Source organism: Streptomyces sp. CRN 30, from assembly GCF_034105845.1.
The window spans coordinates 1-96747 of record NZ_JAVRHI010000328.1 but is presented as its reverse complement, the minus strand read 5'-3'; the positions used below and the strand labels follow the sequence as shown (position 1 = coordinate 96747).

General features: G+C 72.2%; 79 protein-coding genes and 1 pseudogene. 50 read left to right on the top strand and 30 right to left on the bottom strand.

Going from position 1 to position 96747, the window contains the following annotated elements:
* Positions 1 to 324: 324 nt before the first annotated feature.
* Complete coding sequence (locus UW392_RS35340) at positions 325 to 1038, bottom strand: lysophospholipid acyltransferase family protein (protein ID WP_320779299.1); 714 nt, start codon at positions 1036 to 1038, stop codon at positions 325 to 327.
* Positions 1039 to 1162: 124 nt separating this feature from the next.
* Here UW392_RS35340 and UW392_RS35335 point away from each other — a divergent pair, with 124 nt between their 5' ends.
* Positions 1163 to 1525, top strand: coding sequence for a DUF1304 domain-containing protein (locus tag UW392_RS35335; RefSeq protein ID WP_320779298.1), 363 nt, complete (start codon positions 1163 to 1165; stop codon positions 1523 to 1525).
* A 132-nt stretch (positions 1526 to 1657) separates the two neighbouring features.
* Here UW392_RS35335 and UW392_RS35330 read toward each other — a convergent pair whose 3' ends face one another.
* The 3 genes from UW392_RS35330 to UW392_RS35320 form a co-directional block, all read right to left on the bottom strand.
* Positions 1658 to 2239, bottom strand: a complete 582-nt coding sequence (locus UW392_RS35330) for a class I SAM-dependent methyltransferase (protein ID WP_320779297.1) — start codon at positions 2237 to 2239, stop codon at positions 1658 to 1660.
* 131 nt (positions 2240 to 2370) lie between these two features.
* Positions 2371 to 2598 carry a hypothetical protein gene (locus UW392_RS35325; RefSeq protein ID WP_320779296.1) on the bottom strand — a complete coding sequence of 76 codons (228 nt, stop codon included), beginning with the start codon at positions 2596 to 2598 and terminating at the stop codon, positions 2371 to 2373.
* Between the two features lie 145 nt (positions 2599 to 2743).
* Positions 2744 to 3523 (bottom strand): SDR family NAD(P)-dependent oxidoreductase, encoded by a 780-nt coding sequence (locus UW392_RS35320; RefSeq protein ID WP_320779295.1) that lies wholly within the window; start codon positions 3521 to 3523, stop codon positions 2744 to 2746.
* Between the two features lie 182 nt (positions 3524 to 3705).
* Between UW392_RS35320 and UW392_RS35315 the strand changes: the two genes are divergently transcribed.
* The 5 genes from UW392_RS35315 to UW392_RS35295 all read left to right on the top strand — a co-directional run bounded on the left by UW392_RS35315 (position 3706) and on the right by UW392_RS35295 (position 7705).
* Entirely contained in the window at positions 3706 to 4326 is a 621-nt protein-coding gene (locus UW392_RS35315) for a DUF1345 domain-containing protein (RefSeq protein WP_320779294.1), read from the top strand.
* Positions 4327 to 4553: 227 nt separating this feature from the next.
* Positions 4554 to 5117 carry a sigma-70 family RNA polymerase sigma factor gene (locus UW392_RS35310; protein ID WP_320779293.1) on the top strand — a complete coding sequence of 188 codons (564 nt, stop codon included), beginning with the start codon at positions 4554 to 4556 and terminating at the stop codon, positions 5115 to 5117.
* Complete coding sequence (locus UW392_RS35305) at positions 5114 to 6349, top strand: CU044_5270 family protein (protein WP_320779292.1); 1236 nt, start codon at positions 5114 to 5116, stop codon at positions 6347 to 6349. Before UW392_RS35310 ends, UW392_RS35305 begins: the two co-directional genes overlap by 4 nt.
* A 96-nt stretch (positions 6350 to 6445) precedes the next feature.
* Positions 6446 to 7255 carry a L,D-transpeptidase family protein gene (locus UW392_RS35300; RefSeq protein WP_320779291.1) on the top strand — a complete coding sequence of 270 codons (810 nt, stop codon included), beginning with the start codon at positions 6446 to 6448 and terminating at the stop codon, positions 7253 to 7255.
* An 84-nt stretch (positions 7256 to 7339) separates the two neighbouring features.
* Entirely contained in the window at positions 7340 to 7705 is a 366-nt protein-coding gene (locus tag UW392_RS35295) for a response regulator (protein ID WP_320779290.1), read from the top strand.
* Positions 7706 to 7727: 22 nt separating this feature from the next.
* Here UW392_RS35295 and UW392_RS35290 read toward each other — a convergent pair whose 3' ends face one another.
* Positions 7728 to 8378 (bottom strand): response regulator transcription factor, encoded by a 651-nt coding sequence (locus UW392_RS35290; protein WP_320779289.1) that lies wholly within the window; start codon positions 8376 to 8378, stop codon positions 7728 to 7730.
* 113 nt (positions 8379 to 8491) lie between these two features.
* On the opposite strand from UW392_RS35290, the gene UW392_RS67105 reads away from it, so the two are divergent.
* Together UW392_RS67105 and UW392_RS35280 are read left to right on the top strand one after the other, a co-directional pair.
* Positions 8492 to 8995: an SsgA family sporulation/cell division regulator gene (locus UW392_RS67105; RefSeq protein WP_414496754.1), complete on the top strand. Its 504-nt coding sequence runs from the start codon at positions 8492 to 8494 to the stop codon at positions 8993 to 8995.
* Between the two features lie 97 nt (positions 8996 to 9092).
* Positions 9093 to 9413 carry a hypothetical protein gene (locus tag UW392_RS35280; RefSeq protein WP_320779288.1) on the top strand — a complete coding sequence of 107 codons (321 nt, stop codon included), beginning with the start codon at positions 9093 to 9095 and terminating at the stop codon, positions 9411 to 9413.
* 1095 nt (positions 9414 to 10508) lie between these two features.
* Here UW392_RS35280 and UW392_RS35275 read toward each other — a convergent pair.
* A complete protein-coding gene (locus UW392_RS35275; RefSeq protein WP_320779287.1) occupies positions 10509 to 10844 on the bottom strand; it encodes an EthD domain-containing protein in 336 nt (111 codons plus the stop codon).
* A gap of 67 nt (positions 10845 to 10911) precedes the next feature.
* On the opposite strand from UW392_RS35275, the gene UW392_RS35270 reads away from it, so the two are divergent.
* Positions 10912 to 11286, top strand: coding sequence for a MerR family transcriptional regulator (locus UW392_RS35270; RefSeq protein ID WP_320779286.1), 375 nt, complete (start codon positions 10912 to 10914; stop codon positions 11284 to 11286).
* Positions 11287 to 11674: 388 nt separating this feature from the next.
* Here UW392_RS35270 and UW392_RS35265 read toward each other — a convergent pair whose 3' ends face one another.
* Positions 11675 to 12037 carry a hypothetical protein gene (locus UW392_RS35265; RefSeq protein WP_320779285.1) on the bottom strand — a complete coding sequence of 121 codons (363 nt, stop codon included), beginning with the start codon at positions 12035 to 12037 and terminating at the stop codon, positions 11675 to 11677.
* Positions 12038 to 12243: 206 nt separating this feature from the next.
* On the opposite strand from UW392_RS35265, the gene UW392_RS35260 reads away from it, so the two are divergent.
* The 3 genes from UW392_RS35260 to UW392_RS35250 all read left to right on the top strand — a co-directional run bounded on the left by UW392_RS35260 (position 12244) and on the right by UW392_RS35250 (position 17051).
* Positions 12244 to 12702, top strand: a complete 459-nt coding sequence (locus UW392_RS35260) for a nuclear transport factor 2 family protein (protein ID WP_320779284.1) — start codon at positions 12244 to 12246, stop codon at positions 12700 to 12702.
* A gap of 63 nt (positions 12703 to 12765) precedes the next feature.
* On the top strand, positions 12766 to 14001 hold the full coding sequence (locus UW392_RS35255; protein ID WP_320779283.1) for an epoxide hydrolase: 1236 nt from the start codon (positions 12766 to 12768) through the stop codon (positions 13999 to 14001).
* 131 nt (positions 14002 to 14132) lie between these two features.
* A complete protein-coding gene (locus UW392_RS35250; protein WP_320779282.1) occupies positions 14133 to 17051 on the top strand; it encodes a helix-turn-helix transcriptional regulator in 2919 nt (972 codons plus the stop codon).
* Between the two features lie 2 nt (positions 17052 to 17053).
* Here UW392_RS35250 and UW392_RS35245 read toward each other — a convergent pair whose 3' ends face one another.
* Both UW392_RS35245 and UW392_RS35240 read right to left on the bottom strand, forming a co-directional pair.
* Positions 17054 to 17470 (bottom strand): DUF3806 domain-containing protein, encoded by a 417-nt coding sequence (locus tag UW392_RS35245; RefSeq protein WP_320779281.1) that lies wholly within the window; start codon positions 17468 to 17470, stop codon positions 17054 to 17056.
* A gap of 88 nt (positions 17471 to 17558) precedes the next feature.
* Positions 17559 to 17798 (bottom strand): hypothetical protein, encoded by a 240-nt coding sequence (locus tag UW392_RS35240; RefSeq protein ID WP_414496750.1) that lies wholly within the window; start codon positions 17796 to 17798, stop codon positions 17559 to 17561.
* Between the two features lie 505 nt (positions 17799 to 18303).
* Between UW392_RS35240 and UW392_RS35235 the strand changes: the two genes are divergently transcribed.
* The 3 genes from UW392_RS35235 (at position 18304) to UW392_RS35225 (ending at position 23438) form a co-directional block, all read left to right on the top strand.
* The gene (locus UW392_RS35235; protein ID WP_320779280.1) at positions 18304 to 19233 is read left to right on the top strand and encodes an ATP-binding protein; all 930 of its coding nucleotides are present in this window, start codon (positions 18304 to 18306) and stop codon (positions 19231 to 19233) included.
* Positions 19234 to 19539: 306 nt separating this feature from the next.
* Positions 19540 to 21036: a helix-turn-helix transcriptional regulator gene (locus UW392_RS35230; RefSeq protein WP_320779279.1), complete on the top strand. Its 1497-nt coding sequence runs from the start codon at positions 19540 to 19542 to the stop codon at positions 21034 to 21036.
* A 134-nt stretch (positions 21037 to 21170) separates the two neighbouring features.
* A complete protein-coding gene (locus UW392_RS35225) occupies positions 21171 to 23438 on the top strand; it encodes an ATP-binding protein (protein ID WP_320779278.1) in 2268 nt (755 codons plus the stop codon).
* A 275-nt stretch (positions 23439 to 23713) separates the two neighbouring features.
* Here the strand turns inward: UW392_RS35225 and UW392_RS35220 are convergent, their stop codons facing one another.
* Positions 23714 to 25033, bottom strand: coding sequence for a hypothetical protein (locus UW392_RS35220; protein WP_320779277.1), 1320 nt, complete (start codon positions 25031 to 25033; stop codon positions 23714 to 23716).
* Between the two features lie 225 nt (positions 25034 to 25258).
* Between UW392_RS35220 and UW392_RS35215 the strand changes: the two genes are divergently transcribed.
* From UW392_RS35215 to UW392_RS35205, 3 genes are read left to right on the top strand one after another with little or no spacing between them, the layout of a single operon-like run.
* A complete protein-coding gene (locus tag UW392_RS35215; protein ID WP_320779276.1) occupies positions 25259 to 26056 on the top strand; it encodes an ABC transporter ATP-binding protein in 798 nt (265 codons plus the stop codon).
* Positions 26057 to 26100: 44 nt separating this feature from the next.
* On the top strand, positions 26101 to 26862 hold the full coding sequence (locus tag UW392_RS35210) for an ABC transporter permease (RefSeq protein ID WP_320779275.1): 762 nt from the start codon (positions 26101 to 26103) through the stop codon (positions 26860 to 26862).
* 15 nt (positions 26863 to 26877) lie between these two features.
* Positions 26878 to 27684: a MerR family transcriptional regulator gene (locus tag UW392_RS35205; protein WP_320779274.1), complete on the top strand. Its 807-nt coding sequence runs from the start codon at positions 26878 to 26880 to the stop codon at positions 27682 to 27684.
* Between the two features lie 507 nt (positions 27685 to 28191).
* Here the strand turns inward: UW392_RS35205 and UW392_RS35200 are convergent.
* Entirely contained in the window at positions 28192 to 28956 is a 765-nt protein-coding gene (locus UW392_RS35200; protein WP_320779273.1) for an IS5 family transposase, read from the bottom strand.
* Positions 28957 to 29210: 254 nt separating this feature from the next.
* On the bottom strand, positions 29211 to 29606 hold the full coding sequence (locus tag UW392_RS35195; protein WP_320779272.1) for a hypothetical protein: 396 nt from the start codon (positions 29604 to 29606) through the stop codon (positions 29211 to 29213).
* A 206-nt stretch (positions 29607 to 29812) separates the two neighbouring features.
* Between UW392_RS35195 and UW392_RS35190 the strand changes: the two genes are divergently transcribed.
* Complete coding sequence (locus UW392_RS35190) at positions 29813 to 30028, top strand: hypothetical protein (protein WP_320779271.1); 216 nt, start codon at positions 29813 to 29815, stop codon at positions 30026 to 30028.
* A gap of 370 nt (positions 30029 to 30398) precedes the next feature.
* The gene (locus UW392_RS35185; RefSeq protein ID WP_320779270.1) at positions 30399 to 31778 is read left to right on the top strand and encodes a DEAD/DEAH box helicase; all 1380 of its coding nucleotides are present in this window, start codon (positions 30399 to 30401) and stop codon (positions 31776 to 31778) included.
* A gap of 25 nt (positions 31779 to 31803) precedes the next feature.
* On the opposite strand, the gene UW392_RS35180 is transcribed toward UW392_RS35185, so the two are convergent.
* Positions 31804 to 32877, bottom strand: a complete 1074-nt coding sequence (locus UW392_RS35180) for a GNAT family N-acetyltransferase (RefSeq protein ID WP_320779269.1) — start codon at positions 32875 to 32877, stop codon at positions 31804 to 31806.
* A 473-nt stretch (positions 32878 to 33350) separates the two neighbouring features.
* Between UW392_RS35180 and UW392_RS35175 the strand changes: the two genes are divergently transcribed.
* The 10 genes and pseudogenes from UW392_RS35175 to UW392_RS35130 all read left to right on the top strand — a co-directional run bounded on the left by UW392_RS35175 (position 33351) and on the right by UW392_RS35130 (position 47524).
* The gene (locus UW392_RS35175) at positions 33351 to 34406 is read left to right on the top strand and encodes a ketoacyl-ACP synthase III family protein (RefSeq protein ID WP_320779268.1); all 1056 of its coding nucleotides are present in this window, start codon (positions 33351 to 33353) and stop codon (positions 34404 to 34406) included.
* Between the two features lie 10 nt (positions 34407 to 34416).
* A pseudogene (locus tag UW392_RS35170) lies at positions 34417 to 34734 on the top strand (acyl-CoA dehydrogenase family protein); the annotation flags it as partial.
* Positions 34735 to 34764: 30 nt separating this feature from the next.
* Positions 34765 to 35532, top strand: a complete 768-nt coding sequence (locus UW392_RS35165; protein WP_320779301.1) for an acyl-CoA dehydrogenase — start codon at positions 34765 to 34767, stop codon at positions 35530 to 35532.
* Positions 35533 to 35549: 17 nt separating this feature from the next.
* A complete protein-coding gene (locus tag UW392_RS35160; protein WP_320779267.1) occupies positions 35550 to 36971 on the top strand; it encodes an amino acid adenylation domain-containing protein in 1422 nt (473 codons plus the stop codon).
* The gene (locus UW392_RS35155) at positions 36968 to 37732 is read left to right on the top strand and encodes a class I SAM-dependent methyltransferase (protein ID WP_320779266.1); all 765 of its coding nucleotides are present in this window, start codon (positions 36968 to 36970) and stop codon (positions 37730 to 37732) included. The genes UW392_RS35160 and UW392_RS35155 overlap by 4 nt, the downstream gene beginning before the upstream one ends.
* Entirely contained in the window at positions 37719 to 38000 is a 282-nt protein-coding gene (locus UW392_RS35150; protein ID WP_320779265.1) for an acyl carrier protein, read from the top strand. The genes UW392_RS35155 and UW392_RS35150 overlap by 14 nt, the downstream gene beginning before the upstream one ends.
* A 20-nt stretch (positions 38001 to 38020) precedes the next feature.
* Entirely contained in the window at positions 38021 to 39370 is a 1350-nt protein-coding gene (locus UW392_RS35145) for an NAD(P)/FAD-dependent oxidoreductase (protein WP_320779264.1), read from the top strand.
* A 34-nt stretch (positions 39371 to 39404) separates the two neighbouring features.
* A complete protein-coding gene (locus UW392_RS35140) occupies positions 39405 to 40451 on the top strand; it encodes a ketoacyl-ACP synthase III family protein (protein WP_320779263.1) in 1047 nt (348 codons plus the stop codon).
* A 28-nt stretch (positions 40452 to 40479) separates the two neighbouring features.
* On the top strand, positions 40480 to 46755 hold the full coding sequence (locus tag UW392_RS35135; protein ID WP_320779262.1) for a type I polyketide synthase: 6276 nt from the start codon (positions 40480 to 40482) through the stop codon (positions 46753 to 46755).
* 175 nt (positions 46756 to 46930) lie between these two features.
* Entirely contained in the window at positions 46931 to 47524 is a 594-nt protein-coding gene (locus UW392_RS35130; RefSeq protein WP_320779261.1) for a DUF6082 family protein, read from the top strand.
* A gap of 34 nt (positions 47525 to 47558) precedes the next feature.
* On the opposite strand, the gene UW392_RS35125 is transcribed toward UW392_RS35130, so the two are convergent.
* From UW392_RS35125 to UW392_RS35110, 4 genes are read right to left on the bottom strand one after another with little or no spacing between them, the layout of a single operon-like run.
* Positions 47559 to 49028 carry a sialate:H+ symport family MFS transporter gene (locus UW392_RS35125; RefSeq protein WP_320779260.1) on the bottom strand — a complete coding sequence of 490 codons (1470 nt, stop codon included), beginning with the start codon at positions 49026 to 49028 and terminating at the stop codon, positions 47559 to 47561.
* Positions 49029 to 49082: 54 nt separating this feature from the next.
* A complete protein-coding gene (locus UW392_RS35120) occupies positions 49083 to 49766 on the bottom strand; it encodes a putative N-acetylmannosamine-6-phosphate 2-epimerase (RefSeq protein WP_320779259.1) in 684 nt (227 codons plus the stop codon).
* A complete protein-coding gene (locus tag UW392_RS35115) occupies positions 49763 to 50704 on the bottom strand; it encodes an ROK family protein (RefSeq protein ID WP_320779258.1) in 942 nt (313 codons plus the stop codon). The genes UW392_RS35120 and UW392_RS35115 overlap by 4 nt, the downstream gene beginning before the upstream one ends.
* Positions 50701 to 51660, bottom strand: coding sequence for a dihydrodipicolinate synthase family protein (locus tag UW392_RS35110; protein WP_320779257.1), 960 nt, complete (start codon positions 51658 to 51660; stop codon positions 50701 to 50703). The genes UW392_RS35115 and UW392_RS35110 overlap by 4 nt, the downstream gene beginning before the upstream one ends.
* A gap of 187 nt (positions 51661 to 51847) precedes the next feature.
* On the opposite strand from UW392_RS35110, the gene UW392_RS35105 reads away from it, so the two are divergent.
* The 3 genes from UW392_RS35105 (at position 51848) to UW392_RS35095 (ending at position 55768) form a co-directional block, all read left to right on the top strand.
* Entirely contained in the window at positions 51848 to 52636 is a 789-nt protein-coding gene (locus UW392_RS35105; protein WP_320779256.1) for a FadR/GntR family transcriptional regulator, read from the top strand.
* A 64-nt stretch (positions 52637 to 52700) separates the two neighbouring features.
* Positions 52701 to 54320, top strand: coding sequence for a sigma-70 family RNA polymerase sigma factor (locus UW392_RS35100; RefSeq protein ID WP_320779255.1), 1620 nt, complete (start codon positions 52701 to 52703; stop codon positions 54318 to 54320).
* 83 nt (positions 54321 to 54403) lie between these two features.
* The gene (locus UW392_RS35095) at positions 54404 to 55768 is read left to right on the top strand and encodes an LAETG motif-containing sortase-dependent surface protein (RefSeq protein ID WP_320779254.1); all 1365 of its coding nucleotides are present in this window, start codon (positions 54404 to 54406) and stop codon (positions 55766 to 55768) included.
* A gap of 164 nt (positions 55769 to 55932) precedes the next feature.
* Here the strand turns inward: UW392_RS35095 and UW392_RS35090 are convergent, their stop codons facing one another.
* The 5 genes from UW392_RS35090 to UW392_RS35070 form a co-directional block, all read right to left on the bottom strand.
* Positions 55933 to 56658 (bottom strand): FadR/GntR family transcriptional regulator, encoded by a 726-nt coding sequence (locus tag UW392_RS35090; protein ID WP_320779253.1) that lies wholly within the window; start codon positions 56656 to 56658, stop codon positions 55933 to 55935.
* A gap of 143 nt (positions 56659 to 56801) precedes the next feature.
* The gene (locus UW392_RS35085) at positions 56802 to 57872 is read right to left on the bottom strand and encodes an ABC transporter ATP-binding protein (protein WP_320779252.1); all 1071 of its coding nucleotides are present in this window, start codon (positions 57870 to 57872) and stop codon (positions 56802 to 56804) included.
* A complete protein-coding gene (locus UW392_RS35080; RefSeq protein ID WP_320779251.1) occupies positions 57869 to 59842 on the bottom strand; it encodes a dipeptide/oligopeptide/nickel ABC transporter permease/ATP-binding protein in 1974 nt (657 codons plus the stop codon). Before UW392_RS35080 ends, UW392_RS35085 begins: the two co-directional genes overlap by 4 nt.
* Positions 59842 to 60792: an ABC transporter permease gene (locus UW392_RS35075; RefSeq protein ID WP_320779250.1), complete on the bottom strand. Its 951-nt coding sequence runs from the start codon at positions 60790 to 60792 to the stop codon at positions 59842 to 59844. The genes UW392_RS35080 and UW392_RS35075 overlap by 1 nt, the downstream gene beginning before the upstream one ends.
* A gap of 72 nt (positions 60793 to 60864) precedes the next feature.
* Positions 60865 to 62460: an ABC transporter substrate-binding protein gene (locus tag UW392_RS35070; protein WP_320779249.1), complete on the bottom strand. Its 1596-nt coding sequence runs from the start codon at positions 62458 to 62460 to the stop codon at positions 60865 to 60867.
* Between the two features lie 348 nt (positions 62461 to 62808).
* Here UW392_RS35070 and UW392_RS35065 point away from each other — a divergent pair, with 348 nt between their 5' ends.
* The 4 genes from UW392_RS35065 (at position 62809) to UW392_RS35050 (ending at position 67502) form a co-directional block, all read left to right on the top strand.
* On the top strand, positions 62809 to 63861 hold the full coding sequence (locus UW392_RS35065) for an acetylxylan esterase (RefSeq protein ID WP_320779248.1): 1053 nt from the start codon (positions 62809 to 62811) through the stop codon (positions 63859 to 63861).
* Between the two features lie 26 nt (positions 63862 to 63887).
* Positions 63888 to 65351, top strand: coding sequence for an exo-alpha-sialidase (locus tag UW392_RS35060; protein WP_320779247.1), 1464 nt, complete (start codon positions 63888 to 63890; stop codon positions 65349 to 65351).
* 91 nt (positions 65352 to 65442) lie between these two features.
* Positions 65443 to 66396 carry a dihydrodipicolinate synthase family protein gene (locus UW392_RS35055; RefSeq protein WP_320779246.1) on the top strand — a complete coding sequence of 318 codons (954 nt, stop codon included), beginning with the start codon at positions 65443 to 65445 and terminating at the stop codon, positions 66394 to 66396.
* Positions 66397 to 66542: 146 nt separating this feature from the next.
* Positions 66543 to 67502, top strand: a complete 960-nt coding sequence (locus UW392_RS35050) for an AraC family transcriptional regulator (protein ID WP_320779245.1) — start codon at positions 66543 to 66545, stop codon at positions 67500 to 67502.
* A 142-nt stretch (positions 67503 to 67644) separates the two neighbouring features.
* On the opposite strand, the gene UW392_RS35045 is transcribed toward UW392_RS35050, so the two are convergent.
* Positions 67645 to 73335 carry a hypothetical protein gene (locus UW392_RS35045; protein ID WP_320779244.1) on the bottom strand — a complete coding sequence of 1897 codons (5691 nt, stop codon included), beginning with the start codon at positions 73333 to 73335 and terminating at the stop codon, positions 67645 to 67647.
* Between the two features lie 489 nt (positions 73336 to 73824).
* Here UW392_RS35045 and UW392_RS35040 point away from each other — a divergent pair, with 489 nt between their 5' ends.
* The 3 genes from UW392_RS35040 (at position 73825) to UW392_RS35030 (ending at position 76739) form a co-directional block, all read left to right on the top strand.
* Positions 73825 to 75039 carry a hypothetical protein gene (locus UW392_RS35040; RefSeq protein WP_320779243.1) on the top strand — a complete coding sequence of 405 codons (1215 nt, stop codon included), beginning with the start codon at positions 73825 to 73827 and terminating at the stop codon, positions 75037 to 75039.
* 66 nt (positions 75040 to 75105) lie between these two features.
* Complete coding sequence (locus tag UW392_RS35035) at positions 75106 to 76335, top strand: hypothetical protein (protein ID WP_320779242.1); 1230 nt, start codon at positions 75106 to 75108, stop codon at positions 76333 to 76335.
* 17 nt (positions 76336 to 76352) lie between these two features.
* Positions 76353 to 76739, top strand: coding sequence for a hypothetical protein (locus tag UW392_RS35030; RefSeq protein ID WP_320779241.1), 387 nt, complete (start codon positions 76353 to 76355; stop codon positions 76737 to 76739).
* Here the strand turns inward: UW392_RS35030 and UW392_RS35025 are convergent, their stop codons facing one another.
* The 3 genes from UW392_RS35025 to UW392_RS35015 all read right to left on the bottom strand — a co-directional run bounded on the left by UW392_RS35025 (position 76740) and on the right by UW392_RS35015 (position 79734).
* Positions 76740 to 78089 carry a cytochrome P450 gene (locus UW392_RS35025; protein ID WP_320779240.1) on the bottom strand — a complete coding sequence of 450 codons (1350 nt, stop codon included), beginning with the start codon at positions 78087 to 78089 and terminating at the stop codon, positions 76740 to 76742. It lies immediately after the preceding gene.
* 223 nt (positions 78090 to 78312) lie between these two features.
* Entirely contained in the window at positions 78313 to 78909 is a 597-nt protein-coding gene (locus UW392_RS35020) for a snapalysin family zinc-dependent metalloprotease (protein WP_320779239.1), read from the bottom strand.
* Between the two features lie 222 nt (positions 78910 to 79131).
* The gene (locus UW392_RS35015) at positions 79132 to 79734 is read right to left on the bottom strand and encodes a helix-turn-helix domain-containing protein (protein ID WP_320779238.1); all 603 of its coding nucleotides are present in this window, start codon (positions 79732 to 79734) and stop codon (positions 79132 to 79134) included.
* 211 nt (positions 79735 to 79945) lie between these two features.
* Between UW392_RS35015 and UW392_RS35010 the strand changes: the two genes are divergently transcribed.
* Positions 79946 to 81397 carry an amidase gene (locus UW392_RS35010; protein WP_320779237.1) on the top strand — a complete coding sequence of 484 codons (1452 nt, stop codon included), beginning with the start codon at positions 79946 to 79948 and terminating at the stop codon, positions 81395 to 81397.
* A gap of 16 nt (positions 81398 to 81413) precedes the next feature.
* On the opposite strand, the gene UW392_RS35005 is transcribed toward UW392_RS35010, so the two are convergent.
* A complete protein-coding gene (locus UW392_RS35005; protein WP_320779236.1) occupies positions 81414 to 82361 on the bottom strand; it encodes a hypothetical protein in 948 nt (315 codons plus the stop codon).
* Positions 82358 to 84115, bottom strand: coding sequence for a CotH kinase family protein (locus UW392_RS35000; protein ID WP_320779235.1), 1758 nt, complete (start codon positions 84113 to 84115; stop codon positions 82358 to 82360). Before UW392_RS35000 ends, UW392_RS35005 begins: the two co-directional genes overlap by 4 nt.
* 239 nt (positions 84116 to 84354) lie before the next feature.
* Here UW392_RS35000 and UW392_RS34995 point away from each other — a divergent pair, with 239 nt between their 5' ends.
* From UW392_RS34995 to UW392_RS34975, 5 genes are all read left to right on the top strand, one after another.
* The gene (locus UW392_RS34995) at positions 84355 to 84843 is read left to right on the top strand and encodes a GNAT family N-acetyltransferase (RefSeq protein WP_320779234.1); all 489 of its coding nucleotides are present in this window, start codon (positions 84355 to 84357) and stop codon (positions 84841 to 84843) included.
* A 110-nt stretch (positions 84844 to 84953) separates the two neighbouring features.
* Positions 84954 to 86069, top strand: coding sequence for a hypothetical protein (locus UW392_RS34990; RefSeq protein ID WP_320779233.1), 1116 nt, complete (start codon positions 84954 to 84956; stop codon positions 86067 to 86069).
* A gap of 159 nt (positions 86070 to 86228) precedes the next feature.
* A complete protein-coding gene (locus UW392_RS34985; RefSeq protein WP_320779232.1) occupies positions 86229 to 87167 on the top strand; it encodes an SRPBCC family protein in 939 nt (312 codons plus the stop codon).
* Positions 87164 to 88339 (top strand): zinc-dependent alcohol dehydrogenase, encoded by a 1176-nt coding sequence (locus tag UW392_RS34980; protein ID WP_320779231.1) that lies wholly within the window; start codon positions 87164 to 87166, stop codon positions 88337 to 88339. The genes UW392_RS34985 and UW392_RS34980 overlap by 4 nt, the downstream gene beginning before the upstream one ends.
* Positions 88340 to 88471: 132 nt before the next feature.
* Positions 88472 to 88663, top strand: a complete 192-nt coding sequence (locus UW392_RS34975; protein WP_414496736.1) for a ferredoxin — start codon at positions 88472 to 88474, stop codon at positions 88661 to 88663.
* A 248-nt stretch (positions 88664 to 88911) separates the two neighbouring features.
* Here the strand turns inward: UW392_RS34975 and UW392_RS34970 are convergent, their stop codons facing one another.
* A complete protein-coding gene (locus UW392_RS34970) occupies positions 88912 to 91413 on the bottom strand; it encodes an ATP-dependent Clp protease ATP-binding subunit (RefSeq protein WP_320779230.1) in 2502 nt (833 codons plus the stop codon).
* Positions 91414 to 92406: 993 nt separating this feature from the next.
* On the opposite strand from UW392_RS34970, the gene UW392_RS67100 reads away from it, so the two are divergent.
* The 4 genes from UW392_RS67100 (at position 92407) to UW392_RS34955 (ending at position 95319) form a co-directional block, all read left to right on the top strand.
* A complete protein-coding gene (locus UW392_RS67100; protein WP_414496735.1) occupies positions 92407 to 92616 on the top strand; it encodes a tetratricopeptide repeat protein in 210 nt (69 codons plus the stop codon).
* 352 nt (positions 92617 to 92968) lie between these two features.
* Positions 92969 to 93874, top strand: coding sequence for a universal stress protein (locus UW392_RS34965; RefSeq protein ID WP_320779229.1), 906 nt, complete (start codon positions 92969 to 92971; stop codon positions 93872 to 93874).
* A gap of 34 nt (positions 93875 to 93908) precedes the next feature.
* Entirely contained in the window at positions 93909 to 94598 is a 690-nt protein-coding gene (locus UW392_RS34960) for a hypothetical protein (RefSeq protein WP_320779228.1), read from the top strand.
* 61 nt (positions 94599 to 94659) lie between these two features.
* Complete coding sequence (locus UW392_RS34955) at positions 94660 to 95319, top strand: OsmC family protein (protein ID WP_320779227.1); 660 nt, start codon at positions 94660 to 94662, stop codon at positions 95317 to 95319.
* A 308-nt stretch (positions 95320 to 95627) separates the two neighbouring features.
* On the opposite strand, the gene UW392_RS34950 is transcribed toward UW392_RS34955, so the two are convergent.
* On the bottom strand, positions 95628 to 96747 hold a 1120-nt coding region (locus tag UW392_RS34950), incomplete at its 5' end, for a glycosyl hydrolase family 65 protein (RefSeq protein WP_320779226.1).

Genomic DNA, 96747 nt, shown 5'->3' with positions numbered 1-96747 from the left:
CGGCCGCACCGGCCGACCGGTGCGGCCGCCCCGCCCGCCGGTGCCCTTCCCACCGCGGGTGACCGTGCCCGCCGGGACGGGCGGGAGGGGGCGTGCCGGCGGGCGGTCAGACGGAACGGGCGGGAGGGGCTATGCCGGTGGTCCGCCGACCGGGCAGGGAACGCCTGTGCCGATGGTTCTCCGGCCGGGACGGGCGGGAGGTGCCGTGCCGGCGGGCCGTCAGACGGGACGGGTGTGAGGGGCTGTGCCGGTGGCACGCCGGCCGAGGGGGAACGGCCGTGCCGACGCCCCGCCGGCCGGCAGGAGGTCTGTGGTGGCGGTTCGTCAGACGGAACGCAGGGGACCGCGCCGGTCCCCGGTCGTCGTCGGCGCGGACTGACCGCGGACCTCGGCGAGCAGGGCCGTGATCGCCGCCATGATCTCCTCCGTGGCCTCCCGCCACACCTCCGGCCCCGGCTCCCGGTCCCGGAAGCGGGAGAGGTCCACGGGCGGCCCGGCCAGCACCTGATGGGTCCTGCGGGGCAGCAGCGGGCCGAGCTTGCCGTACGGCGGCAGCAGCAGGTTCGCCCCCCACTGGGCCACCGGTATCACCGGGCACCCGGTCGCCAGCGCCACCCGGGCGATGCCGGTCCGGCCCGCCATCGGCCACATCTCCGGATCCTGGGTCAGGGTGCCCTCCGGGTAGAAGACCACTCCCTCGCCGCCCCGGACCGCCGCCGACGCGAGGTCCAGGGCCGCCAGGGCGCCCGCCCCGCCGCGTGCCACGGGGATGTGCCTCATGGCGCGCATCAGCCGCCCGAACGACCCTTTGAACAGGCCGTCCTTGGCGAAGAACCGCGGGGGACGGCCGGCGGCGTACTGGAAGTAGCCGTAAGCCAGCGGGTCGAGGTACGAGTTGTGGTTGACCGCCGCGATGAACCCGCCCTCGGCGGGCAGATGGTGCGCGCCGGCCCACTGCCGCCGGAACAGCAGCCGCACGAGCGGTCGTGCGATCGCGGCCATCGTCCGATAGGTGAATCCGATCCGTCGGCGAGGCATATGTTTCCCAACGTGAGACAAGATCTCCCGCCCGGGGCAGACAGCCGGACCGGAGGGGGACAGAGGGGGAGACACCTGTATACCAGGTGAGCCGCGATCCGAGATATGCGCGATGATGGCGGCCATGTCGATCTTCGCTGACGTCGCGGTATGGGCCATCGCCTGCCTGCACGCGTACATCCTGGTGCTGGAAATGTTCCTGTGGACCGGTCCGAGGGCCCGCGCGGCGTTCGGGACCACGGCCGAGTTCGCCGAGCAGACGCGGGCACTGGCGGGCAACCAGGGGCTCTACAACGGTTTTCTCTGTGCCGGTCTGGTGTGGGGCGCCCTGGCCTCCGACCCGGTGGGGCACCAGGTCAAGGTGTTCTTCCTGGTGTGCGTCGGTGTGGCGGGTCTGTACGGGGCGGCGACCGCCGCACGTAAGATCCTCTTCGTGCAGACGATCCCCGCGCTGCTCGCCCTGATCCTGGTGTTCGCCGCCCGCTGATGACACGGGATGGCCGACATGTGTCTCGGACAGGGCAAGGACGGCCTCCAGCAGGAGAACCCGCCTGTCCGAATTTCCCGGGACCATTCTCGTGTCCGATGTGACGCGCCGATCGCGGTGTCACACCCCGGATCAGCCGCCGGCGTGCCGGGCCGCCACCAGCACGGGGCCGCCCGGCACGGTGGGGAACCGCTGCTCCCCCTCCAGCCCGTGGGCGGCCAGGGCCCGTGCCACATGGTCGGTGTCCCAGGAATTGCCGCCGTTGCGTACGGCGTTCCAGCCGGCGACGGCCCGGCGCAGCGGCTCGGGCACGGCAGGGTTGGTGCCCACCACGATCCAGCCGCCCGGCTTGAGGGCTTCCGTGAGCCGGGGCACGGCCGCCGTCAGCGCCGCCTCGGAGAGGAACGGGGCGGGCAGCCACACGAGGTCGTAGCCGGCCGGTTCGGTGAGTTGCGCGACGTCGAGACGGCGCAGCGAGATCCGGTCCGCCACCTCCGCGCCGGCTGCCGTCAGCTCCCCGCGGGCCAGTTCCAGCACCCGTTCCAGGATGTCGACGCCCACCACACGGGCCCGGGGGAACGCCTGGGCGAGGACCAGGGCCAGCGCCGCCACCCCGGTGCCGACGTCCAGTACGCGCCCGCTGCCCGCGGCCAGCGCGTCGGCGAGACCGGGCAGCGCCGGAACCACCTTGCCGGCCAGCGCCCTTCCGGTCATCGCCGAAGCCCGTCCCTGGTGCAGCAGGACCGCGTCCTCCTGCTGGGCCCAGCCCCGGGCCGTGCCGCCGCCCCGGTCCTGGGCGGCGGCCAGCGCCTGGCGCAGCGAGCTGAGCCGTGCCTCGGCCGCGCTCAGCGCCGTCGGCCCGTCCGCGTGCGCGAGGGAGGGTGGACCGTCGTCCCGGTCGCGTCCTCGCGCAGCAGCCCGGCGGCCCGCAGGTCCTCGCTGCGCGCGGGGTCGGCTTTCAGTACGTCGGCGAGGGGGGCGTCGGCCGCGTCGGTCAGTGTCCCGATCACGGCCGCCAGTGCCCACGCGGCTGTGTCGAGAGCGGCTATCGGATCCTCGGCAGGCTGGGACATGTGTTTCTCCTCAGGGGACGGTTCACTCAGCGGGGTCTACTCAGGGGTCTACTCAGGGGTCTGTTCAGGGGTCTGCTCAGGGAGGTCTGCTCAGGGGGTCTTCCTCGGCACTCCGGACGAACATGGCGTGCGCCGTAGCGCGGTCTCAGTAATGAATGGGTCCCTTGAGACCACCGCCCGCGGCGATCGTGTCCCCGTTGACCGCCACGCTGAGAGGACTGGCCAGGAAGGCGACCACGGCCGCCACTTCGTGCGGTTCGACGACCCGGCCGATGGAGACGGCCGCGGCGGCCCGCTCCTCCAGCTCCGCCGGGTCGCTCCCCGTGGCCGCCGCCCGGACCGCCAGGTTGTCCAGCCAGGTGCGGGTCCTGGTGGCACCGGGCTGGACGGAGACCACGTTGACGCCGTTCGGTCCGAGTTCGTCCGCCAGGTTCTTGGTCATCGCGACCACGGCGGCGTTGCGCACCGAGCCGGTCACCGAGCCGCTCTGCCGTGCCGCCAGCCCGCTGACGTTGATGATCCTGCCCCAGCCCCGCTCGGTCATGGCGGGCGCGAAGGCGCGGACGCACCGCAGGTAGCCGCGGACCTTGACGTTGATCTCGGTCTCCAGTGCGTCGTCCGGGAAGGCCCCCGGATTGGTGGTGGCGGCGTTGTTCACCAGGATGTCCACGTGCCCGAGCCGCTCGCGCACGGTCCGGGCCATGCCGGTCACCGAGGCGTCGTACCCGGTGTCGGCCGCGACCGCGACGACCTCGGCACCGGTCTCCTCGCGCAGCAGGGCGGCCTGTTCCTCGGCGCGGCGGGCGGAGCGGGCCACCAGGGCGACCGAGGCGCCTTCCACGGCCAGCGTCCGGGCGACCGCGAGACCGATGCCCCGGCTGCCGCCAGTGACCACCGCACGCCGGCCGGTGAGGTGCAGATCCATGATGTCTCCCGTGTGTCGACGCCGGGTGGGATGCCCCGCTCGCACCTCGCAGCATACGTAGCTGCTTCTCGCAACGGTACCGATAAGTGTGCGATGCCCCCGTGCTCACACCTGTGTGAAACGTGTGAGCCGCCGGGTCCGTTAGGGTGTCTCCGCCCGGCCGTTCCGCGCCAAGAGGAAACATGTTCAATAAGTTCACACTCCTGCTGTCCAGGGTCATCGAAGCCGTACTGATCCTGCTCGGCGTCGCCATCGCCGTACTCGAAACGCACACCATGCTCTACATAGGGTTGTGGGATCTCCTCGCCGTGTTCTACCTGGCGACCCGCATCTCCCGGCTCCGGAGCAAGAAGAACGGAGCCGACGGAGCCGAGTGGCTGAAGAACATCCAGGGCAGGCGCACGGCGTTCGCTTTCACCCTCCTGACCGCGATCATCGGCATCATCGCCGGTCTGGAGATCGTCGTCAACAAGGGCCACGGGGACGCGGAGGCGCTGTCCAAGCTGGTGGGTGTCCCGGCCGTCCTCCTGGCCTGGGTGATCCTCCAGTTCGGCTACGCGGAGCGCTACGCCCAGGAGTACTACCGCGCGCTGCCGGAGAAGGTCCTCGTCTTCCCCAACGCCGAACGCCCGAACTTCGTCGACTTCGCGTACTTCGCCTTCACGCTCGGCACCACGTTCTCCGTCTCCGACGTGGAGACCCAGACGTCCGGCATCCGCGCCCGGATCCTCTCGCACAGCATCCTGTCGTTCGTCTACAACACGGCCACGCTCGGTATCGCGGTGGGCGTCATCACCGGCTGACCGTTCATACGCGTCCCCGGTCCCTTCGGTCCCTGCGCGGTTCAGCCCACCGCGTCGCGCACGACGCGCTCCGGTGACCGATCGCGGACCCCGGAACACCCCTGTCCGCCTCTGTGCGAAACCCCTAGAACCGCGTATGTGATGTACATCACATACGCGGTTCTGCTGTAAGAAACAGACCTCCGCGCGCATTCCCAGGTGTGACAAGTCAGAGGAGGGGAGCGCGCATGACACCTGCTGAGCGCTTCCGTGAAATGTATGAGGAGTGTTACCCGCGGGTCCTCGGCTATGCGGCGAGCCTGGTCGGGCGGCAGGCGGGCGAGGACATCGCCAGTGAGGCGTTCACCGTGGCCTGGCGGCGGCTGGACGACGTTCCCAGCCCGCCCCTGCCGTGGCTGCTGGGGGTGGCCCGCAACCTGGTGCGCGAGGCCCGCCGCCGGGACGCCCTCGGCAACGTCCTGGCCGCCGAGGAGGCACAGCGCGTCGGCGTCACCGGCCCCGGGGCCGGTGACGTCGCGGCGACGGTCACCGACCGGCACGTCGCCCTCCAGGCCCTGGCGAGCCTGCCCGAGGCCGACCGGGAACTGCTGACGCTGATCGCCTGGCACGGCCTCGGCACCAGGGAGGCCGCCCGGGTCCTGAACATCACCGGCGCCACGCTGGCCGTCCGGCTGTACCGGGCCCGCCGCCGCCTGGAGAAGGCGCTGGACGCCGCCCAGGCGTCCGAAGCCGAGACCACGCACACCGCCGACACCGCGTTCCACCCCCACCACCAAGGAGCACCCGCATGAAGACGTCCCCCAAGCGGTCCCGGCGGCCCGACGTGTTGAAGATCCTCGCCGACGCGCGCCCCGACGAACTCGACCCCGCCCGGCTGACCGACCCGACGCGGCAGCGGCAGGACCTCGCCCGCATCATCGCCGACACCGCGGACGACCGGGCCCCGCGCCGCGGGAGCGGATTCCGCCCGCTGGGAGCGATGGTCCTGGCCGGGGTGACGGCCTCCGTGGTGGTGGCCGTGGGCACGTTCGACGCTCACGCACCGGCCGACCGCTCCACGGCCCAGCCGCGGTCCTCCGCCGCCCAGCCGCGGTCCTCCGGCGCCGCCCAGCCGTCGAGCGCCGCGCCGGACGTCACCACCGACGGCCACCTCGAACTGCTCAGCGCGGCGACCAGGGCGGCGGCCTCCCCCGCCGCCGGAACGTACTGGCAGACGACCACGGAGTCGCAGTACGTGGACGTCGCCGAAGCCGGCGGGCAGCTCTTCGCCGTGCGCACCACGTCGAGGGAGCAGTGGTCGGTGGGCGTGCGCTCCGGAGCCGGGAGCCTGATGGTCACCGGCCTGGACGCGCGGACCGAGCCGCTGACCGCGGCGGACGAGGCACGCTGGCGTGCCGCGGGCTCGCCCCGCACGGCCGTCGTCGAAGCCGGACAGGGCACAAGCGCCCACAGGATCTCCGTCAAGGCGGGCACGTCCGACCCGATGGTCATGCGGACCGACATCGGCGGCAAGATCTATGCCGTCGGCCCGGACAACGTCACCTACCAGGACCTGCGGGCACTGCCCACCACCGCCGCGGGACTCCGCCGCCACCTGGAGGAGCTGTACGCGCGGGACAACAGCGCCGACAACGGCACGGAGCGCGGCACCTGGATGCTGCGCCAGGCGGGCAGCCTCGTCACGATGCCCGTCAAGCCCGCGGTCCGGGCGGCGGCGTACCGCGTGATGGCCGACCTGCCCGGGGTCCGGGTGGTGGGCGGTGTGACCGACCCGCTGGGACGCGTGGGCGTCGGGGTCGAGTACCCCGAGACCTACGAGGGGCCGCTGGGCACCACGAAGCAGCGGCTGATCGTCGACCCGGCCACCGGCGAGATGCTCGGCGACCAGCTCCTGCTGGTCGATCCCTCGGCCCGGGCCGAGGCGGCGGGACTCACGGCGGACACCTCGCTCAGCTACCAGGCGACCACCCGGATGGCCTGGGCGGAGCACCAGATCGACGTGCCGGAGAACGCGCACAGCTGAGCCCCGCGAACCGGCCGGACCCGCGCGGCGGGCCCGGCCGGCCCACGTCCCCACGACGTCCCCCACGACACCCCCACAACGAGAAAGCCCGTATCCATGCGTCTGTACCGGCCCCTCCTGCCGGCCGCCGCCGCGCTCGCCGTCGCCGCGGCGGGCATCGCCGCGTACCCCCACCTGTCCGGCGACGACCACGCCGCGGTCTCACGGTGGACCCCCGTCGCCCCCGTCGCCCCCGTCGCCTCCGACGTCCCCGCCGCCTCTGACGTCCCCGAAGCCCCCGTCACCTCACCGGCCACTGTGCGGGCCCGGCCCGAGCTGCCCGCCCGGCTGCCGGGGCTCGGCCCCCGGACCCGGGCACGGATACCGGCCAGCACCCGGCAGGTCGTCCTGGTCACCGGCTCCGGCAGAGATGCGGCCACCTCCCGGGCCGTGCTCTGGCAACGGGTCACCGGCGGATGGCGAGCCGGACAGGAGTGGGCCGCGCACAACGGCTACCGGGGCTGGACCGACCGGCACCACGCGGGCGATCTGCGCAGTCCCACAGGCGTGTTCGGCCTGTCCGACGCCGGCGGACGGCTGCCCGACCCCGGCACCGGGCTGCCCTACCACCGCTCCGGCGCCTTCTCGGTCTCCGGCACCGGCTTCGAGGGCGAACCGCTCAGCGGCGCCTTCGACTACGTGATCGCCATCGACTACAACCGGCAGCCCGGTACCTCACCGATGGACGGCACCCGGCCGCTGGGCGCCGACCGCGGCGGAGGGATCTGGATACACGTCGACCACGGCGGTCCCACCCACGCCTGCGTCAGCCTGTCCGAGGCACACATGCGGCAACTGCTGCGTACCCTCGACCCCGCCGACCACCCCGTCGTGGTCATGGGGGACGCGGCCTTCCTGGCCCGCTGACGGACACCCCTGTACGTGAGTGATACACAAACCGTAGGGCTCCCCCTATGGTCCGGTCACCTGACTGTTGTGCATCCTGGAAGCATGTGCATCAACATCGTCGTCGTAGACGACGACCCCGGGTTCCGCCGCATCGCCACGACCCTGCTGGCGGCACGGGGACTGCGTGTCGTGGCGGAGGCACCGGACGGCACCTCGGCCCTCGCCGCGGTGCGGGCACACCGTCCCGACGGGCTGCTGCTCGATCTGCACCTGCCCGACCTGGACGGGCTGGTCGTGGCCCGCCGGCTGGCCGAGGAGGACCACTCCCCGAGGGTCGTGCTCACCTCGACCGACAAGTCGCTGTGGTCGAAGGAGGAGTTGGACAGAGCGGGCATCGACTTCTTCGTCGCCAAGGACCGGCTGTTCGACGCCGACCTGCGAAGCATGTTCGCCCCCGCCTCGCCCTGAGCGCGGCAGGCCGCGCCCGTCGTCACTGCCCGAGGTAGCGCAGCACCGCCAGTACCCGGCGGTGGGTACCGGACGCCGACTGACTCAGCCCTAGCTTGGTGAAGATGCCGGTCACATGCCGCTCCACGGCGGCGACGCTGACGAACAGCTGCTGCGAGATACCCGTGTTGGAGTGTCCCTCGGCCATCAGCGCGAGGACCTGCCGCTCCTTCGGCGTCAGCGTCTCCAACGGATTCTGGGGGCGCTGGCGTCCCAGCAGCGCCGATATGACGTCCGGGTCGAGGGCCGAGTCGCGGGCCACGACCCGCTGGACCGCGTCGATGAGGATCTGAGGGCTCGCCACCTTCTCCTTGAGCAGGTAGCCCACGCCGCTCGGGTCGTCCCCGACCAGGTCGAGCGCGTAGGAGGCGTCGAGGAACTGGGAGAGCACGATCACGGCCGTCTCCGGCCGCGCGGCGCGGATCTTCCGTACGGCGTCCAGGCCGTCGGCCTCCAGCCTGGGCGGTATCCGGATGTCCGTGATCACCACATCGGGGTCGTGTTCCTCAGCGGCGCGCACCAGTTCGTCGACGGCGGCGACCACGTCGATCCCGGACGCGCGCAGGATGGCGGCGATGCCCTCACGGACGATCGGCTGGTCTTCTCCGAGCACCGCCCGAAGTGATTCCCTCATGAGCGCATCCTACGTAGTCATGCCGGCGTCGTGAGTCCCGTTCCGTACGGGCTCGTTGCCGCGCCGGGCGCGCCCGGCGACCCGGTCGTCTCGCCGCACGTCGGAACCTCTCCTTGGAGATCACCTACTGGGTGACCAGCGAACTCTCCCTCGACCTGGAATGCGAGTTCTCGTACGACGCCCTCGACCCGCTGGCCGTCACCCTGGTCCTGGGCCTCGACGGGGAACGGCCGGTGCGCTGGGTCTTCTGCCGGCAGCTGCTGGCCGACGGCATGGTCACCCGGGTCGGTGAGGGCGAGGTCGTGCTCTGGCCGATGCTGGACGAGGACGGTGAACGGTCCTCCTTCTGCGTACGGGTGGGGGCGGGCGACCGCGTGGCGCTGTTCGAGGTTCCCACCGATCCGGTCGGACAGTGGCTCGCCGGGACCTGGGCCATGGTGCCCCGGGTACGGAGCCCACGGGTGGCGTACGGGCCGGCCGGCTCAGTCGGGGACGGGGATCTGGATGCGCAGGGTGGTGCCGCCACCGGACGGGGAGTCGATGGACAGCTTGCCGTCGAAGGCCGCCACCCGGTCCGCGAGGCCCGTCATGCCGCGCCCACCGTTGGAGATTGTTGAGATATCAAAAAGTGTGCAGTGCAAACGCGGTCGGCAGAAGGGCTGTCCGGGAAAAGTACGTCACTCTTGACATGGCTTCTCCGTTTACCATGCACACATGGGCCTCCTGCGACGAGTACGGCGCACCTGCGCACGTCTCGACACACGTATCAGCGGCGCCGGTATCGCGGGCCGGCACCGGCCGCCCACGGTGGTCCAGGAGTTCGCGGCCCGCCGGCCCGTCGTCCTGGCCCTGTGCGCGAGTACGCCGATCGCCGTCGTCATGGCCCTCGCGGCCCGCCCGGTGCTCGGTACCGCCGATGGCGTGCTGTTCGTACTGGCCAACTGGGCGCTCGTCGCCAGTGCCTTCGCGCTCACGGGCTACGCGGAACGAGCACGTCAGCGGCGTCGGCGACGACACCGGGCGGACGGAGTGTGAACACCGCGCCGGGTAACCCTCCGCGCCAGGTGTCCCTCCATGCCGGGAGCCGCCCGGCCGACCGCTCCGTCAGGACGACCGCCGGGGTGCGGAGAGCGGCTGGAAGTGATCTCACCGGACCTTGGGACGAGGCAGTCCCCGGCGTTCCAGGTACCGGTCGGTGGCGCGGCCCGAGCGGCGCAGCAGTCGCAACCCGTCCAGTCCCTTGCCCGAGTCCATGGGCTCCAGGGCGAACCGGGTACCAGCAGCCGGCCGTCGCGACCGGCTTGGTCCGTGCGAGGACGGGCGTGCCGGAGGCATCCCGGGCGGCCAGCACCGCCGTCGGGCAGGCGGCCGGTCGCGCGGCCCCCGGCAGCAGCGGCGCGCCGCCCGGCAGGGCCGACCCCACCTGTGGCAGGGGCGGCTCCGCCGCCGGCCGCGTGAGCACCCGCTCGGGGGTGACGGTGATGACGAGCCGCAGGAAGTACCAGTCCGTCAGCCGGCGCAGCGGGCGCGCCGGGAGGGCGACGCGCCCGTCGTGGCCCAGGGTGACGAACTCACCGGTCCGGTAGGCGTCGAGCACATTCAGGGGAACTCAGTCGAGAACCGTCATCGGGCCGCTCCTTCACCGGGCGGAGTCCTGCCGGCCATCAAAAGCGGGCAGGACGCAGCCATGCCCAACAGTCGGTCGATGTCGGCGTGCACACATATGTGTGTGCAGTAAGGTAAAACACGTGTTACTTACTGGGCGCTCGCGACCCATCGCCGCCCGGAACCGCTTCTGGGGGTTGCGATGAGCACCGCCGACCGGACCGTACTCCAGGCGGGCACGTCACTGAGGCTCCAGTCTCTCGTTTCCCCGGACGGCTCCACGCCCTGGAACACCGCCCGGACGGCCCGTGCCTGCCGCCGGCCGTGGGCCGCCTTCTCGCACCGGGGGGCGTCCCCGGCGCGAGAAGGCCGTTCCGTTCGGATCTCTGGTCGTAGGTTCGGGTGCGTCGTTGGCTGTTGTGCCGGGGGCCCGGCATGCCGACTATGTGACAGGCGCTGACGTCCACGTGTGCGCGGGGACCGGCCGTAAGAGCTGAGCCGGTGTCCGTCTGTGGGTCGGTCGCGTCAGATGACCTTCTTCTCCTCGGTGACCATCACGGCCACCGAGTCCATGTCGATGAAGCGTGCTTCGTCGGGGTTGACCAGCGTCCGGTAGTTGTCGGAGGCGAAGATGGCGTCATGGTCCTCCCAGCCCTCGAACCAGATTTCCGTCAGGCCGTCGTAGGCCCGGGGCGGGTAGTTCTCGGCGGGGACCGGGTGGGACACGGTGTACTTGCGCACGTGGCTTTCCGCCTCCGGGATGGAGGTGAACAGTGGTGCATGCCGGTCCCGGTGGTGCTCGACGAAACGCTCGTACGACATTCCCTCGACACGGTTGATCATGAAGATGAGCTTCAGCATGGAGTTAACCTAAAAGCTCACATCAATGTCAGGGGCAAGTGGATCAGGAGCACGGGAGGAGTTCGGCATGCGGATCGGTGACCTGTCCGCCCGGACGGGAGCCAGCCGTCGGTCGCTGCGCTACTACGAGGAGCAGGGCCTGCTCGTCAGCTCCCGTTCGCCCAGCGGACAGCGCCACTACGAGGACGAGCACGTTCAGCGGGTGCGCCTCGTGCGGGCGTTTCTGGCGGCGGGCATGTCCAGTGGCACCATCGCCGAGATGACGCCCTGCATGGCCGAGCCGAACGAGGACCGGGCGCGGCAGGCTCTGGAGCTCATGGGCCGCGAGCGGGCCCGGCTGTCCGAGGCTATCGACGGCCTCGCCGCCGCCAGGGATGCGCTGGACGACCTTATCGAGGACAACCAGGCGTACCTGGCACGGTCGGCGGAGGACGGTTCGTGACCTGGGGACGTTCGAATCAGCGCGCGGACCCGAGAAAGAGGCCCGCGATGTGGCGCCCGGCCAGATGGATGGGCGCGGTCTTCTCGTAGCGGGTGGCGATGCCACGCCACGGCCTCAAGCGGCCGGCTGGTCCGCGTCGGCCCGGGCCGTCAGGGCGGTGAAGACGCCTGCGCCTACGGCCGCCTGGGCCGAACCGCTCGACAGCAAGACACCCGCCGCCAGGGCGCCCACGCAGGACAACGGCAAGGTGTGACTGTGCGACATGCGCAACGAGCAAGGACCCCGCACTCACCTGCGGGACCCCTCGGCTCTCCGGCTCCGGGCTCCGGTCCGGCAGTGATGCCGTACTCGGCGGTGTGCGAGGTGCACGTACGTGTGGCCGGCGGACCTACAGTTCGATGTCGACCTGTTCTACGTCGGTGAACTCCACGCCGAGGCAGTTGGCGCGGGTGTTGTCGGCGCGGACGTACATCTCGGCGAGGCCGTCGGCGGCGATGCGCTGGAGCTGCTGTTCGGTGGTGCCGGTGTCGTGGGCCTGGAAGAGGCGGTCGGCCCACTGGGGGTGAGGGCCCAGGTGATGTCGCGGATGCGGGCGTCGTCGGTGGTGCCGGGGGCGGCGGTGGAACCGAACCGGGCGCGGGTGGAGACGGCCAGGCCGTGGGAGGTGGCCGCCTTCTTCGCGCGCTCGGGCGGCATCGTCCTGTGCCACGACGGCGGCGGTGACCGCCCGCATCGTCGAGGCACTGGACACGGCACTCACGTCCCCGCGCGCCCACAGAACACGTTGCACCCCGCTGTGAGACTCGCACCGCCGCGTGACTCCACTCCTGGCGCAACAGCCTACGCAGTTTTGGACTTGCCGGTCCATTTTCTGCGTCGCACCATGGGCGAGCCGGACAGCCGCAGGGACGGGTGTCCGCCCGGAGACCGCGCCCACGTCAGGAGAGAGAACCGGTCATGGACACCGTCGAGCGTCTGAACGTCATCGAGGAACTGCGCCGTCTGATGGCCCGCTACGTCCGGTACGCGGACGAGCAGCGCTGGCCGGACCTGGCGCGGCTGTTCACCCCCGACGGCACCTTCACCCCGCACCGGCCGGACGGCTCGGTGTGGCTCCGCATGGAGGGGCGGGACCAGATCGCCGCCACCGTCGGAGCGAGCGGGGGCTCCGGCGTCACCCTGGTCCACCACCTGTTCTCCGACGAGATCGACGTCGACTCGCCGGCCGCCGCCCGCGGCGTGTGGGCGATGGAGGACATCGTCACGCGCTCCGCGGACGCCGAGGTGTCCGACACCGTGCCCTTCCGCCGGATGCACGGGTCGGGGCACTACCGCGCGCGCTTCGTGAAGGCGGACGGCGCCTGGCACATCGCCGAACTCGTGCAGACCCGGACCCGCCTGGACCTCACCGCCTGACCACCCCTCCCACGCGACGACTTCCCGGACCACCACCGCCACCACCCGAAAGGCAGCGCCGTCATGAGCGACGACACCGACTCCCGGACCCTGGAGCCGTACCGGATCGACGTCCCCCAGGACGTCCTGGACGACCTGAAGGACCGGCTGAAGCGGACACGTTTCTTCGACGACCTCGACAACGAGGACGAGTACTACGGCATCAGCACCGCCTACCTGAAGCCGATCGTCGAGTACTGGGCGGACGGCTTCGACTGGCGAGCGCAGGAGAAGCGCCTGAACTCCTTCGACCAGCACCGGGTCGAGATAGACGGCACACCCGTGCACTTCTACTACATACGTGGCAAGGGCCCGGACCCGGTTCCGCTGATCGTCCACTCCGGCTGGCCGTGGTCCAGCGGGTTCAGCCTCGGACTGATCGGCCCCCTCACCGACCCCGCCGCCCACGGCGGCGACCCGGCGGACTCCTTCGACGTCATCATCCCGGACCTGCCCGGCTTCGGCTGGTCCACCCCCGTCGGCAGGGGCGACCTCAACTACTGGAAGATCGCCGACATCACACACCGGCTGATGACCGACGTGCTGGGCTACGAGAAGTACGCCGCCGCCGGCTCCGACTACGGCGCTCTCGTCACCAGCGCTCTCGGCCACAAGTACGCCGACAGCATCATCGGCCTGCACTACGGCCAGGACCTGCCTCCCGGCCAGTTCGCGGGCGAGCGCTTCTGGGACCTGACCGACGGCGCGAAGATCCCGGCGGACGCCTCGCCGGAGCTGCGGGCGGGCCTGGAGAACCTCGTCAGCACCTACGTCTCCCACGTCGCCGTGCACATGCTGGACGGATCGACCCTCAGCCACGGCCTGAACGACTCACCCGTCGGCATGCTCGCCTGGCTGCTGCGCCGCTGGAAGAAGTGGAGCGACAAGCGCGGCGACTTCGAGGAGAACTTCCCCCTCGACTTCGTCCTCACCGAGGCCACCACCTTCTGGGTCAACCAGGCCATCGGCTCCTCGATCCGCATGTACCGCAACGCGGTGCGCCACCCCTGGGTGCCCTCCCACGACCGTACGCCCGTCGTCGAGCCGCCGGCCGGCTTCACCTTCCTCCTCGGCGACGCCTACCCGCCCGGCGTCAACACCGTCGAGGAGCGGATCGCCGCCTTCGAGAACGGCCCCACCCGTGCCGCCTTCAACGTCGTCAATGTCAACGCCCACATGAAGGGCGGCCACTTCGTCCACTACGAGAACCCCGAGGCGTTCACGGCCGACCTGCGCGAGACCTTCCGCGGGCTGCGCTGACGGCCGCCGCGGAAACTGCATGCGAACTGCCTGGTCCCCCGGACACCTGTCCGGTGGGATGGGCAACGGCCGGGAGAACACCGCCCCCCTCGTCCGGGCAGGGCGGTCCGACACGCGGGAACGGAGTCGTCTTGAACGCCGGAGCAGAGACAGCCCCGCTCACCGTCCCGCTCATAGTGACGGCCGACCGCGACGGGCCGCGCCCGTACGCCGTCCCCCATGGCGCGGGCCGGCCGGTCCGCCCCGGTCTCGTCGGGCGGGAACGCGAACTGCGCGCACTGGACGCGTTCCTGCGCGATGTCCTGGCCCACGGCGCGGCCCGTGTGGTGACCGGAACGGCCGGTTCGGGCAAGTCGGAACTGCTGGAGGCCGGTGTCGAGCAGGCGGCCGCCGCCGGACTGCGGATCCTGCGCTGCACCGGCGTCCGAGGCACCGGCACCCCGGCGCGCTCCGGCCTGTCACAGCTGATGTGGCCTCTCCTTGAGGGCCCCGCAGGCCCCGCAGGCCCCGCAGGGCCCGCACGGGCGCAGGGTCGGGACACCGCCCGGCTGGACCTGCTGGAGACCCTGCTCCTCGACAGCGACAGCGACAGCGACAGCGACAGCGACGGTGGCGGTGGCGCCGACATGGCACTGCTGTGCTTCACAGTGCTGGATGTACTGGAGTCGGCCGCGGCCGAGCAGCCGCTGCTCCTCGCCGTCGACGACTTCGACGCGCTCGACGGACCCAGCAGGGACGTCCTGTCCTTCGTCGCGCGGCGGACCGGCGGACTGCCGACGGGCGTACTCGTCACGGCCCGCCCGCACCCCGCCCGGCTGTCCTGCCTGGCCGGTCTGCCGGAGCTGGCGCTGGGCCCGCTCTCCCCCGCCCGCTCCGCCGAACTGCTCGCCACCCGGCGGCCGGGCAACGACCCGCAGGCCGTACGGGAACTGCTGGCGGCCGCGGCCGGCAACCCCCTCGCCCTCCTCGAACTCCCCGTGCCCTCCGAGGAGACCTCCCCCCACCGGCCCGTCTCCTCCGACCGGCTGGCCTCGGCGCTGGCGCCGGGCGCGGCCCGGCTCCCCGCGGCCACCCGTGACCTGCTGCTGGTGGCCGCCCTGCACCCGGCCGGTGACCTGCCGCTGCTGCTGTCGGCCGCGTCCCGGATCGAGGGCGGCGAGGTGGACTTCGCCCACCTCGAACCGGCCGAACGCGAGGGCTTGGTGGTGTGCGAGGGGGCCCGCCTGCGGTTCGCCCACCCCGCCACGGCCGGGGCCGTGGCCCACCACATCGGCCCGCGCCGCTGCCGCGCGGCGCACGCGGCCCTCGCCTCGGTGCTGGAACGGGACTCCGTCGGCCGCGCCTGGCACCTCGCCCAGGCGGCCGAGGGACCCGACCCGGAACTGGCCGCCCGGCTGGAGGCCGTGCACCGACGCGCGCTGGAACGCGGTGAGCCGGTGACGGCCGTACGGCTGCTGCGGCGCGCGGCCGACCTGTACGCCGACGGGGCGGACCGGGGCCGGTGCCTCCTGTGGGCGGCCGGCCTCGCCCACAACCTCGGCATGGCCCACCGGGCCCGGACCCTGGCCCACCGGGCCCTGCGTCACCCGCTCGGACCGCTCGGCACGCTCTGCGCGCGAGCCCTCGCACGCCGCGGGTCCGATCGCGGGACCGGTCGCGGGACCGGTCGCGGGGCTGAGTCCTGGACGGACCCCGCGGCCTGGCCCGTACCGTCCGGCGCGCGGGAAGAGGAACACGCCCTGGAACTGGCCCGGATCACCGCCCCCGCCCTCACCGGCGACGCGGAACGCACCGCGGCGCTGCTGGCCTTCCTGGACCGCATGCCGCAACGGGCGCACGACCCGCGGCTGCTGCACGCCATGGCCACGGTCAGCCCCCTCGGCCGGGCCGCAGACGTCGCCGCCGGCCTCGCCGCCGCCCGGGGCCCGCGCCTGGTCCCCGTACGCGACCTCGAACGCCTGGGGGAGGCCGCCCTGCTCACCGGCGCGCCGCTGCACGCACTGGACCTGTACCGGCAGGCGGAACGCCGCTACCGGCACCAGGGCCAGGACAGCCACGTGCCCGGACCGCTGCTGCGCCAGGCACTGGCCCACCTGCTCACCGGCGACTGGCGGCAGGCCGGGCGGGCGCTCGCGCACTGCTCAGAACAGGCCGCCCGGCACGGCGCGGACCACCACGCCGCGGCCGCGGCCCTCCTCGGGGAGCTGGTACGGGGCCTGCGGACGGGCACGGTGCCCGCCCTCACCGGCCACGACCTGGCCGCCGCCCGGCGCTCGGTGACCGCCGTGGACGACATCGTCGCCGTCGGCACCGCCTGGGCCCAGGTCGAGAGCGGTGACGCAGCCGGCGGCCACGCCGCCCTCCACCGGCTCCTGACGGACCCGGAACACAGCCGGGGCGCCGTCCTGTACGCGCTCGTCCCCTACGCGGAAGCGGCCCTCGCCGCCGACCGGACCGGCCGGGCGCGGACCGTACTGGACCACCTCGCCGCCGAACCGGTTCTGGCCGGGACCCCGCTGGTCGCCGCCGGGCTCGCGGTCGCCCGCGCGGTCCTGGCCGCGGAAGGGACCGCCGACGCCCGCCTGGCGGAGGCTCTCGCCGCGGACCTGTCCCGGCTGCCCCACTTGGAGGCGTCCCTGCGGCTGGCCCAGGGACGCCTGCTGCGACGGCGCCGGGAGTTCACCGACTCCCGGGTCGCCCTCCGCCAGGCGGCCGCCGCCTGGACCGTGACGGGCGCGGAGGCACGGGTGGCGCGCATCACCGCCGAACTCCGCGCGTCCGGGGAGCGCACCGACCCCGGCACCGAACGCGGCGACGGGCCGCACAGCGCCCACGACCTGCTCAGTCCGCAGGAACTGCGCATCGCCCGGCTGGCCGCCCGCGGTCTGTCCAACCGCCGGATCGGCGAGGACCTCGGCCTCTCCCCGCGGGCCATCGGTGCCTACCTCTACCGCGTCTTCCCCCGGCTCGGCGTCACCTCACGGACCCAGCTGACCCACGCACTGCGCGACGACCCCGCCGGGGCCGGGGCCGGGAGCGGTCCCGTCTGACGTCACCGGTCGGCGCACGGCCCCGGGAAGGCGAGGGAGCAGTGGTCGCGGATGCTGACGTCCGCGCCGTGTTCGAGTCGGCGGAAGACCCAGTCGATGGGGTCGAGCAGCCGCCCGTCGGGCGCCTCGACGACGAGCGGGACGGCTCCGGGGGCGTCCGGCTCGTGGCGCCAGCTCCCGCCGCCCTGCCGGATCAGCGTCTCGCCGACGTAGCAGCCGAACGCCACGAGGGACTCGGCCATCTCCTGCGCCGTGGCGCCGTCGCTGCGGAAGCCGTCGACGATCTCCTCCACCGTCTCGATGGCGGCGGGTCCGTAGTCCAGTTCGGCGTCGCTGATGTCGGCCGCGGCGGCGACGATGGCGGCTGCGAACCTCGGCGCGCTGTCGGGCGCCGGCGGGGCGGAAAGGTGCAGCTGCAATGCTCGTCCTCGCAAGGTTTCCGTCTCTTGGCGCCAAGGCTAACCGGGAAACGACGGCCGGTCCCGGCCACCGGGGGACAAGATTCGGTCACCACCGCCGGTGACCCGGCGGCGGGGTCGGGCGGCGGGATGGGGCGTCAGCGGCGTCGGACGTCAGCGGGTCAGGTCTTCCCACCCGGTCGGCGCCCGCCTGCCCGGTGGTCCACGAGGCGAGGATGCGCAGGGCGCCGTGGGAGGGGCTGCCGGGTTCGGCGGGCAGGACCGTCAGGCGCTGTCCGGAGCCGTCCGGGCTGGCCCAGGTGCCGCAGTCCACGGTGAGGTCGCCCACCAGGGTCCGAGGGGTGGAGGTCCAGGGCCCGGCGGCGTGGGGCCGAAGACCTGAGGCCGGGGCACCCGGTGCTAAAGTCTCTGCGCACTCTGCGGCATGGCCGGAAACACCGCCCTGGCGAGCGCGGAGGCCCGCGCCGACCGGACCGCCGGACCATGCGGACCCGCGGACCGTACGGCCGATGCGGACCGGCGGACCGTACGGCCGATGCGGACCCGCGGACCGTACGGGCGATGCGGACCGGCGGACCGTACAGACCGGCGGACCGGCGGACCGTGCGGACCCCCGTGTACGGGGTGCCACGGCGCGGAGCACCCGCCGCGACGCGCCCGGTGCGGTGTACCGGTGTGGTGCACCGGGGCGCACCCGGAGACGGACCCGTCCCCGCCGCGCCCGGACCCGGCCCGCGCGGCCTCGCCGGACGGAACCGAAGAGGGACCAGAGGGCGTGTCCAACGGCGTCGGTGGGGGAGCGGCACCGGAGGACCGGACCAGGAAGGGCGAAGGTGAGCGCGCACACGGTGCCGGACGACGCCGCGCTGATCGGCCGCGACGCCGAACTGGAACGGGTGGCCGCCCTGGCCGACGGAACCGGCGGCGTGCTCCACCTGGTCGGCGGACCCGGCACGGGCAAGACCGCCCTCCTGCGGTCCGCCGCCCGGACCGCGGCCGAACGGGGCGTACCGGTGCTGTCGACGGCCCCCGCACCGGCCGAACGGACCCTGCCCCATGCCGCCCTGCACAGCCTCCTGCGCCCCCGGCTGCCCCGGCTGCCCCGGCGCGACGGCCCGTCCGCCGCCCACCACGCCGTTCTCCGGGCCGCGTTCGGCTCCCTCACCCTCGCCGGCACACCCGCCCCCGCGGACCTGGCGGCGGCGGTTCTGGCCCTCCTCGCGGAGACCCCCGGCCCGGTCCTGCTCTGCGTCGACGACCTCGACCGGCTCGACGCGGCGAGCCGGGACACCGTGCACGCGCTGGCCCGGCTCGGCGGTGACAGCTCGGCGGCCCTGATCGTCACCGGCCGGACACGGCCGCCCGCCCCGCTCGCGCCCGGCGCCGGCACCCTCGTACTGGGACCGCTGCCCGGACCGCAGGCCCGCCGACTCGTCGCCCGCGCCGGGCGGGCCACGGCGTACGCCGAGGAGGAACTCGTCCTCGGCGTGGCCCGCGGCAACCCGCTCGCCCTCACCGAACTGTCGCCGGGGGACACGGACCTCACCGACGCGGCCGGCATCGGCATGCTGCCCGCCACACCTCGACTGGCCCGGACCTACGCCCGCGACCTGGAGGACCTCACACCCGCCGCCCGCGACACGTTGCTCGTCGCCGCGCTGAGTACCTCACCGGCCGTCTGGGATGTCCTGCGTGCCGCGGCCCGGCTGACGGGCGGCGGCGCACGGGCCCGCGCCGGACTCGACGAGGCCGTGACCCGGTGACTGATCAGCGAGAACGACCGCGAGCTGCGGTTCCGCGAACCGCTGCTGCGCGTCGCGGCACCGGGTCTGGAGTCCGGGGCACGGCGCCTGGCCGCGCACGCGGCGCTCGGCCGGACCGTCACGGACCCGGCCAGGGCCGCCTGGCACACGGCCCAGTGCACGGCCGGCGCCGACGGTGAACTCGCCGCGCGCCTGGACACCCTCGCCGACGGCCCGCACGCGGGTACGGCCGTACTGCCGGCCCTGGCCGCGCTGGAGCACGCCGCCCGTCTCTCCCCGGACGCGGAGAGCGGCGCGTACCGGCTGTTGCGCGCCGCCGAACTCGCCTGCCACCACGGTCTGGCGGAGCAGGCCCGCCGGTACGCCGTCGGCATCGACCCCGACGGGCTCGGTGCCCTCGGCCGCGCCCAGTCGCTGTGGCTGCACGACCTGCTGCCGGGCGCGTACGCGGTCGGCCGGGAACGCGTCGCGGAACTCTGCGCGGCGGCGCGCGCCGTCGCTCCCGGCCATCCCGCCCTCGCCCAGAAGCTGCTGCACGCCGCGGCCGGCCGGTGCTGGTGGCAGCGGACGCGGGCGGACGACCGCGACCTCGTCGTCCGGACCCTGGAGGACCTGCGGCCCAGACCCTTCGACGCCCGCGACCTCGCCGCACTGGCCCTCACCGATCCGCTCGCCGCCAGCCGGGAGCCGCTGCCCGCCGCCTGCGGGCGGCCCGGCGCCGAGGACCGGATGCTGCTCGGCCAGGTCACCCACCTCACCGGTGACCTCCGGCGGGCGGCCGGCCTGCTGGCGGAGGCGGAGGCAGCGGTCCGCGCCGACGGACGGCACGGACGGCTGCCGCGTATTTTGGTGGCCCGCGCGCTGGGCGAGGTGTGGCTGGGCACCGAGTGGGACACCGCGCGCGAACTGGCCGAGGAGGCCCGGACGACCGCTGAGCGCACCGGGCAGGCCGACTGGGCGGCGCGCGCCGCCGGTGTGCGCGGCGTCCTGGAGGCGCTGCGCGGCCGCCACGACGCCGCGCTGCGGTGCGCCGCCGACGTCGAGGAGGCGTCCGTGCACCTCGGGCAGAGCCGGCAGCTGAGCCTGGCCGCCCTGGCCCGTGCCTTGACTGCGTCGGGCACCGGCCGTTTCGCCGAGGCGTACGCCCAGTTGCGGGCGCTGTTCACGGAGCGGACGACGCCGTACGCCTTCGAGGAGTTCTGGGCGCTGGCCTTCCTCGTCGAGGCGGCCGGGCCGGCGGGGGAGCACGCTGACGCCGCTGCCGTGGTGGAGCGGGTCGCGGCCCGTACCCGTACCGGGCGGGCACCGCTGCTCGACCGCGTCCTGGCCTACGCCCGCGCGGTGCTCGCCGACGACGACGAGGCGGAGGCCCGCTACGCCGAGGCGCTCGGCGACGGAGCCGAGGAGTGGCCGCTGCTGTACGCGATGACCCGGTTCGCCCAGGGAGCCCGGCTGCGGCGCAGGCGGCGCCTGCTGGAGTCACGGGAGCCGCTCGCCGCCGCCGAGTCCGTCTTCCGGTCCCTGGGCGCCGTCCCCCGGGCGGGCCTGGCGGCCTCCGAACTGCGGGCGACCGGACGGAAGGAGGCGGAACCCGTCGGCGAGGGGGGAGCGGAACTGCTGACGCCGCAGCAGCTCACCATCGCCCGGCTCGCCGCCCGCGGCCTGTCCAACCCGGCCATCGCGGAACGACTGCGCCTGTCTCCGCGTACGGTGGCCTCGCACCTCTACCAGATCTTCCCCAAACTGGGCGTGACCTCGCGGGCCCAGCTCGTCGAGCACATGGGTACCTGCGACCGCGAGTAGCACCGTCGCCCCGCCCCCGGCTGCCTGTCGGGAAACCGTGGCCGGACTCGACAGCGAACCGACATGTGAACCGACATGTGAACGTGCCATGATCACAGCAGGACGGACGGCTGTCCGGGAGGCGGAGGCGGCGGATGGAGCGGAAGACCGTCGGCGCGCTGCTCCGCGAGGCACGGCAGCGCGCGCTGCTCACCCTGGAGGCCCTGGCACAGACCTCAGGTGTCAGCGTACGGGCCATCAGCGACCTGGAGCGGGGGCGGAGCGCCCCCCGGCAGAGCACGCTGAGCGAGCTGATGGACGCCCTGGACATCGACGAGGACGAACGGCGCGCCCTGCTGGACGCCGCCCGGCGCGGCGGCCGGAGCACGGCCCCGCGCGTCCCCGGGCAACTCCCCCCGGACCTGCGCGTGTTCCAGGGCCGGCAGTCGGTCATGGCACGGATGGAACACCTCACCGCCGAGGCCGGCGAACGGCCGGCACACGTGCTCATCACCGCCGTCGGCGGCATGGCCGGCGTGGGCAAGACCGCGCTGGCCGTGCACTGGGCCCACCAGGTCGCCGACCGCTACCCGGACGGCCAGCTGTACGTGAACCTGCGCGGCTTCGACCCGTCCGCCGCCCCGGCGGCGCCCGGCGAGGTCCTGGCCGGTTTCCTGAACGCGCTCGGCGTCCCCGGCCGCCGCATACCCGACGGCACCGACGCACGTGCCGCGCTGTTCCGGGAGGAGACCGACGGGCGGCGCCTGATCGTGGTGCTCGACAACGCCCGGGACTCCCGGCAGGTACGGCCCCTGCTGACCCGGTCCCCCGGCTGCCTGACCGTCGTCACCTCCCGCAACCATCTCACCGGCCTCGCCACCACCGACGGCGCCCATCTGATCGACCTCGACCTGTGGACGTACGACGAGGCCCTGGCCGCGCTCGCCGCACGGATCGGACCCGACCGGGTGGCCGCCGAACCCGGCCCGGCCGCCGAACTGGTGGAGCTGTGCGGACGCCTGCCGCTGGCCGTCGCGGTCCTCGCCGCCCACCTCGCGGCGGAACCCCGCCTGCCGCTGCGCGTGACGGTCCGTGAGGTGACCGAGGCCAGGTCGCGCCTGGACATGCTGAGCACCGACGATCCCCGTACCGACGTCCGCGCGGTCTTCTCCTGGTCCTACCGGGCGCTCGACCCGGCGGCCGCCCGCTTCTTCCGCCACCTGGCGGTCATCCCCGGGCCCGTACTGTCCGCAGAAGTGGCGGCCTCGGCGTCGGGCGTGCCGATGCCACGGGCCCGCGGCGCGCTGCGCACCCTGGTCTCGGCCGGCCTGCTCAGCCGCGACGCCGAGGGGCGCTACGTACTGCACGACCTGGTGCGGGAACACGCGTCCGATCTCCTCGACCAGGGGCCGGACGACCGACCGGCCGCCGAGTCACGGCTGTTCGACTATCTGCGGCACAACGCCCGCACGGCCGCCCGGACGCTGAACCCGCACCGCGTGGGATCGGACGGATCGGACAGCGGGCCGCCGGTGCCCGGGGCCCTCCTGCTCACCTTCGGCTCCCGCGAGGACGCCCTGGCCTGGTTCCAGCAGGAGGAGCGCACCGTCATGGCGGTGCCCGACACGGCCGGCGACCCGCGCCTGCTGCGGCTGCGCAGGGACCTCGCCCACGACTGCGTCCCCTACTTCTCCGCCCGGGGCCAGTGGGCCGACGAGATCGCCGTGCAGCGCAGGGGCCTGGACGCGGCCCTCCTGCTGGACGACCCCGTGGGCGCGGGCACCGCCGCCTCCGACCTCGCGCGCGCCCTCGCCCTCGCTGGGACGGAGCACGCCGACGAGGTCGAGGAACTGATCCGGCTCGCGGAACGCCAGCACCCGCGCATCCCACCTGTGCGCCGGGCGCACACCCTGCGCGCCACCGGCTGGATCCGCTACCACCAAGGCCGCCACGCCGAGGCCGTCGACCTCAACCGCGAGGCGCTGGAGATCTACCGGACCGTGCCGGAGCCGAACCTCGTCGCACGGCAGCTCAACGCGATCGGCTACAACCTGGCGCTCATGGGCCGCTACCGCGAGGCCGTCGCCTCGTGCCGGCAGGCCCTGCCGATCCTCCAGGAACAGGGCAACCGCTTCAGCGAGGCCGCGACCTGGGACAGTATCGGCTACGCCCTCTACCACCTGGGCGAACTGCGCGAGGCCGTCGACCACTACCGGACCTCACTGCGGCTCTACGACGACGCGCCCGACGCGTTCAACCAGGCCGAGGTACTCGATCACCTGGCCCAGGCACACGCCGGGCTGGCGGAGCCGGAAGCGGCCCACGACGCCTGGTCGCGGGCCGCCGAGCTGCTCGACACGATCGCACACCCCCGCGCCGCCGAACTGCGGGCCCGCGCACGGGACGTCGTCCCACCGACCTGATCAGGCGAGGTGCCGCTCCCACAGGTTCACATCGCCGCCGCCGGCGTCGGCGCAGCAGTACTTCACCGAGCCGTCCGGAGCACGTTCCTGGCACAGTCGATCAGCCCGGCCACGTGGCACGTGAGCTGAACGCCGTCGGCTGGTACCTCGCCCTGCTCGGCGAGACCGGTGGCCCGCGCGCCGACGAGACACGTGTCAGGGCAGCACACGCGTCGACGGCGGAACCACTGTGACAGCCACGCCCCCGGTGACGGGAGCCGCCGCCGGTGAGGGCGTCAGTCGAAGCGGGAGCTGGAAACCGGGCCCGCGGACGGCAGGCCCGCCCGGTCGTTCCGCAGCCAGGTGTCGCGGACGGCGGAGACGAAGTCGGTCAGTCGCTCGACCGGATCGGCCGGTGTCGCGCCGTCCCCCTCCTCGGGCGTGGTGTCGGCGGCCAGGATGTCCGCGGCGACCTCCTCGTCCGGCCGGCTGTCGGGCGCGCAGCGCTCCAGGTCACCGTCCTGGCCGGCGCGCAGCTGTCCCTCCCAGGGCGCCGTCGCCGACTGGTGCAGCAGGGTGACGGTGTCGGCGGTGACCGTCGGCGGGTCGGTCCAGTTGCTCGCGTGCTCGTGCAGGATCTGGCCCGGCGCCCGCTGGAGGAGCCCGCCCAGGGCCTCGGCGCCCTGCCCGGTGCCGGCCACGTCGTTCAGGTCGTACGCGACGACGACCGTGTCCTGGCGGTCGGGCGCGAAGGGCTGCGCCGGCAGGTCCAGCAGCCGGGCCGCCGCGAGGCCGAGGACGCGGCTGCCCCGGTCGGGCAGAAGGGACACCGACGTGGGGGCGGCTCCGGCGGCGTCGAGGACCGCCTTCAGCCGCACCAGTCCCCGCAGGCACTGGCCGTGGGTGTCCTGGAGCCAGGCGTACCGCCCGGTCATCCCCGCGTCGAACCCGTACGGGGACAGGGTGGTGAGCACGGTGGAGCCGATGACGTACTGCCAGCCCCGCAGATCGGCGGCGTCCAGCGGGCTCACCGCTCCGGCGGCGTCGGCCCGCTCCAGCATCCCGCGCTGACGGGCCCGCGCGGGCAGCCACCGGGCGTCCGGCGGATCGGGCAGCCGCGTGTGGTGCCGACGGGCCAGGCCGAGGTCGCCGGCCACGAGGGCGTTGAAAACGAGCAGGTAGCGGTCCGGCCAGTCGGCGAGACCGCTCTCGTGCGTGGTCAGCACGTCGACGGCCTCGCGGTGCCGGCCCTCGCGCTCGTACGCCGACACCAGTTCCCGCAGGACCGCCGCGGATTCCGGCGTCTGGCGCAGCGCCTCGCGCAGGGCGGGTATCGCCAGGTGGGGCACGCCCCGCTCGACACACGCGTACCCGAAGTCGTAGAGCGCGCGGGCCTTTCCCGGCCGGGAGGCCAGAGCGTCGGCGGCCCGGCGCAGGTCGTCGAACCCGGCTGCCCCGGCGGCCCGCGCGACCACGAGGGCGAGCTCGTCGAGCGGCAGGTCGTCGGTGCCGTGCCGCAGCCGGCGCAGGGCACCCGGGATGTCACCGTCGTCGAGGGCCTGCCAGGCCTGGAGGAGTTCGGGGGTCTTCGGGAGGCGTTTTCCGCGCGAGAACATGCCGGGGATCTTCGCCGATGTCGGCCGTCCCCCTCAACCGCAATACGCGGCGGGAACCGGGCTGCCGGAACCCGTCGGAACTCGTCGGAACACCGACGGGCCAGGGCGGAGTGGAGTGGTCGGGGCGGGCTTGACCTTGACGCTGCGTCAACCCTCCATCCTTCCGGCAGAAGGTCCTCGCGGCAGCCGCCGCCTGGAACAGCTTCACAGAGGGGGCAGACGACCATGACGGCTCAACCCATCGCCGACCCAGCGATCCGCGTGCGGGGACTCAAGAAGTCCTACGGGAAGCTCGACGTGTTGCGCGGTGTGGACTTCGACGTGGCGCGGGGCAGCATCTTCGCCCTGCTCGGCTCCAACGGGGCGGGCAAGACCACGACCGTGAGATTCCTCGCCACGCTCCTGAAGGCCGACGGGGGTACGGCGAGCGTCGATGGCTTCGACGTCGCCACGCAATCGGCGAACGTGCGGGAGTCCATCAGCCTCACCGGACAGTTCGCGGCCGTCGACGAGATCCTCAGCGGCCGCGAGAACCTCGTACTCGTCGCGCGACTGCGCCACTTGGAGAACCCGGCCGTCATCGCGGACGACCTGCTGAGGCGTTTCTCGCTGACCGACGCCGGTGCGCGGAAGGTGGCCACGTACTCGGGCGGCATGCGCCGTCGGCTGGACATCGCGATGAGTCTCATCGGCAATCCGCCGGTGATCGTCCTGGACGAGCCGACGACCGGCCTCGACCCCGAGGCGCGCATCGAGGTGTGGCAGGCCGTCAAGGAACTGGCCGAGTACGGAACGACGGTGCTGCTCACCACCCAGTACCTCAACGAGGCCGAGCAACTGGCCGACCGGATCGCGATCCTCCACCAGGGGCGGATCATCGTGAACGGCACTCTCGCCGAGCTCAAGCAGCTCTTCCCGCCCGCCACGGTCGAGTACGTCGAGAAGCAGCCGACCCTGGAGGAGATCTTCCTCGCGATCGTCGGCGGTGACGACAAGCCCCACGCCACCGGCACCGACAACTGACCACACCCACAACTGACCACACCCACAACTGACCAGGGGCACCGATGACCACGTACTACTTCAGCGACACCGCCGTACTCACGGGACGGACCCTGCGCCACGTCACACGCAGCATGGACACCATCATCACGACGGTCATCACACCGGTCGCCATGATGCTGATGTTCGTCTACGTGTTCGGCGGCGCGATCGACACCGGGTCGGTGTCGTACGTGAACTACATGCTGCCCGGCATCCTGCTCATCACGATCGCGTCGGGCATCTCCTACACCGCCTACCGCCTGTTCACCGACATGAAGAGCGGGATCTTCGAACGGTTCCAGTCCATGCCGATCGCACGGTCGGGCGTGCTGTGGGCACACGTCTTCACCTCGCTGGTCGCCAACCTGATCTCACTCGTGATCGTCGTGGGCGTCGCGCTGATCATGGGCTTCCGCACGGGGGCCGGACCGCTCGCATGGCTCGCGGTCGCCGGCATCCTGTTCCTGTTCACGCTGGCCCTGACCTGGCTCGCCGTGATTCCCGGGCTCTCGGCGACATCGGTCGAGGGCGCCGGCGCGTTCGCCTACCCGCTCATCTTCCTGCCGTTCGTCAGCTCGGCGTTCGTTCCCACGCAGACCATGCCGGGCCCGGTGCGCGCCTTCGCCGAGCACCAGCCGGTGACGTCCATCGTCAACACGATCCGCGACCTGTTCGCCCAGCGGCCGGTCGGCGACGACATCTGGACCGCTCTCGCCTGGTGCGCAGGCATCCTCGTCGTGGCGTACGTCTCCGCGATGGCCACCTATCGCCGGAAGATCGCCTGAGGCAGTCTGAGACCCATGCTCACTATCAGCCAGCTGGCGGCACACGCCGGGGTGACGGTACGGGCGGTACGCCACTACCACAAGATAGGGCTGCTGCCGGAGCCCGAACGCGACCGGTCCGGGTACCGCACCTACGGCGCGGCGGCGGTCGTGCGGCTGATCCGCATCCACACCCTGGCGGACGCGGGTGTGCCGCTGGCCCGGGTGCAGGAACTCCTCGACGCCGGCCCGGAGGAGTTCGCCGACGGCGTCCAGGAGATCGACAAGAATCTGCGCGCCGAGATCCGGCGGCTCCAGGACACCCGCAAACGCCTCGCCCGGCTCGCCGCCGGAGAGCACCTGGCGCTCCCGCGGAGCGTCGTGGACTACCTCGACCGGCTGCGCGCCATCGGCGTCCAGGAGCGGTACATCGAGATGGAACGGGACGCCTGGATCATGATCGCCGCCCAGGTGCCGCACCAGATCGACGCCGTGATCGCCAAGAAGCACGAGGAGCTGGACCACCCCGACATGGTGCGGCTCTACAGCCTCCTCAGCGAGGCACTCGACTGGCCGGTCGACGACCCGCGGATCACCGAGGTCGCCGACATCATGGAGCGCCTGATGATGCGCGCCGTCGAGGCCGGCGAGACGGGCGACGACTCCTGGGACGACCAGTTCGTCGACCTGCTGGACTCGGCCACGGTGGAGTCCTCACCGGGCGCCGAGCGGCTGATGGCGGTCCTGGAAGAACGGGGCTGGAGGGGCTGGACCCGCGTCGAACGCGTACCCGCCGGCAAGCTCGACGCCGAGCTGCCGCCCTCGGCAGGCGACTCGTGCTGAAGCAGACCGCTCACCGGGCCGAGTCCGCGCGCACCCGGCTTCCGGTGGCCGAGTCGGACGCCGACTTCACTCAGCCAGGCTGGTCATGTCCTGTTTGTCTCTCACCGAGGGGCACGGCCCGCGGATAGCGTCTGCGCACCGTGCCGGTTTCCTAGGCAGAACAGCACTTCACACGTACCAGGCACCGCTTGCGTGTGCCGGAAGTGGCGCCTGCCCGATGAGAGGAGACGTATGGTCAACCTGCCGATACCCCGGGGTCCACACCTGATCGTCCAGTCGGTGAGCGGCATGCACATCGCGCCGTTCGGATGGGCAGGCCATGACGTGCAGGCCGTCGTATGGCGGGACTCCGTCTCGCCACCGCAGAAACAGGCGCAGTGGGAGTTCATTCCCGAGCCCGGATACGGCGATCGCGTCGTACGTATCCGCAACGCCGCCTACAACAAGGACACCGGTGCTTTCGACCAGAGCCTTTCACTGATCGGGGACACTGAGCCGTTTCCAACCTCAGCTTGCCGTCGCGAGGTGAAGCGCGAGCACGGCCTTGACCAGGTCGGTGATGCGGGTGGTGCTGCAGCGGAGCTTGCGCAGCAGCCGCCAGGACTTGAGGGTGGCCATGGCCTGCTCTCCGAGCGCGCGGATCTTGGCATGGGAGACGTTCGCTGCGCGCTGGCCTTCGGAGAGCTTCTCCCAGCGGCGGCGGTAGGGAACGCGAACCGTGGCGCCGGCCCCTTGGTAGCCCTTGTCCGCCCAGCAGGACACCCCGGCCTCGGCCAGGGCGTCGATGATGCCGTGGGTGCGCGCGGCTTTGATGTCGTGGACCGCTCCGGGCAGGGCGGGCGAGGCCCACAGCAGTCGGCCGAAGGGGTCAGCGAGGACCTGCACGTTCATCCCGTGCTTGCGGTGTTTCCCGGAGTAATACGGCCGGTCGGCGGCGATCCGGTCGATGGGCAGCAGGGTGCCGTCGAGGATCACGAACGCCTTGCGCGAGGCGGTGCGGGTGGCCGCAGCGAGGCCGGGGGTGAGGACGGCCAGGACCTCCACGGCCTCGGCGACGTACCGGTGGACGGTGGCGATGCCGACTCCGAACCCGGCCGCGAGCTGGGCATAGGTGTGTCCGCAGCGCAGGTGCGCGAGTACGAGCAGGGCCTGCCGGTCCGCGCTCAGCCGGCGCCACCGAGTGCCCCGCTCCAGACGCCGGGCGGCCAGCAGACGGGAGAGGAACCGCAGGGTCGAGCTGGACAGATCGATCCCCGATGGGTAGACAAGCACGCGAAGCTCCAGGCGGACAGATTGATCTTGGTCGACAACCCATCTACCAGGAGCTTCACCTCTTCCCGAACCCACCCCTCACACCGACTCGCCGCCGAACCAGTCAGGTTGCCGAAGGCTCACTGATCCACTCTGTGACGGAGCACAGGATCAGACGGAGGCCGCCTACGTATCCGATGAACTGCGCAAGCGCCGATCAAGTTCGAGTCGCATTCGACGTCGGACGATAAACGACAAGATGAAGGGCTGTTCCTTCACGTCAACAGCAGGATGAGCACCGTGTAGAGCAGGGCGATACCGACCGCGAGGAAGAAGAAGCTGCCGTCGGTGGTCTTCCAGACCGGCCGCTCGAACTCGCCCACCGACATCGCGCGCTTGGGATTCCGCGGATCGTAAACGATCTCTATGACGGACGAACGCCTCCGTATGGGCAGGTACTCGGGAGCTACGGTCACGTAGTGGCGCTTCCCCGCATGGTCTCGGTAGATGACGTCCACCGAGCGGATCCCGGCCCCCCAACTGTCGCCTCCCTCTCGCCCCTGCGTGCGCACACCACCCCGCTTGAGTATGAAACGCGCCCAGTTCACCGCCACGGCAAGCACCAGAATGGCCAGCGATGGTATGTACCCCATCAGGTAGACGCCCTGCACCGCATCCCCCGTTCAGTGATCATCCTGCACATGATGCCATGCACCGCCGGAGGCATCATTGAGACGGACGTCCCGTGTGCCCTGCGGCGATGATGCCACGCAGCGCCAAAGCGAACGGGCGACCCTCAGCCACGAGCACCTGACAACCACACATGCCAGCTCACTCAGGTTGGAAAGAGCTCACTGCCGAAAGCGGTGCGGGTGTCATGTCGCTCAGGTCCGACAGCAAGAGCGAGAGGCAACTGTGGCGCCTGGTCTCGATGGACAGCGCGCAGGCGGACTTCGTGATCAGGCCGGTGGGAGCCGACGGACTGGCGGTCGCCACGCAGCAGAGTTACCAGGCGGGGAACGCCTTCCTGCAACTGGAGGAAGTCGGCCCGTGGACGGATCAGTTCTGGCGCTGGCAGCAGGTGCGTGGCTGACCTGCGCGAGCCTTGAGGGCCCCGCACCGTGTCCTGCGGTGCGGGGCCTTCTGCGACGGTCCGCAACTACCTGCGACTATCCGCGACTATCTGCGGCTTCCCGGGCTTCCCGCGGCTTTCGGCTCACGCCTTGTCATGCGGCAAGCCAGGCCCGCACGCGGCGGGTGCTCCGTCGCGCACTCCTTGTCGGAGCTCCAGCTCCAGAGCTCCAGAGCTCCGGCGCTCAGGAACATCAAGGGGCCCCGTACGTCCCGTGCTAACGTGGACGGTTTGCAGCGTCACCGTGCCTGGGCCCGTTCGGCATCCCGGACCGGTGGCCGTTCCCCTGCCGCGCCTTCCTCGGTACGGTCCCTTCGGAGGAAGGTCTCCCGTGAGTGAGTCACCCGCCACCCCTGCGCCGTCCTCGGCTACGGGCTTCGCCCACCTCGGGCTCCCGCCCGAGATCCTGCGGGTGCTCGACGAACAGGGCGTGACGACGCCCTTCCCCATCCAGTCGGCCGCCCTGCCGGACGCGCTCACCGGACGGGACGTCCTGGGCCGGGGCCGCACCGGGTCCGGCAAGACACTGGCCTTCGGTCTGGGCATGCTCGCCCGGACAGCCGGACGGCGCGCCCGGCCCAAGGAGCCGCTGGCCCTCGTACTCGTACCCACCAGGGAACTGGCGCAGCAGGTCGCCGAGGTGCTCACCCCGTACGCCGAGGCGCTGCGGTTGCGGATCGCGACCGTGGTGGGCGGGGTGTCCATCGGACGGCAGGCCGCCGCGCTGCGGGACGGTGCCGAGGTCGTCGTCGCCACGCCGGGCCGGCTGCACGACCTGATGGAGCGCAAGGACTGCCGGACGGGACAGCTGCGCATCGTCGTCCTGGACGAGGCCGACCAGATGTGCGACATGGGATTCCTGCCGCAGGTCACCGGAATCCTGGACCAGGTGCGTCCCGACGGGCAGCGGATGCTGTTCTCCGCCACCCTCGACCGCGACGTCGACCAGCTGGTGCGGAACTATCTGCGCGATCCCTCCGTCCACTCCGTGGACCCCTCGTCCAACGCGGTCTCCGAGATCGAGCACCACGTCTTCGTCGTCCACGGACCGGACCGGTACGCTGTGACCACGGAGATCGCCGCCCGGGACGGCCGCGTCCTACTCTTCCTGGACACCAAGCACGGCGTCGACCAGCTCACCCGGCACCTGCGGGCCAGCGGCGTGCCCGCGGCCGCCCTGCACAGCGGGAAGTCCCAGCCGCAGCGCACCAGGACCCTGGCCCAGTTCAAGGAGGGCAAGGTCACCGCCCTGGTGGCGACGAACGTCGCCGCACGCGGCCTGCACGTCGACGACCTCGACCTCGTGGTCAACGTCGACCCGGCCACCGACCCCAAGGACTATCTGCACCGCGCGGGCCGCACGGCGCGGGCCGGCCGCTCCGGCACCGCCGTGACACTCGTCCTGTCCGGACAGCGCCGCGAGACCGGGCAGGTCATGACGGACGCCGGGGTCACCCCGAAGGTCGCGAAGGTACGGTCCGGCGAGGCGGAGCTGAGCCGGATCACCGGCGCCAGGGCCCCGTCCGGCGAGCCCCTCGACGGCGGGCCGGCCGCGCCGCGCCCCAAGAACGACAACATCCCGTTCCGGGGCATGGGCAGCACCAAGGACGGCGTGAAGAGCGGCTCCGGCGGCCGGTCGTCCCGCAAGAACAACGAGGCCCGCAAGCTCGCGGAGGCCCGCAAGGCGGCTCGGGTACGGCGCGGGGGATGAGCCCGGCGCCCGGGAGCGCTGCCGCTCACGCGTCGTCCCGGTCCCAGGTACCGCAGTAGGCGGCCCGGCCGGTGCGGCGGGCCTCGGCGACGGCGTGCAGACGGGCGAAGTCCCGGGCCGGCATCAGCGGCTTCCACCGGTCCAGGGACAGGACGCGGACCTCGTCGTGTTCCCGCGGGTCGAGGGCGATGCCACCGATCTGCTCCGCGGTGAGCCGGCCACCGTCGAAGACCATGCCGATCGTGCTGTAGGGCCACTGGGCGCCGGGCAGGCCGTAGACGGCGGCCAGGAGCCGGGGCGGTCCCGACACGGTCAGGCCGGTCTCCTCCCGGCACTCGCGCACGGCCGTCTCGAAGGGCCGCTCGCCATGGTCCATGGTGCCGCCGGCCAGTTGCCAGGGATGCTCGGGGGAGTAGACGGAGTGGAGCTGGACCGGCCGGTCGTCCTCGTCGGTGAAGTACACGCAGGCGAACGCCGTGGACTTGGGGAGGGTGTCGGCGTACTGGTCGGGCGTCAGGCGGTTGGGGCGGTGCCGCGCTGTGCCCGCCGTCGTGCCCGCCACGCTGTCCGCCGTCGTGCTCGTCGGCTGTGCGAGGCGTGTCATCCGCATCAGTGCCGGACTGCCGCTGAAGCCCAGTTCGCGGTAGAGCGGCTGCGCCTCGACGGCGGCGTGCAGCTCGAACAGGGTGACGTGGTCGGTGGCGGCGAGGTGGTCGAGCAGGGCGGTGAGGACGGCTCGGGCGTGGCCGCGGCGCCGGTGACCGGGGTGGGTGGCGACGACCTGGATGTGGGCGGCCACGCCGTGGGGGTAGGCCGGTGCGGCAAGTACGGGGCGGATCAGGGCGAGGGCGCAGGCGGCCATGGTGCCGTCGGGGGCGTCGATGACGAAGGCCCGCGCGTCGCCCGTCGGAGTCAGCCGCGGTGCCAACTCCTGTGCGCACCGCCGGATCCATTCCTCGCTCAAGGGAGTGGACAGGACGTACTCGGAGCGCATCCGGGTGACGGCCTCGGCGTCGGCGGCGGTCGCGGCGCGCACCGCCGGCCGGTCCGCGGGGCCGTGCGGCTCGGCTGCCGGGGTGGGGGAGGTGTCGGTGGTCACGGGACGTCTCCTGTCGACGGGTGCGGGCACGAGCGCGTGCTCGGTCATGATGTTCAACGAGACGTCCGCCTCGTCGAACTCACGGCTTTCGGCCGACCGCGCACGGCATCCGGCCGAGGGTTCGTCCGAGAGTTCCTCCGAGAGTTCATCCGAGGGTGCAATCTGCGCATAACGCCCAGGTGTTAACGCCGGCATCTTGACGCACACCGGAACCGAGTGCACCCTTACTTTCAGGAATGCCGTTGCCCCTTCCGTCGGACCAGGCCGGATTTACCGGGGCGGCATATGAGCGAGTCGGCGCACAGAAGAGACCGTACGTTTCCTGTCCCCTCCTTCTCCGTCCCTCTCCGACTCCTCGCCTCTCCACCTCTCCACCTCTCTCCTCAACTTCTCGTCTTTCTTCTCTCGCTGCCCTATTGACCTGATGCGGGCAGCGATTCGGTGTGTGCGATCGAAAGAATCCGGGGTGGGTCATGAAGACGTCCGGTGTGCTGATCAGCGGTCTGGGATCCTTTCTCCCCGACCGGGTCCCCATCGGATGGGCGGTCGAACGGAACCTGATCGACCGAAGTGCCGCAGAACAGTACGGAATCACCAGCGTCACCGTCGCGGGTGACGTCCCCGCCCCCGAAATGGCCGTCCGGGCCTGCCGGCAGGCACTCGAACGGGCCGGGCAGGACGCCGGGTCGCTCAGCCTGCTGCTCTACGTCAGCGTCTGGTACCAGGGCCCCCACGGCTGGTGCCCGCAGTACTACGTACAGCGGCACACGGGTGCCGGCCGGGCCACCGCGGCCGAGGTCAGACAGGGCTGCATGGGCATGTTCTCCGCCCTGGAACTGGCGGCGAGTCACCTCATGGCCGCACCCGAGAACGAGGCCGCGCTGGTCACTTCCGGCGAAAACTTCACCTCCGACCTGCTGGAACGCTGGCGCTTCAGCCCGCACTTCGTCATGGGCGACGCCGGCTCGGCCATCGTCCTCAGCCGCCGCGAGGGCTTCGCCCGGCTCAAGTCGGTCAACGCGGTCACGCTCCCCGAGTACGAGGCCATGCACCGCGGGCCCGAGCCGCTGTTCCCCCCGGGGGCCGGCCGGGCGGGCCGGCTCGACTTCGGTGACTCCAAGCACCGCTGGCTCGACGGCCCGGACCGGGACCCGGCCGGTCCGCTGAAACTCGTCGCCGCCCAGGACGAACTCGTCAGCCGCACACTCGAAGAAGCCGGCATCACGATGGACGACGTCTCCCGTGTCGCCTATGCCAACGGGTCACGAGAACGCGTCGAAGGACGTGCGATGGTACCGCTGGGCCTGCCGATGTCCCTTTCCACCTGGGAACAAGGGCGCACCGTCGGCCATATCGGCGCCAGCGACCAGACCGTGGCCCTCGAACAGCTCCTCCTCACCGGCGCATTACGGCCCGGGGACCATTTTCTGATGCTCGGAGTAGGCCCCGGACTGAATATCGCATGCGCCGTGATCGAGATAGTCGATACCCCGCTCTGGTCCACCGCCCGCCCGGCCGCCGCTTCCTGAAAGGCGTCTCATGGATTTCGACCTGAGTGCGGAACAACAGGAGCGGTACGCACGGGTACGGGAAGCCGCGCGAGAACTCCACGGGCCCCGCGCGATGCGGTGGTGGCAGGAACTGGCCGCCCTCGGATTACCAGGAGCGGCCGTTCCGGAAGAGTACGGCGGCGCCGGCCTCGGCGCCCTGGACACGGCCCTCCTCTACGAGGCGGCCGGCGACGGCGGTGCGGACACCGGGCTGCTCTTCGCCGCCGCGGCCCACCTGTTCGCCTGCGTCAGACCGGTCCTGGAGTTCGCGTCCCCCACCACCCGCAAGGCGCTGCTGCCCGCCCTGTGCTCCGGCGACCTGATCGCGGGCAACGCCATGACGGAACCGGACGCCGGCTCGGACATCTCCCGGCTGGCGACCACGGCCACCGAGGTCGACGGCGGCTATCTCCTCGACGGCGTCAAGAGCTTCGTCAGCAACGGCCCGGACGCCGGCCTCTACGTCACCTACGCGACCACCGACCCCGACGCCGGCTGGTTCGCCGCCACCGCGTTCGCCGTCGACCGCGACACCCCCGGACTGGAGGTGGGCGAGCCCCTGGAGAAGGCCGGCCTGACCGCCTGCCGGGCGAGCGAAGTGCGCTTCAGCCGGTGTTTCGTGCCGGACGACCGGGTGCTGGGCAGCCCCGGCCAGGGCCAACTGGTCTTCCGGACCTCCATGCGGTGGGAGCGGTCCTGTCTGTTTGCCCTCTACCTCGGCCAGCAGGAACGGCTGATCCGCCAGTGCCTCCGGCACGTCCGGCAGCGGGACCGGTCCGGCAGGCGGCTCGCCGACCACCAGCCGGTGACGGACCGGCTGGCCGACATGAGACTGCGGCTGGAGAGCGGACGGCTGCTGCTCTACCGGGCCTGCGCCGAGATCGACGCCGACCGCGACCCCGGCCTCTGGGTCGCCCTCGCCAAGCTCGCCGTCTCCGAGGCGGCCCTCGCCACCGCCCTCGACGCGAGCCGGATCTTCGGCGGCCGGGCCTTCCTCGCGGAGTACGGCATCGAGGAAGCGCTGCGGGACGCCGCTCCCGCGACGACGTTCTCCGGCACCTCCGACATCCAGCGTCAGCTGATCGCCGGGGAGATGGGACTGTGACACTCCTGCACAGTCTGGTGGCAGACGCCGCCGCCCGTACCCCCGACGCCCTCGCGGTCAGCGACCTGACCACCGAACTGACCTACGCCGAACTCGACGCGCGCGCCGGCACGTACCTGGCCGCGCTGCGTGCCCGCGGCGTCCGGCCCGGCGACCGCGTCCTCGTCTGGACGGACAAGACGGCGGACGCGGTGGCCGTCGCCCAGGCCGTGCTGCGGTGCGGCGCGATCCACGTCCCCGTCCCCCGTGACAATCCCCGCGAGCGCGTGGCCCGCGTCGCCGCCGACGCCGGCCCGGCCCTGATCGTCACCGACCACGCCGACCGGGTTCCCGGCACGGCCTGCGTACCCTGCGCGGACCTGCGGCGCGACGGCGCGCACCTGCCGAGGGCCACCCCTTGCCCGGTCCGGCCCGCCGACCCGGCGTACATCCTCTACACCTCGGGGTCGACAGGCACCCCGAAGGGCGTCTGCGTGAGCCACGGGGGCGCGCTCGCCTTCGTCGACTGGGCCTGCCGGGAACTCGCGCTCGTCCCGGCCGACCGGCTGGCCAACCACGCCGCGTTCGGCTTCGACCTCTCCGTCTTCGACCTCTATGCCGCCTTCCGTACCGGCGCGTCGGTCCACCTCGTCGGCGAGGCCCTCGCCCGTGCCGCCCAACCCCTGGTCGACTTCCTGCTGGAGAGCCGGATCACCGTCTGGTACTCGGTGCCGTCCGCGTTGGTGCTCATGGCCGACTACGGCGAACTGCTCGAACGCGGCCCCGGCGCGCTGCGCGCCTGCGTCTTCGCCGGAGAGCCGTTCCCCCTCAAGCCGCTGAGGGAAATGCGCGGCGCCTGGCCCGCCGGCGTCCGCATGCTCAACTGGTACGGCCCGACCGAGACCAACGTGTGCACCTCGTACGAGGTGACCGCCGCCGACCTCGCCCGTACCGGCCCCCTCCCGATCGGCACACCCGTCGCCGGGGACACGGTGTCGCTGGACGACGGTGAGATCGTGGTGAGCGGTCCGACCGTCATGCTCGGCTACTGGGGCGGGCCACCGCAGAACGGACGGCCGTACCGGACCGGTGACCTGGGCCGGTACGACCCCGACGGTCTGCTGGAGTACCGGGGCCGCACCGACGACATGGCGAAGATCCGCGGCCACCGCGTCGAACCGGCCGAGATCACCGCCGTACTCGCCGCCCACGAGACGGTACGGGACGCGGCGGTCGTCGTCCTGGGCACCGGCCCGGAGGCCCGGCTGCACGCATTCGTGGTCCCCGAGACCGGTCGCAGCCCCCGGTACACCGAGTTACGCCGCCACTGTGCGCGGCACTTACCGCCGTACATGGCCATCGACGCGCTGCACACCGTGGACACGTTCCCCCGTACGGCCAACGGCAAGGTCGACCGGGCCGCCATCGGCGCACTGGCCACCCGGGGAGCGGCCGTATGACGGGCGCCACGGCCTGGGACGCCTTCTGGTCCGCGCTGCCCGCCGAACCCGGAGCCGCCCTCTGGGACGCCCCGCCGGAGCTGACCGCCGCGCGGCACCTGCCGCTCTTCCGCGACCACGCCGACCCGGCCCTGCCCCTGATCGACCTCGGCTGCGGCAGCGGACGGCAGACCCGGTGGCTGGCCCGGCACTTCCCCACGGTGGTCGGCGTGGACATCGCCGAGGCCGCCGTGGCCCTGGCCGCCGCCACACACCCCGCCCCCAATGTCACCTACCGCCGGGCCGACCTCCTTGACGAGGACACCGCTGCCGCCCTGCACGCCGAGTACGGCGACGCCCACGTCTACCTGCGCGGCGTCCTGCACCAGCTCGCCCCCGACGACCGGGGCAGGATGCTGACCGCCGTCGCCCGGCTGCTCGGCGCCACGGGTGTCCTGTTCGCCCAGGAACTGACCGAACGCACCGGCTGGTACGTCGCCGAACTGCTGGCCGGCGGCGCGCACCTGCCGAAGACCGCCGGTCTGGCCGACCACTTCGACTTCGGCGCCCGCATCGCCCCCGCCGCCGACGGCCGCCTTCGGCTGCTGTTCGAGCAGCACGGATTCGACGTCGTCGCCGACGGTGACATCGCCCTGCACACCACCGAGCACACCCCCGACGGACAGCCGCTGGAACTGCCCACCACCTACCTCGTGGCACGTGCCTCTGGTGGAACCCATGACGGTGGAACCCATGAAGGAGGAACCCATGACGGACCTTGACCGCGCGACCCTGCTGGACCAACTGCTCACCTACACCCGCGAGGAACTCGCCACGGGCGTACTGCCCGAGGAGATCACCGCCGCCGCCCCGCTGCTGGAGCTGGGCGTGCTCGACTCGGTGCGCACCGCCCGCCTGCTGGCACACATCCGTACCGCATACGGCGTACGTGTGCCGCCCGCACACATGACCGGTGAACACTTCCGCACGCTGGAGGCGATCACCGACCTGGTCCTGAGCCTACGTCGATCCCAGACCGCCGCCCTCTGACAGACGTGACAGGAGATCAGATGACGCACGACTACGACATAGGCATCATCGGCGGCGGCCCGGCCGGCTCCACCGCCGCGTCCTACCTGGCCAAGGCCGGTCTGTCGGTCGCGGTCTTCGAGGGCGCGTTCTTCCCCCGGGAGCACGTGGGCGAGTCCCTGGTGCCGGCGACCACGCCGGTACTGCTGGAGATCGGCGCCATGGACAAGATCGAGGAGGCGGGCTTCCCGCGCAAGTACGGCGCCGCCTGGACCTCGGCCAACGCCGACGACGTGGACCCGCTCGGCTTCCAGGTCCACGACCACGGCCTCGGCGCCGCCGACGTACTGTTCAACGAACGCGACCAGCTGGGCGTGGACCGCGACCACACCTTCCACGTCGACCGGGGCCGCTTCGACCACATCCTGCTCAAACACGCCGAGAGCCTCGGCGCGAAAGTGTACTCCGGGGTGCGGGTGCGCGGCGTCGACTTCTCCGACACGGACCGTCCCGTGCTGAAGGTGGGCCTGGGCGGAGGCACCGCCGAGGTCGCGGTCCGGATGGTCGTCGACGCCAGCGGACGCGGCACCCTGCTGGGACGGCAGCTGGGGGTCAAGGTGGCCGACCCGGTGTTCAACCAGTACGCCGTGCACAGCTGGTTCGAGGGACTGGACCGGGAGGCCCTGGCCAACGACGAGAACCAGGCCGAGTACATCTTCATCCACTTCCTGCCGCTCACCGACACCTGGGTGTGGCAGATACCCATCACCGACACGATCACCTCGGTCGGCGTCGTCACCCAGAAGGCCCGGTTCAGGGAGAGCGCCGGTGACCTCGAAGCGTTCTTCTGGGACTCGGTGGGCAGCCGGCCCCTGCTGCACGACGCGTTGAAGAAGACCGAACGGGTCCGTCCCTTCAAGGCCGAGGGCGACTACAGCTACGGCATGCGCAAGGTGTGCGACGACGCGATGGTGATGATCGGCGACGCCGCCCGGTTCGTCGACCCCATCTTCTCCAGCGGTGTCAGTGTCGCCATGAACAGCGCCCGGCTGGCCTGCGCCGACATCATCGCCGCCGCCGAGGCCGGCGACTTCAAGGCCGCCCGCTTCGAGAACTACGTGACGAAACTGCGGCGCGGCGTGTCCAGCTGGTACGAGTTCATCTCGCTCTACTACCGGCTCAACATCCTCTTCACCGCCTTCGTCCAGGACCCCCGCTACCGCATCGACGTCCTCAAACTCCTCCAGGGCGACGTCTACGACGAACAGGAACCGGCCGCGCTGACCGCGATGCGCGAGTTCGTCGCCGCCGTCGAGGCCGATCCCGGACACCTCTGGCACCCGCTGCTGGGCAAGATGAAGGTTTCCCCCGACTCCCGGGCCCTGTTCTGACCACCATCCGGACCTGGACAAGAGGTGCAACGACATGAAGCCCGCCAACGTCTTCCTCACCGGCCTGGGCTGCTGGCTGCCCCCCGCCTACCCGGCGTCCGAGGCGGTCGCCGCGGGCCTGTACGACGCCGCCGTGCACGCCGAGAGCCGGCTGCGCGGCGTGCTCGTCGCCGGACCGGACGCCCCGCCCGACATGGCCGTACGGGCCGCCCGCACCGCGCTGGACCGCTCCCCGTCGGGCGCCGCGACGATCGGCACCGTCCTGCACGGATCGACGTTCTTCCAGGGCCCGGAGATGTGGTCGCCGGCGGCGTACATCATGCGGGAGCTGGGCATCGCCGGAGCCGGCGGCACCGAGATCCGCAACGGCTGCAACAGCATGCTCACCGGCGTCGAACTGGCCGCCGGCCTGCTGGCGCACCAGCCGGCCGACCGCCCGGACATCCTCCTCACCACCGCCGACAACTTCGACTCACCCCTCCTCAACCGCTGGAACAGCGGACCGATGGGTGTGATCGCCGCCGACGCCGCCAGCGCCGTCGTCATCAGCCCCACCGACGGCTTCGCCCAGGTGGAGGCGGTCGTCTCCCGGGTCTACCCGGAGTTCGAGGCGATGGCCCGCGGCGACGAACCCCTCTTCCCGCCCACCGGGTCCACGGGCCGCCGCGTCGACACCGTGCAACGCGCCCAGCAGTTCAACGAGCGGGTGCGGGAGGTCGGCGGTATGAGCATCGCCGACGGCATCGCGAAAGCGTGCTCCGAGACCGTGCTCGCCGCCCTGGACGAGGCCGGCCTCAAGGGCTCCGACCTGCGCTGGGTGCTGGTGCCCAACGGCGACGAGGCCACCACCCGCAACTGCGCCACCGAACCGCTGGGCCTGGACGTCACCCGGTCGCAGTGGGAGTTCGGCTGCGGCATCGGACACGCCTCCGCCAGCGACCAGTTCATCGCGCTGGACCACCTGTTGCGCACCGGACAGCTCGACGAGGGCGACCACGTGCTGCTGTTCGGCGGCGCCCCGGGCTGGTCGGCGGTGGCCGTGGTCCTCACGGTCCGCGCGCTGCCGTCCTGGACCGGGTGACTCGATGACTGACGACAGGAGGTGCCGTGTGACGGCGCAGCAGCAGGACCCGATAGCCGCCCCGACCCCTCCCGCCCCGCTGCCCGTAGCCATCGTCGGGATGGCCTGCGAGTTCCCCGGCGCGCGCGACGTCGGGGCGTTCTGGCGGCTGCAACTCGACGGCATCGACGCCACCTCGGAGATACCCGCCGACCGGTTCCCCGTCGACACCTTCCACGACCCCCGCCCCCGCACCCCCGGCCGGATCATCAGCCGCCGGGGCGGGTTCCTGCCCGACATACGTGGCTTCGACGCCGCCTACTTCGGTGTCTCCGGCCGCGAGGCGAGCCACATGGACCCGCAGCAACGGCTGCTCCTGCAGACCGCCGCCGCCGCCGTCCAGGACGCGGGCCTGACCCTGGAGCAGCTCGCGGGCAGCCCCACCGCCGTCGTCGTCGGGCAGCGCACCGCCGAGTACTGGGACCTGCTGCGGGCCGCCGGGGCCCTGGACATCTACGCCAACACCGGCACCTCGCGCAGCGTCCTCTCCGGCCGCCTGTCGTTCTTCTTCGACCTGCGCGGGCCCAGCACCTCCGTCGACACCGCCTGCTCGTCCTCGCTGGTCGCCGTCCACCAGGCGTGCGCCGCGCTGCGCGCCGGGGAGGCCGGCCTCGCGCTCGCCGCCGGCGTCAACCTGGTCCTCACACCCGAGGAGAGCATCACCTTCTCCCAGGCAGACATGCTCTCGGCAGACGGACGGTGCAAGTTCGGCGCCCAGGACGCCGACGGCTTCGTACGCAGCGACGGCGTCGGCGTCGTCGTCCTCAAACCGCTGGACCGGGCCGAGGCGGACGGCGACCGCGTGTACGCCGTCATCCACGGCTCGGCGGTCGAGAACGAGGGCCGCAGCAGCGGCTACCTCATGACGCCGTCCGAGACCGCGCAGATCGACACCATGCGGCACGCCTGCGCCCGCGCCGGCGTCGACCCCCGCCGCGTCGGCTTCGTCGAAGCCCACGGCACCGGCACCCCCACCGGCGACCCCATCGAACTGCGCGCCCTGGACGCCGTCTACGGCACCGGCGCGGGCCGCACGGCCGCCGACCCGCTGCTGGTCGGCTCGGTGAAGACGAACATCGGCCACACCGAGGCAGCCGCCGGCATCGCCGCCCTCGTCCGGGCGGCCCTGTGCGTGTCCCACGGCACCGTCCCGCCCGCCCTGCACAGCACCCGCCCCACCGACGCCGTCGACTGGGACCGCATGGCGCTGCGCATCCCGCAGACCCCCCACGACTGGGGGGACGACGACACCCCCCGGTACGCCGCCGTCAGCTCCTTCGGCATCTCCGGCACCAACGCCCACGTCGTCCTCGGCGAACACCGCCCGGCCCCTGTGCCGCCCGCGTCCGGCGAACACCGCCCGGCCCCCGTGCCGCCCCCGTCCGGCGCACCCCGGCCGTACCTGCTCGCCCTGTCCGCCCGTACCCCCGCCGCACTGCGCGAACTGGCCGCCTCCTACGCCGACTTCCTCGGCCCGGACGGGGACGGCCACCGCCACCTCCTGCGCGACGTCAGCTTCAGCACCCTGACCCGCGCCACCCACCACCGGCACCGCATGACCGTCCTGGCCACCACCCACGACCAGGCCGTGACCCAGCTCCGCGGCGACCGCCCGGTCGTCGCCGCCCGGCCCGCCGCCCGCTGGCGGACCGTCTTCGTCTTCCCCGGCCAGGGCTCCCAGTGGGCCGGCATGGGGCGCGAACTGCTGCGCACCCAACCCGTCTTCCGGGAGACCGTCGAGGAGTGCGACCGGCACGTCCGCGCCGAACGCGGCTGGTCGGTGCTCACCCAGCTGACCAGCGGCGACGCCGAACCGGACTGGCCGATCGACGTCGTACAGCCGCTGCTCTGGGCGGTCGAGGTCGGCCTCGCCGCGCTGTGGCGCTCCTGGGGCGCCGAACCCGACGTGGTGATCGGCCACAGCATGGGCGAGGTCGCGGCGGCCTGCGCCGCGGGCGCGCTCACCCTCGCCGACGGCGCCGCCGTGATCTGCCGCCGCAGCGCCCTGCTCAGGGAGATCGCCGGCACGGGGACCATGGCGGCCGTGGACCTGCCCGCCGACGAACTCCGCCGCGAACTGGCCGACGTACCCGACGTGGATGTCGCGGTGAGCAACGGCCCGCGCCGCACCATCGTCTCGGGCAGCGCCACAGCGGTGGAGAAGGTACTGGAGACCCTCGCCGCACGGGACGTCTTCACCAGGATCGTCAAGGTGGACGTCGCCTCGCACAGCAGCCACGTCGACCCCCTCCTGGACGCCCTGCGCACCGCCCTGGACTCCGTACGGCCACGAGACGGACGGATTCCGCTGCGCTCCACGGTGACCGGCGAGTCGCTGACCGGACGGGAACTCGACGCGGACTACTGGGTGCGCAACCTCCGCGACGAGGTCCGCTTCCACGCCGCCGTCGACGCCGAGACCACCGCCCCCGGCACGACTGCCGCGGTCATCGAGATCAGCCCCCATCCGATCCTCTCGGCGGCGGTCAGGGAGTGCCTCCCCGAGGACCGCACCGGCGACCAGGTGACACCTTCGCTGCTGCGCGACACCGACGACCTGACCGCCCTGCTGACCTCGGCCGCCCAGCTCCACCAGGCCGGCTACCCCCTGCGCCTGGCCGCGCTGGTCGACAGCCCGGCCGCCTACGTGGGACTGCCGACCTACCCCTGGCAGCGCACCGAGTTCTGGTACGAGGAGCCGCCCACCGGGGCGGCGGCGCCGGAGGCCGCCCCGCGCCCTCACCCCCTGCTCGGTAGGCACACCGCCCACGACGACGGCACCCACCACTGGACGGGCCCCCTCGACCTGGCCGGCAACGCCTACCTCCTCGACCACCAGGTGCAGGGCCTGGTCATCCTCCCCGGTACCGCCTACCTGGAACTGGCCCTGGCCGCCGCCACCCGTGTCCAGGGCCCCGCCGTCACGCTCAAGGACATCCACTACGACAAGGCGCTGTTCCTCACCGCCGAGACCCCGCCGCAGCTACGGGTGACCCTGCGTCCGGCGACACCGGGCTGGACCTTCGAGGTCGCCACCGCCGACGGCACCTCCTGGACCCGGCACGCCCACGGTCGTATCGAACCGGCCTCCGCCGACCCGACACCCCCACCGGCCCCGGCCCTTCCCGGCCCCGTACGCGAACACCTTCCCGCCCACCTCACCGGCAGCGAGTTCTACCGCCGGTGCGCGGCGCGCGGCAACGACTGGCACGGCGTCTTCCGGGGCATCGGGCAGGTGTGGCACGCGGACGGCGAGGCCCTGGCCGAGATCGTCGTCCCGGACCGGCTGACCGACCGCGAACGCCACCACGCCCATCCGGCGCTCCTCGACGCCTGCGGCCAACTCCTCGCGGCGACCCTGCCGGACACCACCACCCCAGGCGACCAGTACGCCTTCGTCCTGGGCTCGATCGACGCGTTCCGCCTGCACGGACCGCTCACCGGGAGCCCGCTGTACAGCCACGCGGTACGGCGCGAACTGACCGCCGACCACTTCGCCGGTGACGTCGTCGTCACCGACGAACAGGGCACGCCCCTGGCCGAGTTCACGGGTCTGCGCATCCGCTGGCTCACGCGCCGCGAGGAACCCGCGCCCTTCACCGACTGGCTGTACCAGCCACACTGGCTTCCGGTCCCCGCCCTCCGCGCACCGGCACCGCCGACGCCCGGCACCTGGCTGGTCTTCGAGGACGACGACTACGGCCCGCGCCTCGCACCACCGTCCCCCGGCGGCCGGATCGCCGTACGCCCCGGGCCACGGTACGGGCGCGACGACGACGGCACGTACCGCGTCGACCCGGCCCGCCTCGACGACTACGCCCGGCTGCTGCGCGACACCGGCCGCGACCACCCCGGGGGCATCGCCACCGTCGTGCACCTGTGGAGCCTGCTCGGGACGCGCCCGGAAGACCCGGTACCCGTCGGCCTCGGCAGCGCGCTGCTGCTGGAACAGGCGCTGTCGATGACACGGGGCGACGGCCCGCGTCCCCGGCTGGTGCTCGTCACCCGGGGCGCCGAGACCGTCAGCGGGGCCGACGGAGCACCCGACCCGGAACAGTCCGCCGTCCGGGGCTTCGGCCGTACGGCGGCGAGCGAACTCTCCGTCGTCCCGCACACCCTCGTCGACCTCGACCCGTCGCGCGGCACCGAGCAGACGGCGGACCTCGCCCGCGAGATCACGGCCGCCGACCCCACCGAGGACCAGATCGCGCTGCGCGCGGACACCCGGTACGTCCTGCGACTGCGCCGGGCGGTGCGTGTATCGGAGAACACGCCCGACACCGTCCCGTCCGCCGACGAGGTGCGCATCGCCCCGGCCCGGTCGACCGTCTGGGGAACCGCGGGGACGGTGACGGCAGTCGGCACCGCGGTACGGGGAGTCGCCGTGGGCGACCGGGTGGTCGCCGCGGCCCCCGCCGGAACCACCGCGCACGTCCTCGCCGACCGCCGCCTGACCCACCCGCTGCCCGACGGACTCGGCCCCGCCGAGGCCGCCACCGTCCCGATCCCCTACCTGACCGCCTGGTACGCCCTGATGGAACCGACACCGCTGGGTGCGGACGACAAGGTCCTCATCCACGCGGCCGCCGATCCGGTGGGGCTCGCCGCCGTCCAGGTGGCCCGGTGGCGCGGCGCCGAGATCCACGCCACCGCCGGGAGCGCCCGGGAACGCGCACTGCTGCGTGCCCTGGGTGTCGCCCAGGTCGTCGACGTACGGGGGGACTTCGCCGAAGCGCTGCTCGCCGGGACCCGGGGGACGCGGATGGACGTCATCCTCGACTCGGCGGCCGGCACGCCGGCCGAGCAGAACCGCGCCCTGCTCGCCCCGTACGGACGCCTCGTGACCCTGGCGCCGACGGCGGCGGCTCCCACCGCCGGGAGCCTGCCGCACAACGCGTCCCTGCGAACCCTCGACACCCCCGCGTACTGCCGCGAGCGGCCCGAGCGGGCCGGGGAACTCCTCGGCCGCGTACTGCGCCTGGTCGCGGCCGGGGAACTCACGCCGCCGCCGGTCGACGCGGAGCCGACGGGCGCCACGGCCACGGCCACGGCCGCCGTGCCGGCGCCGACCCGGATGCGGCCGGACGCCACCTACCTGGTGACCGGCGGCGCGGGCGGCATCGGCTCCGAACTGGCCCGCTGGCTCGTCGCACGCGGCGCCCGGCACCTCCTGCTCACCGGCCGCACCGTGCCCGGCAGGGCCGCACCGTCGGGCGACGGCGTCACCGCCCTGCTGGCGGACCTGCGCGCGCGGGGCGCCGAGGTCCAGTACGCGCCCGTGGACACGGCGGACGGACAGTCGATGACCCGGCTCGTCGAACGCCGCCGCGCCGCAGGTCACCCGCCGGTCCGGGGCGTCTTCCACACCGCGGGCGTGTTCCGGTACCAGCCGGTCGGCGACACCACCCTGCGTGAGCTGCAGGCCGTGCTCCGCCCGAAGCTGGACGGCGCCCGGGTCCTGGACCGCCTCTTCGACACCGACGACCTGGACCACTTCGTCCTGTTCTCCTCCGGCAACGCCCTGCTGGCCTCGCCGCACGTCGCGGCGGGCGCCGCCGCCAACGCGGGCCTGGACGCCATCGCCCGCGGCCGCCGCAGCCGGGGCCGCCGGGCCCTCGCCGTGAACTGGGGCTTCTGGACCGACCGGGGCATGGCCGCCGAGGCGGGCGCCGAACTCGGACGGAACCTGATCCCCCGGGGCATGAGCGGTTTCACCTCGGCGCAAGGACTCGCCGTCCTGGACCACCTGCTGGCCACCGACGCGGACGACACAGTGGTCATGCCGGTCGACTGGAACCGCTGGCGGGCGGCCTACCCGACGGCGGCGGCCTCCCCGTTCCTCCGGGACGTCACCACCCCCGACACCACCCCACCGACATCCCCCACCCCCACCCCCGCCCCGGCTCAGCCACCCACACCCGTACCAGCGCCCACCCCCGTACCAGCGCCCACCCCCGAGCCCGCACCCACCCCCGAGCCCGCACCCGCACCCGATCCCGCACCCGCACCCGATCCCGCCCCCGCCGACCCGGCGGCACTCTTCCGGTCCGGCGTCGCGGCCATCCTCCGCGTCGAGGCCGGTCACCTCGACCCGGACCTGGACCTGACCAGCCAGGGACTCGACTCACTCATGGCGGCCCAACTGCGCCAGGAGGTGCAGCGCTCGCACGGCGTGCTGCTGCCGGTCGGCAAGATCCTCAGCCGGGCGACGCTGCGCGAACTGACGGACCACCTGCTCGCCGCGACCGCGACCCACCCGCGGTGACCGCACAAGGGAGCCGGCCGAAGAGGTGGGTGATACCGCTGACTCGACGGTAGCGCTCACTCATAGGCGCACGGTAAATGTGCACCAGCGGTTCAACCAGCCCTGTTCTCAGAGTGGGGGGAACGTGTTCAATCTTCGACCGTCACAGAAGAGCCGCGCACTTCCTGTCGCCTCCTTGGTCCTGTCCGTCCTGGGACTCATTCTCGCGACCCCGTTCATCCTGGACGTCCTCGCTCCGAGCGATCTGGACTGGGCACGGCTGAGCAGTGTCAGTCAGACCTACGGTGCGCTGTCCGTACTCTTCTCCGCGGCCGCGCTGGCCGGAGTGGCCGCCTCTCTGTGGTACCAGGCTCGACAGACGCGGATAGCCCAGGAAGCGGCACGGCGTGACGCCCATCGAGAGCTGATCATGCTGGCGCTCGGCGACGCCTCACTCCTTGAGTGCTGGGAGCCGCCGCAGACGCCGATGACGGCGGCCCGGAGGAAGCAGATTCTCTTCACCAACCTCATCGTGTCCAACTGGGAGTCCGACTTCAGGCTCGGGAACCTGGGCGCGGCCGCGCTCCGGGACATGTTCGACGGCCACTTCGAGGGTGAGATCGCGCGCGAACACTGGGTGGCCGGGGGCCCCGGCTGGCGTGCCTCAGCCGAGGTCTCCGCCGACCCGACGAGGCGTCGGTTCGTCGAGATCGCCGACGAACGCTACACACGCTCCGTCGCTGCCGGCTCGCCGGTCGCTGCTGCCGCGTACTTCGAGACCGCTACGTAGCTACACGGCTACGTAGCGGGCCAGCTGACCGGCACTATCCCTGGACGGCGTCGCTTCGTCGCTGATGTCGTTCCGGCCTGTCCTCCGGTGCGGCCAGGTGGTCGGTGGTGGCGTCGGGGTCGGTGAGGCGGTTCAGTCGGGCCGGTACGTCGAATCCGACCAGCAGTACCACGATGACCGTTCCGGCGAAGGTGAGGACGGCGAGTGCCTGGCCGAGGTCCATGCCCGAGGAGAGGTGTGCGCCGAGGACAGGGGCGACGGCGCCGCCCAGCGCGCCCACGTTGTAGGTGAAACCGAGCGCGGCGCTGCGGCTGCGGGTGGGGAAGTGGCCGCCGATGTAGCGCGGCAGCAGCCCGGAGATGCCGAAGCTGGTCGCCTGGAGGAAGAAGAGGAGAGAGCCCAGGAGCAGCAGGTTGTCCTGGACGGCGAAGACGGGGAAGACGAAGACCAGGGAGGCCAACAGCGTCAGCGCGTACGCCTTCTTCGTGCCGATCCGGTCGCCGAGGAAGCCCGCCGCCCAGCAGCCCGCCATGGTGCCGAACCCGGCGAAGTACAGGGCGTCGGTGACCTGGTCGGTGCTGTAGCCGAGGTCGGTCTTGAGGTAGGTCGGCAGCAGGGCCTGGATGGGCCAGGAGTAGAGGAACGCGAAGAACAGCGTCACGATCATCGACACGTACAGCAGCCAGTTGCGCCGGCCGCCCAGTTGCACCGCGAAGGCGACCAGCGCCAGCCCCGCGACCACGGACAGCACCGGCACCATGCCGTCGCCGGACGGGGTGAACACCAGGAACAGCGCGACCGTGGTGAGCACCACCAGCGCGGTGTTGAGCGTCGCCAGCCGCGGTGTGCGGAACAGCGGGCGGAACGGATTGGGTTTCTCGTCCCGTTCCGCGACGTTCTCGGCCCACTCCTCGGCCTCCGGCAGTGCCCGGCGCATCCACAGGGCGACGACGATCGGGACGAGGCCCAGGTAGAACATCCAGCGCCAGCCGAGCGAGGGCACCACCCAGTCGTAGACCTGCGCGGCCAGCACCGAACCGACGGAGTAGCCGGAGATCAGGAAGCCGCTGGCCCGGTTGCGCAGCCGCGCCGGCCAGCTCTCCATGACGTACGTGGCGCTGGCGCTGTACTCGCCGGCCATGCCCATGCCGATGGCCAGCCGGGCGGCGAACAGGCTGTGGTAGTCCCAGGCGAAGCCGCAGGCGAAGGTGCCCACCGAGTACAGCAGGATGCTGAGCACCATCGACAGCTTGCGGCCGTAGCGGTCGCCGAGGGCGCCGAGGACGGCACCGCCGAGCCAGCGGGTGATGAACGCGCCGGACACCAGGCTGGCCGCCTGTACCGTGCTCAGCCCGAAGTCGTCACTGATCTCGGTCAGGACGAGGGTGATCAGGACGAAGTCGAAGCCGTCCAGGAGGTAGCCGATCCAGGCGGCGAAGAAGGACTTCCACTGGGTGCCGCTGATCTCGCGGTACCAGGGAAGGGAGGAGCATGTTGTCTGCACGGTGGTTCTCCAGAGCCGGACGGCGTCCACCGTCGAACGCCGTCCGGTACGGGTCTAGTTCGCGGTGAGGCCGGCCACGAAGCGCGCGGTAAGGGCGGTGGGCGCGGTGATGGCCGTGCCGACCACGACGCTGTGCGCGCCCCGGGCCAGCGCCCCGGCGGCTTCCTCGGGGGTGGCGATCCTGCCCTCGGCGACCACGGGTACGCGGACCGCGGCCGACAGGGACGCGACGAGGTCCAGGTCGGGACCGGGCCGCACCGGGCTGCCGGGGACGTAACCGGACAGGGTCGTGGAGACGAAGTCCGCGCCCTGACCGGCCGCGGCGATCCCCTCGGCGAGCGTCGAGACGTCCGCCATGACCAGCGCGCCCGCCGCGTGCACGGCGGTGACCAGCTCTTCGAAGGTGGACCCGTCGGGACGGGGCCGGTCGGTGGCGTCGGCGGCGACCACGGCCGCGCCTGCCGCCGCGATCTCCTGGGCGTGGCGGACGGTCGGGGTGATGTACATCCCGGTGTCGCCGTCCTTCCACAGGCCGATGACCGGCACGGGCACGCTCTTGGCGACGGCGGCGACGACCTCGGGTTCGTTGACGCGCACGGCGCTCGCGCCGCCGGCACAGGCCGCCAGCGCGAGCCGGACCAGGGTGGCGGTCTCCCGCATCGGGTCGCCGGGGGGCGCCTGGCAGGAGACGATCAGCCGGCCCTGGAGGGTCTCGGCCAGATTCGGGAACGTCGTCATGAGGGGACTCCAGGTCGGTGCAGGGGGAGGGAGGCGGTCAGCGCCGCCGCGCCGAGTACGGCCGCGTCCGGGCCGAACAGCGGCGGCCGGGGGACGAGTCCGCGCAGCGGCGGCATGAGTTCGGCGGTGAACGCCGCCGCCAGCGCGTCCCAATAGAGGGCGCCGATGTGCGGCACGCCGCCGCCGACGACGACCCGGTCGGGGCCGAGGGCGTTGGCGAGACCGCCGAGGACGCGGCCGGTAGCCGCCGCTCCGGTGGTGATGGCCGCGACGGCGGCCTCGTCGCCCCGCGCGGCGCGTTCGGCCACGGTCTCCAGCCGGTCGGCGGGCACACCGCTCAGGCGGGTGTAGTGGGCGGTGATGCCCGGCCCCGAGCCGATCACCTCAAGGTGTCCGGTGGCCCCGCAGGTGCAGGGCAGCCCGGCCGCCTCGGCGCTCGGCAGGTGACCGATGTGCCCGGCGAGGCCGGACGCGCCGTGCAGCATCCGGCCGTCGGCGGCGAGGGCACCGCCCACGCCGGTGCCGACGGCCGCGAACAGCAGCGACTCCTCGCCCTCGGGCAGCGCGGCGAACTCCGGTCCGGCGGTGGCGCGTACGTCGTTGTCGCAGGCGACCGGAAGCCCGGTGCGTTCGGCGAGGCCGGCGGCCAGCGCGGTGCCCGCCCAGCCCCGGATGGCGTCGGTGGCGCTGGTGACGCGGCCGGTCAGGGGGTCGATGACACCCGCGGCGGCGACCCCGATCGCCGTGGCCCGCCGCCCGGGGTCCACCTCGGCCACCGCGGCGGCGAGCGCGTCCAGCACGGCCCGCGCGCCGTCCCGGGCGGGCGTCGGCCGGCCGCACCGCGCGGCCACGGTGCCGTCGGAGGCGAACAGCGCGGCGGCGATCTTCGTACCGCCCAGGTCGAGGCCGATCACCGCGCTCTCGGTGACGGCGGTCATCGGCCCGGTGTCAGACCGGCGGCGCGCAGGCACCGGGCGACCAGGTCGACGGAGTCGGCGGAGAGCGGGATCTGCGGGAAGGCGGTGGCGCCGCCGTCGATGACACCGAGCAGCCGCAGCGCGTGCTTGAACGCGCCGAGCGCGGAGGAGCTGCGGCCCATCTCCGCCTCGGGTCCGGCGTCGACCATGGCGAAGAGGGCGACGAGCCGCTCCTGTTCGCGGGCGGCGGCGTCCCAGTCGCCGGAGCGCGCCGCGTCGTGGAGCCGTACGTAACCGGCCGGGTCGACGTTGCCGAGGCCGGGCACGACGCCGTCGACGCCCGCCAGCAGGGCGGCGTCCACGGTCAGTTCGGACCCGGTCAGCACGCTGAAGTCCGGCGCGGGTCCCGAGGCCCGGCCCTCCCGGCCGCCGAGGTCGACCAGGAGCCGGCGCAGTCCGCCCTCGTCGCCGCTGCTGTCCTTCAGCCCGGCGAGCGTGCCGTCCTCGGCCAGCTCACGGACGAGCGCGGCGGAGAGCTTGGTGTGCACCGACACCGGGATGTCGTAGGCGAAGAGCGGCAGGTCCACGTCCTGACGCAGCTGGCGGAAGTGCGCGGCGACCTCCCTGGGGTGCGTACGGGTGTAGAACGGCGCGGTCGCCACCAGCGCGTCGGCGCCCAGCTTCGCGGCGGTACGGGCGTGCGCGCCCACCCGCGCGGTGGTGGTGTCGATGACCCCGGCGAGCACCGGCACGCGTCCGGCGGCCGCCTCGACGACGGTGCTCAGCGCGGTGGCCCGCTGCTCGTCGGTCAGGTAGACGACCTCGCTGGTGGAACCGAGGGCGAAGAGCCCGTGCACCCCGCCCCCGACGAGGTGCTCGACCAGCCGCGCGAGCGAGGCCGTGTCGACCTCCCCGTCGGCGTCGAGAGGGGTGACGACCGGCGGCACGACGCCGCGCAGCGGTGCGGTGAGGGACATGGGGAGCTCCAGCGGGTCGGTGTTTCGGCCATCTTGCGCGGACAGAGCCGCGACAAGGACACGAGACAAGAACACGAGACATGAACATGAGACGTAAGATGTCCTACGTCATGGCTCACCCTAAGCGGAAGCCCTGGTGGCAGGTCAAGAGCCGCCGGGCGCCCGTCCGTCCACGAGGAGGAACACTGTGGCCCGCCCGACCATGGCCCAGGACATCGAGCGCCGGATCAAGGAACTGATCATCGAGCGCGGCCTCGCCCCGGGCGACCCGCTCCCCACCGAGACCGAGCTGATGCGGCTGTTCGGCGCCGGACGCGTCTCCGTCCGCGAGGCGCTCAAGGCGCTCCAGGCCATGGAGGTGATCGAGATCCGCCGCGGCTACGGCACATACGTCGGATCACTCGCCCTGACCCCGTTCGCGAAGGCCCTGGCCTTCCGCGCGACGGTCCGGCACCGGCAGGGCCGCCAGGGGCTGCTCGAACTGATGCGGGTGCGCGAGGCGTTGGAGACCGGCCTCGTCGGCACCCTCGCCGGTACCGTCCCCGCCGAGGACGTGGCCGTGCTGCGCGGTCTCGTCGCCCGCATGGAGCGCGAGGCCGAGGACGGACGGGTCGCCCGCGCCACCGATCGCGCCTTCCACCTGGCGCTCTACGCCGCGCTCGACAACCACCTGCTCAGCGAGGTGCTGGACGCGTTCTGGACCGCCTCGGAGCGGGTGCGGGAGGACCTCGACGACGGACACCAGCAACCGGAGGTCACCTGCGCCCAGCACCGCGCGATCGTCGACGCGGTCGCGGCGGCCGACGGCGAGCGCGCCGCGCAGGCCATGCGCGCCCACTTCGACGGCCTCCGAGAACGCCTGGAGGCGCTGCCTCCCCGGGCGGCCGGCGGTCCGCGGCGCGGCCCCAGTGGGACGAGATCCGCTCATCTTCCCCCGCCTTCCCTCGCCTTCACCGGAGTCCGAGAACATGACTGATCCGACCGGCGTCGATCCCGGGGCACGCGGCACGGCCAGGGGCAGACACCGGCCAGGTGCCCCCATGGACGAACGCTCCGACGAGGCGCTGACCACCGCGCTGCGCGACGGCGGCGACACGGCGGCGACGGAGGAGCTGTACCGCCGGCACGCCCCCGCCGTCCTGGCGTACGCCCGCACCTGCTGCCGTGACCCGCACACCGCCGAGGACCTCGCCTCGGAAGCGTTCGCGCGCACCGTACAGGCGGTTCGCGAAGGGCACGGTCCCGTCGCGGCGTGGCGCCCGTACCTGCTGGCCGTGGTCCGCAACACCGCGGCGCGGTGGGCGGAACGGGCGCGCCGGGTCGACCTCGCACCGGATTTCGGTGAGTGGGCCGCCACCGCGACGGCGCACCGCTCGCCCGGCCCCGACCAGATGAGCGGCGAGGAGCGCGCGGTGCGCGCGGAGGACGAGGGCATGATGGCCGCCGCCTTCCGCGCCCTGCCCGAGCGGTGGCAGGCGGTGCTGTGGCACCACGTCGTGGAGGAGGAACCCACGGCCGCGGTCGGGACCCTGCTGGGCCTCAGCTCCAGCGGGGTCGCTTCGCTGACGGCCCGTGCTCGCGAGGGACTGCGCGAGGCGTACCTCGCCGCGCACGCGCGGCAGGGCGCGGCCGACGAGGAGTGCCGCAGGTGCGGTGACCGCCTGGCCGCGGCCGTGCGGCGCTCCCGCCCGCGCCGGGACGCCCACCTGGACCGGCATCTGGAACGGTGCGAGCGGTGCCGCAGGGCGGCCCGGGAGCTGACCGACCTCAACCAGCGGTTGCGTACGGTGCTTCCGGGGGCCGTCCTGCTGTTCGGCGGCCCGGCGTATCTGGAGGCGCGCGCGGCGGGCGCGACAGCGGTGCCCGCCACCGGGACCGCAGCGGCAGAGTCGGCCGGAGCGGCCGGGGCGGCCGGGGCGAAGGCGGCGGTGCTCGCCGCCGGAGCCGCCGCGGCACTGCTGGCGGGCTGGGCCCTGTGGCCCGGAGGGGAGGACGCGCCGGGCCGCACCGCTCCTCTCACCGATGGTGTCTCCTCCTCCGCCGCCACACATGACGTGCGGGCGTCGGAGACCAGACCCGCGCCGACGGCCACACTCACACCCACAGCCACACCCACGCCGTCCCGGTCTCCCTCCGGTCCGCCGCCGTCCCCGTCCCCGTCCGCGTCGGCCCCACCGCCCGGCCCGGACGCGCTGGGCGGGACCAGCACGCTGCGCTTCGTCTCCACCGGCACCTGCATGGAGGTGCCGGGCGGCTCAGCACAGGCCGGCGTCCGGCCCGTGGAGGCGTCCTGCGACGGAGGCGCGCGGCAACGGTGGACACTGCTGGAGCCGTTCCCCGGGGACAGGTCGCGCCTCCAGGTGCGCAACGAGGCGACAGGGCTGTGCCTCACGCGCTCCGGCGGCACGCAGGATCACGCGCCGGTGGACCAGCGAGCCTGCGACGCCGCGTCAGGCACCCAGCTGTGGAACCTCTGGGCGGACTCGGCGCAGGGCCAGGTGGCTCTGCGGGACGCCGGCGGCAGCCGTCACCTGGGGCTCGTGGAGTGGGCGCGAGCGGACCAGGAGCAGGAGCACGGAACGGCGATCGGCACCACGCGCTACTACTACGGATCGGCCTCCAGGCGGTTCCGCTACGAGCCCGGACTGCTCGGAGAGTAAAGAGCGGGCAAAGTCGCGGGACGGTCGAGGAGATGTCCTCTCCTCCCCTTCGGAAACATTCGAAGGACCAGAAGGAAAACCTCATGAAGACTTCCGCTCTGCGCCGGATCGCCCTGGCCACCGGCTGTGCCGCGCTGACCGCCGGGGTCCTGCCCGCCACCGCGCACGCGGACGGCACCACGGTGGAACGCAAGCTCCTCCCGGTGCTGGTGGAGTTCACCGACAGCTCCTTCCAGAGCCCCGAGGACGTGAAGGCGGGTACGCCGGACAGCTACTTCGGCTCGGGCAAGGACTCGCTCGCGTCCTTCTTCTCGGAGGTGTCGCGCGGCCGGTACGCCCTGGTGCCCGCCGTCGACGAGCAGTACGTCGGCCCCGTCGAGCTGCCCATGACCGCCGCCGGCTGCGATCACAACAAGATCAACAATCTGACCCAGGAGGCGCTGGCCGATCAGGGACTGGTGCGGGGCGAGGACTACGAAAGCCTGTCCATCACCTTCCCGGCACAGAAGACCGGCTGCGACTGGGCCGGTCTCGGTAAGGTTCCCGGCCCCTACACCTGGATCAACCTGTACGGGACCGGCAGCGGACTGGGCGTGCTCGCCCACGAGTTCGGGCACAACCTCGGCCTCGGCCACCAGGAACGCTCCATGTGCGCCGACGGCGACCTCGTCGACTGCGAGGCGAACGGCACCAGCGCCAAGTCCGTCATGGGCGGTGGCGGAACGGCGGCCGGCTTCTCCGCGCCCGAGATGATCCGGGCCGGGTGGCTCTCCGGCAGCGAGGCGGTCGAGGTCACCGCCTCGGGAACGTACACGCTGCGGTCCCTGCACGGTACGGGCGACGGCACGCGCGCCCTGGACATCCCGATGGGCGACGACCGGCTCGTCGTCGAGTACCGGCACGCCGCCGGCTCCTTCGACGAGAAGATCGAGGGCGTGCACGCCTACCGGGTGCCCGGAGGCAACTACGGTTCCTCCTCCCTCATCGACCTGACCGAGGCGAACAGGACGGCCGGCAACGACGCCCCGGCCGACGCCGACGCCGTCGTCTCCCTGACGGACAAGGCGAACGAGGTGTCGGTGGCCGTCGTCTCCTCCGGTGACGGTCAGGCCCGGATCAACGTGAACCTCGACGGCGAGGACCTCTCCGCCGCCGAGGAGACGGCCGGGGAGACCGCCGGCGAGACGGCCGGGGAGACCGACGAGGAGACCGCCGCGGCACCCGCGCCGGAGCACACCGGCACCGACACGGACGCGGGGGACGGCCTCGGCGCCGGTACTCAGGCACAGAGCGGGGACAAGAAGCCGGTCACCGCCGCCGAGGCGGACGAGGACCTCGCCGCCACCGGCGGTGACTCCAGCACCCTGCCGCTGGCGGCCGGCGGCGCGGCACTGGTCGTGGCGGGCGCGGCCGGCATGGTTGTGCTGCGTCGCCGCAAGCGCGCCTGACACGTACCGCCCCGGTGTCTGCCGGCGGCCGCTCCTGCACGGGTCGGCCGCCGGCAGACCGTTTCACGGACCGCCGCCGCTGGGCACCCGACCGACGTGACCGCCGTCCGCTGGGCACCCGACCGACGTGCCTGGAGGGCATGCCTGGAAGACATGCCCGAAGATCAGGAGCTGCCCGCGGCCCGGGACTCGCCCACCCTGCGCCGCACGGGCGCGTAGTGCTCCTCCAGCGCCCGGAGGAACGCGGGCACGTCCTTGGCCCGCGCGGCGTCCACCAGTGCCTGATGGGCCCGCACCGTGGACTCCTCGTCCACGGGCGTGAACCCGGCGAGATGCGGCGCGACGACCGTGTACACGTCCCAGAAGGCCATCGACAACTGGCTGATCAGCTCGTTGCCCACCGGTGAGACCAGTAGTTCGTGGAAGGCCCGGTCGGCGGCGACGTACCCGCTGCCGTCACCGGCCCCGGTCTCCCGCATGGCCCGCACCAGCGAGTCGAGCGCGTCGAGCTGCCCGTCGTCGAGCGACGACACGATGCGCTCCGCCATGCCACGCTCGAACAGCTCCCGCACGTCGACCAGGTCGGCCATGACCCGGAAGTCGTCGCCGGGGGAGAGCAGACCGCGGAAGGTGAGGCTCTCCACCAGGGCCGAGAGACTCAGCCGGCCCACATAGGTGCCGTGCCCATGACGGACGTCGACGATGTCGAGCGCGTCGAGGATCTTGATCGCCTCACGGACGCTCGAACGACTCGCGCCGAGAGCCTCGCACAGAGCGGTCTCCGTGGGCAGCAGGTCACCGGGGCGCAGCCGCTCCCGCAAGATGTACTTCTTGATGCCCTCCACGACTTCCTGTCGCAGCAGAGTACGGCTTGACCGAGCGCCGGACATGCGGTGGAGCTCCCCTCTGACCCTGTCTCCCTGTGGGGCGGGTCCTCAGGCTAGCAGCCGGACATCCGACGTCTGCTCGCCCGGGAGCCGCCCGGGAGCCGAGCGGGAGTCGCCCCGGGAACCACCCGCACGGCGCCGCCGCGTCACGCGCCGGCAGGCGCGTCACCCGTCGTGGCCGTCGGCACGGAAGCGGCGGGCCGGGGATGCACGCAGTGCCAGAGATGTCCGCCGGGACCTTCCGTCGCCGCGGGGAAGTCGGTGGCACAGGCGTCGTCCGCCTTCCAGCACCGCGTGCGGAACGGACACCCGGAGGGCGGGTTGGTCGCGGACGGCACCGGACCGTGCAGGACGATGCGCTCGGGCCGCTCCAGCAGGCTCGGCGTGGCCGACAGCAGAGCCTCGGTGTAGGGGTGACGGGAGTCGCCGGAGACCTGCGCCGCTCCGCCCTCCTCGACGACGCGCCCCAGGTAGAGCACGGCGACGCGGTCCGCGAGGTACCGGACGGTCTGCACGTCGTGCGAGATGAACACCATGCCGAGGCCGAGACGGGCGCGCAGGTCCACGAGGAGGTTGAGGATCTGCGCGCGCACCGACACGTCGAGGGCGCTGGTGGGCTCGTCGGCGACGATCAGCTCCGGCTCCAGGGCCAGGGCGCGGGCGATGGCCACGCGCTGGCGCTGCCCGCCGGAGAGCTGGCCGGGCAGCGCCTCCAGGGTGTGGCCGGGCAGGCCCACCAGGTCGAGGAGTTCCCCGACCCGCCGCTCCCGTTCGGCGGGTGTCCCGCGGCGGTGCACGTCGAGCGGGTCGCGCAGGATGCGGCGGACCGGCAGCCGCGGGTTGAGGGCGGTGGAGGGGTCCTGGAAGACCACACCGACGGCGGGTCCGAAGAGGGTACGGCGCTCCGCTCCGGACATCTCCCACAGGTCCCGGTCCCGGAAGCGCACCCGGCCCTCGGTGGGCCGCTGGAGCCCGGTGACCACGCGGGCCAGGGTGGACTTGCCGCACCCGGACTCGCCGACCAGGCCGAGGATCTCGCCGCGCCGGACCTCCAGCGAGACGTCGGTGAGGGCGTGCACCGCGTCCCGGCGCAGAACCGTGCCGCTGCGGGCCCTGTGCCGGACGTGGACGCCGTCGAGCCGGATGAGGGGGTCGGTGTTCCGCGAGGTCGCGGCGGTGTTCCGCGAGGTCGCGGTGAGGCGCTGTTCCGTGGTCATCGGGCACCTTCCAGGGGTTCGGCCGGCCGGGGCGCGGGCGCCGGGTGGTGACAGGCGAAGAGGTGGTCGGGTCCGGTGCCGCGGCCGGTGGCCGCAGGCGGCGTGGTGGCGCACACCTCGGTCGCGGCGGCGCAGCGGGAGGCGAACCGGCAGCCGGCGCCGAACGCCTTGGGCGCGGGGACCACGCCGCGGATCTGGTGCAGTCGCCGGGCGCCCGACTCCAGGGAGACGACCGAGCCGAGGAGTCCCCGGCTGTAGTGGTGGGCGGGGTCGGTGAGCAGCGCGCGGGTGTCGCCGGCCTCGGCGACCTGACCGGCGTACATCACCGCGACCCGGTGGGCGAGGTCGCCGACCAGGGCGAGGTCGTGGGAGACGAGGACCATGGCGAAGCCGAGTTCGTCGCGGAGCCGGACCAGCAGTTCGACGACCTGGGCCTGGACGGTGACGTCGAGGGCGGTGGTCGGTTCGTCCGCGATGAGCAGGCGGGGGCTGCGGGAGAGGGCCATCGCGATCAGGACGCGCTGGCGCTGCCCGCCGGAGAGTTCGTGGGGGTAGCTGCGCAGGGTGCGCTCGGGGGACAGGCCGACCAGGTCGAGGAGTTCGGCGGGCGTGCGGGTGCCGCCGCGCGAGGTGAGGCGCCTCAGCTGGGTGCCGATCAGCACGGACGGGTTCAGGGACGACATGGCGTCCTGGTAGACCATGGCTATCTCCGGGCCCATCAGCTCCCGGCGCTCCCTGGGCGACAGCGTCAGCAGGTCGCGGCCCCGGTAGCGGATCTCGCCGGTGGCCTCGGCGTTGCGGGCCAGCAGCCCCATGACCGCCAGGCTGGTGATGGACTTGCCGCAGCCGGACTCGCCGACCAGGCCGAGGGTCTCGCCCTCGCGGACGGTGAAGGAGATGCCGTCGACGACGGGGACGTCGCCGTAACGGTCGGGGAACCGGATGGACAGGTCGCGGACGACGAGGAGTTCGGGGGCGTCGGCGGGGAGCGGCGGCACGGCGGGTTCCAGGGCCGCGAGCCGGCCGGCCAGTTCGGTGAGCGCCGCGTCCACCTCTGCCCGGTCGGCCGGGGGAGTGGCGGCGGCGGTGTTCTCGTCGGAGTCGCCGCCGGCGCGGGCCTTGTCCGGTGACGCGGCGGCGTCCGTCAGACCCTCGGACAGCACGTTCAGCGCGAGCACGGTGACCAGCAGGCACAGACCGGGGAAGAGGGTCGCCCACCAGCCGCCGGACAGCAGGATCTGCCGGCCGTAGGCGAGGACGCTGCCCCAGCTCGGGTCGGGGTCCTGCACACCGGCGCCGATGAAGGACAGGCTCGCCTCGAAGATGATCGAGTCGGCCACCATGACGGTGGCGAACACCAGGACTGGCGCCGCGCAGTTGACGGCGACGTGCCGGGCCACGATGTAGCGGCGGCGGGCGCCGATGACCTGCTCGGCGGCGACGTAGTCCTCGCCGTACTGCTCCAGCACGTTGGCCCGCACGACGCGGGCCAGCGAGGGCGAGTAGACGAAGGCGATGGTGAAGATGATGACCGGCAGGCTGGGGCCGAACACGGCGACCAGGACGGCGGCCAGCGCGATCGGCGGGAACGACATCACCACGTCCAGGACGCGCATCACGGACTCGTCGGCCCACTTGCGCGAGGTGGCCGCCAGCGAGCCGAGGAGCGAGCCGATCAGCAGGGCGAGCAGGGTCGCGCCGAAGCCGATGGTGAGCGAGTAGCGGGCACCGTGCACGACGCGGGCGAAGATGTCGCGGCCGGCCCGGTCGGTGCCGAACCAGTGATCGGCGCCGGGCGGCCGGGCGGGGACGCCGGTGGCGAGGGGGTTCTGGGTGAGCAGCGGCGCGAAGAGCGCGCCCAGCACGACCACGACGAGGATCGCCAGGGCGATCCGCGAGGGCACGGGCAGGCGGCGCAGGCGGACGCCGGGGCGGGACAGCCGCTCGGCGAGGGAGCGTGGGGCGAGCATCACACCGTCCTGATACGCGGGTTGACGAGCAGGTAGAGCAGGTCGACGACGACGTTGACCACGAGGAAGGCGATGGCGATGGTGAGCACGGTGCCCTGGACCAGCGCGACGTCGCCGCCGGTGACACCTTCGAGGATCAGCTTGCCCATGCCGGGCAGGTCGAAGATCGCCTCGATGACGACGGCGCCGCTGAGCATGTAGCCGATCTTCACGCCGAGCACCGTCAGCGGGGTGACCAGGGCGTTGCGCAGCACCGACCGGATGATCAGGAAGGGGGGCAGGCCGCTGCCGCGGGCGGTGCGCACGTAGTCGCGGTCGAGTTCGGCGACCATCGAGGTGCGGATCAGGCGGGCCAGCGAGGAGGCGACGGGCAGCGCGAGGGAGACGGCGGGCAGGGCGAGGCTCTCCAGCCAGCCGGTGAAGGAGTCGGCCGGGTTGACGTACCCGCCGGTGGGGAAGAGCGGCACGTTGAGCGCGAACTGCTGGATGAGCAGGACACCGATCCAGAACGACGGCAGCGCGATGCCGGCCATCGACAGCACCCGGAAGACCTGGTCCGGCCAGCGGTCCCGGTACACGGCGCTGGTGACGCCGAAGACCAGGGCCAGCACGACGGCCAGCACGAGACCGAACAGCGTCAGTTGCAGGGTCAGCGGGAACGCGGTGACGATCCGGTCGGTGACGGGCTGGCTGGGCGAGACGGTGACGCCGAGATCGCCCCGGACCAGGTCGCCGAGGAAGGCGAGGTACCGGACCGGCAGGGGATCGTCGAGGCCGTGCGCCGCGGCGAACGCGGCACGCGCCGCGGGAGTCGCGCTGTCGCCGAGCGCGTTGTACGCGGGGTCGGCCGGTGAGAACTGCATGACCACGAAGACCAGCAGCGCGATGCCAAGGATCATCACCGGCATCATCGCGACGCGGCGCAGCGCGAGCCGGAGGAATGCAACCATCGAGAGGTTCCTAGAGAGTGAGGCGGGGCCGCCGCCCGGGGGACGGCGGCGGCCCCGCGGCCCGGGTGCGGGTCAGGCGCGGCCGACGTCGAGGAAGGACAGCCCGGTGGTGGGCAGCGGCTCGAAGCCGGTCAGGGCCCCCTCCTGCCAGGCGGTGGGCAGCTTGCGGTGCAGCACCGGGTAGAGGGCGGCCTCCTCGGCGACCAGGTCGGTGACCTCGCCCCACAGCTCCTTGCGCTTCGCCTCGTCGGCCTCCGCGGCCGCCTTGTCCAGCAGCGACCTGGTCTTCTTGTAGGCGGCGGTGCCCTTCCAGCCGAACCGGGTCTCGGGCCACAGGCCGTAGTAGAACCAACGCAGCAGCAGGTCGACGTCGTTGCCGAAGACGGACGGGTCGCCCGGCGCGGCCATCACCTCGAAGTCGCCCTGGTCGACCTTGGCGTACTGGGCGGCGGACTGCTGGATGTCGAGCCTGGCCTCGACCCCGACCGCTTCCCAGCTCTCCTTGATCAGGGGCGCGACGTCCTTGACCCAGCCGGTGTCGGTGAGCGTCAGCGTGAAGGACAGCTTGCCCACGCCCGCGTCGCGGAGCAGCTTCTTCGCCCGGTCCACGTCGTGGGTGTAGACGGTGGCGGCCTCACGATATTCGGGGTGCGTGGCCGGCAGGTACCCGGTGGCGGCCGTGGCGTTGCCCAGCAGCGCGGTGGAGATGATCTTCTCGGTGTCGAGCGCGTGGTGCAGGGCCTGGCGGACCCGCTTGTCCGCGAAGCGCTTGTCCCCGCAGTTGAACATGAGGAAGAGCAGCCCGAAGGACTGGACCGACTCCACCTTGTTCTTGCCGGTGAAGCCCGCCATGTCGATGTAGGGCACGTCCTCGATGGCCTGCACCCGGCCGGACTTCAGGGCGCTGACCCGGGCGGAGGGGTCGGAGATCAGGCGCCAGACCATCTTCTTGGCCTTGGCGGGGTGGGGGCCGTTGTACTTGTCGTACGCCTCCATCACGATCTTGTCCTCGCGGACCGCCGACACGAAGCGGTACGGGCCCGACCCCACCGGCTCGGAGTCGAACGCCTTGGCGTCGGCGCCGGCGATCTTCTTCGGCACGATCCGCACCACGGAGATGCGCGAGGGGAAGAGCGCGAAGGCGTACTTGAGCTTGAACTCGACCGTCGAGGCGTCGACCGCCGTGACCCGGTCGATGAACGGGACGAACTGCGCCATGATCGAGGCGTTCTTCTCGTCCAGGACGCGCTCGACGCTGAAGACCACGTCCTCGGCCGTCACGGGCGAACCGTCGTGGAACGTCGCGCCCTTGCGCAGGGTGGCCCGGTAGGTGGTCGCGTTGATCTTCTGGGGCATCCCGGTGGCCAGCGCCGGCCGCGCCGTGAGCGTGACCGGGTCGAGGTCCACCAGGCCCTCGAAGATGTGTGTGTTGGCGGCGTACGGGGTGGCGCCCGAGGTGATCATGGGGTCGAAACCCGTGGAGAGCGCGTAGGAGAGACCGGCCTCGACGGTGTCGGAGCCGGAGCCCGAACCGCCGTTGTCGTCCCCGGTGGAGGAAGGGCCGCCGCACGCCGTGAGGCCCGCGGTGACCGCGGTCGTCACGCCGATGGCGCCGGAGTATCTGAGAAGGGTACGGCGGTCGACGCCGACTGCGCTGCGCGCGGACAAGGGGTCCTCCAGGCAAGAGATGGCAAGAGATGGCAGGAGACGGGGAGAAGAGGGCGCGAGGAGGAAGACGGTCACTGCCGGCACCTCGCCTGTCCATAAGACGTCTGACGTCTGATGGTCGATAGCGTAGGAAAGTAGCCCGGCAAAGAAAAGGGGTCAAGAGGTACCGGTCGAACACCTTCTGACCCGGCGGAGCCTCCGGCGCGCGGTCTTGACGGCCGGGGTCGGCATCCCTAAGGTCACCGATCGGCAGACATCAGACGTCTGCTGTCTTGGAGTGGCGTGCCGACCCGCGCGCCGCTTCCCCTCCCACGCCGCGCCGTGCGCGCCACACCCACGGGGGCCCTCATGCCGCTGACGGACCTCACGCTCGCCGAGTGCCTGGCCCTTGAGCCCGACCTCGACGAACCCGCCGACCTGGACGCCTTCTGGGACCGGACCCTGTCGCGGGCCCGGGAGAGCGTGACCGCGCCGACGTGCGTACCGGTGGACACCGGCCTGACCCAGGTGACCACCTACGACGTGACCTTCCCCGGCTTCGCCGGTGAGCCCGTCCGGGGCTGGCTGCACCTTCCCGGCGGGACGAGCGGTCCGCTCGGCTGCGTGGTCGAGTTCCTCGGGTACGGGCGCGGACGCGGCCTGCCGCACGAACAGTTGCTCTGGGCCGATGCCGGTCACGCGCACTTCGTCATGGACACCCGCGGCCAGGGCTGGTCCGCAGCCGGCGGGGACACTCCGGACACCGCGCCCTTGAGCGGATCGGTCCCCGGCTTCCTGACCCGCGGCGTCGAGGACCCGCACGACCACTACTACCGGCGTCTGATCACCGACGCCGTACGGTTCGTCGACGCCGCCCGCGCACACCCGGCCGTCGACCCGGACCGCGTCGTCGTCACCGGCCACAGCCAGGGCGGCGGCCTGGCGCTCGCGGTCGCCGGGCTCACGGAGCGGCTGGCCGGCGTCATGGCCGACACCCCGTTTCTCTGCGACATCAGGCGGGGGGCGACCATCGCACCCGAGCCCCCCTACACCGAGATCGCGGAGTACCTGCGGCTGCACCGCCACCGCGCCGACACGGTCTTCACCACCCTGTCCTACGTCGACGCGGCGCTGCTGGCCTCCCGGGCCTCGGCCCCCTCGCTGTTCTCCGTCGCCATGATGGACGCCGTCTGTCCCCCCTCCACCTGCTTCGCCGCCTACCACCGCTACGGCGGTCCCAAGGACGTGCGCGTCTACGAGTTCAACGGCCACGAGGGCGGCGGCGCGCACCATCGGCGCGAGCAACTCACCTGGGTCCGGCGCCTGTTCGCCGATCCCAGCCCCGGCCGTCTCGAAGCCGACGATCCCCGCACCGAAGCCACCGGCTTCCCCTCCGCACGGCACGACTCCCGGCTCGTCTGATCACTCAACCGAGAAGAGGCCCGTTCATGCAGCGCAGAGTCACCACCGCCACCCTCGCCGCGGCCTTCGCCGTCGTCGTCGCGATCGCGACCGGCGCCCACGGCGCCACCGCGGGCACCCTCACCTCCACCGACCTCGCCACGGCGGGCACCGGCTCCCCGTACTACCGCATCCCCGCCCTGGCCAGATCCGTCCAGGGCACCCTCCTCGCCGCGTACGACGCCCGTCCCACCCTCGGCGACCTGCCGAGCAACATCGGCGTCGTCCTCAGGCGCAGCACCGACGGCGGCGCCACCTGGAGCACCCAGCAGGTCGTACGCAGGGACGCCGCACCCGCGGGCAACGGCGACCCCAGCCTCCTCGTCGACCGGGAGACCGGACGGATCTTCGTCTTCTACGCGTCCTCCGTGAACCAGGGCTACCTCGGCTCCGGCACCGGCAACGACGGGAGCGACCCCGGCATCCTCCAGGCGGACTACAGCTACTCCGACGACGACGGGGTGACCTGGACCCACGAGCGGATCACCGCCGACATCAAGGACCCGGCCTGGGGCGGCCTGTTCGCGGCGTCCGGCGAGGGCATCCAGATCCGCAAGGGCACCTACAAGGGCCGCCTGATCCAGCAGTACGCCGTCCGCAAGAACGGCGCCAACTACGCGGCCAGTGCCTACAGCGACGACCACGGCGCCACCTGGCACATGGGCGGGCTGGTCGGCCCCGGCGCCGACGAGAACAAGACCGTCGAACTGTCCGACGGCCGGATCATGCTCAACAGCCGCTCCTCGGCCGGCTACCGCAAGGTGGCCTACTCCAGCGACGGCGGAGTCACCTACACCGCCCTGCAGAACGACACCGAGCTGCCCGACCCCGCCAACAACGGATCGATAGCCCGCTTCGCGCCCGACGTGGCCGCCTCGCACGCCCGTTCCTCCTGGCTGATGTTCAGCAACACGGCGACCAAGAGCGGCCGCAGCAACCTCACCGTCCGCCTCTCCTGCGACAACGGGCAGAACTGGCCGATACGCAGGACCGCCGAGGCCGGTTCCGCCGCCTACTCCACGCTCACCCCGCTCGGCGACGGCACCGGCTCCAATCCGTCCGTCGGCATGCTGTGGGAGCGCGGCGGCGTCCAGGCCATCGTCTACTCCTCGTTCGACCTGAAGTGGCTCGGCGGGGTCTGCGCACCGGTCACCGTCACCCCGCCCGCCGCGCTCCCCGCCGGACGCACCACCAACGTCACCGTCCGCGTCACCAGCCAGAACGACGTGACGCTCCCCGCCGGCACCGTCTCCCTCGCCCTGCCCGCCGGCTGGACCGCGCCGACCGTCACCGTGCCCGCGCTCAACCCCGGCCAGGGCGCCAACATGACCGTCCCCGTCACCGTCCCCGCCGGCACCACCGCGGGCAGCGTGACGGCGACCGCGACCTACGAGGTCCGCGGCAGCCAGCACTCCTACGGCGACACGACCCTCACCGTCACCGCGTCGTAGCCAGGCCCCGGAGCCGCCCGTCCGCCTCCCACCACGGCGGGCGGCTCCGGCCTCCCTCCCCACCCGCACAGCACAGCCCAGGAGAGACCACATGTCCTCGTCCCAGCCCCTCCGCGGCGTCGTCCCGCCCGTCTGCACACCCCTGGACGCGTCCGGTGAGGTCGACACCGCCTCGCTCACCCGGCACGTCGAGCGCCTCGTGGACGCGGGGGTGCACGGACTGTTCGCCCTGGGCTCCAGCAGCGAGGTCGCCTTCCTCACCGACCGGCAGCGCGCGACGGCCCTGGACACGGTCGTCGAGACCGTCGCGGGCCGCGTCCCCGTCCTCGCCGGTGTCATCGACACGACCACCCCCCGCGTACGGGAACACGCGCTGGCCGCACGGACGGCGGGCGCCGACGCACTGGTGGCCACCGCCCCCTTCTACGCCCGTACCCACCCCGCCGAGACCGCCCGGCACTTCCGCACCCTGCGCGCCTCCGTCGACCTGCCCCTGTACGCCTACGACCTGCCGGTCTCCGTGCACAGCAAGCTCTCCGCCACCCTGGTGCGGGAACTCGCCGAGGACGGCACCCTCGCCGGTGTCAAGGACAGCAGCGGCGACGAGCGCGGACTGCGCCGGCTCCTCGTCGAACTCGGCGGACGCCACGGCCGCGCCGACGGCCCGGCCCCCTCCTTCGCCGTCCTCACCGGCTCCGAACTGACCGTCGACGCCGCCCTGCTGGCCGGAGCCGACGGCGTCGTCCCCGGCCTCGGCAACGTCGACCCCGCCGGATACGTGCGCCTCTACGACGCCGTACGCGGTGGCGACCTTGACGGCGCCGTCGAGGAACAGGAGCGGCTCGTCGACCTGTTCGGCATGGTCGACGCCGGACCCGAGGCGGAGATGGGCCGCAACTCCTCCGCCCTGGGCGCCTTCAAGCACGCCCTGCGCCTGCTCGGCGTCTTCGAGCACGGCACCACCGCGGCTTCCCAGATCCAGCTGAGCGAAGCGTCCGTCGCACGCGTCGAACGCCACCTCCGCGACGCGGGGCTGCTGCCGTAGGCCGGGACCGCCGCACCCGTCCCGGGCCCGCCCCGGCCCTGCCGGTCGTCTCGTGACGGGTAAGTTCCCGCGACACCGGCCCGCCGGCAGCCCCGGGGTGTTCCACTGGGGTGGTCAGTGACGTCGTAGACCGGGACAGGGAACACATGGACTCGCTCGTCTTCGACAGCGGCGATCTGGACACGGCGGAGGAGTTCCTCAGCCATGCCTACGCCCGCCTGCGCATCGGCAACAACGGAACGGAGGCGAACAGAACGCGGATGCGCCGCGGTGTCATGCCGTCGGTCAGCATCGACGAACTCGACATGAACTACGAGATGAGCTACTCCGTCGAGCCGCTCGGCCGGCTCGCCCTGTGCGTGATGCACGAGGGAACCATCGCGGACCACACGATCCAGGGCGTGAGCGCCTCCTACGGACCCGGTGACATCGCGGTGCTGGCCCCGCCGGAACTGCCCTACTCGGGGCGTGTCCGCGCCGCCCGCTACAACGTCACCATGCTGGACGACCACCTTCTGAGCCAGGTCGCCGACCCAGGGCCGTCCGGCGCCCCGGTGCGGCTGACCGGGAACCGGCCGCGCACCCCGGCCGCGGCCCGCTACCTGAAACACCTCATCTTCCACCTGCGGGACCAGGTGCTCGCCGACCCGGCCGTCCGCGACGAGCCGCTGATCGTCTCGACCGGCGCCCAGTCGCTGGCCGCCGGCGTCCTCGCGGCCTTCCCGCACTCGGCCCGCACCGACCCCGCCGCCCAGGACCGCAGGGACGCCCACTCCGCCACCCTGCGCCGGGCCGTCGCCTACATCGACGACCACGCCGAACAGCCCGTCACCGTCGCCGAGATCGCCGCCGCGGCGCACGTGACCGTCCGGGCCCTGCAGTACGCCTTCCGCCGCCACCTCGACACCACACCCACCGCCTACCTGCGCACGGTCAGGCTGTCGCACGCCCACCGGGAGCTGCGCGCGGCCCGTCCGGCCGGTGGCGCCACGGTGACCGGCATCGCCGCCCACTGGGGCTTCCTCCAGCCCAGCCGCTTCGCCGCCGCCTACCGTGCCGCGTACGGTGTGTCCCCCTCCCACACGCTCCGCGCCGGTCGGGCGTGACCGGGCCCGTACCGCCGACTGCACGGACCCGGTCGCCTGCATCCTGCCTCCCGGCCCCGGCAGCGCGCTGCACGCCAAACGAACGGTTGGCCCACGGAGACTCCCTGAGCGAAACGGCACACCCACGCACCGGAGGCGGCCGTCACGTCGACCGGGGCAGCGGCAGCTCCGGCAGGTCCGTCTCGGTGCGGGCGAGGACGATCTGGTCGAACAGCGCGCCGTCGCCGTTGCCGCGCAGGGCGAGCTGGTCGACGATCTGGACCCTGCCGGCGGTGAACTCCCACAGGTCGACGCGTACGACCGTCCAGTCGGTGGGTACGGGGCCGTCGATCCGCTTCTCGACCAGGGACGTCTGCGGCGGCCAGTGCGAGTCGCCGACGGACACCGAGAAGACGGGGGCGGACTTCGCGGGTCCGAGCCGGAGACTCATCCCCGTGGTCCGGTCGCTGAGGGCCTTCCAGACGAACTGGAGATGGCGGTACTCGCCCGGGGCGCTGGGGTTCTGAACGATCCTGAAGTCCCAGTCGTGCATGGCGTGCCCGAAGGACGCCCTGGAGGTGGGGTAGCGCTCCACGGCCTTCCTCAGCCGGAGGCACCTGGTCCCGACGGCGGCGCCGCCGATCTGGATGTCGGCGGCCGTGCTGTCCTCCACGATGTCGCGCACGTCGTCCTCGCGGTCGTCGAAGAGGACGGCGAGCGCGTTCCCCGCCAGCACGTCCCGGTGGGAGTTGCCCACCGCGGTGCCGTGGAGGACGAGTTCACCGAGGCGGATGTTGCCCACGGGCCAGCCGCCGCCACCGGTGGTGCGCAGCCGGAAGCGGGAGGAGGACAGCGGCTCGAAGGTGTGGGTGTGCACGGGGCCCGCGTCGGAGAGGAGCTTCGGGCCGTCCTTCCACAGCCCGGCTCGGGTGTCCCACCACTGGAGCCGGACGTCACGCAGCCACGACACGGGGTGGGCCGGGTCCTCGGCGAAGGTCACCCCCGTGAGGTGGACCTGCGTGCGGAAGGTGTCGACGGTGAAGTGGAGTTCCTGCCCGTCCTGGACGCGGATGGCGCCGATCGCCGACCAGGGCACCCACGGTTCGGCCGGCGGGTCGGCGCGGCCGTCGGTGAGCAGGGCGACCGCGTTCTGCTTGCCGAGGTCGAGGTACCGGGTCGGGTTGACGAGGCGTACGTCCAGCAGGGCGGAGGTGGCCGTGATCAGGTTGGGGGTCAGCTCCCCGGGCGTGGTGGTGTTGCCCCAGCCCGCGCGGCGGACCACCGGAACGGGGTCGGGGGTGAGGAACCCGGGGCGGATGTCGGTCTCGGACGGGGTCAGCCGGGTCCGCCAGCGTTCGACGAGGCCGGGGGTGTAGCGCAGCACGGTGCCCGTCCAGGTCGCGACGAGGAGCCCGCCGTCGGGCAGCCAGGCCGGGACCGGCAGCGCCTTGAGGTCCTCGGTGACCAGCGGGGTGCCGTCGCGCCGCAGCACGGCGAGGGTGCCGAGTTCACTGCCGACGGCGACACGGCTGCCGTCGGGGGAGATCCGGGGCCGGCGCAGCGCATCGTCCCCGGTGTACGTCCACAGCAGGCCGCGCTCGGTGTCGTACGCCCTGATCTGGTTGCGGAAGGTGACGGCGAGGAACGAACCGTCGGCGCTGACGGAGACCTCGCCGGCGGCGACGGGGAGGGTGTTGACGAGGGCGCCGCCGCGGACCACGTACACCCGGCCGCCGTCGGCGTCCGACCAGATCACGGCGGTGCGCCGGTCGCCGCTGACGACACCGCCGCCGAAACTCCCCCAGGCGGTGGGGACCGACCACAGGGTGGAGCCGTCCGCCGCGGCGACTCCGCTGATCGTGTTGGCCGCGAAGGTGACGAGGGTGTCGTCGTCGAGGGCGAGGAGCCGCAGCGGGGTCCGCTCGCCGGTCTTCCACCACTCGTGCGCCCACCTCTCGCGCGCCTCGGTACCGTCGTCGTCCCAGAGCGCGAGACCCAGGTCGCCGGAGGTGGCGACCCAGGAACCGCCGGGCGCGACGGCGAAGTTGTTCAGGCCGTAGTCGTGTCCCCACTCGCCCTTCGACCAGTCGGTGGCCTTCTTGGCCAGGCCGAACAGGGCGAAGCGGCGCCGGGGCGACCCGTCGGCGTCCAGCCGGTACAGGTGGTAGCCCTCGGGGCTGTGCACGTCGAAGCCCTGCACGTCGAAGCCCGGTACGGCGGAGCCGTCGCCAGGGGCGCCGGGGGAGCCGGGGGCGTAGGCGAAGTGGTGGCCGAGGCGGCGGCGCCAGCGGGTGGTGCCGGTGGCGAGGTCGAGGCCGTAGAGGTTCTGGTCCCAGTTGAAGGCGGTGAGCGCCGCGGTGCGGCCGTCGGCGGCGACCGCGATGTCACGCACGTGCGGACCGAAGGCGTACTCGGCCGGGGGCGGCAGCGGGTCGTGCGTCAGCGGCACGACGGCGTAGAGCCGGGCGGGGACGGTGCGCAGGTCGGCGGTGAACTCCCCGCCGAGCAGGCTGACCCGCTTCCCGGTGAGCACGTCGACGACGTGGTGCAGCGCGGGCAGGGCCACCTTCAGTTTCGCCGTCACGGGCACCCGGTGGCCGCACCGCAGGCCCACCCGCCAGACCAGGCCCGGCTCCCAGTCGAGCAGCGTGTTGTTGACCACCCAGATGTACCGGACGTTCCCGGCCGTCCGCTCGCTGAGCCACACCTCGGGGTTGTCGCACTCGGCGACCGGGGCGACGACGTCCTTGAGGGCGGTGGTGACCTTGGCCGCCTGGTCGAGGAAGACCTGGCGGAGGCGACGGTAGGAATCGTCGTCGCTCTGGGGTGTCTCGTCGCTCTCGACGCGGTTGAAGGCGGTGCCGAGGGGGCGGTAGGCGTCCCGGTGGCGCTGGACGCAGCTGTCGTCGGCGTAGACGGGCACGGCGTCCGGGCCCCGGCCCACCTCGGTCAGCGCCGCGTCGAGGGGCGGGTCCAGGTCGACGCGCTGGCCGACCAGCAGGACGGCGTCGTAGCCGCGCAGGACGTCGGCGCTGACGTCCTCGGTGAAGACGTAGGTGGCGGGGCGGTGGGCGTACATGCAGGCGGTGTACGCCTCGTAGAGCCGCAGGAAGTACGTGCTGCTCAGGCCGTGCCAGGTCTCCAGGCGCTGCATGCGGGCGGAGACGACGATCGCGATCCGGTCGGCGCCCCGGGCGCCCGCCGTCGCGGGTCCCAGGCGGGCGCAGAGGTCGAACACGGCCCGCAGCATCGATGTGCGGCCCGCGCCGCCGGAGCGGGGATCACCGGGCCTGCCGCCGCTGCCGGCGCCGCGGTCGTCGAGGGCGGTGACGTTCTCCAGGTGGTAGGCGCCCTGGTCGCCGGTCATGCCGGTGCCGTTCGCGCCGCGCATCACCTGTTGCAGCAGCGTCGGCAGGATCATGCCGCCGGTGCCGTCGTCGTTGAACAGCTCCGGGTGGCCCCAGGCGGGGAGACCCGGCCGCCGGTAGCAGTCGACCATGTGGGCGGTCGCGCCGAGCAGTTGGAGCTGTTCGCCCTGGTAGTGCAGGTCGATCTCGTCGGCGGGGGCGAAGGTGGCCGGGGGCAGGGTCTGCGGTGCCCGGTAGGGGCCGGTCATCGCGCTGACCATGCCGGGGAAGCGAGGGTCGAGGACGGAGCGGAACCGGGCCGTGTCCTCGGGCCTGAGGGCGATCGAGCGGTCGGTGACGGTGTCGAGGACCGGCGCCCAGCCGCCGGGCTCCTCCACGTGCTTCAGCGCTTCGGTGTACCTGTCCCGCTCGTCCTGGTCCCGCGCGGCGTCGGCGCCGATGGTGGTCACCCACCAGTTGGCGCCCCAGGTCCAGCCGCGGAACGCCGCGTAGGTGTGCAGGCTGCCGGTGGCGCTCAGCAGGTCGTGGTCCAGCTTCGGCTGCGTGCGGCTCTCGTTGTTGCCCGGCCGGCCGAGCGGCAGATAGGTGTCGTTGGCGTAGAGGACCGCCTGTTCCTCCATACCGTGGGCCCCGTACGCGGCGACGGTGCGGCGGGCGGGGTCCTCGAAGATCGCCTTGTCCCAGTGGACGGCGGTCCTGGAGCGCTTCAGCCGGTCGACGACGGTGCTGTCGGCGGCGGTGTCCGTGAACCGTGCGGGCCACAGGAGGCCGAGGCGGTCGACGAAGAGGTTGAGGCCGATTCTCCCGGCCCTGGTGACATGGTCCGCGACGGTGTCCGGGAGGTCCGCGAAGTCCGGCAGGAGCTGTGTCAGCCGGTCCCGGACGATGTCCCGGGGGTCGGAGGGGATGCTCGCGTGGTTGTTGGCGTAGATGTCGCTGTACCAGGTGAGGTGGAACTCCGGCCGCCGCCCGAGGCCGGGTCCGAGGTCGAGGTGGTGCGGGGCGACGGTGAAGCCGGGCGGCCGCTCGGCGTCGATGACGTACCGTCCGGGCTCCAGCGTGCCGGTGTACTCCGCGGTGAGTTCCAGGCGGCCCTCGCCGTCGGTCAGGGTGACGTCGTCGGCGCGGACCTCCGTCCCGTCCCGCAGCAGCCGCACGCGCGCGCCGCCCGGCAGGGGTGTGCCGTCGGCCGTACGGGCCAGGACGCGTACGGTGACGGGTTCGCCCCGGCCGTAGGAGAAGCGGTTCAGGGCGGTGAACGTCTCGGTGCCGTTCTCGCCGGTGTCGACGCGGCAGGTCAGCACGGACAGCGAGCCCTCGGTGCTGTCGGGCGTCCGGATCTCGACGATGCCGTCCGCGGCGTACTCGCCGATCCGTCCGGCGACATCGGGCGACACCCGCAGGTGGTACAGGCCCCGGGCGTCGGCGGGCGGGGTGACCGCCCCGGCGGTGAGCGGGAGTTCGGTGAACTCCGGTACGCCGAGCGGTCGCAGCCACACCCGGAAACGCGGGTCGTCGGACCAGCGTCCGCGCTCGTGGGTGATGGTCAGCGGTGTCTCGCGGCCGGCGGTCCACTCGTCCGCCTCGTACGACACGGAGAGCCGCTCGACGTCGGCGTCGACGCGGCGCACGAGCCGCCCGGTGAGCATGTCGTACACCTCGAACAGGTACTTGGGGTCGTCGCGCTTCACGTAGTAGTGCGTGCCGCGCACCCTGAGGTCCCGCACCGTGTACGGGTCGTCGGGCAGCTCCAGGGTGACGGGATCCTCCGGCTGCCCCTGCGCGTCGAGGACGGTCACCTGCCGCCGCCGTTCCCCCGACAGGCCGGCGGAGATGTGGAGCCGGCCTCCGTCGTCCACGTCGTACCCCCCGAAGGCGGCGCCCGCGGGCCGGGCGGGGACGGTCCGTACGTGGGTCCCGTCCAACGTCGAGACGCAGACGAGTCCCGCCCCGGCCGTGGTGGGCCAGGCGGTGTAGAGCAGTCCGAGTTCCTCGGCGACCCGCAGTCCCGCCGGGCCGCCCTTGGAGGTGGCGTCCGGACCGAGCCCGGTGAGGGTGACGCGCCGGTCCACGGCGCCGGGCCTCAGCCGGACGACCTGCCGGCGGTGCTGGTCGATGGCGTAGAACCAGCCGGAGGGGGCGGCCTCGACGGCCGACGGCGCGAAGTATCCGTCCGTGTTGTTGCCGGTGAAGTCGTCGATGCTGCCGAGCCGGTTGAACTCCTGGTCCCAGAAGTCGATCCGGTGCGGGAAGTGTGCCTCGGCGGTCGCGATGACACCCTCCGCGTCGGCGGTGATCGCCAGGGTCCCGTACCCGACCCGTCCGAACCGCTGTGCCGAGCCGTCCCGTGCGAGCCGTAGCGCGTGGCCGTCCGGCTGGGCGCCGAGCACCAGGTAGACGTTGTCGTCCCGGCCGAGCCCCAGGTGCAGGCTCGGGACGGCGAAGGCGGGGTGGTGCCTGGACACGACGTGTTCGATGGTCCTCACGGTGACTCTCCCTCGGGAAGTCGCGCGGCGGCCAGGCGCCGTCGGTGATGCCACCGGTCAGCCTTTCGTCGTGCTCGGAAGAGGGCAATCACCACGGAGAGTGACGGGGTGCACTGTTGTGCGGCCGCATCGCTTCGGGTGTGGTGCCGGTGTTCCAGGCGGGCCGTACGGACAGCCGTGGTCCGCGGCACGGACAGCCGTGGCCCGCGGCAGGCTCCCGTACCCGATGGAGTAGTCGAATGGCGCGCCCCGCGCGCCACCCGGAGAGTGGGAGGTGCCGCGGGCCCGCCCGCGGCGGAGGTCCGTCGGTGAGGCACGTGGCCGAGACCCCCGGCAGCACCCACACCACACGCTCCGACCCGCCCGTCACGCCGGGTCCCGGGCCGCTGCCGTCTGGTCCGCTCCGGTTGTTCTTCTCCTGTCATGTCATGTCATGTTCTGTCCTGTTCCGGCCGGCTTCTCAAGCACTTCTCACGGAGGGAAGGTGTGATGTTCAGGGACACTCCGATACCCGTGCTGTCCGTCACCACCTCACCCCTGACCGGCGACGGAATGCCCACGGAACTCACCGACCAGTGGCGGCAGGTACTCGACCAGGGGCTGGGCGGCGGTGCGGCGACCTCCTCCTACCTGGCACACATCGCCAGGGCGGCCGACTTCATCGGCTATCTGGGGCAGCAGGGTGAGGACGCTTTCACCGTGACCCCCGGCCCGAGCGGCGGGTGGCAGGCCGTGGCCACGGACGGCTGCGCCATCCTCCAGGTGGGTGCGACGCTCGCCCCGTTCCCGCCCGACGGCGACCCTCCCGTGAGCGGGACCGCGGTCGTACGGCTGTCCCTGCCCAACCCCTACCAGGTCGTCCAGTACACGGAGTTCGGCGTGCAACTGGCCGAGCTGCCCGCCGGTTTCGTCCTCACCCGGCAGGTCTGGCAGGCGCTGGCGCAGCCGCTGCTCTCCCGGGTCGTGGCATTCGTACGGCAGAGCGTGCGGGCGTGGCTGGACCTCGCCCCGGACGAGGACGTGTCCGGGCTCGGGGACGCGCTGGCGCAGGCGACACAGGAGGCGGGGGAGGCCGCCGCCGAGGAGACGGCCGAGATCACCGTCGGCGGCGAGGCCGTGGCGGAGGTGGCGGTCGTCGACTTCTCCGCCGCGTTCCCGCCGCTGGCCGGACTGGCGGTACTGGCGGCGGTGCCGCTGATCCTCGCCGCCCTCGCCAAGAACTTCGTGCTCCGTCTCCAGGTCGTCAACATGACGGATCTGGACATCGAGGTGACGGTCCCCTACCAGGCCGACGGGGCGATGACCGTGGAGCCCGCCGATCCGGTCCTGCCCGCCATGGGACAGGTGACGGACGCCTGGGGGGACCGGAGCACCGTCGACGTGGCGTACCTGGCCACCTTCTCCGCGACGAACAGGAGCGGTTACTCGGGCCTGGGTTTCCTACTCAACCTGAGTCCCGCGGGCTCGGACGGCGCGGACGTCTGCGCCGTGGTGTCGGTGCCGTGGGGCAGCGACAACACGATCTGGCTGGGCGACACCGGAAGCGATCCGGACTGGGGCGGGATCTACGACGCGAACAGCGACGCCGACGGTCTCCTGCGGGTCGACCACGGCAACCGCGTCCTCGCCGTCTCGCTCGCCATCGACGCGCTGAGCGGAAACGCCGACACCTACGACTGCGTGCTGCGCGTCCAGCCCCTGTAGCCGCCGCGGGGACACGCGAGACGACCACGACGACCGGGTCACGAGAAGAAGAGGAACAACACAGTCATGAGCACCCCGAGCAACACGGAGAACTTCACGTTCACGCCCGGCACCCCGACCCTGGGGCACATCGTGGACGACGGCTACACGCAGGCGATCCAGGCGGCCCAGCAGGGCGGCGACCCGACGCAGCAGTGGTTCGACTGCCAGAACCAGACGTCCGACTTCTGGGGCTGGATGGCGGACCCCGGCGCGGACCAGTTCGCACCGGGGCAGGACCCCGACGGGAACCAGATCCTGATGGCGCAGAACTACGGCGTCCAGATGCGCCAGGGCGCCTTCTACCGCGGCGACGACGCGGCGGCCGCCGGGGGCACCGCCGGAGACAGCCCGCCCCAGGTCGGACTCGCCACGATCGACACCTACAACACGACCAACGACGTCTCGAAGACCATCACCTATGTGATGTCGGCCGCGGGCATCGTCCCGTCCGCCGCTCTGACGAAGGCGCTCTTCGGTGACCTCATCCAGCCCACGCTGAAGAACTGCGCCACGTTCGTCCGGAAGATGTCGCAGACGTTCCAGCAGGAGGCGCAGGCGGAGACGCCGAACGTCGATCCGCTGGCGGACGTCCAGGAGCCGATGCAGGAGGCCGAGGAGGAGGCCGAGGAGGCCACCGGTGAGATCGTCGAGCAGGGCGTGGAGTACTTGTCCGTCAGCTGGAGCAGCGTGGCACTGGAGTGTGCCGGCCTGGGCGCGGTGGCCGTACTGCCGCTCATCTTCGGCGCGATCGGCCACAACATGCTCTGCCATGTCGAGATCCACAACCTGACGGACATCGACTTCACCTGGAACCTGGACGACCAGGTCCACGGCAAGGCGTCGGTGCTGCCGCAGGACGAGACCGCCCGGCAGATCCCGAAGATGGACTACGCCGTCGACCACTGGGGCGACCGGAGCACGGTGCAGTGCGCGTACTTCGCGACCTTCGGGTTCATCAACTCCTACGACCTGGGCGACATCGGCGTCGTACTGAGCCTGACGCCCTCCGACGGCAGCCCGGAGGCCAAGCTGGTGGCCGCGGTCCCGTACGCCGGCGACAACACGATCTGGGTCGGGCAGTCCGACGACGACCCGGCGACGATCTACGCGGAGAACTCCGTGCCGAACGGACTCCTCCAGACCGCGTGCTCCTTCGACACCTACAGCGTCAGCTGGGCCATCACCAAGCTGTCCGGCACGACCGGTGGGGCCTACTACTACGGCCTCATGGGAGTCATCAATCCCCCCCAGTGATCTAAGAGGGTTACGACATGGGCAACAGCGGCGACATGAACGTCACCAACAACCGCTCGACGGACCTGCGGCTGTTCATCCTCGGCGTCAACTGCATGTACGACAACGGCGACGAGGGATCGGACCTGTCCGCGTTCAACAACACGGTCGTGAGCGCCGGGACGACCTTCCCCGGCGGGAACGGGCAGTTCATCGAGACCAAGAACAGCGGCGGCTGCTTCGGCGAGACCTCCACGTTCACACTGAAGGTCGTCGACGACTCCACCCACACCGAGATCGGGCACATCGACTTCACGGAGGACGGGGGCTGGGGCGCCACCAGCTCCAATCCCGACGTCATCGACGTGGACATCGACGGCAGCGAGAACCCCTCACCCATCTCCGTCACGGTGGAAGCGACCTGATCACAGGTGATCAGGTCGCCGGGTGGGTGTTCCCAACCGCACGGGGAGTGCCTTCAGGTGCCAGTTGGCGGGGTTGGCGCCCCGCTGGAGGTGGCGCGGGTCGGTGGCGAGGCTCAGGCCGGGGACACGGTCGAGGAGCGCGGTCAGGGCGATGACGGTCTCCTCATGGGCGAGGTGCGCGCCGAGACAGCGGTGCGCGCCGTGGCCGAAGGCCAGGTGGGGTTCCCGGCCGCGGCGGGAACGGCCGATGTCGAGACGGTCGGGGTCGGTGAAGGCGGCCGGGTCACGGTTGGCCGCCGACACGACGGGGAGGACGGCCTCCCCGGCCTTGACCGGGCTGCCGCCGAGGGTGGTGTCACGGAGCGCGTAGCGGGGGAGCGCCCGTACGACGGGACCGCCGTAGCGCAGGAGTTCGTCGACGGCGTACGGCATCAGGGTGGGGTCCCCGCGCAGCAGCGCGAGTTGGTCGGGGTTGGCGAGAAGCGCTTCGGTGCCGTTGGCGATGAGGTTGACGGTGGTGATGTGCCCGGCGACGACGAGGTTGGCGATGAGGGTGACGAGTTCCTCGGTGCTCAGCCGGTCGTGCCGGTGCGGGTCGAGGAGGTCGGAGACGAGGTCGTCGCCGGGACGGGCGGTGCGGTGGCCGACGAGGGCGGTCGCGTCGTCGACCATGCCCGCGAGCGCCGCGCCGAGTTCGTCGCCGCAGACCCCGGCGACCAGGGTGGCGCTGCGGGCCCGCCAGCGGTCGCGGTCGGCCTCGGGCACACCGATCAGTTCGCAGATGACGGTGATGGGCAGCGGCCTGGCGAAGTGCTCGACCAGGTCGACCACGCCGTCCTCGGCGTGGTCCGGCAGCCGGTCGAGCAGCAGGCCGGCGACCGCCTCGATCCTGGGCCGCAGCGCGGCCACCCGGCGCGGGGAGAACGCCGCGTTGACCAGGCCGCGCAGGCGACGGTGGTCGGGGCCGTCCGCGTCGAAGATCCCGGCGCGCACGTACTTCTCGTACCCCCGGTACATGCCTCGGGCCCGCCAGACCTGCTCGGTACGGTGAGCCGCCGGCGCGCCGGGGACTTCGGCCGCGTCGATGGTGAACCGGGGATCGCTCATGAGCGTACGGACGTCGTCGTGGCGGGTGGCCACCCACATCGAATCGACACCGGGCACACACCCGTGCACCAGCCGCCCCTGGTCACGGACACGCCCGTAGCCGGTGAACGGGTCCCTGATCAGTTCCTGATCGGCCAGGTCCAGAGGATCGGCCAGGTCCAGAGGATCGGCCGGGTCCAGAGGATCGGCCGGGTCCAGAGGTCGGTCGACGGGGTCGGTGCCGTCTGCGGCTCGCTCGTCCATGTCAGCGCTCTCCCCATGCCTCGGTGGCTGCACTGAAAGAGTCACGTACGGAACGTGGCACGGGTACTCCACCGACCACGGTTGGCACGGATGGGTGGATTCCCGAGGGAGGGGAGGGGAGGAGGAAAGGCGAGGGGGCGCGGGGCGGTAGGTGGCGGTCCTGCCCGCCGTGCCCCGGGGATCTCGACGAGAACCCCGGGGCACGCCTTGGACGGCCGCCTGATCAGGGCGCGTCGACGAGGACGCGGCCGTCGGCGGGCGCGAGCGCGGCGATCGCGCTCGCGTAGGCGGACTGGACGCGGGAGCGCTCGGTGGCGTTCGGTGTGGCGTTGGTGCAGGCGGTGCCGGCGCTCGATCCCGACATCAGCTGTGAGCAGGGGCCGGGCTTGGTGTCCGGCAGGCCGAGACTGTGCCCCAGTTCGTGCGCGGCGATCCGGGTCTTGTTGTAGCCCTGGTCCACGGCCTGGCTGCCGAGTTCGACGCGGACCTGACGGCCCGGACGAACAGGGCCGAGCGTGGCCTGCGGCCAGCCGGTGGTGGCGACGATCACGATCTCGGCCGTCGCGCCGGGCGCGGCCTCCACCAGCTGGACGTTGCTCACGTTCGCGTTCCACGAGGCGACTCCGGCCGCGATCGCGCTCTCCCAGCCCGCGGCGCGACTGTCGTCGTAACGAAGCGTCACCGCTGCCGCCCGCGCGGCGGACGACTCACCGGCGGACGACTCACCGGAGGGGGCGGTGGCGGCGGTCGCCGCGCCCGCCGTGGCGAGGACGAGCGCCGCGGCGGAAGCACCTGCCTTGAGCCAAGTGCCGAGAGGCATAGTTGCTCCTTCGTCTGTGGGGGGTGCCCGGCCCCGCGGGGGCCGGGTGCGCCGCGGACCGCGCTCGTCCGGGGCGTTGCGATGGTATGCCTCTCGATCCACGCGCGTCATGTACCTGACACGGTGATTTCCCGTCAGAATCCATGGCGCTCCCCGGCGGTGGTCCTCCCGGACGAAGGTCCTCCCGGGCTAAGGTCACCGACGATCGCTCGGCCGGGACGCTCAGAGGGGAGAGCGGTGCCGGTCCACGATCGCCTCGACGAATCTCAGCAGGCGGTCCCCCGCCTGAGCGATGCTTCCGTTCTGCGTGCTGACCTGCGCGCCTTCGAGTACGAAGGTGATCTCGGCCGCGGCCTGCTCGGGGTCGGGCAGCCCGGCCTCGGCGCACATGTCCACCAGCCTGCGGGTCTGGTCGGCCTTGTGCTCCTCGATCACCCGCCGTGCGGGATGGGAGCGGTCGGGCAGTTCGGCGAGGGAGTTGATGAACGGGCAGCCCCGGTGCGAGACGGCCGGCAGCCCCTCGGCGATGAAGCGGGCCAAGCCCAGGATCTGCTCCCTGGGCCGGCCGGGGTGTTCCGTCCGGACCCGGTCGAAGGCCGCCTGGTAGTCGGCGGCGACGATCCGCATCCACTCCGCGACCAGCGCGTCCTTGGTCTCGAAGTGACGGTAGACCGCCATCTTGGTGGTCGCGGCCTTCTCGGCGATCGCCTGGACGCTCACCCGCCGGATTCCCTCGCTCTGGAAGAGCTCTTCGGCCGCGTCGAGGATGCGCTCGCGGGGCGGCAGTTTCGCCACCCTGCTCGGCCTGCCGGCGGTCGATGCCATGACTGCTCCGTGACGTCCGTGGTGTCCGCTCAGGTCCGGGACCTCTTGACTCATCGCCCTCACGGTACCACTGCGTTCCACACGATACCGTAGGGTATCGTTCGAGACTGATCGGTATCGTTCTTCCTGGCCGTAGGCAGCCCAGCAGCCAGCAGCCAGCAGCCAGCAGCCAGCGGCCAGCGGCCAGCAGCCCAGGAGTACAGGAGTGAAAGTGAAAGTTGCCGAGTATGTGAAGTACGACGCGGTCGGACTGGCGGAGTTGGTGGCCGAGGGGGAGGTGACCTCCGCCGAACTGCACGCGGCCGCGCTCGACGCCACGCAGGCGGTCAATCCGCAGATCAACGCGGTCGTGGAGACCTGGCCGGTTGACGACGAGCCGAGGCCCGGCAGCACACCGCTGGCCGGAGTCTCCTTCCTGGTCAAGGACATCGGCGTCGCCATGGCCGGGCGGCGCATGGAGCTGGGCAGCCGCCTCGCGGCCGGCAACGTGGCACGCGCCGACTCCTCCCTGGCGCTGCGCCTGCGCCGCGCCGGACTGGTGACGTTCGGACGTACCGCGACGTCGGAGATGGCCTACAGCATCACGACGGAACCCGTGCTGTACGGCGCGACCCGCAACCCGTGGAACCCGGAGCGGAGCGCGGGCGGCTCCAGCGGTGGCGCGGGCGCGGCTGTGGCTGCCGGGGTGGTCCCCCTCGCTCACGGCACCGACGCCGCCGGCTCGCTCCGTGTCCCCGCCGCCTACAACGGCCTCTTCGGGCTGAAGCCCACCCGCGGCCGGATCTCCATGGGCCCCGACTTCGACGAGCTCTTCAGCGGGCTGGCCGTGCACGGAAGCCTCAGCCGCACGGTACGCGACAGTGCCGCCCTGCTCGACCAGGTCCGCGGCCCGGAACCGGGCGACCCCTACTTCGCCCAGCAGCCGTCCCGGCCGTACACGGAGGAAGTCACCCGCCACCCGGGCGTGCTGCGGATCGGTGTCCTCACCCAGGCATGGGGCGGACGCCGCACCACCGCACCGGTGGCCGACGCCCTCTCCCGCACCGTGCGTCTGCTCGAATCCCTCGGCCACCGGGTGGAGGAGGCCGAGGTCGGCCTCGGGGCCGACTGGGAGGAGTACGTCCTGGCCAACGCCCGTCTGTTCACGGCGGACCTCGCGGCCACGGTCGGCGGACTGGCCGCCGCCTTCGGCCGGCCCGTCGACTCCTCCACCCTCGAACCGGCGACCCTCGCCGGCTACCACTACGGGCAGCGGGTCAGCGGCGCCCAGTTCGTCACCGCTCTCACGATCCGCAACCGTGTCGCCCGCGCCTTGGCACGGTACTTCGGCACCTACGACATACTGCTCACCCCGACCGTGCCGGAGCTGCCCACGCCCCTGGGCGCCCATGCCGAGAGCGCGCGGACGCTGGACGGCCTCGGCTGGATCGGCCACGTCTTCGACCACTCGCCGTTCACCATGCCGGTGAACATGGCGGGCACGCCCGCCATGTCCGTACCGTTGACGGCGGACGCCGGGACGGGGCTGCCGGTCGGCATGCAGTTCGCCGCCGGATACGGCCACGAGAGCCGCCTCTTCCGCCTCGCCGGCCAGTTGGAACAGGCGAGCCCATGGACGGGCCGGACCCCCACGGTGTGGGCAGGGGATCGCACGGGCCACTGAGGCGGCCCGAGGCCGCTCACGGGCTCGGGCTCGGCATCGGGTTCGGGCTCGGGCTCGGGTTCGGAATCAGGAACACGTGCACCGACTGGTCCTTCGCCCGGAACCGGCCGGGGCCGTCCTTCTTCGCCCGGTCGGACACGACCACCACGTGGTCGGCCGAGACCCACGACACCCCCTCCGCGTTGCCGTAGACCGGACGCCCCTTGCCGTCGGTGGGCAAGGGGTGGACCGTGCCCTCGTCGACCCGCCACTTGCCGGTGGACAGCCGCCCCACCCACAGCGCGGACGACGCCTGCGACAGTACGGCTATCCGCCCGTCACGCACGGACACGCCGCTGTAGTCCTCGAACGGCAACGACCGGGGCAACCGGACCGTCGCCGTGTGCGCCCAGCGTTTCCCGTCGCGCCGGAACACCTGGATCCGGCCACCGCCCGGCTTCCGCCCCCGCCTGCCGCCCTGGCACCGGTTCCCCTCGCACAGGGCGAGGAGATACCCCTTGCCCGAGCGCTCGACCCACTCCAGGCCCTCCATGCCCTTGTTGGCGTGGGTGAGGGGGAAGCCGAGCGGCGCCGACCCGACCGGGCGGAGGTTCGCGTCGTACTCCCGTACCCGGGCCCGGAACCTCCCGGACCTGCCCGGCTCGGCTTCGCTCAGCGCGAAGCAGTGGCCGGTGAGCGCGTCATGGGTGAGGTCCTCGTACCCCACCACCGGCCGTGCGCCGCCGGACTTGCGGCCCCGCCCGCCGACGTCGATCACACAGTTCTCCGGCGCCTTCGGCGACAGCTCGCTGCTCACGCGGATGAAGGAGGGCAGGTTGTCGCAGACGACGAGGAAGGCGCCGTCGCGGTAGAGGACGCCGCTCGCTTCCAGCCGGGTGCCCGCGCCGTCACCGAGCAGGTCCCGGAGCTTGGCCTCCTTGACCAGCCGCAGCTCGCTCGCCTTCTGCCGCCCGGCGCCGCTCATGAGGGCAGCACCTCCTCCGCCCCCGGGAACACCGCCCCGCTCGCGCCGTCGGGATAGGTCTTGCGCAGCTCGGCGAGCTGCTCGCGCGCACGGTCGTAGCGCATGCGCGTGTAGTGGTAGATGCCGTACGTGAACTGCGAGCCCCGGCCCAGCTCCCACTGGCGGTACCCGGCCCGGTACACCTCGTCGTTGGTGAACTGCCGCCCCGTGAAAGGCCGCCCGTCCGGGGTCGTGGACTCGCCGTACGCCGCGGACGACACCAGCTGCCACAGACCGTCGCTCCGCCCGGAGCCCTCCGCGCCGAGCAGCGCCGCGACCCGCTCGGGCCCGAACTCGGTGTCCAGGAGGTGTTCGAGGTGGTCGAGGTAGTACTGGCAGAAGTCGTGGTGCCGCAGCAGGTTGGTGAGGAGCGGCAGCTGGGACACCGCGTGCGGCGCGTGGTTGATCCGGCAGTACGCGCGGGTCGCCTCCGGCCAGTCCAGCAGGTCCGTGTACTGCCACGGCGTCGAGAAGAAGTCGATACCCGAGCTGTTGTCGTAGTCCCACGGGACGAATGTGAAGTAGGGGCGGGACATGAACCCGCCGGGGTCGCCGAGCCGCCCGGAGTTGTAGAGGTAGTAGTTCGACGGCGTGGCGAAGTAGTTGTCCCAGCTGCCGAGGAGGACGTTGGCCCCCGCCCAGCGGAGGAACGCCCGTACGTTCAGCACGGACTCGACCGACTCGCGGAACGCGTCCGTCCCGAACCGGTCGGCACCGCCCGCGAGCCGCACCCCGTTCACGGCCCGGACGAGTTCCGCCAGGTCGTCGTAGGTGCTGGCCGACGGGTCGTCCTCGTTGGTCTTCAGCCGGTACGTGCGGTCGTCCGCACCGCTGCCCGGGGTGAAGTACTGCCGGCCGCTGTCGTCCCCGTCCTTGCCGGTGCGGTGTTCCAGGGTCGCGCAGCCGATGTCACCGCAGTACGCCTTGTAGAGGTTGCCCTCGGAGTTCTTGCCGAAGTGGTCCTTCAGGAACTTCTTGTCGACCTGCTCGATGACCGAGAACAGTCCCATGTAGCGGTCGTCGATCGAGAACGTGGCGTAGGTGTGCTGCGACGCGGGGATGCCGGCGCGTTCCAGCAGCCGCCAGGCCACGGCCTCCCGCATCTGCGAGGGGTCGTTGTACATCGCCTTGAGGTTGACCCGCTCCATGCCGTACAGCCGGTCCTCGCTCGTACCGACCTCGAAGTCGATCTTCCAGGAGCGCTTGGGCGCGTGCGCGGTCAGATTCCCGCTGTTGACCATGGAGAACGCGCCCGTCGACAGCAGCGAGTCGGAGGAGCCGCTCCGGGCGAGGGTCAGCCGGGCCCCGTCGGGCGCCACCGTCACCTCGTCGGCGGTCAGCACACCGGCCGGCCAGCCGGTGACCCTGACCTGATACATGTCCCCCGCGAAGAACTCGGCCTTGTCCTCTGCCGCCCCGAGGTACTCGTCCACCATCCGTCCGACCGCGGTGAGCTGCCCGTCCGCGCCCGCCCGCACGAGAACGCCGGGGGCCGTGGTGTCCGGCACGTCCCCCTGTCCGGCCTGCTCGGCGAGGAGCAGGTCGTACACCGCGCTGAACTCGGCCTTCGTCCGCAGCACGGCGTCCGACGGTCCCGCCGCCGCGTTGGCCCGCTCGGCCAGCCGCCGCCCCGCGCCCGCCGGCAGCGCGGAGACGGCGACGGCCTGGTTCTTGAACGCGTCCCGGAACGTGCCCTTGTCGATGATCCTGTCCACGACGGCCTCCCTGGGTCGACCTCCCTCTCTACGCCCGCCACTACATGACCGCCAGACGGAGAACCGGCCTGCCGGTTACCGGGCCCGGCACAGGGCCGACTACCGGCCCGGCCCGGGGCCGACTACCGGGCCGATCCGGGGCCGACTACCGGCCGGCTCGGGGGTGGCGGCCGACCCGGTACCGCCCGAGCCGCCGACCTGCCGCTCGGTGGCGCCACCCGGTGCGCGATACTTCACCGGTGAGTTCGCGTACTTCCCCGCCCAGCCGGCCGGTCACGATACGGAGGGCCGTCGCGCGGGACGCCAGACGGCTCACGCGGCTCGTGCGGGGCTCCGGTGCCTACACCGGAAAGTACGCGGCCACCGTCGCGGACTACCGGGTCGGCCCGGACTACATCGAGGCCCACCGCACCTTCGTGGCCGTGGGCGCCGACGAGCAGGACGGCCGGGTCCTCGGCTTCTACTCGCTCGTCCTCGCTCCACCCGAGCTCGACCTGCTGTTCGTCGCCGACGACGCGCAAGGACGGGGCATCGGGCTGGCGCTCGTCATGCACATGCGGTCCGAGGCCCGCGCCGCCGGGCTCGACCGGGTCAAGGTCGTGTCGCACGTTCCCGCCGAGGGCTTCTACCACCGTGCCGGCGCGGTACGGACCGGAACCGCGCAGGCGAACCCACCCGCCGTGCCGTGGGACCGCCCCGAATTCGAGTTCCGCATCGCTTCGAGCTGACAAGCCGAAGGGGGAGCGGCTGAAGGGAGAGCGGTCACTGGAGCCTGAGTTATGGCGGCGATCTTCTGGGCACTGCTGAACGTCGGGCCAGCCGACAGAAAGAGGCCGTCATGGGTGAGTCGTCGCGGAACGTCACGGTCGTGACCCTTCTGGCGGACCCGGACGCGCCCACGGAAGTCGCGCGGCGCATGGCCAGGGACCTCCCCGCTCGGCTCGCGGACGCGTCCGGCCAGGAGCGCCGGTACGACGTCAAGGTGGTGAGTGAGCCCTTCACCGCAGGGACCGAGGACCTGCCCACGCTCATACGCCGGGTCCTGGACCGCGGGCGTACGGAGGACTGGGACATCGTTGTGGCCCTCACCGACCTGCCGTTGCACTCACAGGGGCGCAAGCTCGTCGTGGAGCTGAGTCATGAACACGGCCTGGCGCTTCTGTCCCTCCCCTCGCTGGGGGGTCTGCGTCTGCACAGGAGGGCCCGGCGGGCGGTTGAAAAGGCCGTGCTCAGCCTGGCCGGTGCGCAGACCGCCGAGGCCGACGGGACCGGCCACCGCCGGTCGCCGGGAGACTGCACCAGTCGCCTTACGCCTGTTCACCGGGCCCCGGTCGGCGACGAGGAAGCCGCGGATCTCCGGTATGTCGTCGGCGGTCCGCGTGGTTACCTGCGGGTGCTCGGCGGTATGGTCCGGGCCAACCGGCCGTGGCGCTTGGTTCCGGGACTCTCGAAGGCCCTGGCGGCCGCACTCGCCACGGGGGCGATCGCCACCGTGAACTCCACACTCTGGAGTCTGGCCGCATCCCTCGACACTCCGCGACTCGTGATCGCCATGGTCGGTTCCATCGCACTGATGATCGGCTGGCTGATCGTGGACGCGCGCCTGTGGCACCGGTCGACAGCGCACTCGCCGGAGGAGAGGAAGCGGGCAGCTCTCTACAACGCGTCGACGGTCGTGACCGTGGGTATCGGGGTGCTCGTCTGCTACGCCGGGTTGCTGGTCATCAACCTGGTGTGGGCGCTCTTCATCCTCAACGGCCAGGTGTTCGCCTCCCTGACACGCACCCCGCTGCACGCCGCGGAGTACTGGACGCTGGCCTGGTTCGTCGCTTCGGTCGCCACGGTGGGCGGGGCGCTGGGATCGGGCCTGGAGAGCGACGAGGCGATCCGGGCAGCCGCCTACTCCAAGCGTGAACAGGAACGCCGCCGCATGCTGGACACCGACGAGGACTAGCCGGCCGGCTCTCGGAGCCTGCCGGGAGTTCCGAGGGCCGTAGAGGATTGGACGCGCACCACGCGGATACTCCGGCATCGTCCGGCACGGGCCCTTCACCGCCCCCCGCTGAAACGGCTCGTCGCTCCCTGAACACCTCACCGCATGTGAGGAGCACCGATGACGACCGATACCCGCTCACCCTCCGGCCTGCGGCACGATCCGCTCGTACGTGGCCTCGGCTGGGCCAGTGCGGCCCTGGGAACGCCCCAGGTCCTCGCCCCGGCCGGCTTCGCGCGGGCCCTGGGCGTCGGCGACGCCCCCCGGCACCGTTCGCTCACGACCGCCGTCGGCGTGCGCGAACTGGCGGCGGCGGCCGGGCTGCTGGGACGGCCGCGTCCCGTCTGGCTCTGGGGCCGCGTCGGCGGGGACCTCATGGACCTGGCGATGCTCGCCCGAGCCTTGAGGAACCACGACGGTCGCGGCCTCGGACGCACCGTCGCGGCGACGGCCGCGGTCACCGCCATCACCGTCACGGACGTCTACGCGGCCGTGACCCGCACGCGCAGGAGCACCCCCATGGAACTGACCGCGGCCACCACCGTCACCCGGCCCCCGGACGAGGTGTACGCCCTCTGGAAGGATCTGGAGAAACTGCCGGACTTCATGGCGCACCTGGAGGAGGTCCGCGTGACCGGCGCGCGCACCAGTCACTGGCGAGCCGACGCGCCGTTCGGCAGGACAGTCGAATGGGACGCCGAGATCACCCAGGACATCCCCGGCCGGCTGATCGCGTGGCGGTCGGTGGACGGTGCCGACATCGACAACTCCGGCGAAGTCCGTTTCGGGCCGGCCCCCGGCGGCCAGGGCACGGAGATACGGGCGTCCCTGCGCTACGAACTGCCCGGCGGAGCGCTGGGCAAGGAGGCGGCGCGCTACTTCGGCGAGGAGCCGCACCAGCAGCTGGACGACGACCTTCGTCGCTTCAAGCAGATCGCGGAGACCGGTGAGGTCGTCCGTTCCGAGGGCGCACCCGGCGGCAAGCGGGCCCGCGGCGAGTTCCCGCAGCACCCGGCCCGGCCGCTGACCGAGGACAAGCTGAAGGAGGCCCTGGCATGAAGGCCAACTGCTGGACGGGACGCAACTCCGTCGAGGTGCGGGACGTCCCCGACCCCTCGATCCTGAACAGCCGCGACGCCATCGTGAAGATCACCTCGACGGCGATCTGCGGCTCCGACCTCCATCTGGTCGACGGCTACGTGCCCACCATGGAGAAGGGCGACATCCTGGGCCACGAGTTCATGGGAGAGGTCGTCGAGGTCGGCCCCGGCATCGGCGACGGCACACTGCGCGTCGGCGACCGGGTCGTGGTGCCCTTCCCCATCGCCTGCGGCGCTTGTGCGTCCTGCCGCAGGGAGCTGTACTCGTGCTGCGAGAACAGCAACCCCAACGCCGGCATCTCGGAGAAGATGTTCGGTCATCCCACCTGCGGCATCTACGGGTACTCGCATCTCACCGGCGGCTTCGCCGGCGGCCAGGCCGAGTACGCGCGGGTGGTGCTCGCCGACGCCAACGCCCTCAAGATCGAGTCGGACCTGACCGACGAGCAGGTGCTCTTCCTGTCGGACATCCTGCCGACCGGGTACATGGGCGCCGACATGTGCGACATCGAGGAAGGTGACGTCGTCGCCGTCTGGGGTGCCGGGCCGGTCGGCCAGTTCGCCATGGACGGCGCCCGGGTCCTGGGCGCGGAGCAGGTCATCGCCATCGACAAGGAGACCTACCGGCTCGACATGGCCGCCGCCCAGGGCTACACCACCATCAACTTCGAGGACACCGACGTACGGTCGGCCCTGCTCGAACTCACCGGCGGCCGGGGCCCGGACAAGTGCGTCGACGCTGTCGGCCTGGAGGCCACCCACGGTGCCTCCCACGTCAACCTCTACGACCGTGCCAAGCAGGCGGTCCGCTCCGAGACCGACCGGCCGCACGCCCTGCGCCAGGCCATCATGTCCTGCCGGAGCGGCGGCGTGGTCTCGGTCATCGGCGTCTACGGCGGGCTGGTCGACAAGTTCCCGGCGGGTGCCTGGATGAACAGGTCGCTGACCCTGCGCACCGGACAGTGCCATGTGCAGAAGTACATGAAGCCGCTGTTGCGGATGGTCGAGCAGGGCAAGATCGACCCCACCCGGATCATCACCCACCGGCTGCCCCTGACCGAGGCACCGGCCGGCTACGACCTGTTCAAGAACAAGAAGGACCGCTGCGAGAAGGTCGTCCTGAAGCCGTGAGGGCGGCGACGGACAGTGTCGGTTGATGCCGGTGAGCGGCCTGTGCGGGAACATGGCCGGCATGGCCTGAGCGTGACCTTGTGTCGTGCCGGGTGGTGTCTGTCTGGAGAGGCGGTCTTGATGTCCGTGCGCGTGACCATCGACAGTGAAAGCTGCGTCGGCAGCGGAATGTGTGCGTTGACTGCCCCGGCGGTGTTCGACCAGGACGACGACGGATACGGGGTGGTGCGTCCGGGATCGGAGGACGGCCGAGGTGATCCGATGCTGCTGGAGGCCGTGAGGGGATGCCCTGTGCAGGCCGTCGCCGTCCTGGAGGCGGGGTGAGGCGGGCGTGGTCAGAGGGGGCGGCCCGGCTGGGCGCCGGCGATGATACGGGTGGCAGCGGCGGCCAGGGCGCGTCCCTCGGCCGTCGCCTGCCTGCGCAGCAGCTCGAAGGCGTCCTCCCCGGGGGCTCCCCGAAGGGCCCCGGGGGGCTCCCCGGAGAGAGCCCCCGGGGCCCCTGGGAAACCCGGTCACCGTACTGATGACAGGCGACGGCCAAGAAGCCGGTCCTCACCGCGTGGACGTCGTGGTCAGTCCGTTGTCACCGGCTCGGCGTTCCCCTCCCGGCCGCCGGGCGTGACCTCGCACTCCAGCCGGTCCTCCCGCACATCGCAGGTGACGGTGTCGCCGGGGCCCACCTGGCCGTCCAGCAGCATGTTGGACAGCCGGTTGTCGAGCTCCGTCTGGATGGTGCGGCGCAACGGTCTGGCACCGAACTCCGGCTGATAGCCCTGCTCCGCGAGCCATTCCTTGGCGCCCTCGGTCACCTCGAGACCGACCTGTTGCGCGTGCAGCCTGCGGCGACTGCGCTCCAGCAGCAGGTCGACGATCCGCACGAGGTTCTCCCGGGTGAGCGCGTGGAAGACGACCACCTCATCGATGCGGTTCAGGAATTCGGGACGGAAATGGCCGCGCAGTTCGGCCATCAGGTCGTCGCGGATCTCGTCCACGTCGCCGTGGTGGTTGAGGATGAGCTGCGAGGCGAGATTGCTGGTCATGATGACGACGGTCTGGCGGAAGTCGACCGTACGGCCCTGCGCGTCGGTCAGCCGGCCGTCGTCGAGAACCTGGAGCAGCAGGTTGAAGACGTCCGGGTGCGCCTTCTCCACCTCGTCGAACAGCAGCACGCTGTACGGCTTGCGCCGGACCGCCTCGGTGAGCTGCCCGGCTTCGTCGTAACCCACGTATCCGGGAGGCGAGCCGACGAGGCGGGAGACGGTGTGGCGCTCCTGGAACTCGCTCATGTCGAAGCGGATCAGCCGGTCCTCCTGGCCGAAGAGGATGTCGGCGATGGCTTTGGCGAGTTCGGTCTTGCCGACGCCGGTGGGCCCGAGGAAGAGGAAGCTGCCGGTGGGCCGGTCGGGGTCGCCCATCCCCGCGCGGCCCCGCCGCACGGCCTGTGCCACCGCGGTGACCGCCTCGTCCTGGCCGATCACCCGCTCGTGCAGGGTCTCCTCCAGCCGGATCAGCCTTTCCCGCTCGGTGGCCGTGAGCTGGGCGACCGGGATGCCGGTGCGCCGGGAGACGACTTCGGCGATGTCCTCCTCGGTGACCTCTGCCACGGGTGCGCGCTCGCCGTCCAGGCCCGAGAGCCTGCGCCGGGTCTCGTCGATCTGTCCCTTGAGCTCGGCGGCCCGCTCGTACTCCTCGTTGTCGACGGCTTCGTCCTTCTCCCGGTTCAGCCGGGTCAGTTCTTCCTGGGCCTCGTCCGCCTCGGGGCTGTCATCGCCGCCGCGCAGCGCCACTCTTGCCCCCGCCTGGTCCACCAGGTCGATGGCCTTGTCGGGCAGGAACCGGTCGGTGATGTAGCGGTCGGAGAGGACCGCCGCGCCCTCCAGCGCCGCGTCGGTGAAGCGCACGCCGTGATGGGCCTCGTAGGAGTCACGCAGACCCCGGAGGATCTCCACGGTCTCGTCGACGGTGGGCTCCGGCACGATCACCGGCTGGAAGCGGCGTTCCAGCGCGGCGTCCTTCTCGATGTGCTTGCGGTACTCCTCCAGCGTCGTCGCGCCGACCACGCTGAGGTCGCCGCGCGCCAGGGCGGGTTTGAGGATGTTCCCCGCGTCCATGGCCCCCTCGCCGCCCCCACCGGCACCGACGACCGTGTGGAGCTCGTCGATGAACACGATGATGCTCTCCTGCGCCTCGGTGACCTCGTCGATGACCTTCTTCAGGCGCTCCTCGAACTCTCCCCGGTACTTCGAACCGGCCACCAGCCCCGGCAGGTCCAGGGCGACCACCCGTCTGCCCCGCAGGGTCTTGGGCACATCGCCGGAGACCACGCGCTGCGCGAGGCCCTCCACGATCGCGGTCTTGCCGACCCCCGGGTCGCCCAGCAGCACCGGGTTGTTCTTCGAACGCCGAGAGAGGATCTCCACCGTCTGCTCGATCTCCTGGGCCCGCCCCACCACCGGATCCAGGCGTCCCGCGCGGGCCTCTTCCGTGAGGTCGCGGCCGTACTCGTCGAGCGTGGGCGTCGCACTGGACCCGCCCCCCGCCGAACCGCCGCCGGCTCCGCCCGGCCCCCCACGGTCGCGGCGGGCTCCGGCGGCCTCCGGGCCCAGCGCCCCGGCCGCACCGGCGGAGGGGTCCTCCACGACCGCGGCCAGGATGTGCTCGGGCCCGATGTAGGACGCACCCGCCTCCTGGGACTTGGCGTGGGCCCTGAGCAGGGCCCGCTTCGCCGCCGGAGTCAGCCGTGGTTCCGCCACCCCGCCGCCGGCCGGCAGCGACTGCTCCACCCGTGCCGCGAGCGCGTCGGGATCGGCACCCGCCTGCGTCAGCAGCTGGCGTCCCTGGCCGCCCTGGGCGGCGGCCCACAGAAGGTGCACGGTGTCCAGATCGGCCCCGTCCTCGGCGGCACGCCCGCCGGCCGTCGCCAGAAGCTCCTGTGCGGCATCGCTGAGCAGGCGCCCGATGGGCACCCGCTGGACCGCCGGCGGGGAGGCCGCCGGGCTGGTGCCGAAGAAGCGGTTGAACAGGTCCGAGAACGGGTCACCGGACCCGAAGGGCGAAGTAGTCACAGCGGTCATCCGATCCGGCGGGCACCCGGCCCGGGTGCGGTGTCGACGAGGAGAGGACCCGCGGACAGGTGACACACGCCGCTCGGCGGCTGCACGGGCCACCGGTGTACGGGCCTCACCCCACCTTGGGACCCGACCGCTGTATCCGCACGTCAGCCACCCTCCCGGTCGCTCACGCGGGTGACTTCACCCCCCCCCGCCGCCGGACATTGGGAAACCGGCGAGGGTCACGCTCCCCCGCTCCCCCTGAGGGCGGACGACTGCGGCGTGCACGGGCGACCGGGATCACGCGTTCGCGCGCAGGAGCCGGACGGATGCCGGCCCGTCTGGCCGCCCAGGGACGCGGCGATCACCCCTGACCGGCGTCTGCGGGACCGCCAAGAGCACCATCGACCGCGACGCCGACCGTGCCGCCCCACCAGCTGTCCGCGCTGGCCGACCCCTTTCTGCGGGCCGACCCCCCTTCTGCGGCTCCCGTGAGGGTGCCGCCGTGGTCGCGGGAGTGAACGAGTCCCGGACGGGAATCGGGACGCGGTGCGAGGCGTGACGGGCGGCGTCGTCGACCAGGTCGGTCGCGCAGCAGCCGTTCGTACTCAGTGGGGTGTCCCGTGTACGTACTCGTCGGGATGCCCGTCTGCGTACGCCTTCCGCCGTCCTTCCTGGTCGGACCTGCCCCGGGCGCGTGGCTGTCGCGCGCCGGGACCGAGTTCCTCCATGCCTCCGCCCTAGGCGACGGCGGCACGGCGGCCGGTTGCGACGACCTCGTACGGCACGGTGCTCCTGCGGCCGGGGACCGTACCCTCGCTCGGCTGATCGGCAAGGGCAAGGAACTGTTCCTGAGCCTGTCCCGAACGTGCGTGCTCCGGCGGGCGATGCCGTGGTGGACCCACGCGCCCGCCACAGCCATGTGGCCGTCCGCCCGGTGCCCGCCGGGAGGCGCTTCTCGGCAGCGGTTGATCAGCGCGTCCCGGCCCCGGTCCTGCCGGCCGTTGAAGCGGGGCGGTGCTTCCCAGCGTCGTCGCCACAGCTCAAGGCCGTGGCGACGAAGCACGTACGCACGCTGAGCGCGCCATCGAACTGTTCACGGAGCTGGGCGACACACAAGCCTGCGTCGCGGCATACCGGACGCTGTCCTGGACCGCGGAGCGACAAGGAGACCCGGAGACGGCACTCCACGCGGCGCAAGATCAATCGCACGTTCGCCGACCGTGATCGCGACGCCGGAGACAGCTGCGGACTGAGGGCCACAGCAGTCGCGCTCAACATGGTCGGCCGGTGCCACAGCCGGCTCGGGCAGCACAGGCAAGCCCCCCACCACTGCCGGCAAGCCATGGCTCTGTGCCAAGAACTCGAACGTTCCCCGACGCGCGGGAAGTCGGCCGGACGGTGCTCGACGAATCCACCGTGCCGGTCCTTCGGTCATGCGAGACCGGCGCTGCGGTCGAGCATGGACGGCCCCGCCGATGGGGACCGTCGGACCTGTCGCGGGACCGGTGGCCCCTGCTCGGCGCGGTCGCGGAGCGAGACGCTGGAGACGCAGTGAAGGGCCAAGGAGGTGGGCGGTATGCCTCGCCTGATCACCGTGGGAATCGACGATTCGCCCGAGAGCCGGGCCGCCGCCGAGTGGGCGGCGCGGGAAGCGGCGCTGCGCGATCTGCCGGTACGGCTGCTGCACGTACGGCAGCCGGTGCCGCAGCCGGCGTCCCGGGCACCGCTCCTGGGAGGCGAGACCAGGCAGCACTGGAACGAGCGGACACCCCGGGACGCCGCCGAGGGGCTGGCGCTGCGCCATCCCGGCGCCGAGGTGATCATGGAGCAGCGGGTCGGCGCACCCGCCGCCGTCCTCGTGGAAGCCGCCCGCGACGCCGAGATGCTGGTCCTCGGCTCCCGGGCGCTGAGCGGACTCGGCGGCCTGCTGCTCGGCTCGGTGGCACAGTCCGTGGTCGGCCGTACGACGACGCCGGTGATACTCGTACGCGCGGGCGAGCAGGCCGCCGACGAACATGTCATGGACCCCGCCGGAGTGCCCTCGGCCGCCACGCCCTTCCGGCCCCTGGTCCTGGGCGTCGACACCGAGCGGCCCGACGACACCCTGCTCGCCTTCGCCTTCGAGGAGGCGCGGCGCCGCCGGTGCTCGCTGCACGCGGTACACGGCTGGCACCTGCCGTCCGCCTACCCGTACGCCCTGGCGGCCGGTGCCGTCCTGAACGGTGAGATGGCCCGTCGGCAGGCGGCAGTCCTCACCGGGACACTGCGGCCCTGGCAGCGGAAGTTCCCCGACGTCGGGGTCGGCAGGATCTCCCGTCTCGACAGCCCGTCGCATCTCCTGGTCGAGACGGCACGTGACGCCTCCCTGGTCGTCGTGGGCCGGCGCGTGCGCCGGGGGCGCCTCGGGGCACACATCGGCACCGTGGCCCACGCGGTGCTGCAACACTCCACCGCACCCGTCGCGGTCGTCGCGCACGAATGAACGACGCGGCGGCGGCCGATACAGGAGGTATGACATGCCGAAGTCACCAACGAGCCGACGCCCCGGGGCCCCGCCACCGTTGCTCACGCTGGCAGGCGCCGCTCTCGCCGTCTACGTACTGCGGTTCCGGCCGAGGCTGTTGACCTGGGGCGCTACCCCGGGGGAGGCCGCCGGGCCCTTGCCCGGTGACGAACTCGTCCCCGACGCCGACACCACCTCGACGATGGCCGTCACGCTGCCGGCACCGCCGGCGGAAGTGTGGTCCTGGCTGGTGCAGATGGGCGGTGACCGGGCCGGCTGGTACAGCTGGGACCGGCTGGACCACTACGGCGAGCCCAGCGCGGACCACGTCGTACCCGAGTGGCAGAAACTGGAGGAGGGGCAGCGGCTGCTGGCGACGCGGGACGGCAGGTCCTGGTTCACGGTGGCCGGCTTGGAGCCGGAACGCACCCTGGTGCTGCGTTCCGACGTGGACCTGGCGGCGGGACGCTCCTTCGACCCGGCGTTGCTGCCGCTGCCGTGGCCCCGGCTCGACGGCGTCTGGAGCTTCCACCTCAGGCCCCTGCCCTTCGACGAGACCCGCCTGGTGGTCCGCACCCGCGGGAAGGGCCGCCCCCGGTGGCTGACCGGACCGCTCGACCTCCTGCTGGGGGAACCGGCCCACTTCATCATGCAGACCCGCCAGTTCCACAACCTGCGCACCCGGCTCGACGCGCTCGCTTGACGGAGAAACCCCCCTGAAGGGAAGACCCCCGGAAGGGGTCGTGACGTACAGGAGGCCCGGCATGAAACTCGAGACACGGTCCGGTCACACGATCAACGTCACCCGCTTCGCGCCGCGGCAGTTCCCCGCGGACAAGGCACGCGTCGTCCTCGACACCGCGTTCCCCGCGCACGGTACGGGCGGGTCCTGGACGTCCCTCACCCCGGAGGAGGCCAGGCGGCTGGCCGGGCTGCTGCTCTTCCAGGCGGCCGCCGCCGGTCCGGAGCCCGGCTCGTCGTCCGGCACCGTGGACGTCGTGCCGATCGCGGGCGACGCCTACGAGGTGCGGGTGCGCGGGCATGTCCTGACGGTCGACCAGCCGCTGACCGCGGGCGGCACAGACACCGCGCCCACGCCGGTGGAGCTGTTCGTCGCGGCCGTCGCCTCGTGCGCGGCGCACTACGCGGGCCGCTTCCTGCACCGGCACGGGGTGAGCCGGGAGGGGCTGTCGGTGCGGGCCCGGTTCCGCATGGCGGACGACAGGCCGCCGCGGGTCGCCGCGCTTGTGGTCTCCGTACGGGTCCCCGCGGCGCTGTCCCCGCAGCGGCTGTCCGCGCTGCGCGCGGTCGTCTCGCACTGCACGGTGACCAACACGTTGGCGCGGGCACCGAAGGTGCAACTGGACGTACGGCGTGCCGCCGACAGCGACGGAGTCGTCCGGGAGGTGGAGGCGAGCAGGTGACCGACCCGCGTCGACCGCGTCCGCACCCTGGCCTGTACTCATCCCCATGACGCCGTCGGTGTGTTCGTCCCCGAGACCGTATTCGTCCCCGAGTACGTCGCGAGTACGTCGTGGGCCACCGGTGGGAGAACCCGCCGCACGACCGGTCCGACCAGTCCGCACCGTGGCTCAAGGGCCGGCCGCTGTCCGTGCCCGTCGTTCCCCACCCCTGACGGGTCGATCCCTGTCTCTGACCTGGCTCACCTGACTCACCCCTCACCCCCTCGCCTGACTCACCTGGCCGTCGGTGGTCCGACCCGGCCCGTCGCTCACGTGTCCAGTGCGAGACCCCACGTCTCCCCGGGGTGAACGGTGATGGACCGGTGGGGCAGTCGGACGTTCACGGGGGAGCGGTCCGAGGAGGGCACCTCGATCTCCAGTCGTCCGGATTCGAGCCGGAGGCGGATGCCCCAGTGGCCCCGGTAGCGCAACGCGGAGCAGTAGGACGACAGTTGGGGCAGTGGCACCGGGTCCAGCCACAGCGCTCCGGAGCGGGTCTCCAGGCCGGTCAGGCCGCGCTGGACGAGGTCGAGGGTGCCGGCCATGGCGCCGAGGTGGATGCCCTCTCCGGTGGTGCCGCCCTGGAGGTCGGCGACGTCGCCCTTGAGTGCCTCCTGGCAGAAGGTCCACGCCTCGGAGCGGCGGGCGCGGGCCAGGACCCAGCCGTGCACGAGGCCGCTGAGCGTGGAGCCGTGGCTGGTGCGGGCCAGGTAGTGGTCGACCGTGCGCCGCCAGAGGTCGTCGTCGAGACGGTGGCCGAGCCGCTCGAACAGTGAGCGCAGTTCGGCCGGTGAGAAGAGGTAGCCGAGCATGAGGACGTCGGCCTGTTTGGAGGCCCGGTAGCGGTTGACGGTGTCGCCCTCGGCCTCCAGGATCCGGTCCAGGCGCCGGATGTCGCCGTACCGCTCGCGGTAGCCCGTCCAGTCCAGTTCGGCGAGGGCGCCGTACCCCTCGAACTGGCTGATGACGCCCTCGTGGAAGGGGATGTGCAGGGTGCGGGAGACGTCCTCCCACTGCTCCAGCTCGCCGCCGTCGAGTTCGGTGCGTTCGACCAGTTCGCGGCGGCGCGGCTCGGGCAGGGCGCGCAGCACCTCCAGGGTTCGGGTGAGGACCCAGGCGGCGGTGACGTTGGTGTACGTGTTGTCGTCCAGGCCGGGCTCCTCGGCGCCGGGACAGGCGTCGTGGTACTCGTCGGGGCCGACGACACCGCGCAGGCGATGCCGCCGCAGGACCGGGTCGTACACAGCGGAGTCGGCCCAGAAGCGGGCGATCTGGAGGAGCATCTCGGCGCCCTTGGTGTGCAGGAACTCGGCGTCCCCGCTCGCCTCGCAGTACTGCCACACGTTGTAGGCGACGGCCGAGCCGACGTGGTGCTGGAGGTGGGAGTGG

What these genes read in the sequence shown, in the direction of transcription:
- UW392_RS35340 (WP_320779299.1), bottom strand. Translation starts at nt 1,038, where the DNA reads ATGCCTCGCCGACGGATCGGATTCACCTATCGGACGATGGCCGCGATC.
- UW392_RS35335 (WP_320779298.1), top strand. Translation starts at nt 1,163, where the DNA reads ATGTCGATCTTCGCTGACGTCGCGGTATGGGCCATCGCCTGCCTGCAC.
- UW392_RS35330 (WP_320779297.1), bottom strand. Translation starts at nt 2,239, where the DNA reads ATGACCGGAAGGGCGCTGGCCGGCAAGGTGGTTCCGGCGCTGCCCGGT.
- UW392_RS35325 (WP_320779296.1), bottom strand. Translation starts at nt 2,598, where the DNA reads ATGTCCCAGCCTGCCGAGGATCCGATAGCCGCTCTCGACACAGCCGCG.
- UW392_RS35320 (WP_320779295.1), bottom strand. Translation starts at nt 3,523, where the DNA reads ATGGATCTGCACCTCACCGGCCGGCGTGCGGTGGTCACTGGCGGCAGC.
- UW392_RS35315 (WP_320779294.1), top strand. Translation starts at nt 3,706, where the DNA reads ATGTTCAATAAGTTCACACTCCTGCTGTCCAGGGTCATCGAAGCCGTA.
- UW392_RS35310 (WP_320779293.1), top strand. Translation starts at nt 4,554, where the DNA reads ATGACACCTGCTGAGCGCTTCCGTGAAATGTATGAGGAGTGTTACCCG.
- UW392_RS35305 (WP_320779292.1), top strand. Translation starts at nt 5,114, where the DNA reads ATGAAGACGTCCCCCAAGCGGTCCCGGCGGCCCGACGTGTTGAAGATC.
- UW392_RS35300 (WP_320779291.1), top strand. Translation starts at nt 6,446, where the DNA reads ATGCGTCTGTACCGGCCCCTCCTGCCGGCCGCCGCCGCGCTCGCCGTC.
- UW392_RS35295 (WP_320779290.1), top strand. Translation starts at nt 7,340, where the DNA reads ATGTGCATCAACATCGTCGTCGTAGACGACGACCCCGGGTTCCGCCGC.
- UW392_RS35290 (WP_320779289.1), bottom strand. Translation starts at nt 8,378, where the DNA reads ATGAGGGAATCACTTCGGGCGGTGCTCGGAGAAGACCAGCCGATCGTC.
- UW392_RS35280 (WP_320779288.1), top strand. Translation starts at nt 9,093, where the DNA reads ATGGGCCTCCTGCGACGAGTACGGCGCACCTGCGCACGTCTCGACACA.
- UW392_RS35275 (WP_320779287.1), bottom strand. Translation starts at nt 10,844, where the DNA reads ATGCTGAAGCTCATCTTCATGATCAACCGTGTCGAGGGAATGTCGTAC.
- UW392_RS35270 (WP_320779286.1), top strand. Translation starts at nt 10,912, where the DNA reads ATGCGGATCGGTGACCTGTCCGCCCGGACGGGAGCCAGCCGTCGGTCG.
- UW392_RS35260 (WP_320779284.1), top strand. Translation starts at nt 12,244, where the DNA reads ATGGACACCGTCGAGCGTCTGAACGTCATCGAGGAACTGCGCCGTCTG.
- UW392_RS35255 (WP_320779283.1), top strand. Translation starts at nt 12,766, where the DNA reads ATGAGCGACGACACCGACTCCCGGACCCTGGAGCCGTACCGGATCGAC.
- UW392_RS35225 (WP_320779278.1), top strand. Translation starts at nt 21,171, where the DNA reads ATGGAGCGGAAGACCGTCGGCGCGCTGCTCCGCGAGGCACGGCAGCGC.
- UW392_RS35220 (WP_320779277.1), bottom strand. Translation starts at nt 25,033, where the DNA reads ATGTTCTCGCGCGGAAAACGCCTCCCGAAGACCCCCGAACTCCTCCAG.
- UW392_RS35215 (WP_320779276.1), top strand. Translation starts at nt 25,259, where the DNA reads ATGACGGCTCAACCCATCGCCGACCCAGCGATCCGCGTGCGGGGACTC.
- UW392_RS35210 (WP_320779275.1), top strand. Translation starts at nt 26,101, where the DNA reads ATGACCACGTACTACTTCAGCGACACCGCCGTACTCACGGGACGGACC.
- UW392_RS35205 (WP_320779274.1), top strand. Translation starts at nt 26,878, where the DNA reads ATGCTCACTATCAGCCAGCTGGCGGCACACGCCGGGGTGACGGTACGG.
- UW392_RS35190 (WP_320779271.1), top strand. Translation starts at nt 29,813, where the DNA reads ATGTCGCTCAGGTCCGACAGCAAGAGCGAGAGGCAACTGTGGCGCCTG.
- UW392_RS35175 (WP_320779268.1), top strand. Translation starts at nt 33,351, where the DNA reads ATGAAGACGTCCGGTGTGCTGATCAGCGGTCTGGGATCCTTTCTCCCC.
- UW392_RS35165 (WP_320779301.1), top strand. Translation starts at nt 34,765, where the DNA reads ATGACGGAACCGGACGCCGGCTCGGACATCTCCCGGCTGGCGACCACG.
- UW392_RS35155 (WP_320779266.1), top strand. Translation starts at nt 36,968, where the DNA reads ATGACGGGCGCCACGGCCTGGGACGCCTTCTGGTCCGCGCTGCCCGCC.
- UW392_RS35150 (WP_320779265.1), top strand. Translation starts at nt 37,719, where the DNA reads ATGACGGACCTTGACCGCGCGACCCTGCTGGACCAACTGCTCACCTAC.
- UW392_RS35145 (WP_320779264.1), top strand. Translation starts at nt 38,021, where the DNA reads ATGACGCACGACTACGACATAGGCATCATCGGCGGCGGCCCGGCCGGC.
- UW392_RS35140 (WP_320779263.1), top strand. Translation starts at nt 39,405, where the DNA reads ATGAAGCCCGCCAACGTCTTCCTCACCGGCCTGGGCTGCTGGCTGCCC.
- UW392_RS35120 (WP_320779259.1), bottom strand. Translation starts at nt 49,766, where the DNA reads ATGACGACGTTCCCGAATCTGGCCGAGACCCTCCAGGGCCGGCTGATC.
- UW392_RS35115 (WP_320779258.1), bottom strand. Translation starts at nt 50,704, where the DNA reads ATGACCGCCGTCACCGAGAGCGCGGTGATCGGCCTCGACCTGGGCGGT.
- UW392_RS35110 (WP_320779257.1), bottom strand. Translation starts at nt 51,660, where the DNA reads ATGTCCCTCACCGCACCGCTGCGCGGCGTCGTGCCGCCGGTCGTCACC.
- UW392_RS35100 (WP_320779255.1), top strand. Translation starts at nt 52,701, where the DNA reads ATGGACGAACGCTCCGACGAGGCGCTGACCACCGCGCTGCGCGACGGC.
- UW392_RS35095 (WP_320779254.1), top strand. Translation starts at nt 54,404, where the DNA reads ATGAAGACTTCCGCTCTGCGCCGGATCGCCCTGGCCACCGGCTGTGCC.
- UW392_RS35090 (WP_320779253.1), bottom strand. Translation starts at nt 56,658, where the DNA reads ATGTCCGGCGCTCGGTCAAGCCGTACTCTGCTGCGACAGGAAGTCGTG.
- UW392_RS35085 (WP_320779252.1), bottom strand. Translation starts at nt 57,872, where the DNA reads ATGACCACGGAACAGCGCCTCACCGCGACCTCGCGGAACACCGCCGCG.
- UW392_RS35080 (WP_320779251.1), bottom strand. Translation starts at nt 59,842, where the DNA reads ATGCTCGCCCCACGCTCCCTCGCCGAGCGGCTGTCCCGCCCCGGCGTC.
- UW392_RS35075 (WP_320779250.1), bottom strand. Translation starts at nt 60,792, where the DNA reads ATGGTTGCATTCCTCCGGCTCGCGCTGCGCCGCGTCGCGATGATGCCG.
- UW392_RS35065 (WP_320779248.1), top strand. Translation starts at nt 62,809, where the DNA reads ATGCCGCTGACGGACCTCACGCTCGCCGAGTGCCTGGCCCTTGAGCCC.
- UW392_RS35060 (WP_320779247.1), top strand. Translation starts at nt 63,888, where the DNA reads ATGCAGCGCAGAGTCACCACCGCCACCCTCGCCGCGGCCTTCGCCGTC.
- UW392_RS35055 (WP_320779246.1), top strand. Translation starts at nt 65,443, where the DNA reads ATGTCCTCGTCCCAGCCCCTCCGCGGCGTCGTCCCGCCCGTCTGCACA.
- UW392_RS35050 (WP_320779245.1), top strand. Translation starts at nt 66,543, where the DNA reads ATGGACTCGCTCGTCTTCGACAGCGGCGATCTGGACACGGCGGAGGAG.
- UW392_RS35040 (WP_320779243.1), top strand. Translation starts at nt 73,825, where the DNA reads ATGTTCAGGGACACTCCGATACCCGTGCTGTCCGTCACCACCTCACCC.
- UW392_RS35035 (WP_320779242.1), top strand. Translation starts at nt 75,106, where the DNA reads ATGAGCACCCCGAGCAACACGGAGAACTTCACGTTCACGCCCGGCACC.
- UW392_RS35030 (WP_320779241.1), top strand. Translation starts at nt 76,353, where the DNA reads ATGGGCAACAGCGGCGACATGAACGTCACCAACAACCGCTCGACGGAC.
- UW392_RS35025 (WP_320779240.1), bottom strand. Translation starts at nt 78,089, where the DNA reads ATGGACGAGCGAGCCGCAGACGGCACCGACCCCGTCGACCGACCTCTG.
- UW392_RS35020 (WP_320779239.1), bottom strand. Translation starts at nt 78,909, where the DNA reads ATGCCTCTCGGCACTTGGCTCAAGGCAGGTGCTTCCGCCGCGGCGCTC.
- UW392_RS35015 (WP_320779238.1), bottom strand. Translation starts at nt 79,734, where the DNA reads ATGGCATCGACCGCCGGCAGGCCGAGCAGGGTGGCGAAACTGCCGCCC.
- UW392_RS35005 (WP_320779236.1), bottom strand. Translation starts at nt 82,361, where the DNA reads ATGAGCGGCGCCGGGCGGCAGAAGGCGAGCGAGCTGCGGCTGGTCAAG.
- UW392_RS34990 (WP_320779233.1), top strand. Translation starts at nt 84,954, where the DNA reads ATGGGTGAGTCGTCGCGGAACGTCACGGTCGTGACCCTTCTGGCGGAC.
- UW392_RS34985 (WP_320779232.1), top strand. Translation starts at nt 86,229, where the DNA reads ATGACGACCGATACCCGCTCACCCTCCGGCCTGCGGCACGATCCGCTC.
- UW392_RS34980 (WP_320779231.1), top strand. Translation starts at nt 87,164, where the DNA reads ATGAAGGCCAACTGCTGGACGGGACGCAACTCCGTCGAGGTGCGGGAC.
- UW392_RS34970 (WP_320779230.1), bottom strand. Translation starts at nt 91,413, where the DNA reads ATGACCGCTGTGACTACTTCGCCCTTCGGGTCCGGTGACCCGTTCTCG.
- UW392_RS34965 (WP_320779229.1), top strand. Translation starts at nt 92,969, where the DNA reads ATGCCTCGCCTGATCACCGTGGGAATCGACGATTCGCCCGAGAGCCGG.
- UW392_RS34960 (WP_320779228.1), top strand. Translation starts at nt 93,909, where the DNA reads ATGCCGAAGTCACCAACGAGCCGACGCCCCGGGGCCCCGCCACCGTTG.
- UW392_RS34955 (WP_320779227.1), top strand. Translation starts at nt 94,660, where the DNA reads ATGAAACTCGAGACACGGTCCGGTCACACGATCAACGTCACCCGCTTC.